The sequence below is a fragment of the Peribacillus sp. FSL R5-0717 genome, from assembly GCF_038002945.1.
GTDB lineage: Bacteria > Bacillota > Bacilli > Bacillales > DSM-1321 > Peribacillus > Peribacillus frigoritolerans.
Genome location: NZ_JBBOOF010000002.1, coordinates 1 through 115,343, shown reverse-complemented (window position 1 = coordinate 115,343; position 115,343 = coordinate 1). Strand labels below are relative to the sequence as shown.

Annotated in this window: 112 protein-coding genes, 12 pseudogenes and 2 riboswitches (1 of these 126 running past the window's edge); of the genes and pseudogenes, 55 read left to right on the top strand and 69 right to left on the bottom strand. The window is 36.3% G+C overall.

Going from position 1 to position 115,343, the window contains the following annotated elements; all coding sequences use genetic code 11:
* The 6 genes from rpiB to glpX form a co-directional block, all read right to left on the bottom strand.
* Positions 1–346: the 5' portion of a ribose 5-phosphate isomerase B gene (gene rpiB / locus NYE65_RS26390; RefSeq protein WP_328176426.1), read on the bottom strand. The gene continues 95 nt to the left of window position 1, outside the view; only the first 346 of its 441 coding nucleotides appear in the window; it begins with the start codon at positions 344–346; its stop codon lies off the left edge, out of view.
* A 136-nt stretch (positions 347–482) separates the two neighbouring features.
* Positions 483–1,457: a 6-phosphofructokinase gene (gene pfkA, locus NYE65_RS26385; RefSeq protein ID WP_328176427.1), complete on the bottom strand. Its 975-nt coding sequence runs from the start codon at positions 1,455–1,457 to the stop codon at positions 483–485.
* 196 nt (positions 1,458–1,653) lie between these two features.
* On the bottom strand, positions 1,654–1,881 hold the full coding sequence (locus tag NYE65_RS26380; protein WP_307273562.1) for an aspartyl-phosphate phosphatase Spo0E family protein: 228 nt from the start codon (positions 1,879–1,881) through the stop codon (positions 1,654–1,656).
* A gap of 403 nt (positions 1,882–2,284) precedes the next feature.
* On the bottom strand, positions 2,285–4,288 hold the full coding sequence (gene tkt / locus NYE65_RS26375) for a transketolase (RefSeq protein ID WP_328176429.1): 2,004 nt from the start codon (positions 4,286–4,288) through the stop codon (positions 2,285–2,287).
* A gap of 22 nt (positions 4,289–4,310) precedes the next feature.
* The gene (gene fba, locus NYE65_RS26370) at positions 4,311–5,204 is read right to left on the bottom strand and encodes a class II fructose-1,6-bisphosphate aldolase (RefSeq protein WP_328176488.1); all 894 of its coding nucleotides are present in this window, start codon (positions 5,202–5,204) and stop codon (positions 4,311–4,313) included.
* 105 nt (positions 5,205–5,309) lie between these two features.
* Positions 5,310–6,290 carry a class II fructose-bisphosphatase gene (gene glpX, locus NYE65_RS26365; protein ID WP_328176430.1) on the bottom strand — a complete coding sequence of 327 codons (981 nt, stop codon included), beginning with the start codon at positions 6,288–6,290 and terminating at the stop codon, positions 5,310–5,312.
* 394 nt (positions 6,291–6,684) lie between these two features.
* Between glpX and NYE65_RS26360 the strand changes: the two genes are divergently transcribed.
* The 9 genes from NYE65_RS26360 to NYE65_RS26320 all read left to right on the top strand — a co-directional run bounded on the left by NYE65_RS26360 (position 6,685) and on the right by NYE65_RS26320 (position 13,067).
* The gene (locus tag NYE65_RS26360) at positions 6,685–7,029 is read left to right on the top strand and encodes a winged helix-turn-helix transcriptional regulator (protein ID WP_328176431.1); all 345 of its coding nucleotides are present in this window, start codon (positions 6,685–6,687) and stop codon (positions 7,027–7,029) included.
* Positions 7,030–7,479: 450 nt separating this feature from the next.
* On the top strand, positions 7,480–8,364 hold the full coding sequence (locus NYE65_RS26355; protein ID WP_328176433.1) for a carbon-nitrogen hydrolase family protein: 885 nt from the start codon (positions 7,480–7,482) through the stop codon (positions 8,362–8,364).
* Positions 8,365–8,376: 12 nt separating this feature from the next.
* Positions 8,377–9,066 (top strand): GNAT family N-acetyltransferase, encoded by a 690-nt coding sequence (locus NYE65_RS26350; protein WP_340862241.1) that lies wholly within the window; start codon positions 8,377–8,379, stop codon positions 9,064–9,066.
* Between the two features lie 7 nt (positions 9,067–9,073).
* Entirely contained in the window at positions 9,074–9,745 is a 672-nt protein-coding gene (locus tag NYE65_RS26345; RefSeq protein ID WP_340862240.1) for a GNAT family N-acetyltransferase, read from the top strand.
* 235 nt (positions 9,746–9,980) lie between these two features.
* Positions 9,981–10,268, top strand: a complete 288-nt coding sequence (locus tag NYE65_RS26340) for an SAV0927 family protein (protein WP_340862239.1) — start codon at positions 9,981–9,983, stop codon at positions 10,266–10,268.
* Between the two features lie 49 nt (positions 10,269–10,317).
* Positions 10,318–10,569 (top strand): hypothetical protein, encoded by a 252-nt coding sequence (locus NYE65_RS26335; RefSeq protein WP_207117766.1) that lies wholly within the window; start codon positions 10,318–10,320, stop codon positions 10,567–10,569.
* Between the two features lie 220 nt (positions 10,570–10,789).
* Entirely contained in the window at positions 10,790–11,833 is a 1,044-nt protein-coding gene (gene gap / locus NYE65_RS26330; protein ID WP_340862238.1) for a type I glyceraldehyde-3-phosphate dehydrogenase, read from the top strand.
* On the top strand, positions 11,803–11,964 hold the full coding sequence (locus NYE65_RS26325; RefSeq protein ID WP_328176438.1) for a GapA-binding peptide SR1P: 162 nt from the start codon (positions 11,803–11,805) through the stop codon (positions 11,962–11,964). The genes gap and NYE65_RS26325 overlap by 31 nt, the downstream gene beginning before the upstream one ends.
* Positions 11,965–12,239: 275 nt before the next feature.
* The gene (locus NYE65_RS26320) at positions 12,240–13,067 is read left to right on the top strand and encodes an HAD family hydrolase (protein WP_328176439.1); all 828 of its coding nucleotides are present in this window, start codon (positions 12,240–12,242) and stop codon (positions 13,065–13,067) included.
* Between the two features lie 295 nt (positions 13,068–13,362).
* On the opposite strand, the gene NYE65_RS26315 is transcribed toward NYE65_RS26320, so the two are convergent.
* The 10 genes and pseudogenes from NYE65_RS26315 to gnd all read right to left on the bottom strand — a co-directional run.
* Positions 13,363–13,668 carry a HesB/IscA family protein gene (locus NYE65_RS26315; RefSeq protein WP_328176440.1) on the bottom strand — a complete coding sequence of 102 codons (306 nt, stop codon included), beginning with the start codon at positions 13,666–13,668 and terminating at the stop codon, positions 13,363–13,365.
* Positions 13,669–13,852: 184 nt separating this feature from the next.
* Positions 13,853–15,340: an aminomethyl-transferring glycine dehydrogenase subunit GcvPB gene (gcvPB, locus tag NYE65_RS26310; RefSeq protein WP_328176441.1), complete on the bottom strand. Its 1,488-nt coding sequence runs from the start codon at positions 15,338–15,340 to the stop codon at positions 13,853–13,855.
* On the bottom strand, positions 15,333–16,685 hold the full coding sequence (gene gcvPA / locus NYE65_RS26305) for an aminomethyl-transferring glycine dehydrogenase subunit GcvPA (RefSeq protein WP_340862237.1): 1,353 nt from the start codon (positions 16,683–16,685) through the stop codon (positions 15,333–15,335). Before gcvPA ends, gcvPB begins: the two co-directional genes overlap by 8 nt.
* Position 16,686: 1 nt before the next feature.
* Complete coding sequence (gene gcvH / locus NYE65_RS26300; protein ID WP_328176443.1) at positions 16,687–17,082, bottom strand: glycine cleavage system protein GcvH; 396 nt, start codon at positions 17,080–17,082, stop codon at positions 16,687–16,689.
* Positions 17,083–17,155: 73 nt separating this feature from the next.
* Positions 17,156–18,268 (bottom strand): glycine cleavage system aminomethyltransferase GcvT, encoded by a 1,113-nt coding sequence (gene gcvT / locus NYE65_RS26295; protein ID WP_340862236.1) that lies wholly within the window; start codon positions 18,266–18,268, stop codon positions 17,156–17,158.
* A gap of 14 nt (positions 18,269–18,282) precedes the next feature.
* Entirely contained in the window at positions 18,283–19,164 is an 882-nt protein-coding gene (gene sdaAA / locus NYE65_RS26290) for an L-serine ammonia-lyase, iron-sulfur-dependent, subunit alpha (protein WP_340862235.1), read from the bottom strand.
* Complete coding sequence (locus NYE65_RS26285) at positions 19,164–19,682, bottom strand: serine dehydratase beta chain (protein WP_340862234.1); 519 nt, start codon at positions 19,680–19,682, stop codon at positions 19,164–19,166. The genes sdaAA and NYE65_RS26285 overlap by 1 nt, the downstream gene beginning before the upstream one ends.
* A 15-nt stretch (positions 19,683–19,697) precedes the next feature.
* Entirely contained in the window at positions 19,698–20,948 is a 1,251-nt protein-coding gene (gene glyA / locus NYE65_RS26280; RefSeq protein WP_340862233.1) for a serine hydroxymethyltransferase, read from the bottom strand.
* A gap of 86 nt (positions 20,949–21,034) precedes the next feature.
* Positions 21,035–21,155: riboswitch (glycine riboswitch) on the bottom strand.
* A 2-nt stretch (positions 21,156–21,157) separates the two neighbouring features.
* Positions 21,158–21,263: riboswitch (glycine riboswitch) on the bottom strand.
* 273 nt (positions 21,264–21,536) lie between these two features.
* Positions 21,537–21,728 carry a hypothetical protein gene (locus tag NYE65_RS26275; RefSeq protein ID WP_340862232.1) on the bottom strand — a complete coding sequence of 64 codons (192 nt, stop codon included), beginning with the start codon at positions 21,726–21,728 and terminating at the stop codon, positions 21,537–21,539.
* 582 nt (positions 21,729–22,310) lie between these two features.
* Positions 22,311–23,131, bottom strand: a pseudogene (gene gnd / locus NYE65_RS26270) (phosphogluconate dehydrogenase (NAD(+)-dependent, decarboxylating)); the annotation flags it as partial.
* Positions 23,132–23,544: 413 nt separating this feature from the next.
* On the opposite strand from gnd, the gene NYE65_RS26265 reads away from it, so the two are divergent.
* The 4 genes and pseudogenes from NYE65_RS26265 to NYE65_RS26250 all read left to right on the top strand — a co-directional run.
* Entirely contained in the window at positions 23,545–23,910 is a 366-nt protein-coding gene (locus NYE65_RS26265; RefSeq protein WP_048883465.1) for a winged helix-turn-helix transcriptional regulator, read from the top strand.
* A gap of 518 nt (positions 23,911–24,428) precedes the next feature.
* A complete protein-coding gene (gene hxlA, locus NYE65_RS26260; protein ID WP_328176450.1) occupies positions 24,429–25,070 on the top strand; it encodes a 3-hexulose-6-phosphate synthase in 642 nt (213 codons plus the stop codon).
* A gap of 16 nt (positions 25,071–25,086) precedes the next feature.
* Positions 25,087–25,644 carry a 6-phospho-3-hexuloisomerase gene (gene hxlB / locus NYE65_RS26255; protein WP_328176451.1) on the top strand — a complete coding sequence of 186 codons (558 nt, stop codon included), beginning with the start codon at positions 25,087–25,089 and terminating at the stop codon, positions 25,642–25,644.
* A 535-nt stretch (positions 25,645–26,179) separates the two neighbouring features.
* Positions 26,180–26,555, top strand: a pseudogene (locus NYE65_RS26250) (IS110 family transposase); the annotation flags it as partial.
* A 428-nt stretch (positions 26,556–26,983) separates the two neighbouring features.
* Here the strand turns inward: NYE65_RS26250 and NYE65_RS26245 are convergent.
* Positions 26,984–28,300: a haloacid dehalogenase-like hydrolase gene (locus tag NYE65_RS26245; protein WP_340862231.1), complete on the bottom strand. Its 1,317-nt coding sequence runs from the start codon at positions 28,298–28,300 to the stop codon at positions 26,984–26,986.
* 281 nt (positions 28,301–28,581) lie between these two features.
* On the opposite strand from NYE65_RS26245, the pseudogene NYE65_RS26240 reads away from it, so the two are divergent.
* Positions 28,582–28,710: pseudogene (locus NYE65_RS26240) on the top strand (DeoR family transcriptional regulator); the annotation flags it as partial.
* A 46-nt stretch (positions 28,711–28,756) separates the two neighbouring features.
* On the opposite strand, the gene gndA reads toward NYE65_RS26240, so the two are convergent.
* Together gndA and zwf are read right to left on the bottom strand one after the other, a co-directional pair.
* On the bottom strand, positions 28,757–30,181 hold the full coding sequence (gndA, locus tag NYE65_RS26235; protein WP_340862266.1) for an NADP-dependent phosphogluconate dehydrogenase: 1,425 nt from the start codon (positions 30,179–30,181) through the stop codon (positions 28,757–28,759).
* 280 nt (positions 30,182–30,461) lie between these two features.
* Positions 30,462–31,916, bottom strand: coding sequence for a glucose-6-phosphate dehydrogenase (zwf, locus tag NYE65_RS26230; protein ID WP_340862265.1), 1,455 nt, complete (start codon positions 31,914–31,916; stop codon positions 30,462–30,464).
* A 206-nt stretch (positions 31,917–32,122) separates the two neighbouring features.
* Between zwf and NYE65_RS26225 the strand changes: the two genes are divergently transcribed.
* The gene (locus NYE65_RS26225; protein WP_328176454.1) at positions 32,123–32,491 is read left to right on the top strand and encodes a winged helix-turn-helix transcriptional regulator; all 369 of its coding nucleotides are present in this window, start codon (positions 32,123–32,125) and stop codon (positions 32,489–32,491) included.
* Positions 32,492–32,953: 462 nt separating this feature from the next.
* Here the strand turns inward: NYE65_RS26225 and NYE65_RS26220 are convergent, their stop codons facing one another.
* On the bottom strand, positions 32,954–33,856 hold the full coding sequence (locus NYE65_RS26220; protein WP_340862230.1) for a DMT family transporter: 903 nt from the start codon (positions 33,854–33,856) through the stop codon (positions 32,954–32,956).
* Positions 33,857–33,946: 90 nt separating this feature from the next.
* On the opposite strand from NYE65_RS26220, the gene NYE65_RS26215 reads away from it, so the two are divergent.
* Together NYE65_RS26215 and NYE65_RS26210 are read left to right on the top strand one after the other, a co-directional pair.
* Positions 33,947–34,834 (top strand): LysR family transcriptional regulator, encoded by an 888-nt coding sequence (locus NYE65_RS26215; protein ID WP_340862229.1) that lies wholly within the window; start codon positions 33,947–33,949, stop codon positions 34,832–34,834.
* A gap of 1,448 nt (positions 34,835–36,282) precedes the next feature.
* Positions 36,283–36,885 carry a hypothetical protein gene (locus NYE65_RS26210; protein ID WP_340862228.1) on the top strand — a complete coding sequence of 201 codons (603 nt, stop codon included), beginning with the start codon at positions 36,283–36,285 and terminating at the stop codon, positions 36,883–36,885.
* Positions 36,886–37,695: 810 nt separating this feature from the next.
* On the opposite strand, the gene NYE65_RS26205 is transcribed toward NYE65_RS26210, so the two are convergent.
* The 12 genes from NYE65_RS26205 to NYE65_RS26150 all read right to left on the bottom strand — a co-directional run bounded on the left by NYE65_RS26205 (position 37,696) and on the right by NYE65_RS26150 (position 51,884).
* The gene (locus tag NYE65_RS26205; RefSeq protein WP_252270616.1) at positions 37,696–37,857 is read right to left on the bottom strand and encodes a hypothetical protein; all 162 of its coding nucleotides are present in this window, start codon (positions 37,855–37,857) and stop codon (positions 37,696–37,698) included.
* 230 nt (positions 37,858–38,087) lie between these two features.
* Positions 38,088–38,618: a hypothetical protein gene (locus NYE65_RS26200; RefSeq protein WP_340862227.1), complete on the bottom strand. Its 531-nt coding sequence runs from the start codon at positions 38,616–38,618 to the stop codon at positions 38,088–38,090.
* 18 nt (positions 38,619–38,636) lie between these two features.
* A complete protein-coding gene (locus NYE65_RS26195; RefSeq protein ID WP_340862226.1) occupies positions 38,637–39,671 on the bottom strand; it encodes a bifunctional lytic transglycosylase/C40 family peptidase in 1,035 nt (344 codons plus the stop codon).
* A 95-nt stretch (positions 39,672–39,766) separates the two neighbouring features.
* A complete protein-coding gene (locus tag NYE65_RS26190) occupies positions 39,767–41,815 on the bottom strand; it encodes a CD3337/EF1877 family mobilome membrane protein (protein WP_340862225.1) in 2,049 nt (682 codons plus the stop codon).
* Between the two features lie 11 nt (positions 41,816–41,826).
* Positions 41,827–42,261, bottom strand: coding sequence for a hypothetical protein (locus NYE65_RS26185; RefSeq protein ID WP_340862224.1), 435 nt, complete (start codon positions 42,259–42,261; stop codon positions 41,827–41,829).
* A complete protein-coding gene (locus tag NYE65_RS26180; protein ID WP_340862223.1) occupies positions 42,258–44,708 on the bottom strand; it encodes an ATP-binding protein in 2,451 nt (816 codons plus the stop codon). Before NYE65_RS26180 ends, NYE65_RS26185 begins: the two co-directional genes overlap by 4 nt.
* Positions 44,709–44,720: 12 nt before the next feature.
* Positions 44,721–45,110 (bottom strand): TcpE family conjugal transfer membrane protein, encoded by a 390-nt coding sequence (locus NYE65_RS26175; protein ID WP_340862222.1) that lies wholly within the window; start codon positions 45,108–45,110, stop codon positions 44,721–44,723.
* Positions 45,107–45,337 (bottom strand): TcpD family membrane protein, encoded by a 231-nt coding sequence (locus NYE65_RS26170; RefSeq protein ID WP_016236199.1) that lies wholly within the window; start codon positions 45,335–45,337, stop codon positions 45,107–45,109. The genes NYE65_RS26175 and NYE65_RS26170 overlap by 4 nt, the downstream gene beginning before the upstream one ends.
* A 6-nt stretch (positions 45,338–45,343) precedes the next feature.
* Entirely contained in the window at positions 45,344–46,423 is a 1,080-nt protein-coding gene (locus tag NYE65_RS26165) for a conjugal transfer protein (protein ID WP_340862221.1), read from the bottom strand.
* Positions 46,347–48,389 carry a type IV secretion system DNA-binding domain-containing protein gene (locus NYE65_RS26160; protein WP_328176490.1) on the bottom strand — a complete coding sequence of 681 codons (2,043 nt, stop codon included), beginning with the start codon at positions 48,387–48,389 and terminating at the stop codon, positions 46,347–46,349. The genes NYE65_RS26165 and NYE65_RS26160 overlap by 77 nt, the downstream gene beginning before the upstream one ends.
* A complete protein-coding gene (locus NYE65_RS26155; protein WP_340862220.1) occupies positions 48,358–49,152 on the bottom strand; it encodes a hypothetical protein in 795 nt (264 codons plus the stop codon). Before NYE65_RS26155 ends, NYE65_RS26160 begins: the two co-directional genes overlap by 32 nt.
* A gap of 1,181 nt (positions 49,153–50,333) precedes the next feature.
* Positions 50,334–51,884: a primase C-terminal domain-containing protein gene (locus tag NYE65_RS26150; protein ID WP_328176467.1), complete on the bottom strand. Its 1,551-nt coding sequence runs from the start codon at positions 51,882–51,884 to the stop codon at positions 50,334–50,336.
* Positions 51,885–52,927: 1,043 nt separating this feature from the next.
* Between NYE65_RS26150 and NYE65_RS26145 the strand changes: the two genes are divergently transcribed.
* From NYE65_RS26145 to NYE65_RS26090, 12 genes and pseudogenes are all read left to right on the top strand, one after another.
* On the top strand, positions 52,928–54,787 hold the full coding sequence (locus NYE65_RS26145) for a helix-turn-helix domain-containing protein (RefSeq protein WP_328176468.1): 1,860 nt from the start codon (positions 52,928–52,930) through the stop codon (positions 54,785–54,787).
* 180 nt (positions 54,788–54,967) lie between these two features.
* Entirely contained in the window at positions 54,968–56,110 is a 1,143-nt protein-coding gene (locus tag NYE65_RS26140) for a ParM/StbA family protein (RefSeq protein WP_340862219.1), read from the top strand.
* 9 nt (positions 56,111–56,119) lie between these two features.
* Complete coding sequence (locus NYE65_RS26135) at positions 56,120–56,539, top strand: hypothetical protein (RefSeq protein ID WP_328176470.1); 420 nt, start codon at positions 56,120–56,122, stop codon at positions 56,537–56,539.
* A gap of 1,240 nt (positions 56,540–57,779) precedes the next feature.
* Positions 57,780–58,463: a MerR family transcriptional regulator gene (locus NYE65_RS26130; RefSeq protein WP_328176471.1), complete on the top strand. Its 684-nt coding sequence runs from the start codon at positions 57,780–57,782 to the stop codon at positions 58,461–58,463.
* A 456-nt stretch (positions 58,464–58,919) separates the two neighbouring features.
* Entirely contained in the window at positions 58,920–59,531 is a 612-nt protein-coding gene (locus tag NYE65_RS26125; RefSeq protein WP_328176472.1) for a Type 1 glutamine amidotransferase-like domain-containing protein, read from the top strand.
* Between the two features lie 163 nt (positions 59,532–59,694).
* Complete coding sequence (locus NYE65_RS26120; protein ID WP_328176404.1) at positions 59,695–60,246, top strand: GNAT family N-acetyltransferase; 552 nt, start codon at positions 59,695–59,697, stop codon at positions 60,244–60,246.
* A 317-nt stretch (positions 60,247–60,563) separates the two neighbouring features.
* Positions 60,564–60,926 (top strand): class I SAM-dependent methyltransferase, encoded by a 363-nt coding sequence (locus tag NYE65_RS26115; RefSeq protein WP_328176504.1) that lies wholly within the window; start codon positions 60,564–60,566, stop codon positions 60,924–60,926.
* A 130-nt stretch (positions 60,927–61,056) separates the two neighbouring features.
* Complete coding sequence (locus NYE65_RS26110; RefSeq protein ID WP_328176505.1) at positions 61,057–61,308, top strand: hypothetical protein; 252 nt, start codon at positions 61,057–61,059, stop codon at positions 61,306–61,308.
* Between the two features lie 609 nt (positions 61,309–61,917).
* Positions 61,918–63,141 carry a cation:proton antiporter domain-containing protein gene (locus tag NYE65_RS26105; RefSeq protein ID WP_328176506.1) on the top strand — a complete coding sequence of 408 codons (1,224 nt, stop codon included), beginning with the start codon at positions 61,918–61,920 and terminating at the stop codon, positions 63,139–63,141.
* Between the two features lie 111 nt (positions 63,142–63,252).
* Positions 63,253–63,375: pseudogene (locus tag NYE65_RS26100) on the top strand (IS1595 family transposase); the annotation flags it as partial.
* Between the two features lie 93 nt (positions 63,376–63,468).
* Positions 63,469–64,083, top strand: a pseudogene (locus tag NYE65_RS26095) (IS6 family transposase); the annotation flags it as partial.
* 34 nt (positions 64,084–64,117) lie between these two features.
* A pseudogene (locus NYE65_RS26090) lies at positions 64,118–64,955 on the top strand (IS1595 family transposase); the annotation flags it as partial.
* Between the two features lie 138 nt (positions 64,956–65,093).
* Here the strand turns inward: NYE65_RS26090 and NYE65_RS26085 are convergent.
* Positions 65,094–66,409, bottom strand: a pseudogene (locus NYE65_RS26085) (IS3 family transposase).
* 161 nt (positions 66,410–66,570) lie between these two features.
* Between NYE65_RS26085 and NYE65_RS26080 the strand changes: the two are divergent.
* Positions 66,571–66,846: pseudogene (locus NYE65_RS26080) on the top strand (IS110 family transposase); the annotation flags it as partial.
* Positions 66,847–66,912: 66 nt separating this feature from the next.
* Here the strand turns inward: NYE65_RS26080 and NYE65_RS26075 are convergent.
* From NYE65_RS26075 to NYE65_RS26060, 4 genes are all read right to left on the bottom strand, one after another.
* Positions 66,913–68,034 carry an ABC transporter permease gene (locus NYE65_RS26075; RefSeq protein ID WP_328176507.1) on the bottom strand — a complete coding sequence of 374 codons (1,122 nt, stop codon included), beginning with the start codon at positions 68,032–68,034 and terminating at the stop codon, positions 66,913–66,915.
* Positions 68,035–68,047: 13 nt separating this feature from the next.
* Positions 68,048–69,178 carry an ABC transporter permease gene (locus NYE65_RS26070; protein WP_328176508.1) on the bottom strand — a complete coding sequence of 377 codons (1,131 nt, stop codon included), beginning with the start codon at positions 69,176–69,178 and terminating at the stop codon, positions 68,048–68,050.
* Positions 69,178–70,122: an ABC transporter ATP-binding protein gene (locus tag NYE65_RS26065; RefSeq protein WP_328176510.1), complete on the bottom strand. Its 945-nt coding sequence runs from the start codon at positions 70,120–70,122 to the stop codon at positions 69,178–69,180. The genes NYE65_RS26070 and NYE65_RS26065 overlap by 1 nt, the downstream gene beginning before the upstream one ends.
* 62 nt (positions 70,123–70,184) lie before the next feature.
* A complete protein-coding gene (locus NYE65_RS26060) occupies positions 70,185–70,760 on the bottom strand; it encodes a TetR/AcrR family transcriptional regulator (RefSeq protein ID WP_252210167.1) in 576 nt (191 codons plus the stop codon).
* A 342-nt stretch (positions 70,761–71,102) separates the two neighbouring features.
* Here NYE65_RS26060 and NYE65_RS26055 point away from each other — a divergent pair, with 342 nt between their 5' ends.
* The 14 genes from NYE65_RS26055 (at position 71,103) to NYE65_RS25990 (ending at position 80,936) form a co-directional block, all read left to right on the top strand.
* Entirely contained in the window at positions 71,103–71,288 is a 186-nt protein-coding gene (locus NYE65_RS26055) for a helix-turn-helix domain-containing protein (protein WP_252210168.1), read from the top strand.
* Between the two features lie 18 nt (positions 71,289–71,306).
* Entirely contained in the window at positions 71,307–71,729 is a 423-nt protein-coding gene (locus tag NYE65_RS26050) for a sigma factor-like helix-turn-helix DNA-binding protein (protein WP_328176513.1), read from the top strand.
* A gap of 33 nt (positions 71,730–71,762) precedes the next feature.
* Positions 71,763–72,167: a cupin domain-containing protein gene (locus tag NYE65_RS26045; RefSeq protein ID WP_252210170.1), complete on the top strand. Its 405-nt coding sequence runs from the start codon at positions 71,763–71,765 to the stop codon at positions 72,165–72,167.
* Positions 72,168–72,178: 11 nt separating this feature from the next.
* Positions 72,179–73,222, top strand: coding sequence for a methyltransferase (locus NYE65_RS26040; protein WP_328176514.1), 1,044 nt, complete (start codon positions 72,179–72,181; stop codon positions 73,220–73,222).
* On the top strand, positions 73,216–73,341 hold the full coding sequence (locus NYE65_RS26035; protein WP_328176515.1) for a hypothetical protein: 126 nt from the start codon (positions 73,216–73,218) through the stop codon (positions 73,339–73,341). Before NYE65_RS26040 ends, NYE65_RS26035 begins: the two co-directional genes overlap by 7 nt.
* Entirely contained in the window at positions 73,334–75,016 is a 1,683-nt protein-coding gene (locus NYE65_RS26030) for an NAD(P)/FAD-dependent oxidoreductase (RefSeq protein ID WP_328176517.1), read from the top strand. Before NYE65_RS26035 ends, NYE65_RS26030 begins: the two co-directional genes overlap by 8 nt.
* A 207-nt stretch (positions 75,017–75,223) precedes the next feature.
* Positions 75,224–75,832: a cyclase family protein gene (locus NYE65_RS26025; RefSeq protein ID WP_412762699.1), complete on the top strand. Its 609-nt coding sequence runs from the start codon at positions 75,224–75,226 to the stop codon at positions 75,830–75,832.
* A 13-nt stretch (positions 75,833–75,845) separates the two neighbouring features.
* Positions 75,846–76,823: a class I SAM-dependent methyltransferase gene (locus NYE65_RS26020; protein WP_328176519.1), complete on the top strand. Its 978-nt coding sequence runs from the start codon at positions 75,846–75,848 to the stop codon at positions 76,821–76,823.
* On the top strand, positions 76,820–78,100 hold the full coding sequence (locus NYE65_RS26015) for a beta-ketoacyl-[acyl-carrier-protein] synthase family protein (protein WP_328176520.1): 1,281 nt from the start codon (positions 76,820–76,822) through the stop codon (positions 78,098–78,100). Before NYE65_RS26020 ends, NYE65_RS26015 begins: the two co-directional genes overlap by 4 nt.
* 16 nt (positions 78,101–78,116) lie before the next feature.
* Entirely contained in the window at positions 78,117–79,358 is a 1,242-nt protein-coding gene (locus tag NYE65_RS26010) for a beta-ketoacyl-[acyl-carrier-protein] synthase family protein (RefSeq protein WP_328176521.1), read from the top strand.
* Complete coding sequence (acpS, locus tag NYE65_RS26005; protein WP_252210177.1) at positions 79,355–79,729, top strand: holo-ACP synthase; 375 nt, start codon at positions 79,355–79,357, stop codon at positions 79,727–79,729. The genes NYE65_RS26010 and acpS overlap by 4 nt, the downstream gene beginning before the upstream one ends.
* Positions 79,726–79,983: an acyl carrier protein gene (locus NYE65_RS26000; RefSeq protein WP_252210178.1), complete on the top strand. Its 258-nt coding sequence runs from the start codon at positions 79,726–79,728 to the stop codon at positions 79,981–79,983. Before acpS ends, NYE65_RS26000 begins: the two co-directional genes overlap by 4 nt.
* The gene (locus NYE65_RS25995; RefSeq protein ID WP_340862218.1) at positions 79,964–80,419 is read left to right on the top strand and encodes an SRPBCC family protein; all 456 of its coding nucleotides are present in this window, start codon (positions 79,964–79,966) and stop codon (positions 80,417–80,419) included. The genes NYE65_RS26000 and NYE65_RS25995 overlap by 20 nt, the downstream gene beginning before the upstream one ends.
* Before the next feature lie 19 nt (positions 80,420–80,438).
* On the top strand, positions 80,439–80,936 hold the full coding sequence (locus NYE65_RS25990; protein WP_328176524.1) for a methyltransferase family protein: 498 nt from the start codon (positions 80,439–80,441) through the stop codon (positions 80,934–80,936).
* A gap of 253 nt (positions 80,937–81,189) precedes the next feature.
* Here NYE65_RS25990 and NYE65_RS25985 read toward each other — a convergent pair.
* A pseudogene (locus tag NYE65_RS25985) lies at positions 81,190–81,428 on the bottom strand (IS3 family transposase); the annotation flags it as partial.
* A 12-nt stretch (positions 81,429–81,440) separates the two neighbouring features.
* Positions 81,441–81,541, bottom strand: a pseudogene (locus NYE65_RS27390) (IS3 family transposase); the annotation flags it as partial.
* Here NYE65_RS27390 and NYE65_RS25980 point away from each other — a divergent pair.
* The 3 genes from NYE65_RS25980 to NYE65_RS25970 all read left to right on the top strand — a co-directional run bounded on the left by NYE65_RS25980 (position 81,521) and on the right by NYE65_RS25970 (position 83,891).
* A complete protein-coding gene (locus tag NYE65_RS25980) occupies positions 81,521–81,913 on the top strand; it encodes a DUF6262 family protein (RefSeq protein ID WP_328176525.1) in 393 nt (130 codons plus the stop codon). The pseudogene NYE65_RS27390 and the gene NYE65_RS25980 sit on opposite strands and share 21 nt — an antisense overlap.
* Positions 81,914–82,027: 114 nt before the next feature.
* A complete protein-coding gene (locus tag NYE65_RS25975; RefSeq protein ID WP_340862217.1) occupies positions 82,028–82,615 on the top strand; it encodes a TetR/AcrR family transcriptional regulator in 588 nt (195 codons plus the stop codon).
* 58 nt (positions 82,616–82,673) lie between these two features.
* Complete coding sequence (locus NYE65_RS25970) at positions 82,674–83,891, top strand: FAD-dependent oxidoreductase (protein WP_328176527.1); 1,218 nt, start codon at positions 82,674–82,676, stop codon at positions 83,889–83,891.
* Positions 83,892–85,833: 1,942 nt separating this feature from the next.
* Here the strand turns inward: NYE65_RS25970 and NYE65_RS25965 are convergent.
* Positions 85,834–86,979: a tyrosine-type recombinase/integrase gene (locus NYE65_RS25965; RefSeq protein ID WP_328176528.1), complete on the bottom strand. Its 1,146-nt coding sequence runs from the start codon at positions 86,977–86,979 to the stop codon at positions 85,834–85,836.
* 356 nt (positions 86,980–87,335) lie between these two features.
* Here NYE65_RS25965 and NYE65_RS25960 point away from each other — a divergent pair, with 356 nt between their 5' ends.
* The 4 genes from NYE65_RS25960 to NYE65_RS27385 all read left to right on the top strand — a co-directional run bounded on the left by NYE65_RS25960 (position 87,336) and on the right by NYE65_RS27385 (position 92,643).
* Positions 87,336–88,586, top strand: a complete 1,251-nt coding sequence (locus NYE65_RS25960; protein WP_340862216.1) for a helix-turn-helix domain-containing protein — start codon at positions 87,336–87,338, stop codon at positions 88,584–88,586.
* A 732-nt stretch (positions 88,587–89,318) separates the two neighbouring features.
* The gene (locus tag NYE65_RS25955) at positions 89,319–91,046 is read left to right on the top strand and encodes an ATP-dependent nuclease (RefSeq protein ID WP_340862215.1); all 1,728 of its coding nucleotides are present in this window, start codon (positions 89,319–89,321) and stop codon (positions 91,044–91,046) included.
* 66 nt (positions 91,047–91,112) lie between these two features.
* Positions 91,113–92,390, top strand: coding sequence for a DUF4365 domain-containing protein (locus tag NYE65_RS25950; RefSeq protein WP_340862214.1), 1,278 nt, complete (start codon positions 91,113–91,115; stop codon positions 92,388–92,390).
* Positions 92,391–92,523: 133 nt separating this feature from the next.
* Positions 92,524–92,643: an immunoglobulin-like domain-containing protein gene (locus tag NYE65_RS27385; RefSeq protein WP_445670463.1), complete on the top strand. Its 120-nt coding sequence runs from the start codon at positions 92,524–92,526 to the stop codon at positions 92,641–92,643.
* Between the two features lie 110 nt (positions 92,644–92,753).
* On the opposite strand, the gene xerS is transcribed toward NYE65_RS27385, so the two are convergent.
* The 4 genes from xerS to mntA all read right to left on the bottom strand — a co-directional run bounded on the left by xerS (position 92,754) and on the right by mntA (position 94,994).
* On the bottom strand, positions 92,754–93,881 hold the full coding sequence (gene xerS / locus NYE65_RS25945) for a tyrosine recombinase XerS (protein WP_340862213.1): 1,128 nt from the start codon (positions 93,879–93,881) through the stop codon (positions 92,754–92,756).
* A 133-nt stretch (positions 93,882–94,014) separates the two neighbouring features.
* On the bottom strand, positions 94,015–94,176 hold the full coding sequence (locus tag NYE65_RS25940) for a hypothetical protein (RefSeq protein ID WP_340862212.1): 162 nt from the start codon (positions 94,174–94,176) through the stop codon (positions 94,015–94,017).
* Positions 94,177–94,192: 16 nt separating this feature from the next.
* The gene (gene hepT / locus NYE65_RS25935) at positions 94,193–94,597 is read right to left on the bottom strand and encodes a type VII toxin-antitoxin system HepT family RNase toxin (protein ID WP_061466379.1); all 405 of its coding nucleotides are present in this window, start codon (positions 94,595–94,597) and stop codon (positions 94,193–94,195) included.
* Positions 94,587–94,994 (bottom strand): type VII toxin-antitoxin system MntA family adenylyltransferase antitoxin, encoded by a 408-nt coding sequence (gene mntA, locus NYE65_RS25930; protein WP_340862210.1) that lies wholly within the window; start codon positions 94,992–94,994, stop codon positions 94,587–94,589. Before mntA ends, hepT begins: the two co-directional genes overlap by 11 nt.
* A 309-nt stretch (positions 94,995–95,303) precedes the next feature.
* Here mntA and NYE65_RS25925 point away from each other — a divergent pair, with 309 nt between their 5' ends.
* Positions 95,304–95,492, top strand: coding sequence for a hypothetical protein (locus tag NYE65_RS25925; RefSeq protein ID WP_340862209.1), 189 nt, complete (start codon positions 95,304–95,306; stop codon positions 95,490–95,492).
* Between the two features lie 241 nt (positions 95,493–95,733).
* Here the strand turns inward: NYE65_RS25925 and NYE65_RS25920 are convergent, their stop codons facing one another.
* From NYE65_RS25920 to NYE65_RS25910, 3 genes are all read right to left on the bottom strand, one after another.
* The gene (locus tag NYE65_RS25920) at positions 95,734–96,396 is read right to left on the bottom strand and encodes a hypothetical protein (RefSeq protein WP_340862208.1); all 663 of its coding nucleotides are present in this window, start codon (positions 96,394–96,396) and stop codon (positions 95,734–95,736) included.
* Positions 96,397–96,593: 197 nt separating this feature from the next.
* On the bottom strand, positions 96,594–96,752 hold the full coding sequence (locus NYE65_RS25915) for a DUF1540 domain-containing protein (RefSeq protein WP_101645284.1): 159 nt from the start codon (positions 96,750–96,752) through the stop codon (positions 96,594–96,596).
* Between the two features lie 239 nt (positions 96,753–96,991).
* A complete protein-coding gene (locus NYE65_RS25910) occupies positions 96,992–97,222 on the bottom strand; it encodes a DUF3953 domain-containing protein (RefSeq protein ID WP_340862207.1) in 231 nt (76 codons plus the stop codon).
* Positions 97,223–97,480: 258 nt separating this feature from the next.
* Between NYE65_RS25910 and NYE65_RS25905 the strand changes: the two genes are divergently transcribed.
* Complete coding sequence (locus tag NYE65_RS25905) at positions 97,481–97,930, top strand: DUF1569 domain-containing protein (protein WP_340862206.1); 450 nt, start codon at positions 97,481–97,483, stop codon at positions 97,928–97,930.
* Between the two features lie 441 nt (positions 97,931–98,371).
* On the opposite strand, the gene NYE65_RS25900 is transcribed toward NYE65_RS25905, so the two are convergent.
* From NYE65_RS25900 to NYE65_RS25795, 22 genes and pseudogenes are all read right to left on the bottom strand, one after another.
* Complete coding sequence (locus tag NYE65_RS25900) at positions 98,372–98,743, bottom strand: DUF1304 domain-containing protein (protein ID WP_340862205.1); 372 nt, start codon at positions 98,741–98,743, stop codon at positions 98,372–98,374.
* A 31-nt stretch (positions 98,744–98,774) separates the two neighbouring features.
* Positions 98,775–99,413: a nitroreductase family protein gene (locus NYE65_RS25895; protein WP_328176402.1), complete on the bottom strand. Its 639-nt coding sequence runs from the start codon at positions 99,411–99,413 to the stop codon at positions 98,775–98,777.
* Between the two features lie 14 nt (positions 99,414–99,427).
* Positions 99,428–99,916: a MarR family winged helix-turn-helix transcriptional regulator gene (locus tag NYE65_RS25890; protein ID WP_412762697.1), complete on the bottom strand. Its 489-nt coding sequence runs from the start codon at positions 99,914–99,916 to the stop codon at positions 99,428–99,430.
* A 265-nt stretch (positions 99,917–100,181) separates the two neighbouring features.
* The gene (locus NYE65_RS25885) at positions 100,182–100,478 is read right to left on the bottom strand and encodes a putative quinol monooxygenase (RefSeq protein WP_328176403.1); all 297 of its coding nucleotides are present in this window, start codon (positions 100,476–100,478) and stop codon (positions 100,182–100,184) included.
* 117 nt (positions 100,479–100,595) lie between these two features.
* Positions 100,596–100,865 (bottom strand): annotated as a pseudogene (locus NYE65_RS25880) (MarR family transcriptional regulator); the annotation flags it as partial.
* Between the two features lie 303 nt (positions 100,866–101,168).
* A complete protein-coding gene (locus tag NYE65_RS25875; RefSeq protein WP_340862204.1) occupies positions 101,169–101,675 on the bottom strand; it encodes a DUF4367 domain-containing protein in 507 nt (168 codons plus the stop codon).
* Between the two features lie 128 nt (positions 101,676–101,803).
* A complete protein-coding gene (locus tag NYE65_RS25870) occupies positions 101,804–102,253 on the bottom strand; it encodes a hypothetical protein (protein ID WP_340862203.1) in 450 nt (149 codons plus the stop codon).
* 115 nt (positions 102,254–102,368) lie between these two features.
* The gene (locus NYE65_RS25865) at positions 102,369–102,566 is read right to left on the bottom strand and encodes a hypothetical protein (RefSeq protein WP_340862202.1); all 198 of its coding nucleotides are present in this window, start codon (positions 102,564–102,566) and stop codon (positions 102,369–102,371) included.
* A 1,358-nt stretch (positions 102,567–103,924) separates the two neighbouring features.
* The gene (locus NYE65_RS25860) at positions 103,925–104,206 is read right to left on the bottom strand and encodes a hypothetical protein (RefSeq protein ID WP_328175849.1); all 282 of its coding nucleotides are present in this window, start codon (positions 104,204–104,206) and stop codon (positions 103,925–103,927) included.
* A 57-nt stretch (positions 104,207–104,263) separates the two neighbouring features.
* On the bottom strand, positions 104,264–104,464 hold the full coding sequence (locus NYE65_RS25855) for an IDEAL domain-containing protein (protein ID WP_328175848.1): 201 nt from the start codon (positions 104,462–104,464) through the stop codon (positions 104,264–104,266).
* A gap of 309 nt (positions 104,465–104,773) precedes the next feature.
* The gene (locus NYE65_RS25850) at positions 104,774–105,400 is read right to left on the bottom strand and encodes a hypothetical protein (RefSeq protein ID WP_328175847.1); all 627 of its coding nucleotides are present in this window, start codon (positions 105,398–105,400) and stop codon (positions 104,774–104,776) included.
* A complete protein-coding gene (locus NYE65_RS25845) occupies positions 105,384–105,872 on the bottom strand; it encodes a hypothetical protein (protein ID WP_340862201.1) in 489 nt (162 codons plus the stop codon). The genes NYE65_RS25850 and NYE65_RS25845 overlap by 17 nt, the downstream gene beginning before the upstream one ends.
* A gap of 600 nt (positions 105,873–106,472) precedes the next feature.
* Positions 106,473–106,628 (bottom strand): annotated as a pseudogene (locus tag NYE65_RS25840) (JAB domain-containing protein); the annotation flags it as partial.
* Between the two features lie 233 nt (positions 106,629–106,861).
* A complete protein-coding gene (locus NYE65_RS25835; protein ID WP_328178667.1) occupies positions 106,862–107,089 on the bottom strand; it encodes a DUF3953 domain-containing protein in 228 nt (75 codons plus the stop codon).
* A gap of 245 nt (positions 107,090–107,334) precedes the next feature.
* The gene (locus NYE65_RS25830; protein WP_328176406.1) at positions 107,335–107,523 is read right to left on the bottom strand and encodes a hypothetical protein; all 189 of its coding nucleotides are present in this window, start codon (positions 107,521–107,523) and stop codon (positions 107,335–107,337) included.
* A 1,066-nt stretch (positions 107,524–108,589) separates the two neighbouring features.
* Positions 108,590–109,252, bottom strand: coding sequence for a hypothetical protein (locus NYE65_RS25825; protein WP_340862200.1), 663 nt, complete (start codon positions 109,250–109,252; stop codon positions 108,590–108,592).
* Positions 109,253–109,403: 151 nt separating this feature from the next.
* Positions 109,404–109,856 carry a hypothetical protein gene (locus NYE65_RS25820; protein WP_340862199.1) on the bottom strand — a complete coding sequence of 151 codons (453 nt, stop codon included), beginning with the start codon at positions 109,854–109,856 and terminating at the stop codon, positions 109,404–109,406.
* A gap of 149 nt (positions 109,857–110,005) precedes the next feature.
* Positions 110,006–110,398 (bottom strand): GNAT family N-acetyltransferase, encoded by a 393-nt coding sequence (locus tag NYE65_RS25815; protein WP_340862198.1) that lies wholly within the window; start codon positions 110,396–110,398, stop codon positions 110,006–110,008.
* Between the two features lie 154 nt (positions 110,399–110,552).
* Positions 110,553–111,050, bottom strand: coding sequence for a hypothetical protein (locus tag NYE65_RS25810; RefSeq protein WP_340862197.1), 498 nt, complete (start codon positions 111,048–111,050; stop codon positions 110,553–110,555).
* Between the two features lie 99 nt (positions 111,051–111,149).
* Positions 111,150–111,659 carry a cupin domain-containing protein gene (locus NYE65_RS25805; protein WP_340862196.1) on the bottom strand — a complete coding sequence of 170 codons (510 nt, stop codon included), beginning with the start codon at positions 111,657–111,659 and terminating at the stop codon, positions 111,150–111,152.
* Between the two features lie 821 nt (positions 111,660–112,480).
* On the bottom strand, positions 112,481–113,314 hold the full coding sequence (locus NYE65_RS25800) for a permease prefix domain 1-containing protein (protein ID WP_340862195.1): 834 nt from the start codon (positions 113,312–113,314) through the stop codon (positions 112,481–112,483).
* Complete coding sequence (locus NYE65_RS25795; RefSeq protein ID WP_057219385.1) at positions 113,311–113,652, bottom strand: PadR family transcriptional regulator; 342 nt, start codon at positions 113,650–113,652, stop codon at positions 113,311–113,313. The genes NYE65_RS25800 and NYE65_RS25795 overlap by 4 nt, the downstream gene beginning before the upstream one ends.
* Before the next feature lie 361 nt (positions 113,653–114,013).
* On the opposite strand from NYE65_RS25795, the gene NYE65_RS25790 reads away from it, so the two are divergent.
* Positions 114,014–114,934, top strand: coding sequence for an IS110 family transposase (locus NYE65_RS25790; protein WP_340862194.1), 921 nt, complete (start codon positions 114,014–114,016; stop codon positions 114,932–114,934).
* Positions 114,912–115,244 (top strand): hypothetical protein, encoded by a 333-nt coding sequence (locus NYE65_RS25785; RefSeq protein ID WP_340862193.1) that lies wholly within the window; start codon positions 114,912–114,914, stop codon positions 115,242–115,244. The genes NYE65_RS25790 and NYE65_RS25785 overlap by 23 nt, the downstream gene beginning before the upstream one ends.
* The last annotated feature ends 99 nt before the right edge of the window (positions 115,245–115,343 follow it).

Genomic DNA, 115,343 nt, shown 5'->3' with positions numbered 1-115,343 from the left:
CTAAATCCGGACGAATGACACGCTCTCCCATTGCTAATATATTAGAATCATTATGCTCTCTTGTTACCCTAGCACTATACAAATCGTGCACAAGGGCACAGCGTATACCATTTACTTTGTTTGCCGCAATACTCATTCCAATACCTGTACCACAAATTAGAATACCACGTTCAACCTCACCGGTTGCTACCTTATTCGCTACTGGAATCGCGTAATCTGGATAGTCAACAGAGGATCTAGAGTCACACCCTAAGTCTATATACTCAATATTCAGCTCTTCCATCAGGGAGATTATTTCTTTCCGAATATTCACACCGCCATGATCAGATGCAATTGCTACTTTCATTTTTTCTTCCTCCTATCTTATTGGGATTCCTTCTTGTAAGAAAATTGTAGCTTACACATATTCTTCGAGAGCATGTCATAAGCAACTCTTACTTTTTCCTGATTTCAAATTATTCACTATAAACTAATCACGGCTTTTATATAGATAGACTTCTTGCTAAATGATAAATAGACAAATCAATGGTATGCTTCTCTTTCGCTGCCTCTCCAAAAGATGAATGAATCAGTTTACCATTTTTCAAACCTACCATCACACCTTTTTCACCTTCAACCAGTAAATCGACGGCTTTTGCTCCCATCTGACTGCTCATCATACGATCGTAAGCGCTAGGAGATCCCCCACGTTGAAGATGCCCAAGAATCGTCACCTTTGTGTCAAATCCTGTTTTTTCACTAATCTCTCTACCGATTTCTATCCCTTTTCCCACACTACCATTAAATGCCCCTTCAGCGACCACAATAATGCTGTGTGTTTTTCCACGCTGATATCCTTGCTTTATTCGGTCAATTACGTCTTCCACATCATGGTCAGCTTCAGGGATAATAATCGATTCTGCCCCTGCACACATTCCTGCCCATAGAGCAATGTCACCCGCATCACGACCCATTACCTCAACCACATAGGTACGATCATGTGAAGCTGCCGTATCACGAATTTTATCAATTGCTTTCACAGCTGTGTTCACAGCAGTATCAAATCCAATCGTATATTCAGTACCTGCAATGTCATTGTCAATTGTTCCCGGGATACCAATGGTTGGAAATCCTAGGGCGGTTAATTTTCTCGCACCTTCAAAAGTGCCATTTCCGCCGATCACGATTAAACCTTCAATGCCCTGTTTTTCTAGTTGTTTTAAAGCATGTTGCTGTCCTTCAGCCTCCTTAAACTCTCGGCAGCGTGTGGTTTGTAAGATGGTTCCTCCCCGGTGAATAATATCACGAACACTTCCCAGGTTCATTGAAACAAAATCCCCATCTATTAAACCTTTGTAGCCATTTTGCACACCAAAAACATTCAGTCCCTTAAAGATCCCTCTTCGAACGATCGCACGAATAGCGGTATTCATTCCTGGTGCATCCCCGCCACTAGTTAATACTGCAATATTATTCATTCATGTTTTCCTCCATATTTTTCACGTCTTATATAAAAGTCACTATGTGGTTCTGCAATCCTAATCCTTATACCACATAATAAAATTCATCATTATATTCCCTTTTGATCACCGATTCTAAAAACAAAAAAAGAGGAATTCTTCAAAGTCTTGAATGACGAAACAATTGTTTGTTGGGTTTTTTATTTGTATAAATTTATGAAACTTTTTTAATAACTTTCATTAATTCAAGAAAGGAAATATTTGTATTCCTTTTCTCTTCAAACAAAATTTGCTGATATTTATATAAAAGCTGATCCAACTCTTGGCTACACATTATGGTTTTTTTATCCTTATAATCTCCGGAAATAGCAATTCCGATCATTTCTTCACGCTTAGCGTCTATATTCACAAGTAATTCTGATTTTAAAATGTCAATCGTCATCTTTGTTCCCTCCACAGATAATAGCTACTTCGTAGGAAATAAACATAGTTATGAAAGACTTGCTTATTCAAAACAATACTTTCAATTTTTGTTCGATTTCTTACTGAGATTTACAAGATATGAAGACTAGATCTATTTGAATAAATACTTCTATTTAAAGAGAAGTGATTCATTTCAATTGTTCAAAAAAGGGCAGGCCCACCAACTGGTGTAGTCTGCCGTCATTAAAGGTGTTTATTCATATATCGTTGGGAGTTGTTTCTAACCCCTGCATTTCAAATAAGTGAAGGAATCCATGTTTCTAGTAAATGTTTAAGGTTAACATTTTCTTCGAAAATATATCAGGGAACACAAGGTTTCTAATGAATTGCTCGGTCATTTCTAAATTAAACAGGGCAAAAATTTAGAGTAGCTTTTTAAAATGAGAAATGACATTTTCAACTGTAAAACCGTATTCCTCAATTATTTTCTCTCCTGGGGCTGAGGCTCCAAATTGATCAATGGTGAGGACGTGACCGTTATCACCAACATATTTACTCCAACCTAAGGAAGCCCCCATCTCAATACCCAGACGTGTTTTCACTTTTTTAGGCAGTACACTTTCTTTGTATTCATCCGTTTGTTTTTCAAAACGATCCCAGCTAGGCATACTAACAACCGAAACAAAAATACCTTCTTTTTCAAGTGCCTTTTGTGCCTCAACAGCAAGGGGAACTTCAGAACCAGAAGCTAATAACAAACCATCAAGATCATTATTTGCTTCAGAGATCACATATGCACCTTTTTTAACACCCTCATACCCTTTTTCGGGATTTACAAGTGTTGGTAAATCCTGACGTGTGAGGACTAGAACTGTTGGTTCGTCTTTACTCTCTAACGCCAACTTCCAAGCTGCTGCTGTCTCATTGCCATCAGCCGGACGAATTGTAGAAAGACCAGGCATTGCACGTAATGAGGACAATTGTTCAATTGGTTCATGTGTTGGTCCATCCTCACCCACAGCAACACTATCATGTGTAAAGACATAAATTACAGGTAGTTTCATTAATGCTGAGAGACGAATTGCCGGACGTAAATAATCAGAGAATACAAAGAATGTTGCTCCAAATACTTTCACACCACCGTGTAAGGCCATTCCGTTTACAGCAGCACCCATTCCAAATTCACGAACCCCAAACCAAATGTTACGTCCGCCATAATTTGAACGGCTAAAGTCTCCTTCACCTTTTAACATCGTCTTATTTGAAGAGGATAAATCAGCTGAACCCCCAAATAACTGTGGAACGTTTTTCGCAAGTGCATTTAATACTTCACCGCTGGAAGAGCGGGTCGCAAGTTTATCTTCACCCATACGATATTGAGGAACATCATCATCCCATCCTTCTGGAAGCTCGCCATTGATTGATTGCATTAATTCCTTTGCAAGTACTGGATATGTTTTCTCATATTGGGCGAACAACTTATTCCAAGACTGTTCCTTCTGCTCTGATGCTTCTTTTAGTTCTGTAAAATGTGCTTTTACTTCTTCTGGAATATAAAAATCTTCTTCATAGTTCCACTCGTAATGTTCTTTGACAAGTTTTATTTCGTCTTTTCCAAGTGGCGCACCGTGCGAAGCGGATTTTCCCCCTTTATTCGGTGAACCATATCCAATTGTGGTTTTGACTTCAATTAATGTAGGTTGATCTTCGTTTGTCTTTGCTTTAGCTAAAGCTTCCGCGACTGCATGAAGATCATTGCCGTCCTCAACACGAAGTACCTGCCAGCCGTATGCTTTAAATCGATCAGCAGCACTTTCACTAAATGACATATGAAGGTCACCATCAAGAGAAATATCGTTTGAATCATACAGTACAATCAAACGGCCCAGTTTAAGGTGGCCTGCAAGTGAAGCTGCCTCTGCAGATACACCTTCCATTAGATCACCATCGCCACAAATGCTGTATGTGTAATGATCAATTACATTTAAATCATCGCGATTGTACGTAGAAGCTAAGTGCCTTTCAGCCATTGCCATCCCAACTGCCATGGCAATCCCTTGACCTAATGGACCAGTAGTGGCATCAACTCCAGGTGTATGGCCGAATTCGGGATGCCCAGGTGTTTTGCTTCCCCATTGACGGAAGTTTTTTAAGTCATCCAATGATAGGTCATAACCGGTTAAATGCAATAAGCTGTATAATAGCATGGATCCATGACCTGCAGATAACGTAAAACGGTCACGGTTAAACCAATTCGGATTGCTTGGATTATAGTTCATAAACTTAGACCAGAGTATGTATGCCATTGGAGCAGCGCCCATTGGCATTCCTGGATGACCTGAATTCACCTTCTCAATCGCATCGATTGATAGGGTTCTAATCGTATTAATGGCTAGCTGATCAACCTTTACTTTTTCTTCAATCATGGCTTTTCCCCTTTCTCATAAATTAAGTTAAACTCTTTTCTTTTTGCTCTACCTGAGCTCTACCTGAAGAACCAAATTCGCGCATTTTACCTTTGACTGTATTTTTAATTGCTTCACGGGCTGGTGCAAGGAATTTACGAGGATCGTATTCATTTGGCTTCGCTGCTAATACTTCGCGAACGGCTTTAGTAGCTGAAATTTGGCTCTCAGTATTGACGTTAATTTTCGCCGAACCAAACATAATGGCTTTTTGAATATCCTTTGTTGGAATACCTGTACCACCGTGAAGAACGAGAGGGACACCTGTTAATTCCATAACTTCCTTCATCCGATCAAATCCAAGGTTTGGTTCACCTTTATATGGACCGTGGACAGAACCTAACGCAGGGGCAAAGCAGTCTACTCCTGTTTCACGAACTAATTGATCACATTCAGAAGGAATCGCATAATATGCTGATTCGATATCAGCGATAATGTCATCTTCTTGCCCGCCAATACGACCAAGCTCCGCTTCAACAGATACACCAACAGCATGTGCCACTTCAACTACTCGTTTTGTTATTTCAATATTTTCTTTTAATGGATGATGGGAACCATCTATCATAACGGATGTAAATCCAGCATGTATGGCTTGTACACATTTCTCAAGGCTTGAACCATGGTCAAGATGAATGGCAACTGGTACTGTCACTTTATATTCATCCATTAATTCTTTAACCATCGTGACAATCAACTTAAATCCACCCATGTAACGGGCAGCACCTTCTGATACCCCGAGAATAACAGGAGAATTCTCTTCTTGCGCTGCTTGTAAAATGGCCTGAGTAAACTCGAGATTATTGATGTTAAACTGTCCTACAGCATACTTATTTTCTTTTGCTTGAATTAACATTTCTTTCATTGAAACTAATGGCATATTTTCCATCTCTCCTTTTCCTTTTTATATAAATGCCCTTATAGAGGGCTTCTATTGACTATCTATTTAGACAATCCATTGACAATAAACATCATTTTGTTAGTTTTAATATCGATGATACGCTTCTATGAATTGAATTTTTTCATCCAATCCTCCAACTGTAAGGAAAGAATGAGTTAGTATTGCCCCATCTTCAGTTTTTCGAATACCCTTCATAAGCGTTCCATCCGTAATTCCGGTTGCTACAAAGAAGCAATCATCAGATTTTACAATGTCATCTATTGTTAATACTATTTCAGGATTTGATAATCCCATCTTAATACAGCGATCAAATTCTTCTTGATTTTGAGGGGCAAGTTTCCCTTGGAAATCTCCTCCCAAACACTTCAATGCAGTCGCAGCAATTACTCCTTCTGGGGCACCGCCAGTTCCTACTAATATATCAACGTCTATTTCTTCGAGTGCAGTACCGATTGCTCCTGTAACGTCACCATCAGAAAACAGCTTGACTTTTGCCCCCACATCGAATACTTGTTTGACCAAATGATCATGACGTGGTCGATCCTGTATCATTACCGTTAATTCTCTTATGTCTTTTCCTAAAGCTTTTGCAACGGAAATCATATTATCTGTTAAAGATGCGTCTATATTGATATAGCCTTTTGCTTTTGGACCTACAGCTATCTTTTTCATATACATATCCGGTGCATGCAGTAAACTACCTCTGGAGGAAACAGCAATTACTGTTATTGAATCCCCCTGTCCTTTTGACATTAGAGTAGTTCCTTCAACAGGATCAACCGCAATATCTACTTGAGGCCCATTTCCAGTTCCTAGCTCCTCATCAATATAAAGCATGGGAGCTTCGTCCAGTTCCCCTTCCCCAATAACAATCACGCCAGTCATATCAATGAGGTTCATTCGATCGCGCATAGCTTTCGTTCCAGCCCCATCCGCTTCATTTTTTCTTCCTTTTCCTATCCAAGGATAGGACGCAATGGCTGCTTGCTGTGCTACAGCGAGAAAATCCATAGCTAACGACAGAACAGGCTCTTTACTAACGACTTTGGTTTTTAATTCACTCATTAGATCACCTCCTGTGTTCTTTACACCTATACAAGCCAAACTTTCTCTTGTCCACGTTTTTTTCACCTGTATAGAAATGATTATAATTCGCATAATATATATTTGTAAGTATGCACTTTTTTAATACATAGTATTAAAAAGTATACTATTTGTTTTATACGTACAATTTTACTTTGTACACATTTTCACCTGTACATAAATAATTAAATTGTATAATATAAAATAACAAGTACATATCTTTTCAGCATATAGTATTAAAAGTATACTGTAATTCTGACAAGCCCTATTATCTTTTATATTTGTTCTAGTATAATGTGTAACTTAATTGGTACGTAAGTAAGCACTTTATAAACATATAGTATTAAAAAGTATACTTTTACATGGAGGCGAAGCAATGAGGGTCATTCGTGATAAGGAGTTTAGCTGTGAAAAGGAATTGTCACTTGCTGTTATTGGTGGGAAGTGGAAAATGCTTATTTTATGGCATCTGGGCAAAGAGGGCACCCAACGGTTTAACGAACTGAAGTCTCTCATGCCGGGGATTAACCAAAGAATGCTAGTTAATCAACTACGGGAGCTGGAAGATGACCTAATTGTTCACCGTGAAGTCTATCCTGTTGTACCACCAAAAGTTGAATACTCACTGACCGAACATGGGGAAACTCTAATTCCTATTCTAGAATCTATGTATGAGTGGGGGAAGAACTACATGGACGTGGTCTTGAAAAATAATAAATAAAGAGACTAATGAACCAATAGTATACTAGCTACCTCATTTAAGGTTTGGCGTTTGATCTAAATCGAATTGCGAGGATATTGTAGCTACCTTTAATGGCTTAAAAATGGTTGCTGCTGCCTCAAAGATTGTCGAAGTTAATCATAAGATCATTGATAACAATAAATTCCTCAAAAACTAGCTCGGTAGCATACTCAATCAGATGAAAGAGCTAGTTTTGTTTTCACCCAGGTGGAAATTTGACCACCATTTCCCTTTAACGGAACCTCAATAAATTCCTTTCTTTGTGATTTTTCTTTTAGTTTATATCTTTACGGTATACTTTTTTTCACTAAATAACATAAAAGTGTGTACTTGTTAAAATTTATTATGTGTCTAATAATAACAATAGCTAATCAATAAAACATGATAAGGTGAAATCTTTATAGAGTATTGATAAGAAAGGGTGAGACTATGAAACTAAGGGTTTCAGCAGTGCAATACCATCTCCATACTATTAGTTCTTTTGAGGAATTTTCCAAACAAGTGGAACATTATATTAAAACAGCTGAAGAATTTGGTTCAGACTTTGTCTTGTTCCCCGAATTCTTCACCACACAATTAATGTCCATTGGCAATAAACAGGGACAACCTTTGTCCATTCAAGATCTACCGGATTTTACAGAACGATATCGATCTTTATTTATAAATTTGGCGATGCAAACAAAGATGCATATTATTGGGGGAACCCATGTCATTCGTAAAGGTGATCGATTGTACAACGTCGCTCACTTATTCTATCCAGATGGTAGGGTCGCAGAACAGTCAAAACTTCATATCACTCCAACGGAAGTGAATGACTGGAAGCTGACTCCTGGAGAAAATCTGGAAGTGTTCAAGACTGAAAAAGGCACAATTGCCATGTTGACTTGCTATGACATCGAGTTTCCAGAAATTGTTCGAATGGCGAAGGCTAAGGGTGCGGATATAATTTTCTGTCCTTCTTGTACCGATGACCGTCATGGATTTCATCGTGTGCGTTACACGAGCCATGCGAGGACAGTAGAAAATCAGGTCTATGTCGTAACCACCGGAACAGTCGGTTCCCTTCCTACGATTGACTTTATGCGAGCGAATTTTGGGCAAGCTGCCGTGATCACACCAAACGATATTCCATTTCCTCCAAATGGGATTCAAGTAGAGGGAGAAGTTAACCAAGATATGATCGTAACAGCTGATTTGAATTTAGAGTTGTTATACCAGGTTCGTAAAAGTGGTTCCGTCACGACATGGCGGGATCGTCGTACAGACCTTTATCCAGATTGGGAAACAACTAAAGAACTCACTTCACAAATATAAGGGGGGGTCATTTTGTATCGAAAAGAGCTTTTTGTCTTCGACCATGATCAATCTGTCCCTGCCGTGATTCGAAATTATGAAGAAAAAGACTTTCCCGGCTTAATTCACGTTCAACAGGAAAGCTTTCCACCACCATTCCCGTCTAACTTGTGGTGGAATACGGAGCAATTGCATAATCATGTTACCATGTTCCCCGAAGGAGCCTTATGTATCGAAATCGATGGTGAAATCGCGGGTTCAATGACTGGATTGTTGGTTGACTTTGATTCCAAGCATCCGGAACATACATGGGAGGAAATCACGGACAATGGGTACATTCGAAACCATAATCCAAATGGTAATACGCTCTATGTCGTGGATATTGGCGTAAGTCCCTCCTATCGAAAATTAGGATTAGGAAAATGGCTGATGTTCTCGATGTATGAAGTTGTAGTTCATAAAGGATTGGAACGATTACTGGGAGGAGGAAGAATGCCTGGATATCATAAAAAAGAGAGTGAGCTGATGCCGGAACAATACCTTGAAGCTGTCGTAAAAGGCGAACTGAAAGATCCAGTCATCACCTTCCTGCTCCGCTGTGGTCGTACCCCCGTTCAAGTAGTGGCAAACTATTTAGAAGATGAAGAATCACATAATTACGGAACACTGATGGAGTGGAAAAACCCTTTTTACCCATCAAAGTCAAAACAAAAAGGAGTCTAAAATAAAAATGGAATATATCAGAATTACAAGTATAGAAGATCCTTTATTTAAGCAATTGCATCAATTAATGCAAGACGTATTCCCCCCAGAAGAAGTATTAGAATTCGATCTTTGGAAAGAACCTTTGGAAGACCCAGGAATCCGTGTTTTTGTTGCCGTTCATAATAAGAAAGTAAAAGGTGCTACGGAGTACCGTTATTATGAGGATTTTAATGTTGCGATGACAGATTTTACAATCATTGGGGAGGCTGGACTCGGCATCGGTCCATTTTTAGCCAATAAGAGATTAGAAGATCTAATTTACTTGGCCTCGATTAATGGCAATCGTTTATATGGGATGTTTGCTGAAATTTACGATCCATATCGAGTAGAACACTATGAGTTTGGCGGGGTTAAGCCTATGAATCCATATGTCCGCCGTGAAGTACTGTCTCATCTTGGTTACAAGCGTCTTGATTTCCCTTATCTCCACCCTTCCTGGAACAATGATGGAGAGGCTGTAACAGGACTCGATCTTTGTTTTCTTCCAATGGAAGCTAGAGTCAATGAAGTACAAACAGAACTGATTGTAAAATTTTTAAGACGTTATTACTCTGTCTTATCTAACAAACCGGAATCCTGGCATGCAATGATTGAGAACTTAGAAGCAAACGATAAGGCAACACTATTACCCATTTAGTAAAGGATAAATCTAAGTGATAATTATATAACCAAAGAAACTGAAAACCCACCATTAGATTCCCTCGTCTAACACCTAAAGTGAAATATAACCTTTTAAGGTCTTTGAAACATCCAACAGCTTCGGCGTAAATATGAAAACGCGTTCATATATTGGAACAATTCGAAGGTTGACCCAAGTTCCACGAGTTTGTGGTTGGATCAAATAAAACCTTGAGAAGGAGCATAGAAAAAACATGGTAGATATTTTATTTGAGGAAAGCGGAAGCCAATCCGTCCATTATTATTGTATAGCAACGGAACATCATCGATATGACTTTTCTATCATATTTACAAATAATTTTTTTGGGAAAGCAATGGTCGTTTCTATTCAAAGTGGCACAATGGTCTTAATGTGCAATGAAGATATCGAAAACGATTGCTATTGGGCAGAAAAATTAGGAATCCATCCAATTGATGTTGATGAATGCCGAATCTTTCTTCAGATGATTTTAAATCAGAAACTTTTCGTAAATCAATATTAAACTCTACTTTGAGCAGTACCCCTTATATCAAACCGGAAGGAGATTACTTATGATTCAACATGAAATGGTTATGAGCTCTTGTTATGGAACCATCCAAGAAGTCTCCATTGAAAATCATTCACGAATATATGAATGGGAACCTTTGTTTACCATAGAAACTGGTAAAGGAAATCTTGAAACCATAAGTATTGGGATAAGTGGTGAAGTGTATTCTTTAGAAGTGCAAAAAGGGGATAAAGTAATTCCGGGAATGGTGCTTGCATTAATAAAAGAGGATTTGATTGCCAGTGGAAGCGACTAAATAATAATAGTTTGTCGATAGGTCCCTTTATTATTAATCGAGCAAGGGGTTATGGGAAAGTTCAGCGCCTTGGTTTCTTCCTAATACATTGTTTTTATAATCTAAAAAGCTTAAATTATTCTATCTGTCAACATAGACGGACCACGACTTAAGTGAAGTGGTCATTTAAATCAATACCTTCATAATAAAGGCGGTAAAAAAGATGAAAGGAGGCAACACAATGATAAGAAAAATAGGCATTAGTGGCACAGGGAGAATTGGTCGGCTATTGATTAGAAATATGTTATCCAATAAACATAATCAACTTAAGTTAGTGGCGATTAATTCCATTTATCCTGTAGAAACAGTAGCTCATCTATTAAAATACGATACCATACACAGATCTTGGAATGCAGATATTTCAATACAAGATGGACATCTCTTAATTAATGGTGATATTATTCAGATCATTTCTGAACGTGAACCTGAGAGGATTCCATGGGGAACAATGGGTATAGACATTGCGATTGATGCTACAGGAAAATTCAATGACCGCCAAGGGGCACAAAAGCATTTATCAGCTGGAGCATCCACTGTCATTGTTACTGCACCTGGTAAGAATATGGATTTCACAGTGGTTATGGGAGTGAATGATCATCTGTTAGATCATTCGAAGCACACTATTTTATCCGCAGCCTCCTGCACGACTAACTGTGTTGCCCCTCTTTTAAGTATCATGGACCAATCTTTCCAAGTAAAAAGAGGATGGATGACCACTATTCACTCTTATACTTCTGACCAAAATCATTTAGATAACCCGCATAAAGATTTACGAAGAGCCCGCTCTTGTACTCAATCCATTGTCCCGACGACAACGGGAGTGGGTAAAGCCCTTGTTGATGTTCTTCCGCATCTAGCTTCATATATTGAAGGAATATCAATTCGTGTTCCTACACAGGATGTTTCATTAGTTGATCTCACTGTTCAAGTAGCCCGTGAGGTATCACTTGACGAAGTGAAATCTGTATTTCATGCAGCAGCAAATGGAAAACTGTCTCATTATGTCGGCTATATTGAAGAGCCGTTAGTATCCTCCGATTTTATAGGGAATGAAAAGTCAGCGATTGTAGATGGACTTTCAATCATGACAGTGGAAAATCAAATTAAAATATTGGCCTGGTATGATAATGAATGGGCGTATGCTTGCAGGGTCATTGAGTTGGCTCAAGCAGTAAACGAAAGGATGGATAAAAAATGGAAATCCCCAGTCGCCCTCAAGCATTAGGTACAGTTATTTGTAAATACTGTGGAGAGCTCATAGACACTGTTGATACGGAAAAAGTCATGACTTATTACTCTAACTGCAAGCAAGAACAATGCCTCAATCAAGATTCAGAATATCATGAGAGGAATTAAAGGTAGAATAGAGGTGTGTTGCAAAAGCATAGCGCAGAACAAATTTTAATATCACCTTAAAAGAAGGTACCTTTTATTCGAATATAAACTTTATGCCGAACTTTTCATGATAAAAACTAAGAAGTTCGGTATTTTTGTTTTTTATTTGATAAAATAACTAGAGATTTGAACCAAATCTCTTTATCTATCAAAAAAACAAATAAAAATAGCCAAATCCAAAATCTTTTTAGGAGTATAATTGTAAAAATTTTCAATTTAGGGAAAGGACTGAAACGATGAAATGTATTTCGATTGATTTAGATGGTACCTTATTGAATTCTCGACATGAAATATCCAAAGAGGATTTGAAAGCCTTAGAAGAACTGCAAGAAAAAGGACATACGGTCATTTTGAACACAGGTCGATCTTATTCAGATGTGGTAAAAATTAAACCTATACAAAACATGGAGGTTCCAATCTTTTGTTTAAATGGTTCCCTTTTATACTCGAAAACTAGAGAACTGTTGTACGAAGTTACTTTACCAATGTCTACATATAAAGAGATATTCTCCGTTTTGCAAAAATTAGGAGTTAGAATTCTCGTATATACAAATTATGGAGGTTTCCCTTCCACTTTGCCTCCATTACATCATAAAAGTAATGAAGAGCTAGACACTCTTTTTCAAACATACAATTACGATGAAATTCTAAATCAAGACAATCTTAAAATCTATAAACTTATTGCATTGGTACAGTATGATCAACTAGAAAAAATTGAGGTCGTAAAAAAGACATTAGCTAATAAATTTGATGTTTCGATGGCTTCTTCTTTTCCTAATAACGTAGAAATCACTTCAAACGAAACACATAAAGGGAAGGCTATATTGCATTACCAACAGATGATGAATCTAACTTTTGATGAGATTGTTGCTTTCGGTGATGGGGGCAACGACCTCGCCCAATTCGAGGTAGCAACCACTTCCGTTGCGATGGGTAATGCCCCTCTGAATATTCAACAAAAGGCTGATTTAATAACAAAAACAAATGATGAAGATGGATTCTCCCATGCAGTACATCATCTTTTAGATTTACTAAATACACAAGGAGTCAAATCCGTGATTTGATTTTTAATGTATTTCTGGTCGTTTTTTTTGATAACATAACCAATCCCCCATAAAAAGTAATGTTATCTTTATTATACAAAAAAAAGCTTGTAGACAAAGCCCCTTCAAAGGGACTTTGTCTACAAACTGAAGCAGCCAAATGGCTGCTTTTTTATTATCTTTTCTTTTCCTTCCGAATCGTAAAACAGCGAAGTCCGACTTACCTTCCAGCCCCTTAATTTAGTAATCTATAATCTCTTCTTTTAATAAGTACGATTAGAAAACTATCATATACAATTAGGGAGAACCACGACCATTAATCAACCTCTATTGAACATGCACTGGAAGCAAAGCTTTCTCCCACAAGAAAGCCATGCTCTTCTGTATAATCTATTTGTGTCTCTTCATCTAAATAGCGTTTTGTAAAACGATCGATTCGAATCTGGATATCACCATATTCAATAAACGTATCGTTTCGTCGTGGTTCTTCAAAAACAAGCGTAAACTTGATAGACATCCCACATCCACCTGCTACATTGGCATCAATCCGAGGAGATTGATCTTCTTTCAACTTCATTGTTTCCAGCTTGTTCACTGCTGATTTCGTTAGTGTTATGACCATCAAATCCCCTCCTTCTCTCCAATATCATGTTTTTAATCCTCAAACATTTTATTTTATACAAACATAAGCCTGGTAGGAGAACGATTGAGTGGATGTTGAAACCACCAAGAAGAAAAACCCCAAGAAAAAACAAGTTCTCTCCTATTCAATACCGACGGACCATTACAACCTGAAATTAAATTTATTATGTCACCACTTCATTTTCTCTCACAGCTTCCTCTTCTTTTGTGTAACGCAATATAGGTTGTCTTGCTGCTTGCACTTCATCTAGTCGTCCTATGATCGTTGTATGCGGTGCTTCTAGTACAACACCTGGATTTTCCTCCACTTCTTTAGCAATTTGAATCATTGTATCTGCAAAGGTATCGAGGGTTTCTTTTGACTCTGTTTCTGTTGGCTCAATCATCAAACATTCCTCTACATTTAACGGGAAGTAGATGGTCGGTGGATGGTAACCGAAATCAAGCAGCCGTTTGGCCATATCAAGGGTTCTTACACCCAGTTTTTTCTGTCTTGAACCGGATAACACAAATTCATGCTTACAAATTTGCGAATAAGGTGCTTCGAAATATGGTTCTAGCCTTTTGCGAAGATAGTTTGCATGGAGGACTGCACTTTCCGATACTTGACGTAGACCTTCAGGTCCCATTGTACGAATATAGGTATAAGCACGAACAAGAATCCCGAAGTTTCCATAATAACCTTTTACACGGCCAATGGATAATGGTTGATTATAGTTCAGTACATAGTGATCCTTATCTTTTTCAATGTGTGGCACCGGCAAATATGGAATCAGCTTGCTTTTTACACCAACAGGACCAGCACCAGGGCCACCTCCACCATGAGGAGTTGTAAACGTTTTATGAAGATTTAGGTGCACAATGTCAAAACCCATTTTTCCCGGTGTTGTTTTCCCTAAAATCGCATTGGCATTGGCCCCGTCATAATACAGTAAGCCACCTGATTCATGCACCACTTTAGAAATTTCCACAATTTCTTTTTCAAAAAGTCCAAGTGTGTTTGGATTGGTAAGCATTAGGGCTGCTGTATCATTATCCATATGTTTCTTTAATTCTTCCAAATCGACTAATCCATGTTCATTAGATGGAATCGTAACCGTTTTATATCCGGCCACTGATGCACTGGCAGGGTTGGTACCATGAGCTGTGTCTGGAACAAGTACTTTTGTTCTTGTTTCCCCTTTTTGTTCATGATAGTTTTTAACCATCATTAAACCGGTCCATTCTCCTTGAGCTCCTGCTGAAGGTTGTAAAGTCACAGCATCCATACCTGTAATTACAGCTAAATCTTCCTGTAATTCATATAAAAGCTTTAGTGCACCCTGCACCGTTTCGGCTGGCTGATACGGATGAATACGGCTAAAACCGTCGAAACGAGCCACATCTTCATTGATCTTCGGGTTGTATTTCATCGTACAAGAACCAAGTGGATAAAACCCATTATCAATCCCATAGTTTTTATTGGAAAGTGCTGTGTAGTGGCGAACAAGCTGAAGTTCAGACACCTCTGGGAGTTCTGCTGGTATGTCACGAATCAAATGCATGGGAAGCTTATCTTTTAAATCGATTTTGTTGACATCACTTTCTGGAAGGCTTGAACCAATTCGACCAGGTCGACTGATTTCAAAGATTATATCGTTGTATTCAACCATGTACAATCGCCTCCAATACATTAACAAATTGGTCAATCTCTTCTTTTGTCCTTTGCTCGGTTACCGCAATGAGCATTTGATTTCCCAAGCCGTAATCACGGTCTAAATCAAATCCTCCGATGATTCCTGCTTTTAGAAGCTTGTCATTGACTTCCTTAGCCGGAAGTGGGAGCTCGACAATAAATTCATTAAAAAATGGTGCTTGATTCATAATCTTACATCCTATTTCTTTAAGACGTTTTGCCATGTAATCAGCTTTATCGAAGTTTAGCTGTGCCATATGGCGAATTCCCTGCTTTCCAAGTGCTGTCATGCAAATGGAGGAAGCTAGCGCATTTAACGCCTGGTTAGAACAAATATTGGAAGCTGCTTTATCACGGCGAATATGCTGCTCACGTGCTTGCAATGTTAGCACAAACCCTCTTTTCCCTTGTTCATCTGTTGTTTGACCCACGATACGTCCAGGTATTTTGCGCATAAACTTTTTATGAACCGAAAAGTAACCACAGTGCGGACCACCAAAGCTCATTGGTATCCCTAAAGGCTGCATATCACCTATTACAATGTCTGCTCCCAGATTACCTGGTGGTTGCAAAAGCGCTAATGCCAGTGGATTAGCACTAACGATTAACATTGCGCCTGTTGTCTCGGCAATTTTCTTAATTTCTTTCAAATCTTCAATAGAACCAAAAAAATTTGGGTATTGGACGATAACAGCTGCTGTGTATGGATCGATTTGTTCTTGCAGTTTCTCTAAGTCTGTACAGTCCGTCGCAAGATTCACCTCTTCCACTGCATACCTTTGACCATCTGCTACTGTTTTTAAGATGGCACGGGATTCTGGATGAACCGCCTTTGATACAAGTACTTTCGAACGTCTTGTTGATACAACTGCAAGTGATGCTGCTTCTGCAAGGGAAGTAAAGCCATCGTACATGGAAGAATTGGCAACATCCATTCCTGTCAGCTCACATACCATTGTTTGAAATTCAAAAATGGCTTGTAATTCACCCTGGCTAATTTCTGGTTGGTAAGGGGTATAAGCTGTATAAAATTCAGAACGGGAAATCATATGATTCACAACACTTGGAATGTAATGATCATAAGTACCCGCACCAATAAAAATTGGATATTGATTGGCATGTTTGTTTTGCGAAGCAAGCTGATGCATCTTTTTCAACAGAAGTGGTTCAGGAATTGCATGAGGGATGTTTAACTCCTCTTCCAGACGAATATCATTCGGGAGATCTTCAAACAGCTCCTCTGTCGAAGAGATTCCAAGAAAGGATAGCATTTCCTCTTGATCTTGTTTTGTATCAGGAAGATAACGATAGGTCGCTGTCATTTTATTCCTCCCCTTCATTCACAAAAGTTTCGTATTGATCTTCATTTAGAAGTACTTGTAACTCTTCTGGATTAAATAGTTCCACTTCTACCAACCACCCTGCTTCATATGGCTGGTCATTGATCATTTCAGGCGCATCATCTAACTCCTCGTTTACACGAACTACCTTACCTGACACAGGGGTATAGATTTCAGAAGCTGTTTTAACAGACTCGATCGATCCTATTGATTCATTTGCCGTTACTTCATCACCCACTCCTGGATTTTCAACAAAAACGATATCACCTAATTGTTTTTGGGCAAAATCAGAAATTCCAATACGCACTCGGTTTTCGTCTAATTGTAGTACCCACTCATGTTCCTTGCTGTATAGTAGGTTAGCTATCACTTTTGTCATTGTTTGTTCTTCCTTTCGCTCATAAAATTTATTAATATTCACTGTAGGGTGCTTACTATTTCATGCAACGGGATTATCTTTTTTTATAGAACGGTGCTCTTACCACAATAGCATCAACCATCTTCTTACGAATTTCCACTTTAAGTTGTGTTCCTAGGTCAGCATTTTCTGCTGATACAAGCGCGAGACCTATGCTTTTCTTTAAAGACGGTGAATGGGTTCCGGATGTAATAAAACCAATTTCCTCTGCCCCACCTGAAAACACTTTATAACCGTGACGAGGAATGCCTCTTCCTGTCATTTCAATTCCAACTAATATTCGTTTTACCCCTTCTTCTTTTTGTTTTGTAAGTATGGCTTTGCCGATAAAATTACTTTCTTTGTTTGTTTTTACGACAAAACCGATTCCAGCTTCAAGAGGGCTGATTTCCTTTGTGAGCTCTTGTCCGTATAGAGAAAGACGTGCTTCAAGGCGAAGAGTGTCACGTGCACCGAGTCCGCACGGCTTTAAGCCGTTTTCTTTTCCAGTTTCCAGAAGCTTTTCCCAAAGTGCTGGCGCCTTGTCCGCTCCTAAATAAAGCTCAAATCCTTCTTCCCCTGTGTAACCCGTACGGGATACAAGCACGTCCGTAATGCCATCCAGATTAACATGTTGAGTAAAGTGGAAAACACTAATTTCCGATAAATTGATTTCCGTTAACTTTTGTAAAATGCCTTCCGCCTTTGGACCTTGAATGGCGATCAGCGCGATGTCATTTGAAATATTACGAAGTGTCATTTCTCCTTTAATATGCTGCTTCATCCAGTCGTAATCTTTCTCAATGTTTGCTGCATTAATCACGAGAAGAAATTTATCATTTTTCAGTTTGTAGACCAATAAATCATCCACTGTCCCGCCAGATGGATAACACATCGCAGTATACTGTGCTTGATTAATGCTAAGCTTTGTTACATCGTTTGTGACAAGGTAATTAATATAGCTTTCTGCATCTTTCCCTTCAACAAGCACTTCCCCCATATGAGAGACATCAAAAAGTCCTGCTTCCTTTCGGACAGCATCATGTTCTTCTATAATGTTTGAAAACTGGACTGGCAGTTCCCATCCACCAAAATCAATGACTTTTGCTCCGTAATTTTTATATGTTTCAAAAAGCGGTGTTCTCTTCAATCCGGTTGCTGTGCTCATTGCTATACCTCCAATTAAGATCTCTTGCTAAATAACTGTTCTTTTACCCTTTTACCTGTTTCGGTCATTGCAAGACCACCAAGTGCTGTTTCTCTAAGTGTTCGAGGCATTTCCTTTCCAATCTTGTACATGGCTTCAATGACTTCATCACATGGAATACGACTTTCAACACCTGCAAGAGATAAATCAGCAGCTGAAAAGGCAATGGATGTGCCAATCACATTTCGCTTAATGCAAGGCACTTCAACAAGCCCTGCAACTGGATCACAAACGAGGCCCAACAATGATTTTAAAGCAATTGCTGTTGCATTTACCGCTTGTTTGGGTGTGCCACCTTTTAATTCAACAATGGTCCCTGCCGCCATCGCCGTTGCAGAACCCACCTCTGCTTGGCATCCTCCTGCCGCTCCGGAAATAAAGGACCGGTTGGCAATGACATACCCAAGGGCACTTGCGGTGAACAATCCCATGACTAAGTCTCTATAGGAAGTTCCGTCATTTTTGTGAAGCGAAAATAATACTCCGGGTAATATACCGGCCGCTCCGGCTGTTGGAGTTGCGACAATGACTCCCATTCTCGCATTGCTTTCAGATGTCGCCAGTGAGAAAGTCATGGCATCGCTAATATAACTTCCTGAAAGAGGGTTACCTTGATTCACGTAATCGTACATTTTAACGGCATCACCACCTGAAATGCCACTTGGTGCAGTAGAGGCGTCTTTTTTTCCGCTCTCAACAGCTTCCTTCATTTTAAATAACCGTTCTTCCATCATACTGATGATGGTATTTTGATCTCTCCCCGATTTTTCTATTTCCATCATTAACATGACTTCACCAATCGTTTTCTGTTTATGTGTACAAATTTCAATTAGCTCGTTCATTGACCGAATTTCCATCATGCACCCTCTAATGACGTTTTTTTCAACACATATGGATGATAATGTGTAGCGAGTACCGAAAAGTCATCGCTAGTGCTTAAACGAATATCAACCATTTCATCGCCAATCATAAAGATTTTAGATAAACCGCCTCCAAGGGATGCTCCACCTACCTTTACCAGCCATTCCCCACGTTTTGCCGTAACGACTGTTGTATTCGGATGTTCAAAATAAGGGCAGCTGTCTTCAAACTGAAATTCGTAATCTAGTCCATGTTCTTTGGTCAGCTCCATGGCATTTTTAATCCTGGAATCATCTGTATCCATGCCCAGTAATCCGCCAAGTAGGGCTTTATCTGTCCCGTGACCTTGGTGCGTTTCAGCAAATGAATCGTAGAAAATAATGTTCGCCTCTTCCGGACAACCACCTAATAGTTCATGAATGAACCTCCCCATCGATACAGCACCAGCAGTATGAGAACTAGATGGCCCTACCATGATAGGGCCGATAATGTCAAAACAACTTTGGAATTCCATGTTGTTTCTCCCTTCTTAGACCGTTATAGACTGTTGAAACAATGGATATCCGTCACAAATCGCTTTTGTTGTTTCTTTTACTTTTTCTAGAACAGCTGTATCTCCATTGCTCTTTAAAACAGCCGCAATCACTTCTCCGATTTTAACCATTTCTTCCTGCTTCATACCACGTGTCGTTAAAGCCGCTGTTCCCATTCGAATGCCACTTGTGACAAATGGGCTTTCGGTATCATAGGGAATCGTGTTTTTGTTAACTGTTATACCCGCCTCTTCTAGTAATCGTTCTGCTTCTTTTCCGGTTAAATTCCATTGGCGAACGTCTAAAAGGACGATATGGTTGTCCGTTCCACCTGAAACAAGAATTGCGCCTGCTTTCTTTAATGTTTCGCCAAGTGTTGCTGCGTTTTCAATGATTTGTTTGGCATAGATCTTAAAGCTCGGTTGCAATGCTTCTTTAAAGGAAACCGCCTTTGCCGCAATAATGTGCATGAGTGGCCCACCTTGAATCCCTGGGAATATAGCTTTATTCATTTTCTTTATCATGTCTTCATCATTTGTTAAAATGATGCCGCCACGTGGACCGCGTAAAGTTTTGTGCGTTGTGCTTGTCACCACATCCGCATATGGGATGGGAGATGGATGAAAACCTGCTGCCACAAGCCCCGCAATATGGGCCATATCCACCATCAGTTTTGCTCCAACTTGATCGGCGATTTCTTTAAAACGTGCAAAATCAATTGTTCTTGGGAAAGCACTTGTCCCCGCAATAATCAATTTTGGTTTTTCTTTTTTCGCGATTGCTTCAAGCTCATCATAGTCTATCAAGTGAGTATCTTCTCTCACCCCATAAGACACAATATCAAACCATTTCCCCGAGATGCTGACGGGACTACCATGAGTTAAGTGTCCTCCATGCGAAAGGTTCATCCCCATCACTTTATCGCCCGGCTGAAGCAGCGCATAAAAAACAGCTAGATTTGCTTGTGCACCTGAGTGTGGTTGTACATTTGCATACTTAGCACCAAACAGCTTGGTTAGGCGTTCAATCGCTGTTTGTTCCACCACATCTACATATTCACAGCCTCCATAGTAACGCTTCCCTGGATATCCTTCTGCATACTTATTAGTGAGGACAGACCCCATGGCTTCCATCACTTCTTTACTTACGAAGTTTTCTGATGCGATTAATTCTAACGTATTATGTTGTCTTTCCCTTTCATTTTCCATGGCATTATAAATCTCTGAATCATAGTTTTGTAGACTCATATTCAAATATCCTCCTCGATTTTCTTCCAAGCTCCCTTTCCTCACAAAAAAGGACAGAGGAAAGGCAGGATAAATATCCCACCTTTCCTCTGTCCTTTTTACCTGAGAGATTACCTTCGGTATGAAACATATACAAAACAATCTGTCTTGTAATATTCTTTCATCAAAAGGATTCCCCTTTGGTGGCTTTTCAGCTCTCTCCAGAGGTGCGTCCAATTGTAGTCTTTTTACCTGAGAGTTTCTATCCCAAGGTTTTTTTGGGAATTGCTCCTTCGGTGCCGAATCGATTTCTTCGGTCTCTCCCACAATTATCATCCGCTTATATAAACTTCCATTATAATTGCATGTTAACGGGTTTAAATGAAAATTTCAATAATTATCTGAAAAAACTTTATTTTCAGAAATTCAAACATGGACGGTATAGATCTTTCTGACAGTTCATAAAATAAGAAGTTATTCGTTATGCAAAAATCAAAATTGTTAACTGCTTTTCTGAATCCCAACAAGTTTCTGTATCTAGGAACCGCTCCACTTTTGAACGGTTGCTAAGAAAAGCGCAAGATGGGAAAGGACATATTGTCTAAATTTTTAAACAATGGATGTTTGAAAAAAAAAATTAAGGTATTGCGAGATTTGCGAGAATCCTTGAAGCAATAAAGATTGCTTAGCAACTTCCTCTTTGTCCCAACCACTTGATATATTAGCTATAACGATAATTGCTAGAACCCATACCCACCACTTCTTTGGCTTCTTTAGATTGATTTTCTTTTCCATACTCATTTTGAATTCTTCTCCTTTACCTTACAGTTTTACTTTCTACGACTAAGTCACCACCTCCACTTCCCTGTATTAATAGTAAGGTAATTACTTTTCATCTCCTTGATTTAAATGCCTTTTTTTCAATACCCCTGTTTAAATCTTGATTTTAAATAGGGAGGGTATGAATCAGCACCGGACAGGGAATGGGATTTTCCATTCCCTGTCCGACAGATGCATATTGAATGAGATAAGTAATCGTTTGGGTAGGTAAAGTAAAAACCCATCTTTTATTTATTTAATATGACTCTCAGTTCACCAATTTAAGTATTCATGCAATGGACTTAAGTCTACTATCAATCAAGTAATCATTTCTTTATAGCTATTTGGATTCACTTTATTTACAGTAAAATCAGCTATAGCAACTTGGTAGTAATTTGATAATTTATTTAACATTAGATCTAATTCTTTATTGCTATATAACCCTACTATCACTTCATTTAAAATAACTGTATTGTTTCTTTCCATTTTATTTTCCTCCTTTTGTTTGAAAAATTTTCCATCCTTCATTTGCATGTTAGATCTGATGGAAATGAACATTAAATGATTTCCTAATGAACGATGGCTCATCAAGAAAATGGCGATGACGGGAGTGGCTGTTTGTAAATCAAAAGCAGTTTCGGCCATCCATTTTGCTTCTCAAGAAGAATTCCATATCTACTCTTTTTATTTTTTTCTAATTTTTCATCTTAGAAAATGCTCTTTCCGTTAAATCCATAGGCCCTGGACGAATAACCAAACCGCTTTTTCCATACTCTTGCTACATTCTCAGAGTTATAGTCAAGTTCCCTTTTTTCTAATAATTCAAATCCTTCCCCAATGTCATCCATTTCGTTATCAATCCCATTGTTGGTCATTTTCAAGAAGTGACCACTCCCTCCTTTTCCTGCATATAAATATCCATTTTCTACAGATATATCTCTGAAAATGGGCTCTACTATGCGCCAAGCTTCAAGGTCTCCTCCAATCTTGAAACAAACACCTTTTCGAGCACCTTCCTTTCCTTCAGAGGACACGACATCCATAAAGTTCACACCATATCTCTTTAGCCTATTGTACCGGCGAATGGTATCCTTATAGTAGGAATTTCCAGATTGAATTAAAATATCGCCAATATTTAGAAACGGTGTCACTTCACTAATTACTACATCAACTGAATCTGGGGGAACCATAAGCCAAATAATTCGGGGTTGCTCTAATGATTTAATGAGTTCTACTATATTAGTTGTTCCCTTAGCTCCGTATCTTTCCATTTCTTCTACAGCACCGGAATCTAAATCATAGGCCACAACGTCGTGGCTTTCTTCAATTAGGTTTTGACCTAAGTTTAATCCCATTTTTCCTAAACCGATTAATCCAACTTTCATCGTGATGGCCTCCTTTTTAGAATAGAGTTCTTCTAATTTGTGCATCTTTCCTTTTACATATTGGTAACTTCGTTAGATTTAATTAGTATAAAAATTCACCTTATTTATCTAAAGCCCCTGTTGCTTTAAATAAGGGTCACAGTATGCATTTCCGTCATTTTAGGATACTTAAACGCATTCCTGTCTAAAAATTTATTACGTAGAAAAGTCATTTAATCCCCCCGTATTCTTCCGTGATTTCAAAATTATGGTATAGTAAGATTCTAATGGATGTACCAAGAATAGTTCTTGCGGTGATGATCCTCTATGTATATAAAAGTATAATATCTATATTTTTTAATTGTAAGTACGCACTTTTTTATTATATAGTATTATAAAGTACACTATTATTTTATGACCTGGGGGGAAAATAAATGGGACATCTGCGTGACAAGACGTTTTACTGTGAAAAAGAATTGACACTTTCTATTATTGGCGGTAAATGGAAAATGCTTATTATGTGGCATCTAGGGAAAGAAGGAACCAAGCGATTTGGGGAACTAAAATCTATGATTCCTGAAATTACGCAGAGAATGCTCGCTAGCCAATTGCGAGAGCTCGAAGATGACCTAATTGTTCACCGTGAAGTCTATCCTGTTGTTCCACCAAAAGTTGAATATTCTCTAACCAAAAGAGGAGAAAGTTTGATGCCAATTCTTGAATCCATGTATGACTGGGGCAGTGAGTATATGGAGACTGTCTTGAATAACCAAGCAGATAGAAAAGAAGAGTCCCTCTAGTAGAAAAAAGCTTCCCTCATGAAGGATTAGAAAATAATCCTTTTTGCCTCCTTTTTGAAAGCGCTATCTTTGTTGTGGACATATTAAGGAATATAACGTTAATTAGATAATTTGGACACAAAAACCACATGGAGAAACCTTTATAAAGGTTTCCCATGTGGTTTTTTAGCCTATTAACCCATATCACCGGACAGTATGATTCGAACTGAATTAGATCAGTTGCTTTAAGCTCACTTTACGGTCAATTTAATTGCCGGTAAGAATAAGTATCACGCTTATCTTTTTGAATCGCATTTTCCCTTTAACAACTTCTACATAATAGTGCTTGAAACACAATCCTTCAACGAATTTTTCAATAAGCAACTCTAGGTATATTCCCTTTTGCTTCCTTTCTTCACTTTACATATAGTATACTTTTAAACACTATATGATATAAAAGTGGGTACTTCTCATTTAAATAATTACAGAATACAATAAATGTAGTATCAAACAAAAATTATTTAAGGAGTGAAGTATTTATGAAACTTCAATTAGCATTAGACCTTGTAAACATCCCACAGGCAATAGAAGTAGTGAGAGAAGTAGAGCAATTTATCGATGTAGTAGAAATTGGAACTCCTGTTGTAATTAATGAAGGTCTTAGAGCAGTAAAAGAAGTTAGTGCAGCATTTCCTAATTTAACAGTATTGGCTGACTTGAAAATTATGGATGCTGGAGGATATGAAGTTATGAAGGCATCTGAAGCTGGTGCTTCAATCATCACAGTTCTGGGTGCGACGGATGATGCAACAATCAAGGGTGCAGTGGAAGAAGCTAAAAAACAAGGAACACAAATTCTTGTTGATATGATCAATGTAAAAGATATCGAAAAACGTGCGTACGAAATTGATGCACTGGGCGTTGATTATATTTGTGTGCATACAGGGTACGATCTCCAGGCTAAAGGAGAAAACTCATTTGAACAGCTTCAAACAATCAAACGCGTTGTTAAGAATGCCAAAACTGCTATAGCAGGCGGAATTAAATTAGATACATTGCCGGAAGTCATTGAAGCACAGCCTGATCTTGTCATTGTAGGCGGGGGCATTACTGGACAAGATAATAAAAAAGCAGTAGCTGCGAAAATGCAAGAATTAATTAAACAAGCGACTTATGCTTAAGAAAGGTATGTGAATTATGAAGACTACTCAATATTTAGCTGAAATTGAAAACGAATTAAATCGGACAATCGAATTAATATCTGAAGATGAAGCTGAAAAATTGGTGGATCACATACTTAAATCCAAGAAAATCTTTGTGGCTGGTGCAGGTCGTTCTGGGTTTATGGCCAAATCTTTTGTTATGCGCATGATGCACATGGGGTTAGATGCCTTTGTAGTAGGAGAAACGGTAACCCCTGGTTTAGAAAAAGATGATATTTTAATTATCGCTTCTGGTTCAGGAGAGACAAAAAGTTTAGTGTCAATGGCGGAGAAGGCTAAAGGTTTAGGAGCATCTGTTGCAGTTGTCACGATTTCCCCTGATTCGACCATTGGAAAAATAAGCGACTTAGCTATTAAAATACCTGCCAAGCCTAAGGCTGGTGCAGACAGTGACTACAAAACTATACAGCCTATGGGGTCCTTATTCGAGCAAAGTCTCTTGTTATTATTCGACTCTATCATATTAAGCGTGATGGAGCAAAAGGAATTAGCCGGCCAAACTATGTTTGGAAGACATGCAAATCTAGAGTAGGTTAGGCTTAGTTAGACTTATACTCCTAAATACATGACTAGTAAATTATAAAAAATTGAACATACTAAATCAGGTTTTGGTAAAAAAAATCTTTAGACAGAAACATATAATCTAAAAAGAGCTGTCAAATTAGAGATTCTAATGCCTTCCCAAATTTATGTATGAATCAATATCATTCTGGGCAGATTTCACCATTAGGTGAAGCTGCCTTTTTGTAACTTTAGGTGATAATTTTTAAGTGCAATTTTGCACGTGTATTATTATTGTTATTTTTCATTTGTTTTGTCGTTTTTTTGTCTTCGAAAAACGTATAGAAGGGGTACCGCCAACATTTCGGAATTTTGCACGAAGCAAAACCCGGCAAAAAAGCCATTTTCTGTAGCTCAGATTCAAAGTTTGAATAAATTAATACAAGAAACCTTGAAAATGAATAACATAGAAAGGACATGTTTTGAAAAAAGATTAATCAAAACATGCCCTTATAATATTTAATTGGATTCTTCTTTTATAAAAAAGAATTGATCATTTTTGTGTTAAGCAAATACTTGCCATTAAAGGAATCAGCGAGATTTCACTGGCGGGCATCTTAGGAGAAGCTGGAGATCTGAGTGGGTTCGCTCACGGGAATGCGGCTCCTTCGTCATGCAGGATTGCATCTCGCTGAGGCAAACTCTGGAAAGTGGAAAGGCCAAATTGTGCTTTCCAAACGTGGAAGATCACACCTGCGGCGTTACCTCTTCCTTGCGACCATGAGTCTGGTGATGAATAACCCCGAGTTTAAAGCCCTACACTCGAATAATGTTAAAGTGAAGAAGATGAAGAAAATGAAATCCATCATGAAACTTTATGGAAAACTCGCCCGTGTTCTAGTAGAGATTGCTCGTAATGGCTCTGCTTATAAAAAGGAATGAAAGGGCATATGATTATGACCCGTTGAGACATGGGAGGGAAAGCCTCCAGGGGCAGCTTGGAAAATACGTGCAGCATATGTAATAATATAGGATTTTAAATAGATCCCCTATTTCAATCTGCCCTCATCTTATCAAAACGGTCCTATCTCTTTCGCTCATCTAAAGCAACCTATACCATGTGGTTTGAAATCCTGCGGATAAGCGAGTATACATGAGCATTATCTATTAAACTGAGGGAGTTCATTAAGAAAAGCGATTCTTATTAAAGAATAGCGCCCTTTAACGGGCAACTCTATTACCACTCAACCATTCCCTTGATCCAATTTTAAATTTCAGATGTACTTTTTCTTTTGGACATAAAAACACCCCTTTAGAGGATATTATCCAAAGGGGTAAAACGGTGCAACTTTATTATAAACATCGTGACTTTATTTCAAAGCCACATCAGTCAATAAAACCTTTTCATTTGTTCCTAATTTAATGGTGTACTCTGTCGGTATCCATAATCCCGTATTTTCGTCCCTGCCTTGAAGCACATAGTTTGCATTCTTTTCTCCGATTTGAGAAGCGGCAATGGCTGATAGCTTTCCTATATTTCCACCACTGACACGGTTTACAATCAACACAAGCTCCGTATCCGAGAACTCTGTCATCATTTCATAATCCCCATTGCTGTCGCCTGCCACCAATATTGGACCACGTCCCCCTTTTTTACTTGCGATCTCCTTTTGGATCACTTCCGTTTTACCATGCATTCCAGTAAACGGCCAATCCTCTTTATAGTAAGGTTCATAATTGCCGTCTTTCATTTCTAATCGCATGCCAAGGATATTATTCTTTGGCACATTGTAGCCGTATTTTGGATTATTGGCGAACACTTCGACGAGGTCTCCTAATGACGCGGTAACAACAAACACATCAATACCGTTCGCTTGCAATGTATGCATTAAGTTTGACATTTCAGGTGTCAGCCGGATTCCAGTATAATAAGAACTGCTAACAATACCAGCTTCTCCTTTTAAAGATTCTGGACTTTTCAATGTCACTTTAGATAATTCTCTTCCAAGATTGGCATCATTGGACGCTTCCCCCAAGCTTTGAAGCTCCTCACGCGTCATATTTGTAAAAAAGTAGAGAATCCATTTCCAACCAATATTTGCTCCATGTGTATCATTAATGGCTTCATACATGTACAACAGCTTTGTTTTAAAATCCTTAAAATCGTCTGTTGCTGTCACTTCTTCTAATGATTTTCCCCTCTGCAGCTCTTGATACAGGAATTGATAATCCCTATCTACATCTGCAGCGATCTCCTCTATCGTAACAGGATTGCCTTCCAAGTTTTTATATTCCCCTGAAAATTCGCCTGGCGGAACGTCCTTTCGAATAATTTTTGAAAACTCTTCTGGGGTTAACTTATATGCCAAGTGATCAATTAGATAAACAAAAAGAGCTTCTTCTGTGTCATTCATAATGTTTGTGTTATCCCAATCAAAGACAGCATAAGGTTTCTTTTTCGGGTTATATTTTGGATTGTTTTTACCGTACTTATCTATTAAACTCTGAACAGCTTTGTACGTATGTGGCGCCCATTTTCCTTCATCCAGCACTTGAACATATTTGTGTCTATTATTTTCTGCTTTTTTAACAGGCATTGCTTGTCCAGCAGATGCTGTACTAATTGTTGAAAAGAGAAGCAAACTTAAAATCATGGTCATGACTGAACCCTTTACTCTGTTCTTCATTGCTTAACACTCCCCCTAAAAAAGTAAAATGCTAATCCTCCCGTTTCTGGTTATGGTCAATTCGAAATTTTTGCCATGAACGTTCCTCCTTTTTTTCAATTTCACGGATAATGAAGCCATCTTTTTATGTAGGGTTGTTGTGTGTGATCCTATATCCGCCACTATTTAGAAGCGCTTCAGTATACTCTCACTCTGTTGAATATGCTCGAAAATGTGGGGAGTAACAGAATATAGAAATCTTTAAACCACTTCTTTTCAAAAGAAACATTTAATATCCTACAACTTTCAATGTAAAGGAAGACAAAACTGTAGCAGTATAACCAGTTCATTTTATTGGTGTACTAAGTGGAAATCGAACAAATGTAGTATCAAAAAGATCACTTTATATTGCAAATCCTAGTAATGCTTCTGAAACCCCTGTCCTATTATTTAAGACAGGGGTTTTGGTCTATAATATTAATTATATTGCTTTTGAAACCATTCTGTATGGAAAATGCCTTCCTTATCTACACGCTGGTATGTGTGCGCACCAAAGTAATCGCGTTGTGCTTGTATCAGATTTGCTGGCAACGTATCTGTACGATAACTGTCATAGTAAGATAATGCGCTGGAGAATGATGGCACCGCTATGCCTCGCTCAATTGCCATAGCGAGTACTTGACGTAATGCAGATTGATAGCTTTCTACAATTTCTTTAAAGTAAGAATCCAATAATAAGTTTGGTAAGTTAGGATCACGATCATAAGCATCTTTAATTTTTTGTAAGAATTGGGCACGAATGATACAACCGCCACGAAAAATCATTGCAATATCACCATAGCGAAGGTTCCAGTCATACTCTTCTGACGCAGAACGCATTTGTGCAAATCCTTGTGCATATGAACAAATTTTACTCATATATAAAGCTTTACGTACTGCCTCTATTAATTCTTCTCCATTTCCTTCATATGTCTTCTCCTCAGGGCCTTTTAATAGCTTACTTGCCTTAACTCGCTCTTCTTTCAAGGCAGATATAAAGCGAGCAAACACAGATTCTGTGACGATTGGAAGTGAAACTCCTAAATCTAAAGCACTTTGACTTGTCCATTTACCTGTACCTTTTTGGCCTGCAGTATCTAAAATTAGATCAACAAGAGGTTTACCTGTTTCTTTATCCACTTTTGTAAAGATGTCAGCTGTAATCTCAATTAGATAACTATCTAATTCCCCTTTGTTCCATTCTGCAAATACTTCATGAAGTTCTTGTGCACTTAAACCAAGCACCTGTTTCATAATGAAATATGCTTCTGAAATTAACTGCATATCTCCGTACTCGATACCATTATGGACCATTTTTACGTAATGGCCGGCACCATTAGGACCGATATATGTACAACAAGAATCTCCTTCTACTTTTGCTGAAATCTCTTTCAAAATTGGCTCTACAAGTTCATACGCTTCTTTTTGGCCACCAGGCATAATAGATGGACCTTTCAATGCCCCTTCTTCCCCACCTGAAACACCTGTACCAATAAAGTGGATACCTGTGACTTCTAATTCTTTATTACGTCTAATCGTGTCTTGGAAAAATGTATTTCCGCCATCGATGAGGATGTCACCCTTTTCAAGATATGGTTTTAACGATTCAATCGTTGCATCTGTTGGTCCACCCGCTTTAACCATTAATAAAATTTTGCGTGGTTTTTCTAATGAATGAATAAATTCTTCGGTGCTTTTCGCACCAAAAAAATTTTTCCCATTTGCTTCGTTCTTTAAAAATTCTTCTGTTTTTTCAGACGAACGGTTGTAAACAGAAACAGAATAACCTCGACTTTCAATATTTAACGCGAGATTTTTACCCATTACGGCTAAACCGATCACACCGATTTTTTGTTTTACCATGGTCAATTCGTCCCTTCTTTATTTTAAGAATCAATCTTAGCTACTTTGAGGTCAAACTTTAAATCTATATCAAGTTATACAATTAATCTAAATCCTTGGATAAACGCTGATCCCAGCTTTTTCTTCTCTTTTCCAAAGCTTTAACGCTTATAATTTACTTATTTTTACATTATGATTATGAATCCATTTTTCTTTTAATTTTCCTATTTTTGTGACTATAGGAATGCATGAATTTATGTTTTCAATAGAGGGAGTCAATTTCCATACAAGCATCAAAAACCTATAACCACTTAAATCCGTCCTCTTCCAATAATTGATCAGAAGCGTCTGGTCCCATCGAACCTGAACGATAAGGAAACAGGGGAAGGGCATTTTCCTCAAATACCTCCAAAATAGGTTGAACCCACTTCCAAGATAATTCAACCTCATTCCAATGAGCAAAGAAAGTTGGATCGCCACGCAAAGCATCGAACAGTAAAAGCTCATAGGCTTCCGGTACTTCTTTTGCATTAGCTGAAAAAGTCACCGTAACGGGCTCTATTTTACCGTTTAACGGGTTTTTTCTATTTAATTGTAAAGAAACACCTTCGTTAGGACTGATCTCGATGATTAATAGATTGGGGGCTGTTTGCTCTTTTTGGGACATGTATAAATCCTTTAACGGATTTTTGAACTCAATCACAATACGTGTGGACTTTTCCCTCATTCTTTTTCCAGTGCGGATATAGAATGGTACCCCACTCCAATTAGAATCATCAATCCACAAACGGGCAGAAACAAAGGTATCATTTGTTGAAGAAGCATCAATTCCGGATTCCTCTTTATATCCAACAACTGGTTCACCTTGAATTTCCCCTGGACCATATTGACCACGAACCACGTGTAAAGCTACATCTTCTTTCTTCAATGGTCGTAGAAATTCCATGACTTTCCTCTTCTCTTGACGAATATCTTTTGCGCTTATTCGTTTTGGAAGATGCATAGCTGTCATCATCAGTATTTGCAGCATATGATTTTGGACCATATCACGAATTGCCCCTGCTTGGTCATAATAACTTGCTCTTTCTTCTACCCCAACCGTTTCACTTGCCGTGATTTGTATATTGGCAATATATTGGTTATTCCAAAGCGCTTGAAACATAGGATTCGCAAATTCTAATGCTTCAAGGTTTTGGACCATCGGCTTTCCAAGGTAATGATCTATACGATAAATTTCGTCCTCTTCAAAAGTTCCACTTAATAATTCGTTCAAATTTTGGGCGGATTTCAAATCGTTTCCAAATGGCTTTTCGACAATGAGTCGTCTCCATCCTTTTGTAGAGCCTAATCCACTTTTTTGGATGTTCGATGTAATCACATCCACAAACTCTGGCGCAACAGATAGATAAAACAGGCGATTTTCTGGAATACTCAATTCTTCTTCACGAGTTTGAATCAATTCAAGTAAGTCCTTATACCCTTCTTTATTCGTTACATCCAAAAGGCTATAGCGAAATGCATTGAGAAACTCTTCCGTTTTGGATGACTCATTTATCAAACGTCTAGAAAATGTTTGTAACGATTCTTTCACGTGTTTTTGAAAAGATTCATCAGACCATTTTCTTCTACCTAAACCAATAACCGAAAACGAGTTAGGAATTTTTTTATCTAAAAATAAATTATATAAAGCAGGAAAAATTTTTCTCTTAGCTAAATCCCCTGTCGCTCCAAATAGGACAAAAGTCACAGAATCCATTTCCAACATTTTTAAGACATCGAGATCATTCTCGTCTAATTCAATGTCACGTGGAATAGTTAAGTCATTCACTTGATCCCCTCCTATGAACGTATCACCTATACAGAAATTAGTATAACGTGTATAATATTTATGCGTAAGTACGCACTTCATAGTCATATAGTGACAAATTGTATACCATTATGCTGGAATTGGAGGTGAAATTAATGGGACATCTTCGTGATAAGCCGTTTGACTGCGAAAAGGAATTGACACTTTCTGTCATTGGTGGTAAATGGAAAATGCTTATTTTGTGGCATCTAGGTAAAGAGGGAACAAAGCGATTTAATGAATTGAAGTCTCTCATGCCTGGTATCACCCAAAGAATGCTAGTTAACCAATTGCGAGAATTGGAAGACGACCTCATTGTTCATCGTGAAGTCTATCCCGTTGTTCCACCCAAAGTGGAGTATTCACTGACAGAACAGGGAAAAAGTCTTATGCCCATACTAGAGTCTATGTATGAGTGGGGAAAAAACTATATGAACAATACAGCTGTGAAAAACGATGGAGAAATCAACGAATCTATTGATTAGAAAAATCCTGATATTGGTTAGGGCCGAGTAATGTCGAAAGAAGAGATTGTCCAGACAGCACTCTAGTAGAAAAACATATTTATTTGAAATAATTTGTAATCTCTTTGCAAATAAAAAGCCACACCATAACGGCAAGACTACTTCATCTTTTATTCTTAGTCTTGCCATTTATCGGCAGCTACTAACATCGCTTTGAAGCTCCTAAACAATATCTCGTTATGATTCTTTAGACAGCTCCGATCTTCAGCTAAAGCACCCGTTAGTTCTATAAGGAAAGCGACACTTCTTCAATAATCGCGCCCCATAATGGAACAACATATTCTTATAATATCTTGCTGGTTTATAGAAGATCATTATTATTAGCAAAACTTCAAAGTAGATTTGGGTTGATTGTATGCTATAGAATAGTCCAAAGAGAACACTCTAAACTGAATGTTAGTTCTTCTGTAAACTACTAACATTTCATGATATATCGCCCAGTCTCTTTATTGTTGTAGTGCTTTTAAAATTGTACGTATTCATAAAGATACCTGCACAAATAAAAAATGACCCGATAATAATACTAAATGTTATCTTCTCCCCAAGTTGTAGCCATCCAAATATAATACCTAGTATAGGAACAAACATTAAAGCCATAGATGCCTTTGAAGCATCTATTTTATTTAATACCCAAAACCAAACTACAAATGTAAAGGCTGTTGAAAACAAACCATTAAACAATAATGATAACATTGACTCATTAGACCACTCGATTGAGCGATTTGGTTCTAATATTAAAGAGAAAATGAATAAAAATATTGTTCCCATAATAAGTTGCCAAGCATTCATATGAATGATATCTATATTTTTGAACTTTAGTTTACTAAAAACATTTGCTGATCCCCAACTTAGGGCCGAAATTAATATTAATAACTCTCCAAATACTACTTTTGTATCGAACCTAATAATTTCTAATCCTAAAATAAATAAAAGACCGATTAGACCAAATATCAATCCAACCATTTTATAAATACTTATTTTCTCATTTAATTTAAAATGACTAATAATGGTGACAAATATAGGCATTGTATACACCAAAACAGAAGTTTTTCCTGAATCCACAAATTGCATACCATAAGTCAATATTCCCATATAGCCTAAAGCCATTAATAAGCTCATTATGAGATAGTTTTTCAAATTCTCTTTGCCTACAGAAAGCCTTTTTCTTTGCAATATGAGAATGATAAATAAAGGAATCGCCCCTATCAATAAACGTAAAGATGAAAATGAAAACGGGGGGATGTCACTAATTGCTATTTTCATTGTAACCCATGTATACCCCCAAACAAGGGTAACGGAAATAATCCCTAAGAAAACTTTAAACATTTTAAAATCCCCTTTCTCTTTATGTAATTTAATAATATGTTATAGTTTTGTATAACTGAAATACATTTTTCGAATAAAGGGGATAACCAAATGGTTATGAACAGGAACAACCTAAAAATATTTTTGAAAGTCGCAGAAAAATTGAATATTACAGAAGCTTCTAGAGAGTTATTTATATCACAACCAGCAGTAAGTAAGGCGGTTAAAAATTTAGAAGGTTCTCTAAATATTAAATTGTTCATTAGGGATAAACAAAATGGATTAATACTTACTGAAGTGGGGAAAGAAATTCTGATTTTGGCGAGACAAATGAAAGTTATTGAGAACAAAATATATCAAGTTGCTGATCGAGAAAATAAACTTCTAAACGGTAAGATTAAAGTGGGTTCTTTTCCTGCTGTGTCCACAAATATTTTGCCTAAGGTCTTCGCCTTATTCAGGTCAAAATATCCACTAGTTAATATAGAATTAGTAGAAGGAACCTCAAATCAAATAAAAGAATGGGTAGAGGATCGAACTGTGGATATCGGTATCGTTGCATCACCCTTTGATCCGTATGAATTTGAAATTTTAAACAATGATTATATGGTTGCAATAATTCCTGAAAATCATAGATTAAATCAAGAAAAAAAGATTCATCTAGAAAAATACCAGAATGAAATTATTTTTTGTAAAGGTGGACACGAAATCGCTATATCAAAAATATTCCAAAAAAATAATATTGAATTTCAAGAGAACCTAACAGTTCAAAATGCTGAAACTTTAATTAATATGGTCAAAAATAACTTAGGTATAGGTATTATTTCAAATTTCACACTATCTTCTATTTCTCATAATCTAATCATAAAAGATATTAATCCAAGTATAACTCGTGATATCGGTATAATTACACACTCATTTGATGAAGTAACACCTGCAACAAATGAGTTCATTAATGTCATCATTCAATTTTGCAATTCTGATCTTTTTGCACCGTAAGGGATTAAATAAACAAAGATAGGATTTTGAGACAGACCCTCTTAAACATCATCTGATTTAAATAATAGAGTGCACCATTTCTCACTTACTCAACAAAATGGCGCAATTGTTGAATAAAGATCAACAGCATTCTTCAACTATCCTGCCCCGATTCAGTGAATACCTTTTAACTGAAAAAACGTAAATAAACCTTTAACAAAGTGTTTTTCTACCTCTTTTTCTAGATAAAAAGATTAGTAGTAAACAATAAAACGAATCATTTCATAACTTCTATAGCAATTAAACATATAGAAAATACATCGATCATGAGTGATCTCCTTCCGGTCATGCAGTAAGAAGGCTTCTATGTATTTATGTTATGTTTCAACAACACATTTGTATGGACACATACTTATTACCTTAAAGGAGTTTTCCACTCTTTTACATCTCTCATCGTTAGAAAAAGAAGTGTAAACAGAAAGTTTCAATCAAAAAAGCCCTGGATTCTATGAAATCCAAGGCTTTTTTGATTGCCTATAAGGTGCTTTATGTAAACTCACTTGAAGGTCATACGTATTTCACATTAAATAATACATATATGAGTTTGAGTAAAATGAGGGTGAACAATCTATGAGTGTAGATCAAAAAGCATCCATACGAAGCATTTTAGAAGTATTGGCCCAAGAAGGAATAAAGACAGGTGATGTGGCTAAAAATACCTGGTATAGGTGAAAAGCCATTTAGAAACTCTTGTCAAAAGGGGCGGTTTTTTATTGGAGAATGAGAAGTACCCCTTGATAAAAGTATTTTTGATTATGCGAAAAACAGTTTACCTAAAGTTCATACACCTTTGTTATTGATCGTGTCATTGGTAAACGTTTAGATGGGTTTTGTGAAGATGAGAGGATTAATAAGTCTAATGTGTTGCATTTAGCATTAGCCGACTTTCTAAAAAAGTATGAAAGTGACCAAAGAAACAAAAAAGGTTGGGTATCTTTTAGATACCAACCTTTTTGCCGATAATTGCGATTATATTAACTAAAAGTAAATACCGTTAGTGTAATATTTAAGAACTATGTAGGCCCCATACATGCAAGGGCCACTTGCATGTATGGGGTTAATATACTATATTCATTTTTCGATAAAGTGATACAAAAAAATTGTCCATTTTTTATTTTAGAAAGATTAAAAGTTAAACCATAGGTAAAATTTCCCTTTTTATAGTTTTACGTTATAGCGTAAAAGACTCATAAACTATCAAATTTACTTATGTTTTTAAAGGAATCGAGATCACATTAAAGAAACTAATTTTAGATCTGAACATTTGAAAGTCATTAGCTAAAACTGAACAGGGAGGATTTATGGTGTGAGGGTATTTAGTAATTCCGTTCGAAATATCGGAGGGAATTCACACCAGAATGTAGAATAGGTGAATTAAGAGTGAAATCAGTATGAAGGGAATGTGAATCATGAAAATCAAGGAAATATTGGACGACCTATTGATAACCGGAAATACCATAGCCAAGATCTCAAAAGAGAAAGTTCGTATTGGTGAGAAGAAGTTAAAAGAAGCTTTACACAATGCTGGATACGAGTATCGAAACTCTGGTCAAAAGGGCTGGTACTATGTAGGTGAAGGGGAAGAACCCCTTTATACATCGGTGTTTGAGTTCATCAAATCGAATAATAGTCACCCTAAGGTGAATCAGACTACACCTATACATGCATTCAATGTGAATCAAAGTTCACACAACACGAAAAAGGATTCACATCCTATTCCCCTCGATGTGAATAGCGTAAGAACTCAAGATCACACGGAATTCACACCAGAAGAAAGAACGATTCTTAGAGATTTAATAAGAGGATATGTTCTTAACGACCAGCAAGATAGTCCTGGCGATGATTTGTATCAAAGGGTAGTGACTTTAGAAAAAGGCAAAAAGGTACGGAAGACAATTGTAATAAATGAGAAAGTTGGGGCTTTGCTGGATAGCTTCGCAGACCAACAGAAATTCAATAAATCGGATCTTATTGAAATTGCTATCCTCGATTTGGTTAAAAAGTACAAATAAGCGTCCTTCTCCAATTCATGCTGCTACTTTCTTAGAACACATGGAGCATGTCAGTATCTCCACCTTATCTTCCATAACAGAAAAAACGAGAAATACTCCAAACAATGTTGGACATTTTCACATAAATAAGTATAGACACCTTCTACAATCTATAAGGCGCCAATCTTGATATATAAGGTTCTTAAAACCCTTTAAAAGGCCCATTTTGCCTTTTTTTATTTTTTTATTAGGATTTACGAAAAAAATTTAAGCACCTGTAAAGGCCGTTTAATTTGTTCTAACTTTATAAAATCGTACAACAGGCAGTAAATCACGCAAAAAAATATGTACCGGTGGCTTATTATTGAGATTTATTAATTACTGGTTGAAAAAACGACTAAAGGAAGCTCCGAATATGCCCGATCCATGAGTCTCTTAAAAGTACCTGCGAAATAACGAACCAAAAGGTCTTATTAAGAATGTAAAGTTACCTCACAAGTTTCACACCTCCGTAAGTCCACAAACTTAATCTGCTATTGGTATCTTCACCGATGGTTTTCTTTTTCTTTATTCTTCCTGTTTTCAATAGAATTAGAAAAAGACAGCCTGGAATGGGTGCCTTTTCGGGTGAGGGGGGAAAGTAATGATAGAGTTCTAAATAAGAAAGGGAAAGGATCATATAGCCGGAGAAAAATAAAAGAAGGACTATTGAAAATTAAGTTTCTTTTTTATGTTTTTCGTATATTATATGTTATAATGTGGGATATATAAAAAAGACGAGATGCGCTAACATCCCGCCTTAGTAACCAATCCAAAGTGGGTCGGTTGCTCCTAAATTTTGCGCTTATTAGAAGGCCGCCCGTGCTTTTTGGACAGAGAACGGGTGGTTTTCTTTTGGACTTTTTTAGCAGGAAGCAAGCTAAATAGATAAACAACTGTCGAATTGGCAACAGTTTTAGCCACTTCCACTAGTACGTCTTTTAGAAGATCCATTGCGGTCACCTCCCTTCACTCTTAGATATAAGAGATAGGGTTAGGGCAACCTCCCACCCGGCCAGTTACATACGGTAATTATACCATATTTATGTAGAAACGAGGCGGATGTTTGCTAAAACTTACATAATAATGGTTCATATACACACACATACTAATTCAATTTACCCAGTCTCTAATAATCTGAATTGTAGGTGTAAATGTAATAAGAAAACTAAAACAAACTTCCTTTAATGTCCAGTTAATTGACCAATGAACTCAACATCATCAACCTTCCAGCCTTGCTCTTTCACAAAAATGAGCGAAGTTTTAACGATAACCGTGTCGGTTGCAGCCACATTGTTAAATTCTGTAGTGAGTTTAAATTCATTAAAAAATTCGGCTTCCGTTTTAGAGGTCTGATATTCAAATGGCTTCAGGCCCACCATGGACGACTTCACCGATTCTTCCGAATCCGGAAGTACTGTTCCAGAAGGATGGGTCGCTTTGAATCCTTGATCGGTCATGAATGGCTTAATTTTTTTATACCGTTCGCCAGTGGTTTGATAAGTGAAAAAACTTTCAAGAAACTCGCGATTCACCTTTAAAGCATCCGTGTTTTGGATAGAGGATAGGGATTGAATCTGCTCTTCATAGTTCCCCTGGTTGGCTCTGACTTCATTCAGCTGTGACCTCAGAGAGAAAATATATATGATGACCAAAGAAACCAAGACGAATACTATCATTAAAAACAAGAAATTTTTTTGGGGGATTGGCTCCATTTCCTTGTACCTCCATTTCTAAATCCGTCTAAAACCTAGGAAGGGATATAAGTTTTTCCATTCTGCAACGGATGAATAAGAAGTACCACCACTGCTATTGGCATTGATAAATTGACCGTTCCCCACATACATGCCAACGTGCGAAGCACCGGGCTTATAGGTGGAGAAAAAAACGAGATCACCCGGTTTTATATGTTCTTCAGGAACCGGCTTTGTTTTGTTGTACTGTGATTGAGCTGTCCCGTACATATCCATGCCGACCTGTGCAAAGGCATATTCCAGCAGCCCACTGCAGTCAAACCCTCCTGCTGCTGGTGTCCTCCCTCCCCATACATAGGGGCGGCCGAGATACTGTTTCATGATTTTATGAACTTTCTCTACATCAAAAGATTGAGAACCGTCCCCCATGACAACCACGCTGCCAACTCCACCGTTGTAATATTGCATGACATGGTCCACATAATTCACATCACCGTAACGGCTCCACCCTTCCCTGGCGGCCATCATTTGACTAAACTGGGTGGCTATTTCTTTGGAATAGCCACCACGCTCCAAAGCGTATCGAATAAATCCATCTCCAAAGTTGTAGCTTTGCAAAGCTAGGTTAATATCACCTTTGGCTTGCTTCATCACTTCTGCAAAATGTTTCACGCCTACCTGAATGGAATACTCCGGATCAGTAATGGCACCGGGTGGGAGCCCGATTGATTCGGAAGATTGCATCACATCCAATTCACGTCCACCTGATTCCTGTTGGATCATGGCTAGGATAAGTCCGACATATTCCCCAACCCCATTTTGTTCCGCATATTTGCGGATTAACGGCTCGTATCGCATGACTTCAGATGACACCTGCGCTGTTCCCCCTGCTCCTTCACCGGAAATGCCTGATTCAAGCTGGTTCTCACCGCCCAAGCTGATTGAAATAAACAAGGCAAATCCGAAGAGTGATGTAAGGAAAAAAAGAATACCTGCAATGATCCAAGAGAAAGGGTTTTTGAGAATGGCAATGGTTCCTGCGGCCTTTGCACCTTTCTTTAAAACGCCTTGCATAGGAACTCCTTTCTAAAAAGAGATTCTGACAAATCAATGAGTGTGTATGTTCACAAACATACCTGTCATGATAACTACTCACTTCTCTTGAATTATCATTTTCGATCCTTTTCGGTCTCCTTGGCTTTAGGTTTCCTGCCCTCCGAACGTTTGACGGATACGGAAGGTGATACTTTTGCTTTTCTCGCATCGATCTTCTTTTGAATTTCCCATTGCGTTAGGTGTTTGACTTGTTCCCTTGAAGCTGCTACTTCTTGTTTGCTTTCCATTTTTGTAGCTGGATTACGATGCGGGGAAGCTTGATTTCCAGAGTCATGTCCCCCCTCTGTCCGTTGCCTAGTAGACTTAGGTTGTTCTGGTTTTCCATTCTCTTGTCTTGTTGAATTCGAAGGGTTCGCACCCGGCTTCCGAGCTTCCGAAACGGTACGTTCAGAACTTCGTGAAGGTTGTCCACTGACTGGTCCGTTGCCTGTTGCCCCTTCCCCCTTTTCACTTTTATAATCCTTTAAATCCACAATCGCAGCTCCCGCATTTCGTGAAGCTGATCGGTTGGCCATTCCTGTATTCAAACCCGTTGCATTATTTTCCGAGTCCTTTCCAGTTGCTTGTTGGCCACGTAACCCTACACCTAGTTTTTGAGGTGTATTCTCGCCAACCACTTTTCGGTGTTCTGACCTTCCACTATTTTCTACGGATGGATGGGTAAAGTTCTTTCGGCCCGAGCCTTCTTTTCTCGACTGATATTCTTCTTGACGCTTTTTATTTTGATGGCTTCTATAAGCTTTGGCTACCATTCTTTTGGCTCCCTTGAATCCTGTTTCACCAGCATCACCCATCTTATCAAGTGTATGGGTTGTCGCTCTCTCGACCACTTGCTGACCTTGAACCATGCCTGCAGAAGCAACCTCAAAGATTTCGGAACGGTATTTGAACAATCCCCAAATGGTCATGCAGATAAGAAAGACAACAAAGACATACCCTTCTACACCATTCGTCACTTTTACGGATTCGTAAAGCAAGGTGACAAGTCCAGTAATGACGGCAATCAAAAGGACTAATCCCGCTTTCATAAGTAATACGCCCACAAGCTTCTTCCCATGATTCAAGGCCGTTTCACTATAAGAAGGGATGACGGAAAGAACTAATGGAATGGCTGTGAAAATGACTAATGCCAAGAACCATACTTGAAGCAAAAACTTAAAGATGCCTAATAACAAGATCGGAATGGAAAGCGCAATGGTTGATAGGATTGTAACAATCAAGTATCCGAACCGTTCACCACTAAAACTGGCAGACAGTTGTTTGTTTTCATATGTTTTAACTTCGTCTTCAATTACTACTTTACGTTGCTCTTTCCCTTCCTCTGTATTTGGTTTTATTTCTAAAAGGCTATCAACTCTGTTTGGATCCTCGCTTACTACATCAGATTCTTTGGTAGAACCATAATTCATGAGTAAATATGGACGCTTCACCATTAAGTTAAATAGTTGATTTTCCAACACCGCAATTCCTTCTTTGGAATCATAGGCAGCGTTGCTGTCAAACTCATCAGAACTGACCAAAACGTTTGCAGAGCTGGCAATCCCTTCGAGCTCCGCCCCCCGATCATTCAGCCATTTGATGTTTCCGGTTGTATCAGAATAAAACCAAAACGTCAGAACCATTATGGCCAAAGCACCTATGACCGCCTTTACCGCATGTCCGACCTGTTGATTTACAAGGTAACGCCAGGCAGCTGTTCCTCCCACTAAAATGACAAACAAGGATAAAAACGTTCCGGACATAAGCTCATAGATTCGTTCACTCATAATTCCAGCTTCATCCACAATGTTGCTGATCAAATCGAAAGACATCAGCTGGTTAACGGAATATAAAGTAAAGCTAGCAATCGTTTTATTAAATCCCCACATCCCTTGATTAATGGCATGTAACGCATTATCGCCAGCTTCCTTGATACCGTCGCCAATATCCGATTCCATCTGATAATGATAGAGAGGATATTCCTTACTTTCCAAAGTCACACGGCCCACTGTTTCCTCTTTTTTCTGAACAGTAGGGGCCGCATCTTCTGCAACGGAAGACGTTGGCAAGAGAAGAACCAACAGCACTAAACAAAAGCCTAGGCCTTGTTTAAGGGTTTGCATCCGATCCCTCCTTATTTGCAGTTAATGCAGGCTTCCCGGTCAAACTTCTCTGATATATCTTCACGGACTATATCCAAACTATTACTTTTATCAATTTTCCATTCATCATCTTTTTTTCTAATCAACAATTCGTCTTTAACTGCATTTGATCCAGTAGGACTTTTAAAATCGGTAAAAACATAATACTGCTCTAAACTTTCGTCATAATAAATTTCATACCGGATATTTCCATACTTTAATCCGGAATCCTTTTTATCTCTAGATTTATGAACTTCGAAAGAACCTTCCTCGTAAAGGAGTTCCTGTTCTCTTTCATAGTCAGTATCAAAATAAGCCTTTTCCCATTCGTAAGCTAGTTTCGAAATATCTTCAGAAGTTGATGCGCCTTGATTACAACCGGTTAAAAGTGCCATCAAAGCAATAAAAGGGATAAATATTCTTTTCACATGAACGCCTCCTCAGTCTCTGCTCTTCCACGATCACTTTCTTTTGTATTGAAGGCGCTGATCCACTCATCAAACAAGACATCCGTCTGAATCTTGGCCGTTCGCCCGTACATATCCTCAATAATGCATTGACCTTCCGAAAGGTTTTTCAGCATATCCCGGTTGGCCTTGTTATCCTCCATCCCGAGGAATTCAATGATGTTTCCAGCTTCTTCGGTTGTTTTCGCTTTAAAAGCAAACTTCGTGCCTATATTCTCTTTGATTTGCGGCTTATTGTATTCATACGTGGACTGTGTGACGATATAGACGGCGGAACGCAAAGAACGTCCGGTACGAAGCAATTCATTGATCAGGCGATCGCCCGCACCCGTATTCATGAGCATCCATGCTTCCTCAAACACCGTCATCTTGACGACCGAATCATCCCGCGCGAATTTTGTTGCGAACTTGGCCAGTGGTTGCATGAGGGCAACGGCAATGTGTTCATCCCTCGTGGCCGCCCGTTCGCCCTCGTCCGGAAGATTTAAGTTTTGAATCTGCAAGATATTCACTTGTTCATCAAGACTGATTCCGACAACATCACCTTCTGAAAACATCAGTTTTGCAACCCCGTTTGTTCCAATCTCATAAAGTAAATCTCCCACATTTTTAATGTCCTGATCCTCTGCTGCCTGCAAGTAACGTACGACTTTCAGAAGGCCTGGCTTCTCTTCCTGTTGAAGGACATGACGAACCCCTTTATAAATGGCCGTTTTCACATTCCGTTCATTCGATTGAAGCTCCGATAAGTATTCAAGCACGCTAACGGCAGCATCCTGCGCCTCTTCCCCTTCAAGGAAGGTAAGTGGATCTAGCTTTCCGGCATCCTTCTTCTCGCTTGATAGAGTGATATAGTTGAAACTCTCAATTAATTCTTGAAAGAAGGGGGCGGTACGCTTCATTTCAGGCGTAAGGGCTTGCTTGAATTTCTTTTCCACCTCGTCCTTCGGGTCCGTCATCAGGACTTTCGCTCCGAAAAAGACGGCATTCAATAAAATATATTTCAGAAGATAGGATTTCCCCATCCCTGTCGGTCCCGAGATGGTCACATGGGGTGAGGAATACTTGGATCCCTTTAAGCCCAAGTGGGCTAGGAACGGATGGTAAAAGACGAGAGAGGGAGAGCTCTCCATGCTTTCCCCATCATGCGATAAATTCTTACCAAGATAGAATCCCACGGTATTTCCGATTTTTCGTGTAAGGGAGAAAAGGGATTCGGCAAAGGATTCAGGCGTAAGGATTTGCTCCCAATCACTTGCTATTATTTTGGCTGCTGGTAACGATTGATGGAATAAAAGGAGTTGGTCGGCAAGTGGCTGCACAAGTTCAATTTGCTGGTCCTTAAAATCTGATTTGAGCCTTCTGGCTCGTTTTCGGACTTCTTCTTTAGTTGGACCATATACGACAAAATGGATGTGCGTTCTAAGAAGTGGTTTTCCTTGGTTTTTAATTTCATTTTCCAGTTCATGCAGGAGCTCACGTCCTGTATTGATTAAACTGTCGTCATCCTCATTCGCTTCGATCAATTGAGCGTCCTGATCGCGAAATCGCTTCTTTATGGTATTGGTTTGGTTCTCATCCTCTTTTTTTCTTTTGTAAATGGTCCGCATATTGACTTCTACCGGAAAATGGTAGGACTGAAAAAAGTAAGCCCACTCCTTATGGCTTAGATCCACAGGAAATTCTGAAACAGGAAGGAAAGCACACCATGATTCATCATCCAGTTGACTAATATGGAGATACCCGGCTTTCCCTGGATCGAGAATGCCTTCTGTCAGGCTGTAGACACTTCCGTCACCGTCAGGCTGTTTCTGACCCCTTACGAACTGGTGACGGATGATATAGCGTAATTCCTTTTCTTTCACCCTGAAAGCCCCTAAATAATGATTCAGGGTCGTAAAGGCATCTTCCTCAGATTCCTCGAACATACTGGCTGTAAGATCGTCCACCTCATGCCCTCCAAAACCGGCAAGCTTTTGCAAATAACGGTTCATGCTTTTAAAGGAAGAAGTAAAGGTTCTGAGGATCGTTTCATCCAGTTCCCTTTTCTTTAACTTCACGCCTACAAAAAATTTATACTCTACGATATGTTTAGCTTCTTCACGTAAGATTTCCTTTGCTCGTTCCGCATAATATTTTCCTGTTTCGGCATATTTGCCTTCATATTGTTGTTGCAGGTTGTCCATACGCTTATCAATATCAACGGGTATCGGCACGATTTTATAGTCAATTTCCTCAAAGGACGACAATTGCCAAGCTAGCCTTTGAAGACGGTTCACCAGATGATTCTCAGCTTCCTGCTCATTCACACCTACCGTATTTTCATGGAGACGATAGTAAGACCAAGCCTCCATCTCATGCGTATAGACCACATTTTCTTTATAAGATTGAATCGGAAATTGGATCACGGGATCACCCCCTTATTGGAATCGCTCGTATGACTGTGCTTTCTTCATCTGTGGTTGGTAAACGGGTTTATGGCTGCTGTAACTAAATCGTTTAGTATACAAATACCGGAAGTACCCGATAAAAAAACGGTCTAGTCGTTTACCGTCCAATTTGCTTCGACAGATCGCCCCAGCGATCATCCAAGGAAGGACGGCATAAAAAGCCAGCTGCAACGTCGTTGGCAAGACTTGGTTGATGCTCCCCCTGAAAAGAAAGAAGACACCGAAAAGCACGAGGGCAACCATGATTTGCCTGATTTCAATCCCTTTGGAAAAGACGAGGGATTTTTCATTTTTTCCAATTTTCCAAATTTTCAAGGGGTATTTGAAGAATTTCCGGTAGCTATAGGCAGCTGACCTCATGAAAGCCCTCCACTTTTCACTTGATTCCAAATGGCATTGGCCATGCTTTCGAATTCTCCTGGATTAGAGACGATCACATAGCAAACGACCGCAAAGATAAAGCTAGAGAAGAACATGCCCCAACGTTGGGATATGAAAGCTCGAACAATCATGACAACCATAACGATGAACAAGACCGCCGCGACCTGGGACGACACGTAATCTGTAAGACCTGTAATATCTGGCATGAAAAATCATCCTCCTTTAGTGTGTTTTAATTCATGAACATAAAATTTATTGTTCTGCTTGCTTATAACAAGGGTAAACGGGTGTTTCGATTGTAGCCCCGTATTCGCCTCTTGTAAGAGGACCAGCGTCTTCACGATGTATTGCCCTTTTTTCTCCCCATCATAGACTACAAAGCCTTCCAGGCCCTTATACTCATAAAGGTCTTTAAGAGATTCGGGGGTTTCCATGAGATACGACATTTCCTCCGTAGAATTCGTCGTATAAGAAGTGAAAAATTGTGTCGCGAACTGCTGAAGTTTACTCTCTACCTTAGTATTCTTGTCTGCCTGGTCGGCTTTATCAGTAATGGCTGTCAATCGGGACTCATTCGGAACAGCTTGATAGTACGGTTGTTCCATTACGTTAAAGGAATTCCCGTCTGTCCCAAGCCGAACGACAATCATTTGCTGTTTATTTCCTAGCGATTCATCTTTCCTAGTGACCTTTTCTTCTTTCACGACCTCTACTTTGCCCTTTTTGTTTCTCTTCTTTACTTCCACCTGTTCTTTTTTCTCTACGATCTTGAAAAGTTCATATTCTATACGATACACGTAACTGGCGGCTGCTTCCGAAACATCTTTCACATCATATAAACTAGCACTCTTCAAAACTCGTTTCCCTCTAAACTCTGAAAGGTTTTCCAACTGTCCAACTTCTAACCCTTCTGCAAGAAAGCTTTGGAGTGCCTTGGATCGTTCTTCTCGCTGCTTTTCGTCATCGGGTACGTTGATATAAGTATCAATAAACTGTCTGGAATAATCTTCACCAGCTGGTGAATTGGCGAAACCCACTTCATTCAGGCTCGCGATCTGCGCCGCAGCCTTATCTTGGTATCCATTAACCTTCTCGTTCAGGAAACCTGTCCGGGACCATGATAGAAAGGTCAAAAAGATCACTCCTAAAAGTACAACCCAAAATACAAAGCTAAAGGCCATTCGTCCATTAAATCGCGACGACTTGAGTCGCCTTTCATCTTTCATCATCTTCTTGCGCCCTCGGTCTGCATGGTTCTTCAATCCCTGCTTCAACGCATCGAGAAGCTTCATTTGGTGGAATCCCCCCTAATTCTAGTGCGTTTCGAACATATACTCGTCGGAAATAGGTATCACCCATATTTTCTTCTACCATTTTGCGGTTGATGAAAATTTCACCGATTTGCAAATTCTTGATCTCGCTCGGATTCGCCTTGAACCGTTCTACATCCCGAACCGTTCCCATCGTTGCTTCATAACGGATTTGGGGATATTTTTTTTCAATCTGCTGCGTGATTTCCTGGTCGGAATACGTACCAAAAACTTGCGCGATCCGTTCGGCATCTTTGGAGGAATTGACACGGCCTGTTGCGATAATATTGCAGTTGGAAATGATTTGCTCCGTCATGATCGGGTCAATGGCATCAATATCAGACAACGTTTGGGTGGAGATAATGCATTCAAAGCCAGCAGAACGTGATTTATTGACGATATCAACGATCCTGCGATCACCATAGGCAGAAAACTCATCATACACACCAAAAATCGATTTACGCCCTTGGGCTTGTCTATAAGCGACCAAACTATTAACATCCAAAATGATCATTTTTCCAATCTTTTTAATGTATTCGGCATATCGGCTTCCGGAAATGCTGAAAATGACGACGTCGTTATGATCGGTAATTTTTTGAAGATCAATGCCGTTCTCCCTTTCCACAAATAAATGACCAAGATCGGATTCTAGGAGCTCACCCAGCTGCATTTTCATTCGTGTCAGGCACCCCTCCACAATTTCTTCCGGAAATTCATTATCTAACACCTTTTTTATCCGCTGCATGCCCTCTTCAAGCTTTGTAATGTATCGCTTCCGCTTTTCTACCACCATTTTTTTGACTGTTTCCTTCTTTGGTTCAGCATTGGCTATAAAACCGCTTAAATCGTCGTCCGTTGGAGATGACGTCTGCCTTTCGACGATGACTTCTTCCTCTACTTCAAACTCTTCCTCGATTTCTACTTGGCTGCTATGTTCCCTGAAAAATTCGCTCATGTTTTTATAATTGGTTAATTCCACAATCGTCTTGATGTCTCTTGGAACCCCTGCCTCATCAATCAATTTGACCACCAATTGCAAATAACGAGAAGCAATATCGGTATAGTAAGCCCCATCCCCTTCATTCGAAAAGCTAAAAAGTGACATGAGCTTATCCCGTGTTTCGGTTGGGGTACCATTCTTGATTGGATTGTACGTGAGATCGTCCATTTCAGAAAATAGATACACATTCCTGCCATAGGCTTCGCATAAGGCCTTAAATTCAAGCATGGACTTTCTTTCGCCCTTCCCATCCATGAAAATAATCGGTTTTTCCTGTTGCAAAGCCGCTTCCATTAGGGAGGCAATCAATGTAGTCTTTCCAGTACCGGTTCCTCCTGTTGCCAGCATGTGATAATTGAGCTCTTTTGAATGAAGCGTTACACGCTCTTTAAAATCGGAGTACCCGACAAACACTTCTTTCGACGGTTTATGTCGATACTGTTTCTGCTTCTTAATCAAGAACTTCACTCGTTTTTTGCGGAAAGCCTTATATTTGTGCTCTTCTTTTTGCTTCTTCACCTCACCAGATTTGGTGGTCACCCGCTTTTTCCAAAAGTATTTGGCGAAGATAAAAAATCCAAATGAGAATAGAAAGGCTAACCCGAATAAAACAAGATAGGAAGTACTGGTCACGGCAATGGCATCCCCCTGATTGAGGAGTCTTTCCAAAACATCTGACATGTAAGGAATATTCATGTCTGAAATCAATCCAAAATAACTGAGGAGCCGACCTGTTTGAAATGGCCAAAACAAAAGGATGAACCCGGCTGCAAGGATAACGTAGGAGATCCAATCCCGCTTAAAGAGGGTAAGAATCGCAAAAATCAGCATTCCAAGCATGGCCGGAAGAAAAAACAAGACTCCAATTATGCCGATTAATCCGTAAATCACTAGATCGCCAACGATCTGATCGGTTTCAGTCTGCTTCGTCTCTCCCTGGCTTTCCATCGGTTCCAACCGGCAACACCTCTTCCCAACGTTCTTCCAAAATGATAGAAGGTACATTACGCACAGTAATCTTGCTGGCATTAATCAACCGCTGTTTAGCCTGATTGATCACATTATGAATTTTTACGTCATTCGCAAAATAGATCACCTGATCGTAGGGGTAAAGCTGATGGTCCTGTGGTCCACCGGAAAGCATGTCATCAAACATCTTAAACTTGTAATCATAGCGCTTACGATCTTTCTTGTTCAATTCCAGCTCAACCCAAGTGGTCGTCACATTCCCATCCGTTCCTTTAAAGAAGAAAACGGCATCTGGTATGCGGTCCCGATTATCGTTATAGGCCTTCAATTTACTTCGATTATCTCCTTCTCCTATCATAGAAAAACGAATTTCTCTCTCTGTCCGATATTTAAAGTCAACGGCCTGCTTTTCCGATTGTAGTTCGTAAAAAAGGATCAAGTCGGTAATAAGGAGATCATGCTGCATGGTGTAGATCGTTGCCTTATTTGGAACGGTTACATTGACATTCGTTAATTTCCTGGCCTCAATCGTTCCAAGATAAACCCCTACTTTATGTGCAATCCGTTCATGCTTGACGAATTTTTGGCCTTCTAATTTTCGTAGCCTGCGATAAACACGGTGAATGTTCGGCTCCCTGAATTTCAACATGATTTGTTTGGCCGTCACCATACCATTCCTCAAAATAAACGATAAATACTCCAAATCTTTCTCTTTCAATGAAGTGTACTTTAGCATTACCAAAAATATCATCCTCTTCTAGAAAATATAGGAACCACTCTCCCTCTTGAAGTTTACCAAAATAGGAACTATTTTCATAAATAAAACCGCTAGTAAAACATCAATAATAATATAAATGTTTGAAATATTTTCAGGCCCCGCCACAAAGCTAAATCATAAGATATACCTAAACCCAAGTAAGCTCTTATTCTTTTAAAAGACACCATAAGAACGGATCAAAAATGTATGTTTATACAATCTTTTAAAATATATTGCACTTGTTACACCCTGTACTTTTATCTCCTCTTCCTACCATTTGCTTACTTTCTTATTCCCTTGACCCTGAACTCGATCTTGAACTTTTTTATTCTTGAACTTGATGTTTGACCTTGAACTTAATCCCTTTAATTTATTTCTTATCTCTTGAATTACCTAACTATCACTCCTCCCCATAATCTAAAATCTAGCCTGACCACCCCAATCACACATTGAATACCTCCGCCTTTAATTGAGTAGCAGAAGACCTCGGCTATGTTTACGTAGTATAGGCGAGGTCTTCTGCGGGAAACGAGAATAAACAGGGGGTGTTCAGCCCTTGTGTGATTGGGGTGGTCGTCATTTTTAAACCACAAATAATAAAGACAATCATTACCCTTCCATTTACGTATATGAATCTATATTATTTGCTATATTTTTACTTATTTTCAGTCTACTAAACGTACATTTGTTTGGCAATGTCTGTAAAGATAATTGATTAAAAATTACCATATTTTTGGATGTTATTTTGTGTATTATCGCCTACATGATCATAAAATGTAATACTAAAATCACTGCTCATAAAACAGAAATAAGGACTTAAGATACCTAGTTTCAATTGCTTGATTAAAACAACTAAATATTACTGGAGGTTTAAGATTATCAGTGAAATTTCAAAAAAATTCCCACTAACTTAAATCACCTATATGTATAAAAAAACGCATGAAAATGCTAACTAACAGTTAACCAGACTTTTACTCCCCAAAAATTCATTGTTTACCCATTCAAACACCATTACATTACCAAAATAAAATCTAGTAAATAAGAGTGATCATCAACTTTAACAACCCAGTCCCCTAAAAACACTAAGTATTCAAGGAAGCTATGAATCTTAAAGACCCCACAAGAAGGATACTATAGATATGTATTGGCAGACTGGCTTATTATTTTCAAGAAGTCATCTTATCCGGCGGAGAAGCTCCGGAACTATATATTATGTCCACTTCATGGGTAAACAATTCGGCTTCCAATGTGGGTATTGGAAGGGCCGCAGTAAATTGTTTCCGATGGGGCAGCAATTCCGCAAACGTCAGCTGGGATTGGCGAATGTGATTCCTACGTAATAGCAACAAGTTTTGGAATAGCATGGAACGGCTGGCCAGTTTGGTGACCGCCCCGCGTCCTCGGCCAATCGTAAACTTTTTGAGTTTACTAGAGTGCTTGCAGACCTCTTTAAGCGTGGATAGGGGAATCCCAAAGGTTTCAGCAAGGTTTTTCAAAGAAGCCTCCAAAAACGGCTTTTCAGGGCTTGTATGGGTATCCAGATAGGCAATGATATCCTCTTCCCACTCCTTATAATGGGATCGCACTCGTTCTTCCCGAGGCTTTTTGAACTTATACCACCCTTCCCTTCCCTTGAATTTAGCATGTCCATCTGTCCAAAGCTCGAGTAAGCCTTCCACATATGTACGTTTTACGCCTTTATATTTTCCTGAATAGGCACTCTTCAGGATTCGTTCAAATTCTCTTTTCTTAAGGGGGTGTTCCAGGTTGCTGTTGAATTGATCAAGTTCATCATAAGCTTCCTCGATTGGCCGTTCACTCGCATAATTGGCAAGTGCAAGTGTCATGAGCGCATTATTGCGGCTGGATCCGTAATGCCCCTCCTCGATGTGTGTAGATCGAATAAGCGCACGATACCAGTCGGAAGAGGTCTGATCGATTGTTGTTGCATTCTTGTTGTAGACCACACGCAGGAAGTTCCTATTCTCCTGCTCTTCATACTGTTTGGACCAGGTAAGCAATAGGTCCGTATTGGCAGGCTGGTCATAGAAATCCAGTACATTGTCTTCTCTTGGGATGCGGTAGAAGCCGAAAGGGATACATCCGGTATCAACCGGTACATATTTCTTAAGCGCTTTTCGAATATTTTCTGACAGCCGCTCGGCCACTCTTAAAGCCTTGTAATCGTGTTTTTTGTTTATGTGGAAGGGAGTTTCCAGGACAAAGAAGACCTGGAATCCCCTTGGCGTTTCCAGCAGGAGATTTGGCCTTGGCAATCCCAATTCCTCACATCCAAGATAAAGGGCGTACAGATCCACTTCCTTCGAATCTATATCAAGTCCTATGACATGGATTTGTTTAAGGTTTTCACGCTGATGCCCCTTGATGATGCGGTTTTTGAAATCATAGTATGTACCACCTCGGTAGATATTGGGTGTCCAGTGTGAGAGGTTTTGATACTTTTCCTGAAGCGTTTCGTAAGAGGTCACGACGAAGCCTTTTCCCTCCACGAGTTCTGCCTTGGACGGCGATACAAAGACCACGCCTTTACGATTCTTGGTTTCGCTCATGGTCTTCTCGTATGCAACCACCCTGCTTATAGGTTGGCGAGTACCCTTTTTTTTGTATAGAAGCAAGCCATCATGGGTCATAAATTGCATGATTTCAACGATTGAATGAAGGCCTCTTTTACGATTTTCTGCCAATGGAGTTCCCATGATTTGCACCTTCCTCCTAATACTTGTTACAAACAGCTAAAGTTAAAATAAATTGGACCGATTTCCACTTCTTACATGGAACTTTTTGTTGAATAAAGTATATCGAACTCGACTTTTGAAAAATGGTGCTCTCTAAGAGAAATGCACCAAAAACAAAAAGGCCCCTGAGGCTTAGAGCCCCAAGGGATAGAAAAAAACATTAAATTTTTTTATTATGCAAGTTACGCTCACTTTTTGCACCAAAAAGGCCAATAATGGACCAATTGTGCACATATATCAAATTGAATAGGTTACTGAAAAAACTAGTCATATTAAGCATCGTGAACGTAAAACCAAAAATTTTGCCAAACAGGTTACGCTCACCTTTATGGTCATGTGGTGCACTTTTGGTATACAGGTTCCGCTCAACCTCTAAATATTCCTTCAAAAGGTGAGTGCAATTTTAAGGTGAAGAAAAGTAAATCATTGTTGAATGGTTGTTTCACCAACGTTTCCCCCTCCTACACAGGTTCCGCTCACTTCGTCTCCGAAAATATAAGTTTGGTGCATTTCTTTCATAGGATAGTACACAGGTTCCGCTCGAATTCATTGAATTGGTGCATATTATACTCAATATCCCCAAAAAGATTTCAAAGTGGCATTTTCTAAGATTTCATGATCACTAAAAAATGTGCCACATATAGGGCATATGTGGTGCATTTCATCTATGAAATGGTACACAGGTTCCGCTCACATCTAGAATGATGGTGCATTTTGAAAGCTCAATTTCAAAGAAATCGTGCTAATAGTGAAGTGACTGACTATTCCTCCTTGTTTTTAAGCGTTTAGCTAGTGCAGAATTCCTTATTATTAGAGGTATGGAAGGAATTAGACTGGAACTGGTGCATTTGCACCATTAATTCGAAACCTGTGTAGTAAATGGTGCATTTACTCTTCGAAATGTGGTCCACTCTTGTTATAATGATAAAAAAGTGGTGCATTTTAGATGAAAAAGTTCTAATCTTTCCACCCAAGGATTCCCTGCAATTGAGAGGATGGGGTTGTTGTTGAGGTATCAGGACATACATGATCGTATGATTTTGAACTATGAGTTTCTTAAAATTTCTATTTTCGAAGAAACCAAGATTTTATTTGAAGATCGTCCTTATATTTTGGACAAATGGAGACAGGAAGCCTATCGTATGACGGAGGAAGAGGTAAAAAATCAGGTTCCAGGCTTTACCATGGGACCAAGTTTCCGGGCCTTATTTTCCTTGTTCACTCAAACGTTATACTTCGAAAAACTTATAACAAAAGAAATGATTAAAAAGGCCGTGGACAGTTATCAGGATACAATCAAGGTCATATTGGCCGGACATTTCATACACGAATTCCCGCTGGACGAGATAAAACGCAGTGCGAACGAAGAGAAAATAAGTGAGGCCTTGAGCCGTCACTATATCTATTCAAGCATGGATATTGATTATCATTTAATGAGAGACATCGTGACAAAGAAAAAGGACTTTAAAAAAGGAGAGGCTGGTCTCTTGGCAACCGAGATTATAGACAACCGTGGACACGTTAGAGGATTAGCTGAAATAAGGCCCCCAGAATCACAGAAAGCTGAGCTAGCCTCCGATCAACAGGAAATGTGGCTAGAACTGATAGAATCCACTATAAACTCATTGGATGAAATGACCGCCGACCTCTTTGACTTAATTACATATTTATGGATGGTCTCGCCCAAGTCCATTGACGGGTATATTGAGTTTCATAGCAATGATGCCTTACAGCTTAGGAACCTGAAGAAACGGACTGCCCAAGGACGGGAACTGGACTTTCGTGAGGAAGATCGCTTCAATATCATGAAACGGGTTGCTGCACTTTCAAGCATTTGGATTTCTCTGGGCAATCAACAGGTAAAAGTGATCAACACTCAAGATATCCAGGACAATGAACTTTATGAATTCAAGGATTTCCAGAGAATGTTCGAAATCGGAAAAATCCGTGTTGCTTATGATAAAAAGACCGGGGAAGCGAAAGGGATATATGCCGTACAGGTAAAGCCATCCCCTATTCTTACCCCTTATTTAGATGGACCAAATCGCACACTTGGCTTGTTGGATTTAAAAGTGTTTCAGTATAGCCACTACACACAGCGCGAACACAAGCGATTGACCCGCTACCTAAATCTACAGTGGAAAATCAGGACCATCAGAAGGTCCTTGCATCAACCGTTTAAGGTCTCTACCCTGTTGAAAATAATGGACATATCCAGTCGATATAACGGGGTGCAAAAAAGGGATAAGTTTGAAAACGTTTTGGATGAATTGCAAAAGGACAGCGTGATCAGCAGCTGGAACTACACCGAAGAGATCGATGAAGAACAAGTTGGAAAAAAAGGATGGTTCCAAGGCTATTGGACCAAGTTGAATGTGCTTATTCTACCAACAGACATTGTCGTTAAAGAGAACCAGAAAAAAATGATGATAGATTCAAGCCGCTTGGTGAATGAGGAAATCATTGAACGGATGAATCAGATAAGTCACGAAAATTCGATTTCTGAAGACCTTTTTTTCTCCCAGGACTTTTCACTAGATGAGTTGGCCCCTACACTTGAAACGGAAGACTCATTTGAGGTTCCATCCAAAGTGGCACCCGTGATCACCAGTAGCCTACCCAAAACAGAGCAGCAGGCGTTTCATTTTGGGCCGGAAAAGGAATTGGCGCTTTCTCCTGAGACGATGAGAGAAATGATGGACTCTCAAAATATGAGTATCCGACAGACGGCTGAGGAAATCGGCATTTCCCACTCTACCCTTTCGCGATACCTCAGAAAGGAAAATAAGCGTCAAAACAATAAGAACGATGAAAAAATGCTCAATTGGATAAAAGAAAAATCCAAACGACAAAACTCTAATTGATTAATCGTTAGAGTTTTGTCGTTTTGTTTGCTCCCTACATCTTGTTTACTCCCTACATCGGAACGGAGAATTTTCACTTGCATGCATTTTGCATTCAAATTTGACAGTTGCATACAAAAAGCATACAATGAGATTGGATTTCAATGAAAATAAATGAAACCGAGGAGGAATCTATTAAAAATGGCTAGATTTGTATCAGTTGATGTTGGTAATGATGCGGTGAAAGGATTCTTGGGAAGTATTGAAAATCGTGTATACATACCGAACGTCATTGCAGAAGTGCAAGATCGGGAAATTGTGGAGATGGAAAAAAACATATTGAATGGATTACATGTGGAGATTACTTCATCCGCCTTAAAAAATAAAAACGGAAGTTTTGCTGTCGGAAAGTTAGCATCCAAGTATCCAAATAATGACGAATTAACGCCAGATCAAGATAAATCCGAGAGTGACCAACCTGTCATCATGCTATTGACAACCCTTGCTTATGATGCCGTGGAACAATTCCCTGAAGAAGATGGTGTAATTGAAGCCACTTATTATTTATCAACAGGATTGCCCCTGGATGAAACTAAACAAGGAAAAGCCAAAGACTTCCGAAAAAAGCTGAAAAACTCCCAACATGAAGTGAAATTCTTAAAAACCCCTTCCCTGGAAGGTAAAATTGTTCGGATTAAATTCGAACAAATCCTTGTGAATACGGAAGGTTTCGCAGCGTTTGTGGATTTAACTACAAATGATGACGGTTCTACCAAAAACGAGGAACTCATAGGAAAAACAATCCTCATCAACGATATTGGGGGCTTATCAACGGACTCAGCCATCATCACCGATGAAGCTGAAGTGGATAATGAATACAGCAATGGAATAAAAAGAGGTGTATCCACCTATTTGGATAATATTATCAAGAAAGTCTATTCCAAATACAAATACACCATTAAAAGTAGACGCACACTCGTAGAAATCATCACAAATGAACAGCCTGATGAGCAATATCATATCTGGGTTAATGGGAATAGGGTCTCCATAAAGGATATCATAGATGAAGAATTATCCGTTTTGGCCAAAGAAGAATATAAATTGATTAAAGATATGTGGCGGAATGTTCCCGATATAAGACTAGCATACCAAATTGGGGGCGGATCCTTGGTGTTAAAACCTTATTTGAATGCACTGAATCAAGCTGACAAAAACTACCCTCTCCGTTTCGTTTCGGAAGATGACAGCGTATGGATGATTACACGAGCCTATTTTAAAATTTTGCTTATGTATTTACAAAGTAAAGGGATATCTACACAAAACGTGGCAGCTACAAAAGAGTGATATAAATCCATGGAACAATTTGAGCCTGGAAAAACCATCTCTTTTCGCTTACCCTCTGATACCCCTTTACATGTCAGTGAGTATTTAATAAGCAGGAAAAAGGAATTAGGCAGGAAATTCAGTAGTGAAATAGCTCCAATCTTTGTTAAGGCTGTTTCGCAAAAAGCCTTGGGGAATACAGATAGCGATCAAATCACCATTAGTCTGCCCGAAGGTTTGACAGCTGAACAAAAGGAATGGATGAACCACCCTAATACAAAAGCATTGATTGGTCAACTTCTATATCAGGTAGTGACCAAGCCTACTAAAGCCTTTGAATTTAATCAGCCTCTAGAAAATAAGCAAGAAGAAAGAACCGCATTTAAAGCAAATGCAGCCATTCAAAAATTTGCACAAAAAACATTCTTAGATTTTGACGACGACGACTAACCCCATCCTTTGATGGGGTTTTTCCTGTTATAGACAAAATCAGTCAAAATCAGAGAAAGGACATTGCTTATTGAAAGTCAAATACATATAGAGCACAAACAACTTGTATTCTACAATTATTTGGTTACTCAAATGGCTAGAATGTTAACCCTCCCCCAAAGTTGCAGCAAACGAATCTCTTTATAAAGACCATTTGTATTCTGTAAGCTATATATAGTCTATAAATTTTACAGGATTTAAGCTACAGATGGTCAATTTAAAGGAATAATCTCCCTCTGCTCCAAAACTGGCTATAACTTCCTCCTTAAATAAAAAATAATAAATCAAAAATGGCCATCTTATAATTCTTTTTTATTTTGTTATTCGTTACTAGTCTTGTATAATATTATTAGTAATGTGGTCCATTTGTATTTTATGTTCCACATATAGGCTATAATTTAGAGGCTACATCTACTCCATATATTAGCTGAATCTAGATAGGTAGTTTTCAAGTTCCAAAACAATGTATCTTATCTAACTTAAGAAAAGAAACTTAGAGGGCACATATACTCTATAATCCATAAATGGTCTATAAACTATTGCTATATATAGCCTACATAAACCCGTATCCATAACTAGACCGTTTTTTTAAACCATATTCATTCTACTATTTAACTGTTACTTCAAATACAACAGTTATCACTGTAGACCATTTGTGTTTTGTATTCTACATATAGACCATAATACGAGGCAATATCTACACTATCTATTCCTTGTTGCTAACTTAAGAAAAGAAACTTAGAGGGCACATATACTCTATAATCCATAAATGGTCTATAAATCATCACCATATATAACCTACATGAATCCGGAACTACAGCTAGATAATTTTATTAACCTTTTTCTTTCTATTATTTAACTACTACTGCAAATATAACAGTTATTTATGTAGACCATTTGTGTCTTGTATTCTACATATAGACTATAATATAGAGGCTATATTTCATTAAAAAAATTCTAGGCAAGAGTTTTCAATAAACGGTCTTAATTAGAAAAAAGATATTGAGCACATATACTCTATAATCCATAAATAATCTACATAAAATGAGTATATAACTAGAGGCATCTTATTATTCTTTCTGTTACTACTGGTATAACCGAATATATGTAGCCCATTTGTGTTTGGTGTTCAACATATAGTCCATTATTTAGTGGATTTTAATAGCAAAGTAAGACAAATAAAACAATTGGGGGTTCAAAAATGTCTAAAGAAACCTTTTGGAAAATTAGTGATTTTGTAGAAACGTTAAAAACTCATCTGAACAATCAAAATATACATATCAATACTGTGGACGGTTGGTTTAAACGGTTAGAAAAAGAACGCCTCCATTATATAAATCGTACTCTAGAAACCAATGAAAAGGTGTACGATGAATTAGATTTAAAAATTGCAATGTTTATAAAGAAGAGAAGGGAAGAGAAGTGGGCCTTATCAGCGATTTCAAATGATCTCTCAAACTTTTTTGAGTTAAGACCATTCCCTGTAAAAAAAGAGAAACCTGCTCCATATGTAGACAATATGGAGACTTTGAAAAAACAGATAACAGATGAAGTAAAGATAACTTTTGAAGAAATGGCTACCGCAAAAGTCGAAGAGTTGAAAAGCCAATATGAACAGTTACTAAACGGCTTGCCCAAACCACCATCTATAGCAGAAAGAAAGAACCAAAGCTTTCAAGCGATGGTGATCCAGAGAAAGATTGAAAGTTCTCTGGAAGAGGAGGCGAACCAGGCATGGTCCAACTTGCCTGAGGATCAACGCCTTAAGAGGGTGGGTTTTTTTAGAAAAGACATCGATTTGGAGAAAAAGGACCAGTTTGTCCGTACTTATATCAATGACCGTTTTGTGGAACGGTTGAAAAAAGAAATGGAACTTGATAAGTAAATCATGAAAGCACATTTAATATTTTAGCACCTAATAACCCTGGATTAGCTTTTGGCCGAACCAGGGTTTTGTTAATTTCGTAGTGTAGTGTCCAATATTCTCGAGCGTGAATATAAGACAACAAAGCCAAATGAAAAATGCGTTACAGACGTGACGCAGTTTTACCTATACGGTTAGAAGGTGTATTTATCACCCATTTTTGAATTATGCCTCTATAAGGCAATACACAGATAAAATTACAAGTAAATTGTAGAATCTATAAATACATAGATAAATGACTTAATCTTAGTGAACTAACGGGTGCGTTAGCTGAAGATCGAAGCTGTCTTTAAGGCAGCTTTTTCTTTATGGAACTATCGGGGCAGGATAGTTGCAGAAGAAACAGCTAGAAAGGAAGGGTTTTACTGTTTTTACTGGAACATATAAAAGTATATTAAATAAAAGAGGTTGATTTGAATGACTAAGATTTTATTAACTTCTAATGGATTTTTTACAGATTTAATTAAGCAACAATTTTTGCAACTAATTGATGGAGATTTGAGTAATCTAAAAGCAACAATAATTACTACAGCTTCTCATAAAAAACAAAATAATAGATTCGCAATGAAAGCAAAAGAAGACCTTTTAGGATATGGATTTAAGAAGGTTGATTTTATTGATATAGAATTCGACAAACCAGAACTACTTAAGAAATATAATGTAATCTATATCAATGGAGGGAATCCGTTTAATTTGCTGTATCATATGAAAAAAAGTGGAGCTGACTTAATAATAAAGGACATAGCAAAACAAAACACTGTCATTGTAGGTGTAAGTGCTGGAGCAATTATTCTTGGACCAAACATTGAAGTGGTAAATTTTTTTACACCTCAGATAAATACAGTAGATATGCAGGATTTAACAGCACTAGGATTAACTAATAAAGCTATCTTTCCTCATTATGATAGGGAAGATTTGTTTCCAAATAACTCTGGCAGGTCAATAGAAGATAGGTTGAAAGTGTTCGAAAATATAAATAAATGTTCTGTTGTTAGACTCAAGGATGACGAATATGTACTTATACAATAAAAATGTCTTATTAAACCTACCAGGTGCTTTACTACAATGCCAGGAGCTGATCAGCAGCTCTTTTTCTTATGGAACTAACGGGGCAGTTTAGTTGAATAAGAACTTTTGGATAACTATAGTAAATATATTAAGAATAAGTATCCAAAATTAGGGAGGATTTCTTATGATATATGATAATCTAAATAAAACAATAACCACTAAAAGGCTAGTACTAAGACTGTTTCAAAAATCTGATGCAGTAGCTGTTACTAAACTTTGTAATAATTATAATATTTATAAAAATACATTGTACCTACCTTATCCATACTCTATAGAGGATGCTTTATCATGGATTGAGCATCATCTTGATAATTTTAATGCTAATAAATCATATGAATTTGCTATAACAGATAAGGAAAGTGGAGAATTATATGGAGCTATAGCGCTATCTAACAACCAAAAGTTTAATAATGGTGAAATAGCCTATTGGATTGGTGAAAAATTTTGGGGAAATGGATATGCTACAGAGGCAGCGCAAGCTATATTACATTTTGCATTTGAAGAAAAGCAATACCATAAAGTATTTGCTCGTTACTTTAATTCAAATCCAGCTTCAGGAAGAGTGATGCAAAAATTAGGATTGAAAAAAGAAGGGATATTAATTGACCATGTGAGGAAAGAAAATCGATTTGAAGATCTGGTGTATTATGGAATTATTAATTCAGTAGGATTATAGATTATACTGCTTATTGTAATAGGTTTCGTTTTTGGGTGGAGATATGCTGAATTATTCGCCAAATAGTGGACTGACAGTGAGTTAGTGGGTTCAACAAAAATATCTGGCTGAACTTATTTTACTAAAAGGTGCGTTAGCGAAGGTTCATAACTGTCTTTAAGGCAGCTCTTTCTTTATGGAACTAAAGGGGCAGCATTCCTGTATTAACTAAAAAGTTTGTGAAGAAATCTACTTAAACTAACGGGTGCGTTAGCTTAAGATCGGAGCTGCCTTTAATGTGGCTTTTTTTATGCAGGGTTAAATGCAGGGTGACAAAAATGAAACAAAATATATGGGAGAAAGAATATAAAAATGTTGATAGTCTATGGGGATTCAATCCTAATAGTATCTTATCTCAATATGTTGAAATGCTTCCTGAAAACGGAGAGGTTTTAGATATAGGTATTGGAGAAGGCAGAAATGCCCTTTTTTTTGCTAAACAGGGATTTGCTGTTGAGGGTATTGATATTTCGGAAACAGCAGTAGAACGATGTTTGGAACTTTCAAAAGAGCACACCAAGATTTCATTTTTACCAGATGTTATCATAATGGACCTCCATGATGCGATGTGTTGGCTGCCTGTGATACTCCCCCTTAGCTTTCCTAGCTCTGGATGCACTTTTTTACAATTTATCAAATGAGAACAAGGCAGTTGATAGGCCTTTATTAGAGCTGGAACAGTTACTTGAAGAGATTGATTCAAATCGTAACAGATTATATGTAGAATATGATCCTACACAAACTATTAGTGCTCTATATCACAATGGGGAATTGTATTTAACCACTGCCTACGTTAAAGAGAGTTTAGGGGTAAATGCAAAACAAATTCGATCTGCCTGGTTGAAGAGAAATGTTACAGTCACTTTTAAAAACAAGGACTTGGATGTCGAATACACAACTATTAATAAAAGAGGTAGGGCTCATAAAGGAATTTTAATCAATAAGATATTATCAAAAAATTGGGATTTGATTTCAGCACAGAAAAGTTTTGAAATAAAAGAAGGGTTACATGAGGATACATAATTTGTATTCTTTTGTAACTCTTTAAACGTTGATAGATTTGTATTTATAAGGATATAAATACTAGAATACAGAAGTTACAAGTGATATTCCTTACATGTATAGATTTTTTTAGTATTGGTGCTTCTAACTATATTATAGTACCATGTCTTTTTTTTTCTTGTATTTTTGTAATTTTAGTTAAAACATAACAAATATAGAGTTTACATCAATGTTTTAAATGGAATCAAAGTAGTGAATTGCAGTCTGTTATTATGTAACTGCAAGTAATTTGCATTCCCATAATAAGGAGTTTTTCACATGACGATCAATCCGAATATAGTTGTTTTAGAAAATGCACGGAAAATGATTACAAGAAAAAATAAGAATTTGGTAGAAGATTATAAGTACACAAGAACATGGGCTTATAATTTAACAATACAACGATGGTAAACGCAATATCCATACTTATTGAAAAACCAAAAAAAGCTAGGAAATTGATAAGAAGTATCTTCACCACATATTATAAACCGATAAATTTTCTTATATTAACAATTAATTGAATAAATGGTAATATAGAGTCATTATTCTACTAATTAAATAATTAATTAATTTTAAAGGAGATAAATTAAAATGATTTACATCTTTTCTTTATTTATAATCTATATTACTAGTGGTTGTTTAAGTAAGTTATCTAAAATTCTTAGACAGCCTGCAGTTATAGGGAGTATGCTTGGTGGCTTACTTCTTGGATCACCGTTATGTAGTCTTATTCCTTATTTTCATCCCATTTTGTTTAGTTCAGGTTTCAAAGATTTTATTGAAATTATTAGTAACGTAGGGCTAAGTATATATATGTTTCTTATTGGGTATGAATTTAATTTAAAGGAAGTAAATAAACCAATGTTTTATAAATCAGGTATTATTGCGATTAATGGAATGCTAATTCCGTTAGCAAGTGGTTTTCTTATTGCATATCTAGTTTATAATTACATACCTGTAAAAACAGATGTTCACCTTTTTGCTTTGTATTTGGGAATAGCTATTTCACTAACTGCTTTTCCTTTATTGGCAATGTTTATTAAAGAACATCAACTAACTGATACACTTATTGGAAGAATTGCACTTTTGTCTGCAAGTATTGATGATGCTCTAGCGTGGTGTCTACTTACAATTCTTATTCAATTCATTAGTATGAAAGATATGGGAATTTCTTCGGGGATGATTTCAATTTTAGTAAATATCTCATTTGTATTCAGTTGTTTAATTGTATTACGTCTTACATTAAAATTAATATTCACAAAATTTCAATATAAGTCAGCTTATTTCTTATCTATTGTCTTAGTTCTGATATTTTTTTTAATTGGGCAGTCTTTAAATATACATCTTCTCTTTCTTGGTTTTGTTCTTGGGTTGTCTGTTCCCAGGGTCCTCATTAGTGAAGGTGTACTTTCAAAAACATTTTACTATCTCAATATGATTGTCTTACCTTTATTCTTTGCTAACATAGGTTTAAAAACAAATTTATCTATAATATTTCAAGGAAAATACTTATTACCATTATTAATCATTTTTCTTGTTGCTACGATATCTAAATACGGTGGATGCATGATAACTATGAGGTGTTTAGGTTTTAATTGGAGACAAGCATCTGCTATAGGAGCTTTATTAAATGCACGCGGAACAATGGGCCTAATTGTTGCAGATATGGGGTTAAAATACAGCATTGTTACGATGGAAATCTATTCAATAATAGTCATTATTTCTATAATTACATCTATTATGGCTATCCCTTTGTTTAACCTATCTTTTTCCCACTCACTGAAGAAAATAGGATTATCACGGGGGATGTTGTGAAAAATAAGTAAAGTTATAGACTTTAAATATTTGGCTCTGTTAAATAATTCTGTTGATATTCGAACGAAACGAACGTTTGCTCTGATGTAGGAAAAGGGTTGGTGTTACCGAATAGCATTAAAGGAGTTTATTAAAGAGAGTGAAAAACTTAGTCCCGCAGACCAATATTGTTTAAAAGAGTTTTTCGTGAAATCTCTTACTTCTTATTCCGCAAGTGAACCTGTATTCAATAAGGGGTTCTAGTGCAAAAAGTTTAACACACTTGCAAGTAATCTCTTAAACTTGGACATACTATTACTATCAATCTAAAAAGGGACGTGATTAGTATGGAAAAGCAGAATTTATTTAAGTGGAAATGATGGGGAACGAGGCTTATCTATTGCTCACACAACGATTATGTGTTGGGTTATCAATATGGACCAGAATTAGATAAGCGAGTGCGTCGCTATCTTAAGTAAACCAATGATTCTTAGCGAGTCGATGAGACATATGTAAAAGTAAAAGACCAATGGATATATCTTTATCGTGCCATTGATTCAAAAGGACATACAATTGATTTTTATTTAAGTAAAACAAGAGATCATCGGGCTGCAAGGCGTTTCTTCAAGAAAGCTTTGCGGTCTATTCATGTTTCAATACCCCATGTCATAACGGTTCATAAAAATCCATACCCTATAGCCATTAAAGAGTTAAAGGATGAGAAAAAGATGCCCGCAGGCATCCAAATAAGGCAGGTTAAATATCTTAATAACATCGTGGAACAATATCGCCATTTTTATTAAGAAACGTGTTCGTACCATGCTAGGATTCAAGTCCTTTCGAATGGCTAAAATTATCGTCTCCGAGATCGAAGTGGTGCACATGATTAAAAAGAAGCAGACTTACCAAAGGGTGAAGTCTGTCCAAAATAAAAAGAATTCATCCATTAATTCTTTGGGTTAGCATTAAAATCTAGTAATTTAAAGGAGGCTGCGACTGCCATTCGGATATTGCTGTTCGCCTCGGGAAGTATTCCGTCAAGATTGGAATGAAAACAATGGAGCGTCAGCGTTATCGCTGTAAAGATTGCCGTAAGACTTTCAGCGATGTCAGCAACACACCAATATATCTGACTCACCTTACTCATAAATGGTTGGATTTTGTTTAGTGTATGATTGAGGGCTATTCTTTACGCAAGGCATCAGAGATGATTAAAGTCCACTTCGTAACCTGTTTTATTGAAGACAAAAATTATTATAAGTCTTAAAACAAATAGATTTCGAACAGCTTACAGATATTGTTGTAAGGGACGAGACCTATTTCCTATACTCGGAAAAGGGCAAACGTAAAATAAATGGCCGTAAACCTCGCCAACGTGGTGGTGCTTCCAAAGATTGAGAAATTAGTAAGGGACAGGTTTGTGTCTCTATTGAAAGAGACCGCCAAAAGTCACTTATTCAAAGATTATTGGTCAAGAGCGTATTATTAAATCCCGTTAGGTAAAGCAATTGGTTCTAAATTATCGGTTTCTAATGTGCTTTGCATCGATGCGTGGAGAGCATTTAAGACCTATGCCATTTCAAATCAGATGTTAAAGAACGAGTAAGAGGTCTTTATCATATTTAGAATGTAAATAACCATCACAGTCGTCTCAAAGGCTGGATAGACGATTTTAATGGCGTGGCAACGAAATACCTAGACTGTTATTTGAGTTGGTTTCAATTCTTAGATGTGATTAAACACCGCAATGATAATACTACGTAAGCAAAATATTTGTTGAGAGTTGTTTATTCTCAAAAAATGACACTTACGATAAGCCTATACTATCCAATTAATAGGTGTTATAAGAATTATTTACTTGTTGGAATAATGGGGGGCAGGGTAGCATTCCTTTAGAGCGTTAAATATTAACCTTGATAAAAAAAAGAACCCCTCAGTTGAAGTGAACCCAAAAAGTTAGACACTTTATTTACTTAGGCAGCCTTGAGGGCATGAACCCGGTAATCTACCGGGCTCATGCCTTTTAATTTTACCTTGATTCGTTGATGATTGTAGTAATGGATATATTCTTCTAGTTCTTGATTGAAATGCTCCATGGTTTCAAATTCTTGAAGATAGAGTAATTCGGTTTTTAATAAGCCAAAGAAGTTTTCAATGACCGCATTATCGAGACAATTTCCTTTGCGGGACATGCTTTGTGTAATGTTATGTTTTTTCAAAGTATTGTTTCATTTGATAATGCCAGCCTTGATCTGAATGGAGAATGGGTGAATCTTTCGATTCCAAGCGATTAAAGGCTTTATCTAGCATTTTGGAAACGAGCGGATAAACAGGCCGAGATACGATATTATAGGCGATGATTTCTTCATTAAACAGGTCAAGAATGGCCGATAAGTATAGTTTCTCCCCAACTAGATGGAATTCCGTGACGTTTGTCACCCATTTTTCATTGGACTTTGCCGCCTTGAAATCACGTGCTAGAATGTTGGGCACAATCTTACCGATGTTCCCTTTGTACGAACGGTATTTCTTCATGCGAACCAATGACTTCAATCCTAGTTCATTCATCAATCGGAGAACTGTTTTATGATTGATGCGAGCACCTCGGTTACGTAATTCTAGGGTGATACGCCGATACCCATAACGCCCTTTATGCGTATGGAAAATCTCTTTGATAAGGGATTTAATTTCTGTGTATTTATCCTCACGCCCGAAGGCGTTTACCCAATAATAGTACGTACTCCGTGCCATTTTAGAAATGGATAGAAGCAGATTAAAATCAAATTGTTTCCTTAGTTCATGAACTACTTTCGCTTTTTCTTTCTTTGTAAGGCTTCCTTTTCTTGAACTAAGGCATTCAACTTTTTTAGATAGGCATTCTCTGCACGTAAGTATTCTAATTTGGCAAGAAGTGCTTCTTGAGAGCCATTAGCTAGCGATTTTTTCTTAGTTTCTTTTTTCATGGATAGACGCCTCTTTTTCTTTGGTTTAAGAGCGTCTATACCTCCTTCCTTAAACTGATTTGCCCAATTCAAAAGTGTAGAGCGGTCTCGTTGATCGACGCCCCATATTCGTTCATATATTTAAGTACCTCTAGTTTAAAGGGCAGAGTGTAATTTGTATAAGATGAAACAAGTCCTTCCATCCCATGTTTTAGATAGCGAGCGACCCATCTTTTCAGAGGGGATAAACCTACATTTCTTTCTTGAGCAATGGATTTATAGGATTTTTCCCCTTTTAAGTACTCTAAAACTGCATTTGATTTTTCGTCTATCGTATAATTAGTCAAAAAAAACTGCACCTCCAATTGTTAGAGGGTGTCTAACAATTGGGGTGCAGTTCAAGTATGACAAGAGTACACACAAACACAACACTAATCTTAAGGAGGAAGCTCTTCTATGAAGAATAAAATGCAACAAAAACAAAATCACCTCATTAAACGAATTTGATTTAGCTAAACGTTTTATCGGATCTCACCAAGCACATGATGCTTACAAGCTACATTTAGAACAACTACTAGAAGAGTATGACCTAGCTACAAAGCAACTCGAAAGAGTGGAACAAGAAGTCACTAACGTGCTTTAACAAATTCCTTTCGCAAAAAAACTGCTGGCTATTAAAGGGATCAGTGAAATCTCTTTAGCTGGAATTTTAGGGGAATCTGGAGATTTAAGTGGATTCGCCCACGTTAATTCTCTACTTCGTCATGCAGGGTTACATCTTTCCTAAGCGAGCTTAAATTTTACGCTTGTAACATATTTACATTTACAAAGATGTAAATTAGAAATATTTTTAAATTTTGCTTCTTGTAAAAGAAATATATGAAGCTGGTAAAGTTAATAACAAAATTAATCCCCAGATAATCAGTGTATTCATGTAATTTTCTCCAACTACATGAAATAAGATAATATCTTGAGTTGCTTCATATACGTAGTAAGGGGGTATAAGAATATTTAAGTTTCTAGCTAGTTCTGGCAATGTGGCAACACTGCTAAACCCACCTGAAACAAAGAAAAATGCAAATGACAGTATAATTGAAATTGGCAAAGTAATTCTGTTTGTCTTCACTAGCAACCCTAGGAAAATGCCAACAACTGAGCTTGAAATAATCACCATAATTATGAGGGAGATAAGCTCAACTGTATGGTTCTGTATACGTAAATCAAACATAAAGATATTAATTAAGAGTAAGATAAAGAATATTACCAGAGAAAGTAAACTAGCTGAGATTGATTTAGATATAATAAAATTCCATTTTGAAGTAGGGGATAAAAGGATTTCTTTTATTGTTTTTTCTTCCCACTCTTGAACTACAATAGATGATCCAAATACTACTCCCCCGAACATGAGAGAAAATATTAGTACACCTATTGCTATATATGTTTTACGGGGTACATCATGCTGAAATGTTGTATAGAATTTTGGAGAAACTAAATTATTTTTAATTTCTGTGTTCGTATATTTTTCCTGAAAGTTTCTTAAAACATGTTCAAGTCTTAGTCTTGTATTTTTTGACATATCTGTATTTATATTGTACTGATATGTGTTTATGGTAGGTGAATTACCTTGGGCAAACTTCTGATCAAAATCTCTAGGTATAGTAATTACCATGGTAAGTCTTCCTTTATGAGCTAGCTCATTAGCCTTATTCTTATTCATTGTAATAATAGAAAAGTAAGGTGAGATATTAGATTTAGAAGTCTTTATTTCATCTACCAATTCTTGTGAGTATTGTCCTTTTGACTCAACAACTAAGCCTATGGGCCACTTATCCCCATCTCCACTAAATAATATTACAGAAATAAATAATAAGATTAAGGGGGCCATACAAGCTGCAGTAAAGGTTACAGGGTCACGCCTAGTAAGCTTGAGATCTTTTCTTATTAGCCCTAATATTACATTTAATTTAATCATTTTTATCACTCCTTTAATAAACTTTTGGTCTTGGTGCTTGTTTAAGACCTTTACTTAGATACAAAGAAGCTAAAGATATTATTATTAAACTTGAACCAAGTACAATTATCAGATAGAGAAAAAAATTATCTAAAAATTCAGTGTTCATGATAAGGTGCCCAGCTTTGAACGCATAATAGGGTGGTAAGATTTTAGAAAAGTAATATACATATTGAGAAACTCCCCCCCAAGCCAAACCATCTAAGGGACTAAATCCACCTCCTATAATTAAAGAAACAACTGCGATAATTATATTAATCTGAATAGTTGGCAATATCCTTTTAGTGAGAGAGCCAATTAGGACACCTATACCCACACCTAAAAAGGCAGTAATCAACACTAATAATAGTATTAATAATAAGTTGCCTGTCGGTTTGAATCCTTGAACTAAGTAAATTATTAGATAAATAATTCCTCCACTAATAAAAGTGGGGACTAGTCCAGAAAGCATTTTACCAATTACGAGGTGAATTTTAGATACAGGAGATAAGAGTAATTCTTTAACAGTATCTTCTTCCCACTCTCTAGCAATAAGAACTCCTGTATTTACCATACCTCCATAGAGAAAGGCGAACACTAACAGGCTAGATGCCATATAAGTTAACATAGGTATATCCTTTGGTACCCATGATTTTTCCTTAACAGATATTTGGTTATTAAAATCAAGTTTGTTGTGGTTATAATAATTAATAATTTCATCTAATCTTAATTGGAAATTTTTAGTATAATCACTGTTTATATTATGAGTTTTCATAATAACTTTTGAATTCTTATCAAAATTCTCTGGTATTATTACCATCGACATTACTTCTCGGTTACTAAACAAACTCATAGACTCTTTGGTATTTGTAGAGACTATCTCCCAATAAGAGGCTTCTAAATCTCTTTTGTTATCAATTTTCTCACTAAATAATGCAATAAATTCTCTTGAATTAGCGTTTTGTGCATCGTCCACAATCGCTATAGGAACTGTTGCGCTTCCAGAAGTGATGATAGTAAAGAAAATATAAAACATTATTGGTAAAATAATAGATATACCTATATAAAAAGGTTCACGCAGCATTAGTCTAGTATCTTTTTTAATTATTGACCATATTACTCTCATCAGTCTCTCAACTTCCTTCCAGTGAAATGTAAAAAGACGTCATTTAAGCTAGGTTCTCTCATAGATATCTTTAAAATCTTGAGATTATTTTCGTTTATAACTGAAAAGATATTAGGAATAATATCCTCTTTTTTTTCATTAAAAAGAGTCAAAATATATTGCGGATTTTTATTTTCAACTTTCTTAACGGATTTAAATTGTTTGAAATACTCAGTCAAAGGATGTTGATGAGAAGATACTTCTAGTTCAATTATTCCTTCACCAACTTTATTTTTTAGTTGAGATGGAGTGTCCATCTCAACTAATTTACCGTGATCTATTATAGCAAGACGATCACACAGATATTCAGCTTCTTCCATAACATTAGTTGTTAAAAGTATTGTTTTTCCTTGCATCTTTAACTCTAATATTTGATTCCAAATAGCGTTTCTAGCTTGCACATCTACACCTAATGTCGGCTCATCCATGATGATGATTTTTGGATCCGTAAGCATTGCTCTAGCAAGTAAAAGCCTTCTTTTCATGCCTCCAGAATAATTTCCAGCTCTATCGTGTCGACGATCATAAAGTTGAACAATATCTAGAACTTCTTTTATTCTTTGTTCTTTAGCTTTATTTGAGACATTATAATAATCAGCATGAAATGCTAGGTTTTCATACCCTGTTAACTTCATATAAATAGCTGTTTCCTGAGGAACCATTCCAATAAGTTCCCTTGCTTTATTTGTATTTATGACACTATCAATACCATAGATATATGTGTTACCTTCAGTAGGTTGAGATAGTCCTGTTATACTATTAATTAATGTTGTTTTCCCTGATCCATTAGGACCTAACAAACCAAATATTTCACCTGCATTTATATCTAAGTTGATAGTATCAAGTGCTTTAAAATCACCAAATTTTTTTGTGATTCCTGCACATTCAATAGCTTTTCTTAACATAAATATGCTCCTTTCAATCCGAAGAGTTAATTAATTGTTCAATTAATTTTATTTCAAAAAAATTAATTTAGAACCTTACTAAGTTGTTGAATTGTATTTTGAATATATCTTTCCTCATCAATAATCACTTTATCAGCTTCTAGATAAAGTAAATGATGCATAAATGCTGCTGTAAGTGTATTTCTAACTGCTACTTCGACGTAATGAAAATCAATTTTGTATTTATTTGAGATGAAATAGCTTAGTCCTTCAGTTGCTTCTTTTATAAGGTTAATCAAACGTTTTCTAATTTGGGGATTCCTTTGAGCTTCACCTAAAAACATAGAAATAAAATAAGGCTTTTCTTTTAAAAAGGCAAAAACAGTTGTTAAGATATTTTGTAAAAATTCATCAATCGTAAGATCTTCAGTGGAAAATTTTATAATGTTATAAAGCTTGTGGTTTAATGTATGCTCTTCTATAATTCCCCAAAGCAAATCCTCCTTATTATCGAAGTAGTGATAAATCAAACCACTAGTAACACCAGCCTCTTGGGCTATATCTTTAATAGTACTACCAGAAAAACCCTTTCTTGAAAAGACTCGTAGCCCAGCCTCTATAAGCAAATCTTTTTTCTCTGTATGCTTAATTTTGTTCATTATGGTCCCTCCTAATTATTAATTGATTATTCAATTAATAATATAAAAAAAATCCCTTAAAGTCAATTTTTTCTAGTTTTTACAAAAACGCTTACATTAGAACTAAATGTCCAAAATATTTTTAGTAATATATCCCTACAACCATCTTTGTACATTCTACCAATAAACATAAAATGGTAAATAGGTAATATATATACATATTTTTCAAAAAAATGTTGAAATGTGTACTTTTTTGTTTATTATTGGTTACGTAGGAAAAATTAATCAATTAATTAATTTAATTTGCTTTTAAATCAGAAAACAAAGATGTGTGTCAAATTAATTAATGAAAGGTGAGCAATCATGGAACATTTAATATTAAATGCGATAAGTGGCCACGAAGATAGCAAACAAAAATTAATAGAAAGATTTAATCCATTAATCATTAATTATGCAAAAACTATGAATCATATGGAGTTAGAAGATGCCATCCAAGAGCTAAATATAGTTTTTTTACAAGCATTAGATAAGTTTGAAATTAGACGCTAGGGAAGGAGAGAGCTATTTATGTTAGATACTTGTACTGAGAGACAATTTGTAAAATATGTCATTATGAATTTAACAGGAAAAAAATCCCGTCTACAAAAATATTATTCCTATAAAGACTACTATGAACAAAAAACTTTGAATGACTGTAGGCATCAAGAAAGCAATGAAGAAAATATTCACAGTATTGCTGAAATAAATAACCTAAACTTTGAAGATTATATTGTTCTCAAAATCACTATGGAACAAATTATGAAAGATCTTAAACCTTTAGAATATCAAATCATCAAAAAAATATACTGGGAAGGTAAAAAGATTAAAGAGGTTTCTCAGGAAATGGATATAGCCAGAAGTAGTATTTTTCGTATAAAAAAACAAGCTTATAAAAAAATCAAAATTTTTTTTAAAGATTATGAGACCTTTAAATTAAGAAATGTCTTTTAATTATATGTACATAAAACCTTAGGAGGATGAAAAATGATTAAAAGAAGCATTCGAAATATTCAATCCGATATAGTGCGTGAGCCAGGAGCTAAACAAACAACTTTAAAGCGTTTAATTGACACTCCAGACGGAGCAGATCGCTTTGTAATGACATTATTCCATATTGAAGCTCAAGGATCCACCCCTCCGCATTACCATGATTGGGAACATGAAATTGTTGTATTAGAAGGTTCTTGTCAATTGGAATTACCAAAGGAGGAAAAAATTGTAACAATCGAGAAGGGTGATGTTGTATTTATTCCGAGAAATGAACCCCATGGATTTACCACAAATGAAGGACAAGAGTGCAAATTCATTGTAGCAGCTCCAACTGAGCGTCCACCTATTCATAACTATTTTTTAAGTGAACAACCTTATGAATACACATCTAATAAATAGGAGGAAGAATATTGAATAATACATTAGAAAAAGAGAAACTTAATCCTACTGAAATTCACAAGCTTATTACTGGATTTATATCATCCAAAGCTATATTTATGGGAATAGATTTTGGGTTATTCACATTATTGGATAATAATGCTCGAAGTATCGAGGCGATTGCTCATGATTTAAAATTACAACTTCGGCCAACTAGGATTCTTGTCCAATCATGTAAAGGTATTGGTTTACTACAAGAGAACGATGGATTAATTCAAAATACCCCTCTTGCCTCAGCATTTTTAGTTGAGGGAAAGCAAGGATACATGGGAAATTTAGCAAAACATCAAGAATCACACTACAACAATTTTGTTAAGTTAAATGATGCTTTAAAAAATAACTCTTCTATTACAGGAAGAGTTAAAAAAGATGGATATGCAAATGAGGGGGCAGGGGCTAATGAAGAACGTCAAGGAACACGTACTTTTATTAAAGCTATGCATGCCAGCTCAGTGGTTCAGGCTAAATCATTAGTAAATAATAGTAGTATAAAAGGGAGTCATCTTCTTGATATAGGGTGTGGATCAGCAGCATATTCCATTGAATATGCTAAGCAAAATCCTCATATAAAAATTACTGCAATTGATTATGAAGCTACTTGCGAAGTAGCTAAGGAATTTGTTAGAGAACAAGGACTTCAAAGTCAAATTGACTTCATTGAGGGTAATATTTTTAATATTAACTTACCAGAAGAGGTAGATACTGTTTTACTTTCTCATGTTCTAGATGGATATGGGCAAGATAAAGCATTCGAGATATTGAAAAAAATTCACGGATTATTGCCTAAGGGTGGAAAGTTAATTATGCATGCTCACCTTCCCGAAAGAGCAGAAACTACTTTTCCATATCTATTTAATTTAATTCTGTTAGCTAACACAGAAGAAGGAGAAGTTCATGGTGAACAAACGATCTTAAACTGGATAGAGCAACTTGGATTTGAAGATATCAAATTAAAAAAAGTATCACCTATCTCCTCAGTAATTGAAATGTATAAAAAGGGGGAAGAATTATGTTAGAAGAAAAACTAGAATTTAATTTAGTTATACTGAATGATTTTGGTCTTCCTCATATTGTTATACAGGCAGATGAGGAGACTAGAAGTCAAGAGATGGAGGTAGGATCAGCAAATGTCTGAAATTTATGATGTAATTGTTATTGGAGGAGGACCTGCCGGTTCTAGTATTTCAACACTGTTGTCTAATTGGGGGAGAAAAGTACTGTTACTTGAAAAAGAAAAGTTTCCTCGTGAACATATAGGAGAATCTCTTCTACCTGCCAATTGGAAAGTTTTTGATAAATTAGGAGTAAGTGAAAGAATAAGAAGTACATCTTTTGTTCCAAAGCCGGGAGGTACTTTTATTTGGGGAAAAGATAGAAATCCTTGGACAGTATACTTTGGTGAGGTAAATGGTTTACCCGCTGCACGACAGGTAAAAAGAGATATCTTTGATAAAATTTTATTAGATAATGCAAAGGAAAAAGGTGTAAAGGTTAAGGAACAATCAATAGTTAAGGAAGTTATTTTCGAGGACAATCGGGCCACCGGTGTTGTCTATGAAAATGGTAAACAAACTTGCGAAGCCAAAGCTAAATATGTGGTAGATGCAAGTGGTCAAGATAAACTCTTAGGAAAAAAACTTAAAAGCGTGGAATATAACCCAGATTTTAAAAATATTGCGGTATGGTCATATTGGGAAAACGGTAAACAACTAGAAGGACATGATAAAGGAAATGTAATTTATATTACCTTTGAACATGGATGGTTCTGGTATATACCTTTGGATTTCGATAATAATCTAATTAGTGTTGGGGCTATTGTAAGACCTGAAGGACGTAAGGAATTAAAAGAAAAAGGCTTTGAGAAATTTTATTTAGATGCTATAAAGTCATCTGACCAATTACCTCAACTACTAAAAGATGCCAAACAAGTAGCAGATGTTAAAGTTATTAAAGACTATTCTTATCGTAATAAACAATTGTTTGGTGAAGGTTGGCTTATGGTAGGAGATGCTGCATGTTTCGTAGATCCTATTCTTTCATCAGGTGTAATGTTAGCTACTTCTAATGGGATGATGGGAGCTTATGCTTTAAATATGATATTGGATGACCCTAATATAGAAAAAGACATCCTTAAACGATATGAAGATATGTATATACGTAACTATAATACATTTACTGAATTATGTAACAATATGTATGACACCCAAAAGAAGTCAAAGGAAGATTATTTTTCAGGTGCGCGAAACTTAGTACAGCCCAAACTTGCTCATGAAAAAGTGGATGAAACAGGAGATCGACAAGCTTTTATTAGTCTGATTTCTGGTCTTAATCAAAAAGATACTGAAAAAGTAATTAATAACTTTTTGGAAAAACGCAAAAAGATAGGCGATAATCGTACTACATTCAATGAAGAGACAATGTTTATGGTCTTTGATCATATAAACCAAAACTTAAGAAATCAAAAAAGTAAAAATGAGATAATTAATTCTGAAACACTAATTGAGCTGAATAGCAAGGTTGAAATTAAAAATGAATATTTTGTTCCTGTAGTGCCAAATGCAAATAAAATGAATCAACAACGAGTACTAAAAAATCAATTTGGAGACATCATTCAAATTTCTCCTTTGTTAGAACTTTTAGTAGATTCACTAAGAGTTGATAAACTAAATGTAAGCGAATTAAAGATGATACTATCAGAAAAACTTCAGAATGAAATAAAAGAAAAAGAATTAATTAAGTGGTTAAAACTTTGTCATAATTATGGATTAATCGAACTAAATAATCAAGTACTAGGTGTAACAAATGTCTGATATTATTGATTTAAGTTTACCTATTGATGATAAAGTTCCAGATCCAACTTTCATAAAAAAAAAGAGGTTAAACATAGTGAAGGCGGAGATCTAGTTTGGAAAAAAGTTTTTTTTCCAAAAAGATTGCCTCTTATAAACAAAATCCGTCGAATACCTGAATATCTTAAGCATAAAAAGCTACTAAAAAGAAGTAGCTTCCCAGACAACATGTTTCTAAGTAATGAATTTCTTTCTTTATCTGTACATTGTGGTACACATATTGATGCCCCTTTTCACTTCGGCCCTTATTGCGAAGGGGAAAGGGCACAATTTATACATGAATTACCGTTAGAGTGGTTTATATCTGACGGTGTAGTACTTGATTTAACTCATAAACTCCCAAATACACTGATAACAGAACAGGATATAAAAGATGCACTATTCCTTATTAATTATACATTAAAACCATTTGATATAGTGCTCATTAGAACGGATTTCGATCTGTATTGGCCTAAAAAAGATTATTTTGCTAAACATCCAGGAATGTCTAGGCAAGCGACTGAATGGCTAATTAGTCAAGGGATTAAAATTATAGGAATAGATACTAATGGTTTTGATCTTCCCTTTATGCAAATGACCAATAGTTACTTAACAAATAAGGACCCAGGTAACTTATGGCCTAGTCATATGTTAGGGAGGGAGAAACATTATTTGCATATTGAACGATTAGCAAATCTAAGAAATATTCCAGTACCCTACGGCTTTAAAGTTTCTTGTCTTCCAATTCTTATCAAAGACGTAGGAGCAAGTTGGATTAGAGCTGTGGCCATCATTTGAAGGGAAGTTGAATATGGTAATGGTCAACCCAATAGTAGAAGGTATCAACTTAAAAGGTCTCCTTGATTTGAATTATGGATTCGTAAGAAGTACGATATTAGACTTTGCGCTTAAGTTTAATATATTTGAAATTTTACAATCGACCCATAAAAATCAATTAGATATTATTTCACAAAAGACATGTGCTTCGAAGGAAAATATTGAAAAGTTATTAGAAGCCTTGGTTTATATAGGGGTCATATTTAAAGAAAATGATGTGTATTTAAATACTTTAAACACCTCAAAATATCTTTGTTTGTCAAGTGAACATTATATAGGAGAACACCTTAATTTAGTCTTTAAGCAATGGAGTAGCTGGGGTAATTTTGAGGCTGTTATGTTGAAGGACGAACGAGTTGACAATAGTTCTCTTTTATTAAATATGAAAAAAAAGAGATATTCCTTGTCTTTTCCGATTGTAGAAAAACTTTTAGCAGCAATTCCTTATGATTTTAACGAAGCAAAAATCCTTGATTACCATTCTGGTGAGGGTGAGTGGACATTTGCTCTTGTTAAAAATTACAATAAAGCTATTATTGATGCTTATGATTATGCTAATTACAAAAAAAAATTTGAAGCACGAATGAAAAAAAACTATGCAGGTTATAAGAGAAATGTTAAGTTCATTTCTACAATTGAGGATAGTTATAATTATATTATTCTAGCAGATTTCTTGCGTTTTTATAGTAAAGATTATCTAAAAATACTACTAGCTTCACTAAAAGGACTTCTAAAGAATGAAGGAAGAATAATAATTTACGATGTATTTCATAGTGATTCACCTTCAATTTCAAGTTTAATAGATTTAAGTATGTTAGTAAATACATGTGGGGGTAATGTACTCAGAAAAAATGACGCAATTTCTATTCTACAGGAGACAGGTTTTTATATTGAAGACATTTTTAATACAAAACCCTATCCAATAATTATTGCAAGGAGTGAAGAGTGTTGAAAAAAGTAGCCGTGACAGGAATGGGAGCAGTCAGTCCACTGGGAATAGGCGTAGAAAACTATTGGAATAACCTCAAGTTAGGTTACACGAAAGCCAAAAATTTAAACAATATCTCATCATCTGAATTATTCAAAAAAATCAATAAATTCAATGCAGATGTATCGATAGAGATTGAGGATTTTTCTCTAAATGATATAGAACGCATTCCTAGTGATATTAAGTCATTAGATCGGTATATTCAATTTGCTATTTTAGCCGCCGAATTAGCTAAAAAAGATAGTAGTTTAACAAATAGAAGTACAGATTTTAATTCAGAGCGTATCGGTGTATCATTGTCCACAGCAATTTGTGGTACAAAACATATGGAAGAGGTTTTTGTGAATGTTACGAATTATGGTACGGAAAGTATAGAACCTTCAAAAGGATCTCCTAATTTATACTTATCATCGATGTCTAATACTCCCTCCAAGATTATAGCTTCTATCATTGGGGCTGAAGGTCCATGTGTTACACTATCGACCGGTTGTATTGGAGGTATTGATGCAATTGGCTATGCATATGAACAAATCTTAAATGGTGATATGGACATTATGATAGCTGGCGCATCTGAAGCTCCTATTACGCCTATTTCATATGGGGCTTTTGATATTATAAACTGTCTCTCTACAAAGCATAATCACGATCCTTCTAAAGCTTCTAGACCCTATGATGAGAATCGAGATGGTTTCGTACTGTCTGAAGGAGCCGGAATTATTATTTTAGAGGATGAAGAACACGCTAAAAAACGTGGAGCAAAAATTTATGGATACATAACTGGATTCAGCAATACTAGTAATGCTCTTCATATGACAGACTTAGTCAGTGATGGGGTAGATTTAGCAAGGGCTATTGAAAATGCTTTAAATTATGCAAAATTAAAACCTTCTGATATTGATTATATAAATGGGCATGGAAGTTCTACTCCTCAAAATGATAGATGTGAGACAAGTGCAATAAAAAAAGTTTTTGGAGAACTAGCTTATACAATACCTGTTAGTTCCACGAAATCGATGACTGGACACCCTTTGTCTGCTGCTAGTGCATTAGAAATCATAGCTTCTTTAAAAAGTTTAGAAGAAAACATTTTGCATCCTACTATTAATTATACTTCAAGAGATAAGGAATGTGACTTAGACTATATCCCTAATAAATTCAGAAAAAAGGAACTAAAGAATGTTTTAAGTATTGCTAGTGGATTTTCAGGTTTACACTCAGCTATTATTTTGGAGAGTTTTTAGGGAGGTGGTTTGAAGTATGGACAAGATAGTTGTTACAGGTATAGGCACACTTAATCCAGCAGGAATTGGAGCAGAGAATACCTTTAAAAATGTATTAAAGAATACATCTTACGTAGATTTTATTACACGTTTTGATGCTTCAAAATACAAATCAAATGTAGCCGGTGAAATTAGAGATTTTATACCTACAGACTACATCTCTAAGAGACTGGTAAAAAAAACTGATCGTTTTACACAATTAGCTTTAGCAGCTGTACAAATGGCATTGGATGATGCTCAGATAAATACGGAAAATTTTGATGCTAATAGAATCTCTCTTATGGTTGGTAATGTTCTAGGAGGTTGGGAATTTGCTGAAAGGGAATTGAGAAATCTCTGGTCCAAAGGTGAAGAGTATGTCAGTCCTTATCAAGCTACAGCCTGGTTTCCAACTTCTGCTCAAGGATACATAGCTATAGCTCAAGGCATTAAAGGAAAAGCTAGAACATTTGTTGCAGATAGAGCTAGTAGTGCATATGCTGTAATGGATGCAGTACACACACTGAATAGGGACGAGGCAGATATTATATTAGTAGGAGGGACAGAAGCACCTCTATCTCCCTATGGATGGTTATGTTGTGAATCGAGTGGTTATTTATCATCCGATAGAAGTGATCCATCAAGAATTTATAAGCCTTTTTCCCATGAACACAATGGAATGGTTTTAGGGGAAGGGAGCACTTTCCTTGTTCTTGAAAAAATGAGTCATGCTCAAGGTAGACGTGCTAAAATTTATGGCGAAATAAGAGGATGGGGGGTTACAAATGATGCTTATTACCCGTACTATACTCAACGCCCTGATGGCCAAAAACTTGCAAAAGCAATGAAACAATCAATGAACCGAGCCGTTGTAACTCCTGAAGATATAGATTTACTATTTCTACATGGAACAGGAATTCCTTCGGAGGATGCAACTGAAATTTATGCATATAGAGAGGTATTTAAGGAGGATAATAAACCTGTTTTAAGTTGCCCTAAAGCTTCTTTTGGACACCTATTAGGAGCTGCTGCTGTAACTGATATTATGCTCACTTTATTATCCCTTCAAAAGAATTTAATCCCTCCGACCATTAACCTTGAAAAACCTGCTTATGGATTTGATGATTTAGATTTCGTCACAGAACAACCAAGTAGGCAAAATATTGACAATGCAATTGTTATCTCAAGGGGGATGGGTGGAAATAATGTAAGTTTTGTTGTAGGAGGGGATAGTTCTTGAATGAGATTGGGATAGATTTGGTAGACGTTGTAAGAATAAGGGATTTGTATGAACGATGGGGTATACGCCCCCTACAAATGATTTTCACAGATGAAGAACTGGATTTGACAAAATCTAGGACCCAAGATTTTAATTGGAATTCCCTCGCTGGTCGTTATGCATTAAAAGAAGCTGTAATTAAGGCATTACCAAGTAATGAAATTCTTAACTTAAAAGATATTGAAATTCTAAAAGGAAAAAGAAAAGAACCCATTATAAACCTTAAAGGAAAGGCAGCCCATTCTTTTCCAGATGTAAAATGGAAATGTAGCATTTCACATGATGGTAATTTAGCAATTGCAGTTGCTATGAATATAGGAGGATTTCTATGAAAGAAAAGATAAATGAGATTATGTTACAAATCGGTTTTGAAACTCTTGACTTAAATGAGCAATTTTCTCTAATCGATGACTTAGGAATTGATTCAACAGAATTAGTAGAATTAGCTTTTCATATTAAGAAAAAGTTTGATATTACTTTAACTTTAGAAGAATTGAAAACATTAAATACATTAAAAGATCTATATCAGGTAGTAGAAAGAGAAGCACTTCACAAGGAGGATTTTTATGCCAAGAATAAAAAATAGTATTTTAATACAAGAAAATATCGAGAAAGTTTTTAATATCACAAATGATATTAAAAATTGGAATCTGTTATTTAACGATTATCATGAAAGCAGGATTTTAAGCAGTGAAAAGGAAGGCAGATTCACAAAAATTGTATTCGAACTAAGCAATAGTGATAGTACCTGGAAGTCATACAGGTTATTGGATCATAAAGAATATACAGCTATAGCGCAACGTATTGAACCAATGTTTCCTTTTCTTTATATGCACTTAACTTGGAAGTATGAACGCCATCCAGAAGGTACTTTAATGACTTGGATACAAGATTTTGAACTCGATTCCAATTTTAAAGAACCTTTAGATAAAGTAGTACAACGAATGGATAGACATACCAAGGAAAATCAAGAGAAGATTAAGAATATTATTGAAGAAAATATAGGCTTACTTGTTAAATGATATGCATAAGAGCAAGATAATGAACTTTTTTATCCCTAGTTTCTTAGGTCTATGTGTACCCTATTTGTTTTATATTTTAATGCCCATAACTTTACAAATTGATAGCATATTACTTTCTTTTTTTCTAAAATTATCAAGTTTGGTGTGTGTTGTTTACGGAATATTTACTGTAATATCAAGCGCTAAAATAATTTATGGTCATTTAAATACACCATTATGGGACAGACCACCCGAAAAATTGGCCTTTTATGGACCATATAGATATTGTAGAAATCCAATGACCTTAGGATTTTCATTTATACTTTTAGGTGAAAGCCTGTTTTTTAAATCTGTTGGAATTTTTATTTGGGCCATAATATTTCTTTTGGTATCAATATATTTAATTGTAAAAATTGAAGAACCTAGCTTAAGAAACAAGTTTGGTAAGGATTATGACGAATATCTTTATAAAACCCCGAGGTGGTTCAAATTTAACTATATTATTTCCAGGGGAGAAACCTATGAAAAAGATGTTTAGTATTACACTTACATTTGTACTGAACTTTTTCTCTAAGTAATAAAGCCTAAAAAATATTATCGTATTCATGATTAATTTTTTACAGTACTGACGTATGTATATAATGTGCACTTTTTATACATCTTTTCCTTGTTGAGTGTGCGCTAAAACATTGGTCTTTCAAGGATGTATAAAAAGTTGCATATCCGATAAAAGGTACCCTCTTGGGAACCCTTACCCATGAACTGTACCCAAAAAGTTAGACACTTTATAATTAAACAACACAGTTGGCATGTGTACGGTATTTGACCGGGCTCATGCCTTTTGATTTTTCCTTGATTCGTGTGTGATCGTAATAGTATATGTATGTTTTAAGTTGTTTAAAATGTTCAATGTCCTAAAATTTTTGAAAATATAAGAGCTCTAACTTTAATAAGCCAAAGAAGTTTTCAATCACCGCATTATCTAAGCAGTTCCCTTGCGGGGCATGCTTTGGGTAATGGTATTTTTTTTAGCATTTTCTTAATACTTCTTCATTCGAACTAAACATTTTAATCCTAATTCTTTCATCAGACGGTGTACAGTCTTATGGTTTAACACAGACCTTGGCGTCGAAGTTCAAGTGTTCCCCATACCAAAAGGTAGATGAGGCAATTAAAAGCCTAATACGAGCTAACGAGAGTATTAATTTTAATAGCGTATCAAATGAATCAGGTATATCGAAAGCAACGCTTTACAATAATTTCGATATTCGTGAAAGGATTGAGGCATTAGGCATCAACAATCACAAGCACCTACACCAAAAAAAACAAGTGAAGCGAGAAATGAATGATAGCAACAAGGATGCCCTTATTGAATCACTTAAACGGAAGATTAAGAAATTAGAAGGTGATAACAAACAACTTAGGAACCGATTAAAAGTGGCTTATGCAGAGGTATATAAAAATTTTAAATTAATGTCGAGAACACGATACTCTACTTCCCTGCTTGTTCAATAAAAAGGCCATATTGAAGATAAATTTTAAATTTTAGACAACAAAATGAATTGCAAAGAAGCTATAGTATGATATACTCTTTTACTAAGTAAACACTTAATGAAAATGAGGTAAAGAATGAAACAAACAAATCGACAATTACAAGCAATGAAAACCAAAAATAACTTAATTGATGCAGCTTTAGTTGTATTTTCGAAAAAGGGGTTTACCGCGAGTACTACAAAAGATATTGCTAAAGAAGCTGGCGTTACAGATGGATTAATTTACCACTATTTTAAAACAAAAGAGGATTTACTATGGGCTGTGATCGATAGGCATACTCTGAATCATGAATTGAATAATTTGATAACTGAGGTGGGAACAAATGAGCCACTTGAAGAGATATTAATTCGTATACTCCATAAATTGTTTAGTTTATTGCATTCTAAGGGAAAGTTGATTGTCATGTTCTTTGGTGAATCTCAGCGAAATAGCGCTGTTGGTGATCGTTTATCAGAACTCATTCAACAAGGAGTAAATCTTTTTTACCAACTTCTATCTGAACGAATCGACACAGACGAACTTTACCTGAAAATAGCAATCAGAAACCTTTTAATTTCCCTGGTCATATACTTTTTGACTAATGATCGACATATTGATGATATTGATCAAAGGAAAAAGTATATTGAAACTTCCGTTTACCAGTTTCTTAAAATCTTTAGCTGAATTTTTTTACTCATTTCATTAAGTAAACACTCAATAGAATGTGTTGGGAGTGGTGTATATGATAACTGAAGTTGTAATTGTTGGTGCTGGGCCAGGTGGATGCATTTTGGGATACCTTTTGGCTCGAAGTGGTGTGAAGACAGTATTGTTGGAACGACATAATCGGCTGGATCGAGAATTCAGGGGTTATTTTTTTCAACCGTTAGTACTTAAGTTTTTGGACCAAATGGGATTATTAAACGATATTCTTCAGATTGAACATGAAAAAATTGATGCCTTCCATTTCGTCGATCATGAAAAAACTCTTTTTTCTATAAGATTTGATGATTTGTCGCATCCCTACAATTATGGTCTGATCATGTCTCAGCCATTATTGCTCAGATTTTTAATTGAGCAGGCTTCACAATATGATAACTTTACATACTTAAGTGGAGCGAAGGCAACCAAGTTGGTTAAAGAAGGAAATACCACTGTAGGAGTTAAAGTTATACAAAATAAAGAAGTGGAGACCATTCAAAGTCGATTGGTAGTCGGTGCTGATGGTCGCTATTCCACGATACGAAAGTTATCAGGCATTCAGTTGGAGAAGGAACAACATAAATTTGATTTTATCTGGTTTGACATGCCAGTGTTAAAGGGTAAGAAATACCCTCTTCAAATCCAGATTGAGGACGAAGGTATGTTGATCTATATTCCAAAAGGACCAGATGTAGTTCAGGTGGGTTGGGTAATTAGGAAAGGAACGTATTCTCAAATTAGGAACAAAGGAATTGAAGAATTTCAAAAACAGCTCATAACAGTAGATCCAGAGTTAAAAGAGGAATTACCCCAACATTTACTTGACTTTAAACAATGTTCTGTTCTTGATATTCAAGTAGCGACAGCAAACCAATGGGTACAGGACGGTTTGATGCTAATTGGAGATGCAGCACATATTGCATCTCCATTTTCCGGCCAGGGTAATAGTTTAGCTATTCAGGATGCCGTTGTAGCCCATGATGTAATTGCTAAGGCATTAACTCAAGTTCAAACTCCATTATCTATGAACTTATTAAAACAATACGAAGAGATAATGCGACCAGCTGTGTCACAGATACAAAAAATCCAAAGAATGCAATCAGAATTAATTGGAATAAAAAACCCATTACTTCTTCACTTAAAAAGAGCCATGGTACCACTGATGTCGAGAAATCCTATGTTTAATAAAATACGAAATAAACTTGCTCTAGGAACAAAACCACTTGATGTAGCTACTTTTCATTTTAAAAAGAAGTAGAAGCGTTTTGAAAGTCAAATATTTTATCTTTCGAAGTTCACTTTATGTTAAAACTAAATCTTAAAGGAACATGGCGTTTTTAGGATATTTTATTCATATGTAGCTGAGATAAATTATTTGCATTATTTAAGAAAAGGGCACGTTTGTTGAACATGAAGTAAAAGGGTGGACCATAATATAGATGACTAATATGTACCACCCTTTATTTTTTATGGATTTTTACATTTTAGGTCTTGATAACTTGAATTCAGTTATAAAATCTTCGTCTTCGAAGGGTTGCTCTGTTTGTGCAATAGCATAGGAGAAATAAACAAAGATGCCACCTCTTGATAATTGTAGCATTAATTGTTGAATAATCTTGGAGGTAGATAATGTTATTTATAACTCTTTATACTACTAAAGGTTTGTATGCATCTCTTTGAAGCTTGACTGAGGGCTGACTTTTTTATTGATATATTTTATTGGGTCCTTTTTATTCAATATTTTTTATATTGTATCTATCCAATCATTCACTTTTTCGTGCATGGTTTTGGTCGTGTCCACTACTACATGGATGAAAGGATCAGCTCCTTAGCCTACTCAATGGAATGCAGCATCAGCTTGGCAAAAACAGGTCTGGCATTCGTAATACAGAGATCTTCAAGGAACTTGTCCTCTGCTCGATCCAGAAAGACTTAAAAGGCTGCGGAAAAGAGAGACCGTTAAAGTCTTTAATAATGAAAATACGTTAGCTAGAATAAAACTCTACAAAATAAAAAGAAAGTTATTATTAGAGAAATGAAATATATACAAAACCACATGTATATACAGGTGAAAATCTTAAGATTAGTACATCTGCCTAAGTTCAGTATGCGATTGAGGTTGTAGCTGGAATCAACTTTAAGGATATTCCTTCCAAGGTTAATCATAATTTCTTTAGGAAGTATCGTTAATAGGTTTGTTTGATACTTTTCGGCTATCTCCATAGAAAGTTATCGATGCTGTTTATCCTGGAGTATTTAAACCCTGGCAATTTGATCATGTATCCATGAATTGTTGGAAAGATCCTATATATATTGAAGAAATGATGGAATGGTTTCTGTTTCAACAACTTGGGTTTTCCTCCTAAGTTGAAGCATTTATAAAAGTAAAAGTAAATGACTTCTTTGGGAAAATGATATACGGACGTTCGTGGTTTTACATCCACTTTTACGAACGTTTTTTATAGAATAAGACGAAATAATAAGAAGGAGTAAAAAAATGGATGTTCGAATGATTGCAGGCTAAAAATAACAAATTTAAGATAAAGGACAGCACTCGCTTCCCTTAGTATGTTTCTGAAGGTCAATCATTATCAATGGATAATGGGAATAAAAGAAGAACAAGATTTTGTTGTAGATATGTCAATAATAAGTATGATTTTAAAGCTATCGCAAGAATCATCCAAGAGAACATACAGGCTTTATAAAAGGTGCGAGATTCATGGAGCATTTAAGCTAATTTGGTCTTTGCCTACGATTGGTTTATAACATTGGAAAAATATAAAGATGATTATAAGCACAATTTCATGCTGGGCTTTGGAATACAATAAGTGATTATTCTGAAAAACGGGGGAAACAAGTCATCTGGATGACTTGTTCCCCCTTTTGATCTTCTATTTCTTTATAAAAAGAAGTAGCTAAGTAATACCCTAAATTTGATTTAACAATCTTTTGGTCATAAAAGCTGTATAAGACTTTATTCACTTTACCTAATAATTTTTAATTATTAAACCTAACTGGAAGTCTGTATAGACGTCTGCATAAACTAATTGCAAGGCATGGAAGATTCTTTATTAAATCTCGACCTTTTTTCATATCTTAAATCATTAAACCATTTTCGAAACGGATTTTTTAAGAGGACGACACTCAATTGGTGTCCAAAATTCATCAAAAATTTCTCTGAATGTGACGACTTTCTTCTATTATATATACTCTCCAAACACATCTGATTTCCACAAATGAATCGCATGGCGTTCTTTTTCAAATACCTTCTCCAAATAAATTTCTGTAGTGGATAGCTGCTCGTGGCCCAGACTCTTCATAATCTGATAGACATCCACTCCATTTAAGTGAGAAATGATGGCAAAAGAATGCCTGAAGGTATGAGGACCAATGGAAGAGGAACGAAACTTCAAAAAAGGCAATCCACTCTCTTTAATGGCTTTTGTGATGTATTGAGACAAATAAGAGGGAGAGTAGGCACGGCCGGTATTGGTCGTAAAGAGCGGGTTGTCTCCTGCTGCTGCCTCTATATCGTCTAGTCCTCTAGCTGAACGGAACATCCGAATACTATTTATTCCTTTTTCTTTCAGTGGGATTTGCCTTCTTTTATTTCCTTTACCTAGGACCTCTAAAAAATACGTGCTGGTAATGGAATCATACTGAAGATCCTTGACTCGGAGTCGTGTAAACTCTTCATTACGCATGCCGGTCATCGTTAGGATATGAATGATCGAAAAGACGATGGGGTGGTTGATTTCCCTAAAGTAATCAAGTAGCTGAATGACTTCCTTGGGTCCCAAATCACGGTTCGGCCGATCATCTTTACGAATATTGATCTTAAAGAAACCTTCATGAATGGGTTCTGTAATATAGCCTGATTCGAACAGGAATTTCAAAAAACGCTTAATGATGGTTGTCTTTCTGGATAATGCGGCAACGGAATACGCTCCATTTTTTAAGACATAGGGGCTTTTTTCTGATAACCATTCCTGATACCTTCGAATGTGCCGGGTAGAGAGAGATTTAAAGAGGGAACCGTCCACAACTTTTTGCAAGTCTACATGGATTTCCGCCGAATAAGTGATTAATTGTTCAATAAATTGAAGAAGTTCTCGCTCATAGGCTTGGACGGTGCGGGTGGACTTTTCATGTTGCCGTTTTAAATGTTCTCGCCGATGAAGAAACCACTGGAGCATGTCTACATCGCTAAAATCGGAAAAAGGCTTATGTCCATTCTTTTCAGTCGTATCTAATCGTTCTTGTAACGTATGGATTGAAATGTCTGAAAGTCGCTTTTTCCATGTAGGGCTCTGAAGCTCTTTCGTTTTTCCGATCAGTTCATGCATACCTGTAACCCTCACTTTTATAATTCAACTATTAATAAGATAAAGTGTATATTAATTAAATACATTTTATTTAAAACTAATTATATTATAACAAATTCTAAGAGTTAATTAATTCAGGAAAACCTAAATAAATTCTCCATTTATTTAGGTCTTTCTTAATTAGTCTAAAATAAGATTCTAGAATTAGAATAATATTGTTTGAATCAAATATTACATCTATAATGTTTATATAATAAGATTTTGTAATTATACTTATTTAATTCAATATTATATATTATAATGGATATAGGAAATTAATAGTTAATCTCGAGGTAGAGACATATAACAATGAAAGATAAAAGGTGAAGAGACGAATAATGAATAAACTAAACCATAAAAAAAACACGCAGGCTGCATCTTATGAAATGGGGGAAACGGTTTATGTTCTCACAACATGTACGGAAGAAGAAGACCCAGAGAGTTTTTACTACTTTAAACAATTTGAAAAAAAAGAAGGCGTGATTTTGGAAGTGATCGAACACCCACGTCTCCAATATCGTGTGAAATTTGGCCAGGCGGAAGCAGTCTTGTATCATGAGGAATTGACGAATGAGAATCAACGGGATGTTCCAATAACAATAACGGATAAACAAGAAGGATGGGAGGGGGATAAAGTGGAATGGTATACACAAAAAGAAGTAGCTGACTTATTAGGCGTATCCAAGGCAACGGTCTACCATTATGGAAAGCAGAAGAAAATCATTAAAATTCTGGACCCACATCGATTACATAAAGAGGCACGTTATCAAAAAGCGGAAGTGGATCGATTAGTGGATGAAAAGCAATCTTTACCTACTGGCATGAGTCCTAATGAGGTTGCAAAGAGATTGGGATTATCTGTACAAAGTATTTATAAGTATATTCAAGATGGTTCCATAAAAGCTGAGGCTGTCCCTTATGGTGATGAGAGGACGATCTATGTCATATCAGAATCAGCATATGAGGAAGCCGCCGGAGTACTGAAACCCTCTGAATCCCAACGCCCAAAACGATTTGAGTATTATTATCCTAGTCGCGATATTGTCTTATTTCAGAAATTTCATTCAAGCAAGGTTCCTGAAGCACGTGTTATACGGAACAAGGACCATGAATGGGGTTTTTACTTAGCCAATATTCAAAAATGGTTGCCATTTGAAGAAGGGATAAGGGAGTATCAGTTAAAGCCGGTCTATCCCATTCATCAATCCACTTTTGAGTATAAAGGCTATGTAGAGCTAGAAATTCCGAAGGATACCGTGGTCCTCTATCCATTCCTGGACTACTTATATGAAACATGGGGAATGGAAAACATACGATTGAGGGAACAGGATTACACGATATTACTCTTCATTAGGGCAGGGGAAAGGCCATTAACGACAAAGAGTTTCATTGCAGAGGATATCCTGCCATTTTTAATAAAAGGAGACATCTACAATGAAGAGGGTCACCTTATTTTTCGAAGTTCCTATCGAAAAACTAGTTTAGAATTACCTATTGATCTATTAGAAAGTATGACAGAGTTAGCTGAAAAAGAAGGAATCAGTATGAGTAAGTGGGTCGAGCAAAAATTATCATCACTACTAAAGTGATTTTGATTGAGGAAAGGAGTTATTGGCTTCATTCAAATAACTATATATTATCGGAACTTGAGTTTTTTGAGTTAATTCCGCTGTAAAGCAAATCTCAGCATCAGGTAACGAGTAAGGCGCATTACGTCGACCCATTAACGAAGCAGCTACGCGTGGAAAATAAACCAGGGAATTGAAAGGCTGGCATTCGATAAAGTCGTCGGGGTAGCTGTTGTCGATTAGTGACATAAAAGCAGTATAGTGTTCTTATTAAGCTAATGGATGTTTTCGTTGAAAATCATACTAAAATTTAGCACCTTCTTCCAGGGGGGATATTGCCACATTGATACTGGAGAGGTTGAGGGCAAATGGCCTAAATCACTTATCAAGAGACTGCCAATCCCATTGATATAACTGAAAAAAATGGGGCTGAATGGGGTACTGGTGTCCTCTACAGGCTTCAAAACTGCTTGAGACCTGCGTGCCAGGTCCTGGTGGTGAAAGCTGTAATACATCTAAAGGAGACCGTTCGACTGAGACAAGCTCAATAAATGTTCCATCCTGGAATCTGTAAGGGGAGCAAAAGATAATAATTTTGAAAGACTTGTTTAATGACCTAGAATAAAAGAAGTAGCTTTTTTAAAGATATAAACTAATGAGCTGGTTCTATGCTGGCTTTTTTTTGATACGATAATACCATGAACTACAATTTATATGGTACAATTTAACTATTATAGATAGGGGGAATATCTGGTGAGATTAACAAATTTTAGTGTAACAAATTATAAGGTTTTTAAAAAAACCTTTACTATTGATTTCTCAAAAGACTCAATTGCTATTTTAACTGGAAGAAATAATACAGGTAAATCAACTATATTAGAAGCTATCAATTGTTTTTTTCAAAAAGAATCTAAAGGAAAAACTATCCCTAACGATTGTTTCTCTACACGTAATACGAAAATAGTTCTGAAAGCGGTATTTGAGTCTGAAGAAGATAAAATTACTATCGTGAAGAAATACAAAGAGGAGTCTGCTCCTAGTTTTTATGATGAAAATGATGTTGAAGTTAAAGGAAGTCACGAACTGAAAGATAAACTAGATGAGATTTTAAACAATAAACCTTTTTACATAACCCCATCTATGTTACCTGATGATATTAACGATTTAATTCAAAACATATATTCTGAGATAATCAAAAATGATTTACAAAAGCTTGAGGGTTTTAGCGGAGATCCTGAAGAAGAAAAAGAAATGCACCAATTAGCACAGGAGTATTCTCAAATCAGAAAGTCTTACCCTGAGTTTTTAAGGAAGCTTAAATTAAGTACGGATAAACTCCTTGAACAAGTAAGCAGTGATGTTTCTGATAATTTGCGCACTCTATTTTCTAACGAACATTTATCCTTAAACGTAGTAGGTGGAGAAAGTAATGGCTTTTCTTCAGCTGACATACTGAAGTCGACAAATTCAAGTGTTAATATTGACAGTCAAAAGCAACCTGGAATGCCACTAGCAAATCAAGGTACTGGCTTACAACGAATGAGTCTTATTTACCTCATTCAAAACATGATTCAAAATAAACTTATGGGTGAAAGTGATAATAAGTTATTGCTGATTGATGAGCCAGAAGCTTTCTTGCACCCAGAAGCAGTTCGAGCACTTAGTCGCTCCCTATATAAAATTGGCGAAAAAATGCCACTCATGATTTCAACTCACTCACCAATACTAATAGATTTATCTGAGAACCATACGTCTATTCAAGTTTTCCGTGTTGGTGAAAAAGAAGCAATCCAATTATATAAATCTGAAAAAGAAAAGTTTGATGTTGATGATATTAGAAATATGAAAATACTAAACTATGTAGACTCTTATGTGAATGAATTTTTCTTTGCAGATAGAATTGTAATTGTTGAAGGGGATACTGAGTATATTGCTTTTAAGCACCTCGCTAAATTAAGGAACGAGAACGTACACATAATTCGAGCTAGAGGTAAAGCTACAATTTGTACCTTGATGAAAATTCTTAATCAGTTTAACTCAAATTATGATGTTTTACATGATGTGGACAATCATACAAAGCACTCCTCCAAAACATTAAAAGCTCAACGAACGAATTGTATAAATATACTTAAACAAAAAGGAAACAATAGTGGCATAAGAGTTTATTGTTCAATATCAAACTTCGAGAATGCTATTCGTATTGGAGACGTATCAAACGATAAAAAGACACAAACAATTTATGAAATTCTACATGAAACTTCAAATTCTGTGTATGACGAAGCAAGAAGATTAATAGAGAACTTATTTGAACAAATAATAAAACGTGATAGCGAAAAACCTTTAGATGTAGGATTTCGTAGGATAAACATTGAAAAGGAATATGAGGATTTATTTGCTGGATTGATAGAGCAAAAAACTTCTGAAGAAATGGAAGAGAAGAAGAAAAAAGAAGAGGAAGAGAAAGTAGTTTCTAATCAATAAGTTTATATGATGGGCTGGCTTACCGCTGGCTCAATAGATACTACTAGGTAAAAGGAAGTGACACAGTTGGCTCGTTCCCAACTCGATATTAAACAAATATATGAATATGAGTCCGTTGTTTTTGTTGAAAGAGTAATCATAAAAAATGGCTGGAAATATAGAGACCAAGAAAAAGATAACGATATAGATGGTGAAATAGAAGTTTTCTCAAATGAAGGGGAAACAACAGCAAAGATTATTAAGATTCAACTAAAAGCAACTAAAGAATTAAAATACAGTGAGGAGTCAATCATTTTTGATTGTCCAATAAAATTTCTAAATTTTTGTGATGTTTGTGACATACCAGTTGTCTTAGTTGTATACGGTGTTGATGAGGAGAGAGCTTTCTGGATATGGACTCAAAAATATATCTTTAAAGCTTTGGATAGTGAGGGGGCCGAATGGAGAAATAACACATCTACCGTAAGAATAAAAATTCCGATTACAAATGAAGTGAAACAGAGTGAGGACTTTTATAATGCCCTTGAGAACATTTCTAATGAGGGGGTAAATGAAATGCAACAATGGAGGAAAAGAGAAACAAGTGAATATTACTTTACGATTTTAGAGGAAAAGGATAACTCCACTCTAAATAAAAGGAGAATTAGCGCAAAGGTTTATATTGAGCGTTCATTCGCTACCTCAAAGGACTCCATGGAGGAGCTCATTAAGAAAATAAATCAAAAAGTTAAAAATAATAATTATTCTAAACGTATTTTAACTGAAAGAAACGAGAGCGGTGAACCAGATTATGTGTGGCTATATTTATATGATGATTTAATCCAATATGAATCCGGGCTCTCATTTTGTAGAGTAGAGTGGATAAATAATAAAGAAACGAATGAGCCAATTCTATTAAGAAAATTTGACCAAATAATTGAAGATCATAATATTAGAATAAAGTGGGAAAGTAATTATAGACCATTACAAGATTATCTTCTACTCAACTCTATCTCGAAAAAAGAGTATTTAGAAAGTATAAGAGAAATTCTTTATTTTGCAAAGAATGAGCTAGGTAGTTTAGCAGAGCTTTTTAATAAAGAAAATAAAAGCGAATTTTATAAGCATATTAGCTTTAAAAGAAGTGAGTACACAAAAAATTTCTTGGCTATGAGTGACATACTTCCTCCATATGAATGTAGAGAGCTTAACAAAATTTTATATGAAGCATTAACTGATTTAGATAATTTAGCTATTTCGATAGAACAGAAACAAGGAAATGAAAATTATTTAAATTCCCTATACGTTAAGAAATTCCCAAAACAACTAGCCATTTTAGAATACGAAATAGAAAAGGTAATTTAAAAAAATTATTTGCTGACTCAAAAGTATGTTGCTCAGACGCTCTCAGAGGAACTGCAACGGTTAAATATAAATCCTCATTTGATTCGAAAAAAGGTGTTCGTGCAACGGATAATGCAGATGGCGATTTAATGAAATAATCAAAATAACTGGTACAGTTAATACAAAGAAAAAAGGCACATATTACGTAACGTACTCAGTAGCAGATAAATCAAATAATCGAACAACTGTTAAACGAAAAGTTATTGTGAAGTAACAAACGGAAGTGTATAGATCAACTGTTTTAAGCCTCTTCTTCTATACACCCTTCACACATTGTTATGCGCTCTCAAACTAAAAAGGTGAAGACTAGAAATCTTCTCCTTTTTAATCCTTTTCACGATAATTGGTTCTTCTCTCACCCAGCTTTTTAGCAGCCTTTTTAGCCTTCTCCTGTTCAGGGTTTGTATAGAGGGCAGCCGTTGTGGTTGACGTATGACCCAGTTGAGTCATCAGCAAATGAATATCTCCTGATTGCTCCATTAAGTTCGTCCCATATGTATGCCTCAGTTTGTGTGGCGACATCGATTTATTGGACTTAAATGCCTTCGTATATTTCTTTACTAGAGCCTCGATGGCGCGGTTGGAAAGAGGAGTGGCTCCATCATTCACCCTGGTCAAGAATACATAGGCAGTATCATCGTTTGATCCCCTATAACGTTCCGTTCGCACAGCTAGGTAATCTTTTATGTCCTGCATGGACGGAGGAGAAACTGCGACTACATCCTTTTTTCCACCCTTACGTAAAACATGTATTTGTTTTTCCTCGAAATCCAAGTCTCGTAGCCTTAAATTGGATAACTCATTCACCCGGATGCCACTTCCTAAGAAGAGGGATAAGATCGCAAAATCACGTTCCTTGTCCCTTTTAAAATATATGAGTTTTCTGGACTTTTCAGGTAGCTCCTTTTCATAGTCATGCTTCACGAATTCGAGAAATCTAGCATCCTCATCATTGTGGAAAATCTTTGTTGATATTCTGGAAGCACGCGCCCCCAATGTTTCTTTCACTTTATTCACTTCAATTTTCAACATAACATTTCGATAGAAGTAAGGTTCGCCATCATCATTTTCTGTCTGTGTCGTTAAATATTTGAAAAGGGAACGTAATGCTGAAATTTTCCGATTGACGGATACCTTTTCGGCTTTTTTTGTTTCCTTCTTATTGATCGGGATATTTCTCCGTTCCAAAAATTTGATAAAGGATTGGGCTTCAATCAACTTCAACTTTTCCAGCACTGACAGGGGGATATCCTTAATATTCTCCTGCTCAGCAATGCCTTCGGCTATCAGCCACTCCAAAAATAATTTATAATCAAGAACGTAATTCAAGAGGGTGGAAGGAGACCGAATATCCAATTTATTGTCAACGTATTCAACGATATAGAAAGGCATGGACTTAACCAGTTGTTCCAATTTCTGCTCATGGACTTGATGTTGTCTGGTATTGGCCATTGTTTTACTCCTTTTTTAACTTTAATTTATGCGTAAAATTCAATTTTTACGAATAGTTGTTTACATAATTATATTATGTTCAAGTTACTAACTTACGTAAAAGCCCATGCACGGAAGGGTAGGACTGAAATAATTAACTTTTCACAGGAACTTTTACATACTCATACTTTTCTGGATTTTGAAGTTTATGATTTTCGATAGCAGATTCAGCAGCATCTTTCGTTTCAAAGATTTTATCTACCTTGATTGTTTCTTTGTTTGTATGGAGATCATAAACACGGATTTTGTAATTCATCATAAAACCCCCTTTATTAAAATTTAAGGATTTGTTTTGTATAGTCAGTGAAATCCTCAAGATGGTTCGTAACAATTTGCTGCAAAATATCTAGATTAACTGTCTGGTAATCATGAACGGCTATGTTTCTGAAACCCACCATGGCCTTTAATCGTTTGACAGTATTTTCGTCAATAATTAAAGCCCCATGAAGCATATCAAAAGCATCTCTGCTGGTTTGAGGCAATCCTAATTTCTGTTCAGCTACAATATGCATAGCCAAGTCAATTGACGCTTCGCAGGCCCTTTGTATATTGAGTATGATGGAGTCTTGTTTTGTATAGTCCTTTAGGTTTTCTGGATTGTTTTCGTATACAACCTTAACCCGGTTCATGCAACGTTCTATAACACTGATTTTGTTCAATATCACATCATTCTTCATAGATGGTCCCACTTTCTCCTATTTTTTTTAAGATATTTTCGCGTTCCTCGTTCAATTTAGCGTACATGCTTAGTGCAGTCATTTGGAGGTTTTTAAGAAGAGTGTCGTTCGCTGAATATATAATTGTACCGGTAGTATATATCTGGGTTTTAAATACCGTGGATGCTGTACGGATATTGACCAAATCCACCTCAATTTTTAAAATATCTGCCAATTCCTGTGCCAGCTGAAAAACTTCATATGTAGTAAGCGATTGATTCTCACTGTAGAAAGCAATATCGATATCACTGTCTTTATGTGTAGAGTTTTTGGCATAAGAACCAAAGATAATAATGAAAACAGGATCTATTTTTTTTATGAGAGTATCTTGAATGGTTTGAAACATCTCTGTATACATAAGACACGCTCCCTAAATTATTATATGAAGATTATACCAAACATTCATTCTCATGTCCATTTTTTCGTAAAACAGAGATTTTACGCAAAGATAAAATATTTACCTCCCACTCCATTAAAATTATCTAGGTGTACTCACCCTTACAAACCTCCTAGGGCCGATACGTTGTTTCAAAATCAAAAAAGGAAACCGACAGTCCCCTTTGCAAGTTAATTATTTTGTTCGCTAATCCAATCATTTAACATCATCTGCAATAATTCCTGGTTAGTGAATCCATATTCAGCTTGTGAATTATAAGAGTAGTCACCATTGGCTAAAAAACTACTTATTGATAAGAAGTCCTTTAACGTTTTTGCAACAGATGATTTAAAAGTAATGAGTTCAGAGCAAGCGTTTAGCATTTTTCAAATAGCCAAAGCCGGATTCAGCGCTGTATCCTACTTTGGCTATTTCTACTATTTTTCGAAAATTGCATTTGATAGAAGACGGAACAAGTAATCCGGGTGGTCGCGGAATCCTGCTTCTAAACCAATAAGAGTTACATCTTTATTCTGTTCTTTTACGATTATGGCTTGCCCTTGGCGGTTATATTATTTTTCCAGTGACCAGCTACGAAGAAATTAACTGAATCTGCAAGGGTCGCGACGACTTTATCATTATTCGTACCCGTGAACAATAATCTTCTATCTGGAGGAAATCCAATTAATCACTCGTCTAAATTTGGACCCACTGGATTCATTCACTTGAACTCTTGATAGCTTCTTGTGTGCTCTAGTATAAAAACTTCAACCTCCTGTAAATTTTTAAACGTTTCTATTGGTTTACAATATGAATTATCGTCCAATTCATCTACAAAGTATGCTGCAGCGGATTCAGAATCTATCCCATAATCTTCTAAAATGATTCCCATTTCTTTGGCTCTTCTAAACAATTTTGTTCTTTTAGGATCAGGGGTATAGACTGTTACATCAGCATAAACAAGTGGAATACCAGCAACCTTTGCAAATAGCACACGATGGTTCCCATCTTCAATTCGAAATTGGTCTTTATATTCCTTGAGGGTAATTGTATTGCCTCCTAGCCCCCGTCCATTCATCCCTTTACGTTGCTCTGCAGTACTTTTCATATATTTAAAAAAGTAATCAGGATTCTCTAGAAACTTCTTACAACGCTGAGATTGATTAGACCTTTCAAAAGCTTCTATAACTGAGCACTCTGAGTATTTAGAGTGATATGTGCTAAAGATTTGTTGAGGGTTAACCAATTTTTGTACCTCAATTTTTGTACAACAGAATGATTCAAGTTTTGTCCAATCATTCATTTTTTTCAGTAGATTATCAGGTGGATTCCTCCTGTCAATTCCTAACTTTTCATAAAACATGGCCACGTCGTTTGTTTCCATAGGACTAAACAACTCCTTAGATAAAATAAAGACCCGTTTCCTAATTCAATATATTTATACTGAGCTTGCTGCTTCTATAAATGTTTAACTAACAATTACAGTTTCCGTATTACTTACACCATTAAACTCTGTACTGAGATTAAATTCATTATTAAAAAACCGGGCAGCATTAGCCGTCCGGCCCATTCTGTATTCCATTATTGTTTGCGAGGTTCAAAGGTTTTACAAGCCGTTTCCTCAACATTGTCAGCATCATTGTTATCAAGGCCCACGACATAAATGGAGTCGGCAACACATTGATTCCCCTCGGCCCAGTACGTACAATTCTCTACGTTACACAAAACTTCGAGTTTCATAAAATGTCTCCTCCTCTTTATTGTTTAGTAACATATCCCCGTTTTTGGATATGGATAAACTCACATAAGCTTCTTCCTTCTTATATGGATCTACCCAAATGTCTGTAAAACCAGATCCCACTCGCCTTCTTTGCTGACCATAAGAGCATATAGAATGGAATTCGCCATGCCTTCCGCTGCTTCTGGAGGCAATTATAAGGCTGACGAAGCAGCCATACCTACTTAAACTAACGCACCCGTTAGTTCATTAAGAAACCCTGTATTGAAACAAAGAAAAGAAATAATGAGACAACTACGCACCCCACAAATCCTCCTTTTCTATCTTTTTGAAGTTCAGCTAATCCTCTCACCAACATAATTGCCCCCGAGATCAACATTAAATACGGCATAAACTCAAAGTTTTCAGTAATTAGCAGATAAGCTGATAAAGCAAGAACAATTATTGCTAAGCTAATTCTAACTATTTTCAAGAATGTATTTCCCCCTAAAAAATTAAGTTCTGTACGATTTTTTATTTAATCATACCATTTAACACCTTTTCATTTGTGTGGAAAATGGAAAGTCCTATTTCACTAACCTGCCTCTTCATATTAGCTCAACCAACAGGACTTCAATCCCACCTGGAACAGTCCCCCTTTAGCTTAGAAGGATAAAATAATGTTGACGTTGAATATACATTAAATAATCAATTACTGTTTTAAATCAACAAAATTAGAGGAGTTATTCTAATGAATAATATTTTTGAGGTCTTGTTTACAGAAGAAATTTTAAAACGTATCGACAACTTAAGCGCAAATTCAAAACCATTATGGGGAAAAATGGATGTCGCACAAATGTTAGCTCATTGCTCATCCTTCCAATACATTGCTATGGGCTATTCTATGCCTCCAAGAGGTTGGTTAGGGCTATTAGTAGGTCGGTTTGCAAAAACCATGTTTTATAATGACAAGCCTCTACCACATAATATGTCTACTATTCCAACCATTTTAATAACCGATAAAAAAGATTTTGAAATAGAAAGAGAAAGATTGAAAGAAAAAATTACAACCTTCCAAAAGAATGGACCGGAGGCTTGTACAAGTCACCCACATCCTTTTTTCGGAAAACTTTCTTCCGAGCAATGGGGACATGGAATTTATAAGCATCTTGACCATCATTTAAAACAGTTTGGGGTTTAGTTACGGGAATTTAATTTGGACATAAATCCTTAGATTAACGATCCGGTAAAATTGGATTGGATAATAAGGTTTCAGCTTCAACCATTAATAAATTGACTGGTTTTCTTATTGAACTAATCTGTCCCGATAGTTGCATAAAGAAAGAGCTGCCATAAAGACAGCTCCGATCTTCAGCTAACGCACCCGGTAGTTCTATATGGGGTAGCGTCAGGAAAATACAGATTTACAACGTTAAGGAAATTTCGATATTAAAAAGCCCAATTTCTCAGCATTAAAATTGAGAAATTGGGCTTTTTAGTTATTCAATTAAAGCGTCCTTTTATTGAATAACTAATATGTTTGAGAGGTCATTTAATCACCTTCAAACACACATATATTAATAAAATATTCAGCTACATCACTATCTTTAATTTAGCAAGCTGTTATTAAAAAGCTCAGGTTCTACATTACAGACAAAAGGGTAACCAGTGCTAAAATAGCTGGAAGTCCTTGTTTCACAATAATTGATTTATTGGATGTAAAGCCTCCGAAAATGGCTGCCACCACAACACAAATTACGAAAAACAACTGAATCATATAGCCAATTGAATTGAGTCCAAGTATGAGTCCCCAAATGAGACCAGCTGCTAAAAATCCATTATATAGACCTTGATTTGCAAACATGACGGCTACGTTCCGATCTCCTTCTAAATGCTTCGGTAAATTGAAGGATCGTTTTGCCAATTTTGAATCAATAAAAAACATTTCAAGTATCATAATAAATAAATGTTCTAATGCTACGATCCCAACTAAAACCGCCGCAAGTTTTTCCACACACCAATCTCCCCTTTAATATCAATTTGTATTATTTCCATTGTACAATTCTATCGACAGGGAGACGGTATGAATCATATCCTTCATCTGCTGCTTTTCCAATGGACAGAAGCATGACCGGTACATAGCGCTCTTTTTCCAATCCGAAGGCTTCAGCGATATTTTCTTTATCATAGCCCCCAATTGGATTTGTGTCATAGCCGTGTGCGCGTGCTGTCAGCATAAGCTGCATGGAGACGAGGCCAGCATCAACCAGAATGGTTTCCCGATTTACTTGCGCCGGAAGCTGTTCAAAATGTGCCGTCAAAGCCACAATTTGCCTGTCTTTTACCTCCTGTGGCATGTACCCTAGGTCAACGGCTTTTGAATAAATTTCTTCTAAATAGTCTGCGTTGTTCATATCTGCAAATACTGCGATTACGGCAGATGAAGTGGTGACTTGTGACTGATTAAATTTAGCAAGCTCCGCAAGTTTTTCTTTGTGTTCTGGGCTTTCAATGACAAGAAAGCGCCATGGCTGTGCGTTGACTGAAGATGGTGCTGTAGTTGATTCCTCTAATATTTCAGTCATCTCTTCTTTGCTGATTTTGACTGTTGGATCATAGTTGCGAATGGATCGGCGTCCTTTCATAATTTTCATAAAATCGTTTGTTTTTAATGCAGTTATCATGTGTAAACACTCCTCTATACTTTAATATTTTCTATATTATTCTGCATCTGCAACAGCACATTCTTAAGCACAAGGCGTTCTTCTGCGCTGACATTTACGAGCATTTCCTTTATGAAACGCTCCTTTTCTTTTTTGGAAGACTCGATTCGCTCTCGCCCTTGCTCGGTTAAGCGAACAAGTATAATACGGTTGTCCTCAGACTTCCTTCTTCTTGATATCATTCCTTTGGCTTCAAGCTGTTTGACGTGTCTTGTAACGGCTGCGCCATCGATATTCATCTTTTTTTGAAGGTCGCTTTGACTGATTTCATCAACGTGATAGAGCAAAGCAAGTAATTCCAAGCGAGATTGGCTGATACCGGTGCATGCTTCAAACTTCGTGCTAATCACTTTGTTTACGGATTGCAGTTGATATAAAATCTCGGCTTCTTGTGAACAGCATGTTGTCAAAATCCATCCCTTCTTTCTTGTCGAATGAATATTTGACATATCAATTATTGACATATCAAATATTGATATGTCAATAATATACAATCAAGTTTCTTTTTTTGCAAGTGTTTTTTCTTAATTAGTTTTTATTTTGTTCCATCTACTTTTTATTAATTCGCGATTTTCAAAGGTATTAGATATAACTAGTCGATGTCGATACGGGAGAACCCCCTATGAGTTGAAGTGGAACGAACTAAATCCTAAACAACTCAATGAAAAACAAAAAGTGACGCTGTATAAATTTTTAAAAATTAACTTAAGATTTTTGCATTAGAACTCTCTAACTTTGCAAAGGGTACCCGTCAAATGCTTTTATATCAAGTGGTGCAATTAAAAAGTTACTAGCTTTGGCCGCGAAAGATGTAAAATGGTTACTTGTATTATGACTAGCTACTGCCGCAGCATCTTGCCAAACTTCAACCATCGTAAATGTATGTTCCTTTTCTGTATCCTTATATAAATTATAAGAAATATTTCCACTTTCTTCTCTTGAAGCATTAATTAGTGTCCCTAGCTCATCTAAAAAACTTTGTTGCTTTGTTGGGTCTATATGAAATACAGCATGAATAATAATCATCGTTTTTTTCCTCTTCTTTCAATACTTTTTTGATAAATAAAATGTAAAACAACAATGAAAAACCGGAATACATCGATACTTGCATTGCAGTTTACATTTCCTTTTCAAATTACTGCACTGTGCAATGAACACAAGAGTGATTCTGTTGTCACTTGTTTTTTGTCTTAAATTCATCCGGTTTGCTTCGAGTTATTTTAAATGCCGCGTATTGTAGCATTGTCAATATTTCTCTCTTTTTGAAGTGCTTCATTCACTTGATAAAGAACGTAAACGTTTAAGGCGACTGACTAACACACCTGTATACCCTTCAAAATTAGAACTGGTTTCTTTATTGAGAAAATGTAATTTATATAAAATAATTGCTTCCTTAGAGCATAAGTTTGTCAATCATTCCCCCCTTTTTTAAAGTTTTAAATTACTTGACTCATCAATAATTGATACATCAAGTAATTTAACTCAATTGGATTTAAAATGCAAGCATTTTATATTTCTCCTTTTAGGGGTGGTGTTACACCACAATCAGCCTAACGAAATTAAATACTTAAAAATGGGGTAGCGTCAGGAAAATGCGGATATACAACGTTAAGGGGTACCACCGACAATTTTAAATCAAAAAATCGATTTCCTGTACAATAAGAAAAAGGCTGCCGAAGCAACCCCTGTTACTAACGCACCCGTTAGTTCATTAAATTATTTCATTGATCTTGCAACTTCCAACATTGTATTCCTTGATACCCGTGAGCTGTCCATTTCTACATAAGTTCCTTCTTGTATCCAACTAAGTAAACCACCAGTAATAAGTTCTCCCTCTTTATCTAACTCACCACTATTACCCCATTCTACAAAAAAGCCTTTATGACCGTTTATATCTACCTGCTCTGCATTATTGTTCATTTCTTTATTAGAAGATTCCTTACTTTGCTCAATACCAATTAGCAAATATTTATCGTCGCTATCCATATAGTGCAATCTAAAATTAGTTATTTTGTCTTTTTCATCCCAGGGGTATGTTTTTATTTCCAACGTCCAATCATTAGGAATATTTTGGGGAACAACTACTTTAAAATCAACTTTCCTCTTGATTTCAGAAAGAGTTATACTGTCGTGATTATATTTGATTTCTTTAGCTTGAACTATTAGTGGAATGTTTTGAATTAAAATAAATACAACTAATAAACGTATAAAAAGTAATTTCAATTTACTACCTCTTCCTTATTGGTTTTTACATAGGTAGTTTTACCAATTTGATGTTTCTTATTAAACTAATCTGCCCCGATAGTTGCATAAGAAAAGGAGCTGCTGATCAGCTCTTGGTAAAGCACCCATTAATTTAATAAAATAAACTTACGAACTAATTTGTAATAAACATAATAAATTGAATAAGCAAATAAATAACTAACACCAGTCCAAATGATATTCCATTCATTCCTGTATACTATTTTCTCTAGACATACTAGTATGTACTCTCCAAAAGTTGTTACTAAAGTAAAAACTAAAAATGTAATAAGAATAGGCATTTTTTTATAGTGAATAACACAAATAAATAAACAACCAAGTATAGGATAAAGACCTAAATCATACGGAATTCCAGTTAAAGATGATTCTTGAAACACTATATCCATCTTCCAAAAGTAGTTAAAACCAATTTCATTTACTAAAATACTTGTTGCTACACCAATTGGATAAAAAATTATAAATAGCTTTGTCTGATTTTCAACCAAATAAGCACCTAAAAGCCAATGGAAAATAAACCCAACGATAATGTGAAAAAGCATATTTAACCTTCCTTTCTTTAGAATCACATTACATATCTATTCTGCCCCGATAGTTCCATAACAAAAAGAGCTGCCAAAGCAACCCTCTTATTGAAGTAAGGCACCTGTTAGGATATTATTGCCTGTCATCGAGCTCTTCCATATCACTCATTATTTTTTTGTTCTTACTAAAATGAATAGCTATATATAAAAGTAAACCAAACCCCCCACCAATTAGTACCTTAAAACCTGAACCAACAGCTGCCCATTCCAAGGCGTAGAAAATTATCACACCGAGAAGAACATATGAAAAAACTGTGTTAATCAATGTCATTCAGCCTTCTTCCTTAATTGACGTACTATATAAATTCTATTTCAAATGCATTATTCCTTGTTGAACTAACCTGCCCCTTTAGTTCCATAAGAAAAAGCGATCCTTCTTAATGAAGAATCGTACGCAGTATTTAGGAACTCTTTTTCTTTAAACTCCAGTAAATGACAAGAACTAATAGAATAATAAGTGGAATAACAATAAAAAATGAGAATGTCCAACCTCGAATAAACCATGACAAAAAAAAAGTAACTATTCCGGACAAAATAGTTACACAATGAAAATGGACAATTATTAAGTTTTTTGAACGAAACGCCCCTAAAATATATGTTAACAATACAAATGAGGTTCATTTATTGTTACTGTAGTCCAAACAACCAGGTATAAACAATTACGCAAATCACCTAAGGGTACGTTGAGAACTTAAGTGATTGTAAATTAACCTTTTTATGAGATAGGTGGAAACCAAATTATCACTAGAATCTTGAAAAGAGTGCGGTGAATCCCACAATTCTTTAAATGTACTAAATATTAAATTCTTAGAATTAGTTTCAGAGCCAGTGGTTTAAAAACAATATTCTTAAGCATGCCTTTATGATTTGAATAGATATTAGAAAAATAAACCCTATCTTTGTTTAATATGTGATTAACAATTTCCTGTTTATTCTCCATTTCTTTTTCCTCATTCCCTGTATAACACATACAGGTATAAGTACCTTATTTATTAAAAAACGAGACCTGTTTATGAAAATTTTGGGCGGGTAATACAAAAAGAATTTATGTAACACAGTACGGGTACAATATGCTTGTTGAACTAAAACCTGCCCCATAGTTGCATAAAGAAAAAGCTGCCTTTAAGACAGCTCTGGTCTACAGCTAACGTACCTTAGTACAATCAGTTTCCATAGGTTCTCTATAAAGTTTAACGATGAAACAATCTTTGCAACTATCTTTAATCCCAGTACAGGTCAATGATAATTCTTTAGTACCGTGAAATTCTCTAAAACTAATTTCTTGATTAACATTTCTGTCCTGCTTTGAACAATAGGTAACTACCCGTTTTAAATATCCCACTAGCCACCAAACCCTTTTCATTACCCCATTTTTTCCTCTGTAAACATTTACTACCCCATTATTCTTAAATTAAAACTTTATTTCAACTATCATTTCATCACGTAAATAAGCTGATAATTAACGTTCTACAGGAGTGCTAACCTGCCCCGATAGTTGCATAAAGAAAAAGCTCTTCCTTAAAGACAGCTCCAATCTTCAGCTAATGCACCCGTTAGTTTAAGAACACTCTTTCACAATCTTAACAATAGATAAAAAAAGCCGTCCTAAAAGACAGCTATTCAAATATATTAGTTTGAAATAGTTGGTACGAGTTTTGAAAATTTGCGATAACAGAAAATAGTTAATGTTAATGGCACTAAACTCCATAGATAAAAATATGTTCCATACTGGTTCCATCTTGCGGTTGTTGTAATCCCGTCAGCGATTTTTAACCCCATAAAATTCAACTGCAAATTCCCCTGTATTTGACTGTTTGATAATCCGTAACCTTGCCCTACCATCGCAATAAATAATAAGCCGAAGCACCCTGCAAGCCCTAAAAACAACCATCCTACTTTGTTTTTGTTCAAGTTACCCCTCCTAACTTTTAGTGAATTTCTTTTTATCAAGTTAAATGAAACAATAAGCTAGGAGTTATCTTTTATTAATTTCTGTTTGCATTTTAATTCATTTGTTAATCGGAAAAACTCTTTCTTATTACGGTTTTTCAATGAGTCATCGATTTGTTTTTCAATTTGGGCTTTCCTGTAATCTTCAAGGGCTCTTTTTAGTACCATTTCAGCGATCACTTCAGGTTCCAGTAGCGTTTCAGGCAATTGCTTTTCCATATGAGACCAACTCCCTAACCTTTTTTTTATTATACTGAGTACCTTGAAGATTATTAATATTTATTAAGTGCTTGTCTTGTTCCTTTTTCTTAATTATCCCACCGGTGGCGTTTAACTTTAAGGGAATCTTATCTAACTTTTAAAAGGAATAAACGCAAGATCTGCTGGGCGTTGCTGACGATCAGGAAACCTACATTGAATATGGGTTTGTTTGGAGGTGTAGGACTTTCCTAAATTTTCACACCTATAATGACCGAAGATTCGTGAAGGAAACTCTGATAAGGCACTTCTGGAATTCCATCCCGCTTATCAAAAGTAATCCTCAAAATTCAATAAAATAGCCTTCATGGCTTGGCTGGAGTTCCCCTTTTCTTTAATTCTTTTTAAAAAGTCCATGAACAAAATCACCAGTAAATCCTCGACCCTCAACTCTTCATCCATCAAGTATGGGGAAATGTCATGCAGGAACACCTCACCCCGATAAATCTCTGACTCTTTTATTCGAAGGGTGATCTCTGCTCGTTTTTCTTCTGAGGTCACCTCGATTTCTTCTTCCCTTTGCTCGAAAGAGAAAAGGTTGGTCGTCACCTGCTTTAATACCCTCTTTTCAATCATCGGTCGCTCCAGGAATTTTTTCTTGGAAGAAATTAAAAAAGGACAAAGCTGTTCATATTTGGCCCCCTTTTTCACTTGTTCCAGAAAATCGAAATATAAGAGGGCAATAAGGTGATACAAACTTAGGTTTTGCGGAGCCTCTTCAAACAAATCCTTCATGTCTTCGACGAATACCTCCCCCCTTAAAAATTCATAATAGGGTACCTCGATTTGCAGATATCGATATTTTGGCAAGAAGTAATCAAAAAAACTCTTTTTTTCCTTTGTCCCATAAAACAGCTTGTTCGATAAAAGGTTAAATTGACTATAGGATTTCTTCAATGGAACCCCCTCTTTCTAACCAGGCAACGGTATGATGGATCATGCAAAAGGCAACCCTCCGATCGGATAGGTCCTTCAAGATGGCTACTTCATGCAATCCTCCCCTTTCGCCGTATTCCGTTTCCAGCAAGTAGGTATGCATATATTCCTTCGTGTCCGTATAGTCCATTGAATAATTCACATCCTTCCATCTAGTCAAACCGAACCTTAGCAATAAGGTATTGCAGGCCGTTTGCGTCAAGGGTTTTCCCGTTTTTTGCTTATATATCGGATTTAACGTTTTGCAAAGCGTCCGGAGCTTGACCTTCATGACATAATCGACAGGGAACTTAATGTCATGCTGCTTGTCTTTCCTGACTTTCCTCACCGACGTTATTTGGTACGAAGAACCTTCGGAAGATGTTTTTTGAATAGCTTTTGGTTTTGGATCCTTTTTCTTCATTTCCTCGAAAAAAGGGTTCAATGATGTCATCCCTTCCCTCCTCTCTCCTCTCATTCTGTAAAAATGGGATCATACCTTAGGGTCACTTTGCCAGTTTTCCACTTTACTAACAATATAGTGGGGAATAGGTCACTTTAGAACCGGGGAATGTATGAGCTTCCTTTACCATGGGGATACTATTTAGCAAGAATATTAAATTGCGAGGGATATATATGATGAAAAAGAACAAAAAGGCTACGGAGATAAAGAAGCAGTTTGCGAAACTAATGGAACAAGCGGGTAAAAAGGCTGGAGGAAAAATTGTAAAGGTAAAGATAAAGTAAGAAGAAAGCGAAGGAATAACATTCTGACTTTTATTACGAGCGTAGAATATTTGCTCAGCAAATTGTTCCTTCTACCCGAATGCGCTACTGTAAGTTTTAGAGGTTGCATCAAGCAACCGTCAAGCAGGCTCGATGCCTGCTCTAAGTCAAGAAAAAACGGATGTTTTTTTTTCTCCATGCGTGAACGCACCAGCTGACGATCTAGCCGGTGTGCCTCCTTTTAATGGTTTTTTCCTTCAGTGCTTTTTCTCAAGGTACTCAGTCACTAAAGGGGGACATGCCCCCCTCTGCTTGTCCAATTCCTTTTTCAAAAATACCCCTTTTCTTTTAAGCTAACATATTTACCCGTATGGGAAACAATCAAATGGTCTAAAATCTCAATCCCTATAATTTTCCCTGCTTCCGCCAATCTCTTTGTGACTTCAATATCCTCCATACTCGGAGTTGGGTCACCCGATGGGTGGAAAAGGACATGTTTCTCCTTGGTAAGTTCGGTTATACCTAACTTATCCATTTTTTGATTGTATTTAAAATAAAGTTTGATCAAATTGATATTTAAAAATCTTGGTAAACGAAAAGAAAGAGCGTGTTTTGAGATTGATCAAAACACGCTCTGAATATATTCAGTTGAATGATTCTTTTATAAAATTGTTTGATCATTTTCTTTCCATACTTCTTAATGAACTAACGCACCCGTTAGTTCATTAAGAAAGCCTGTATGGAAGCAAAGAAAACAAATAAAGAGATAGCAATATTAATATACCCCCAAAATCCTTTTCTGTCTTTTTGAATTTCGGCTAATCCTGTCACCAATATTAGTGCCCCAAGGAAAAACATATAATAAGGCATTAACTCCAAGGTTTGAGTTATTAGACTATAACCTGATAGAACAATAACCACTATTGTTAAGATAATTCTAACCATTTTCAAGAATATATTTCCCCCTAAAAATTAAGTTCTGTACAATTTCTTTTTCAATCATACCATTTGACACCTTTTCATTTGTGTGAAAGATGGAAATTCCTTCTTTCACTAACCTGCCCCGATAGTTGCATAAAAAAAAAGCTGCCTTAAAGGCAGCTCCGATCTTCAGCTAACGCACCCTTTAGTTTAAGTACAAACCTTCACAATCTTGCAACCTGCCACGTTAGCTTAACAAGGAAAACAAACTACAATACAAATACCATAGAAGCCATAACTAAAAATGGAAATAAAACAATTAGCAATATTGATACTCCTGTCTTCCAATTATTTTTTATTTGAAGTAATTCCTTCTTAGCCTTTTCCTTATTTTTAAGCGACCATATAATAATTCCGACCCAATAAATTGCTAAAAATATATAACTTGAAGTATCCATAAAATCACCTCTTATAACAATTTTCCGTAATCACTGTTTAACAATCATTCTTTCACAAATCTGTCCCGTTTGTTCAATAAGAAAAAGCTGCCTTAAAGACAGCTCCAACCTTCAGCTAACACACCCATTAAGATTAAGTTATTTAATTATGTATTTTATGGCCCTACAATTTATTTGTAATTTTATCTGTTAATTGCCTTATTGATGCTGCAATAAATATTCCGAGATTGGAAAATCAAATTACCTTGGCTTTTTATCTAGAATAAATGCAATAGTTGCCACTAAAATCACTAGAAAGATACCTATACAGGCAGTAACTATGCCTTCTATTTTGTCTTTTGCATAAAAACAAATATATGTATTAAAAGAGACAAAAATTAAAAAAATTAATAACTTTGTAACTAAGTTAATTGTATTTATTGCTCTCACAGTAAATCACATTCCTTAATGGTGAATTAACGATATCAAATTAAAATAATTTGAACCTTTAAGAAAATAATAACAATAAAGAGTAATTATTGATAAGTGTAAAATAATCCATTTCCTTGATGAACTAACCTGCCCTTTAGTGCCATAAGAAAAAGCTGCCTTAAAGACAGCTCCAATCTCCAGCTAACGCACCCGTTAATTTAAGTGTATCTCTTCACAATTCCAATCGTCGTTATTTATTTATGTTTCCATTTTTATATTAAAAGCGCCATAATCCTCTTTTTCAATTATGTCCTTTTTTTTTCACTATAAAAAACACAAGAAAAGACAGTCAGTATAAAAAGAATATAACAAGTAATCATCTTTGCCAATTTTGGTATGAAGTCTAGAATATCCGTAAGAGAGAATACTATTAAACATACCAATGGTATGAAGGTAATTAACCATATATACATTTTATTTCTAATAGTCTTAACCATTAGGATTATTAAAACTGCACAAATCACTATATTAGACAATAAAATCACCTATTCACTTTCTTTTTTTACTTTTTTGTATGAAAACACAATAGTAAAAAAGCTGCCTTAAAGACAGCTCCGATCTTCAGCTAACGCACCATTTAGCTGAACAAGAATTATCATTGATACTCATTTAATTTTTGAACAGAAACGTAATTAGTTTTAGAGCTGTTGAACAAAACAACTTCATTATTTGATAACCACTTTAGTTCCCCTAAGTGTCGTCTGAAAAGTAATTCATCTGGCTTCTCAGATGCCACCAGTTTTTTTGCTATTTCTTGTCCGTTTTTATCCTTGACTATCAAATATATTTCACATAGAAATAGACTGTGCTTTATAATAACTCCAGCTTTATAGTTTCGATTTGGGCTACTCTTTGGTTTCTTCCAAACATAATTAGTTTTGTAACCAGCTTCTTTCACACAATTATAAGCATCATCGAATGGAGTGCTTTCCCAGTTATTCAATTTAACCACTTTATCAATACCTTGCTTTAATTTATCTAATATTACTTCTTTTTTCTCTTGGTCATCTAGTTTGAAAAATTCAACTACATCATAAAGAATTTCCACATCGCAAAAACCATCTATAATAGTTAAATTCGGCTTTGGATTCTCCTTTACACAGAAGATATTGATTTGTTTAATTTTAGTTGTATGAAACTTTGAGAAACATCTTTCGTAAAGAGATGTTATACATCTAGATTGAAAAGACAAGTTTTTATCTACTTCTGCAATTCCTTCATCATCAACCGAATATAAGAGAAAATGTTTTAACATCATTATATTTCATCACCTATTGATAGTTTCTAGACAAAGTATTGTTATTCCTTCTTCCACTAACCTGCCCCGTTAGTTCCATAAAAAGGCTGACTTAAAGACAATGCCTATTTTCAGCTAACGCACCTGTCAGTTAAAAGTGACTCTCTTTTACTTAACATTCATCAGGCTTTTCATCAAGTACCCAAGAGATATCAGCACCGAATTCCAACTGAACGACAGGATTAGGGAAGCCTTCTGGCACAAACTCTAGATCGTAAGAAAAACCTATTGTGAAGTTCTTTATACGAACTGTATTAGTATCATTCCAGGTAGACATTGTACACAATTCCCCTTCTAACACTCTTCCAACTAAATGATAAATACCTATGTATGCTCGTATTCCGCATTCATTTGCAGGATAATCAGAGAGATGTCCTGGTTGAGCAGGATTAATTTCTAGTCTACTGAAAACATTTGCTACGTAAGGATCTAAATACTTACAAGCTTCCACAAAGTTGTTGCAGTAAATACAACTACATATCTCTATACCTTTGTTATAAAACTCTCGGGTCTTATCAATATCAACTTCTAATAACCAATTCTCTATTTTAATCTGTTGCAGCATTTCGACACCCACTTCAATGAAATATTCTGATACCCCTTTATTCGGTTAACATTTTAAAATTCCTTGTAGAACTATCCTGCCCCGTTAGTACCATAAGAAAAAGGCTGTCGCAGCAACCTCCCTAATGAAGTAAAGCACCTGTTAGTTCATTACTGTTTTTTCCATAACCCACCTGAACAGGGAGTAAAGCCGCACGTTTCATAAAAGTTTTTATGTTTGGGATCATGCGTTAAGGTAACAATTTCTAAACCATACCGTTCAGACTCTCTTAATAATTCTCTTACTAATTCCACACCAATTCCTTTTTTTTGATAATCAGGATGAACAATTATGTCTTCCATATAACCATGTTCTAATCCCATACCAGCAACATAACCAAATGCAATAAGTTTATTATTTTCGTTTCTTACTCCAGCCCAAAAGTTACATCGTTTGAATAAGGTTGGAAAATCTCTGTCGCGTCTTCCCCAACCAATCAGTTCCCTTAATTCCGGTACTTCATGATTAGATATTGGTATGTTTATTATGATCTTATAGTACATTTAATTCCCCTTTCACCATCTACAATAGAATTCAATATTATGCAGACTTATTCCTTGTAGAACTAATCTGCTCCGTTAGTTCCATAAGAAAAAGCTGCCTTAAAGACAGCTCCGATCTTCAGCTAACGCACCCGTTAGTTCATTAAGGAATTATTCAATATTCAACTATATTTAGCCATTGACCATCAGGACCAATGGTTATGTGAGGGATTTTATTTGATTCAAATATGTTGTAAATATCAATGTTTTTCTTGTTTAGTATATTTAAATGTTGAGATACATCAGTCTCTGAAAACACTAACAAATCCATTGTTGTAGACCGTAAGTAAAATTTATATATATGTTGTTTCTTTCTATCCTGACAATATCCTAAAAACCCTATTGTTCTTGGAAAAATGCGTGTTAGAGGGAACGGAAATTTATTAATTATAATAAAATCATTTGAAAGTTCGTTAAATAATTCTTCTTCCCATTCAGGAATAACGGCATAGATATAACAGTCTTGCTTATAAATGCCATTGATTATACCAACAAACTCCTGTTCATCTATTTCTTCGTCAAGCAATATTTCCCTTACCTTCGGAACACTTTTCAACCAAATCACCCCTTTGTCTAGATTATACAATTTGATTTGGGTGTTTTCCTTCTTCAACTAAACTGCCCCGTTAGTTCATTTTGTTCCATGGACGTGACTTTTAGAAGGGGGACTGGGAAAGTACTCAATATTTGCGATACAAAGAAGGCTTTCGTTTTAACTGCTGACATTCCATTCCGATAGTAATGGTCCATGATCGCCGAAAACAGGATCAGTTTCGGGAAGGATTACTTTAGGGATATCCTCCAAGGATTGAAGCCTGTCTTCGGCATTCTCCGTTTTCAGATTGTATTCCTTTCCTTCGGGATAAGCACCAACTATCTTAAAATCATTGCTCGAAGCCAGTCTTTTATGTCCTGTTCCTGCCGGTAAGATGAGTACATCACCGGTTTTTATCTCTACAGATTTTCCCTTTTCCCCTCCAAGTTGAACGATTGCATTCCCTTGTAATACACCAAGCACTTCATGGGCATTGCTGTGATAATGGTGAAAATCAAAAACGCCATTTATCCAGCTATTTCGCCAATTATTTTTATTGAATATTTTCTCTGTCAATTCAGCCTGTTCTGTTAAGGCACCGGGATAAAGGAGAATGGGAAGAGTAGGGTTGTTTGGAATTATGCCATCATCCTCAAACCAATATGCTTGTACTTCATTACTATTCATAGATAACCTCCAAAGCTTTTTATAGATAAATTCCCTAAAGGCCTGACTGTAAAACAACTTATAACTCTCCCATTGACACCATTTCGATTCCCTAAGGGACCTGACGGGCATCACAGCGTTTCTGGTGTTAAATGGAGACAGTCAAATTTAATATGAAATCGAAGAAACTATGAATGAAGCGATAGTACTGCTGATTCGAGCGAAAACTTGATTATTTAAGTGAAAACTCTTATGATTGCTGCGAAAGCCGAGATTCCTGCACTATCTATTCAAGAGGATTGCATTACAAAGCCAATAAAAAAAGACAGCAGGCTGCGGGTAGCCTGTTTTTCTGCAACTATTTCATATTGCATTTTAAGTGTGCTAAGACTTAATTAAATGTTGGTGGGACCCCATATAGGCAGTACATGCTCATTTTTCTCTCCATGAAACCCGCCCGTCATTTATGCAATAAAAACGGAAAATACGTAACATGATTTTCCGACAAAAGGCGGTATATCAACGATGTATCAAATCCTGTATATAGGATAATTCGATGCCATTTTAAACCGATTGATATCACTGGGTTTGTGAAAAGATCAACTGCCGAGAAGGTGTGTTATAAGCCTCTAGCAAACCTTATAACAAGTGTTAGCGTTTTACTCAATGTAAACAGTTCACAAAACTATTAAACGCCCTGTATGGCCGAAATACTGTGTCCTTATAGAACTAACGCACCCGTTAGTTCATTAAGAAAATAAGAAACTGGTATTACCAAACTCCTTTTAATCTTAAATTTCTTACTATACGCATTTAGATTCAATTAACAGTAACAATTCAAATTAATTTATAGTCGTTCTTTTTCCGAATAAATAATATATCAAATATCCCAATAGATTAAATAAAGTAAATACCAGAATCCAACCAATATTTAATCGTTTATGATGATATGCGTTAATGATTGCCCAAATCGAGAATAACGTCCAATAAATTGCCACCCCTGCAAACAAAATAGCCATTATTGGCATATTTAAGTATCTCTCTTCCATATTAACAAGCCACTTATCATCACCGTTTCCGTAAGGAAAGAATCTAGGTTTTAACCAATCTGGTGCCCATACTGATCTATGGTATTGATAGTCTGGGTCAATATGTTCTACATATTCAAAAATACCTCTGTCATAATTTTTGTAATCACTCTCTTTTACTTCTCTTACGTTGTATATTTTTACAGATGATATAAAGTCGGTGCCTTTTACCAACCTTTCAATTTCTTCTCCCATTTGTGGTGTAACAGATGTCTTATTTCCCAATAGAGAACGGATATCTGTTGCAACATAAGAGATTTGGTTTGCATTTGATTCTACTTTTTGCCTTTCTATAACGAAAGTCGATACGGATATGATTAGAAACGCTACTGCAAGATAAAGGACCCATTTAATAAAAGTTTTTTGTGCTCTAAACAATTGAGCAACAATAGACCGCATTTCTTTTTCTCCACCGAAACGATCAATAGCAATTTCAATTGCTTCTTGCTCCGTTTTTCCTTCTAACTTCAACTCATAAACAGCTTCTAACAAATGACTTTTCATTTCTGCTTTTAATTCTTGAATTTCTTTCTTATTTCCACCCACATTTTGATAAACCGAATCGACAAATGCTTCAATTTGGGTCATTTTTTTCTCCCCCAATCTAAAAATGAATCAATCACATCTCTTACAAATTCCCATTCCAAACGCTTTTGTTCAAATCCTTTTTCACCCATTGATGTAAGTTTGTAATATTTTCTTCTTCCTCCAGGTCCTTGCTCATCCCCCCAGTAAGAAGAAATCCATTCATTCTTTTCTAATCTCTTTAAAGACAGATAAAGTGTACCTTCTTTTAATTCAAATTGATCATCACTCTTTTCTCGAACGATTTTGGCTAATTCATAGCCGTACATATCCCTCCTATGTAAAAGTGACAGGATGAGCGTGTCTATATGACCTTTTAAGACTTCTTTATTAATCTCCAATTTTTCCACCTCTTGGAATTAATATATTTTATATTACTTTATAATGCAAGGTATTATTTCGAAGAATATTATAAAACCTTATGCAACTAATCTGCCCCTTCCGCCGCCACCATCTATCACGAAACCCTGCTCATTACCCCAAAATAAAGTCTAACTCATTAAACCCTTGACAATAATGGATGATAACAATACAACCAGGCTGAACCTTTTTTGGTGGATCTTAAGGAAGATACCCTGTATAAGAAACTGGTTGTGACAGTATTGAAGAACCATTTAGTGTACTGCTAGTACGTATACAAAAATTTTTGTAACAAATCTCCTGTCATATGTATTGTTAATCTTTTATTGAGGTGATTCTCCTATGGAAGCAATGATTGAACGGTGTGCTGGCCTAGATGTACACCAAGAAACAGTAGTAGCCTGTGTATTATTTGGTCCATTAGATAAAAAGCCAAAAACCTCTATTGAAACTTTTTCAACTACAACAACGGGACTCTTGGCTTTAAGTGATTGGCTCGCTACCCTTCAGGTATCCGATGTTGTGATGGAAAGTACGGGAGTCTACTGGAAACCAATATGGAATATACTCGAAGGTTCTTTTCACCTTGTTCTTGCCAATGCCAGGCATGTCAAAAATGTTCCAGGGCGTAAAACTGATGTGAAAGATGCCGAATGGCTTGCCAAGCTTCTAAGATGCGGACTTATTGAAAGTAATTTTGTCCCACCAGAGGATATTCGTGATTTACAAGATCTTACTCGTTATCGAAAAAAATTGATTCATCATCGCACATCAGAGCAGAATCGCATTCACAAAATTCTTCAAGATGCTAATATCAAGCTAACATCCGTTCTATCAGACATTTTTGGTGTATCGGGACGCCGTATCCTTGAAGCGATTCTCAATGGTGAAAAAATAGAGACCGATGGTCTTCGAAAAATGGTGGATTGGCGAACAAAAGCAAGTATTACTGACATTGCCAGTGCAATTAATGGTCGTATTCGCCGTCATCATCGTGATATGTTGCGTTTCCATTGGGAGCATATGGGTTATTTAGAACAAACCATAGAAGAATTGGAAAAACAAATCGATCAGCTCCTGTCCCCCTACCGTAAGGAAGTAGAATTATTGGATGGTATACCTGGTGTGAACAAAGCTGCGGCAGCTACATTTATTGCGGAGATGGGTATTGATATGTCCGTATTTAAGTCAGCTAAACACCTTGCCTCTTGGGCTGGTGTGAGTCCTGGAAATTACGAAAGTGCTGGTAAAAAAAACGAGTAAAACCACACAAGGAAATAAAACTTTAAAAACAATGGCCGTAGAATGTGTATTAGCGACATCAAGGCAAAATAATAGAATTGCTTCACATCGAAAAAGGATTACCAAACGGCAAGGAAAAATGAAGGGACGAATCGCTTCTGCCCATTTACTATTAACGATTACTTACAACATCTTAAAAACAGGAGAACCTTATCATGAACTAGGCTCAAATTACCTTGAAGATAAACAAAATAACAAAGAATTAAAAATGATCGAATACCTAAAAAAGAAAGGCTATACCATCGCTCCAGCTGAACAACAAACTGCATAACCAGTTAAATAACGACATAATTCATTTACGCCCATCAAAAAAATGAGAATATGGAGGGTTTATTTTAGTATGGCTTTTTTACTATTGTGTTTTCATACA

Excerpts from the sequence above, each read along its gene's own strand:
- gcvT (WP_340862236.1), bottom strand. The coding sequence starts at position 18,268 with ATGAGCACAGCAACCGGATTGAAGAGAACACCGCTTTTTGAAACATAT.
- NYE65_RS26210 (WP_340862228.1), top strand. The coding sequence starts at position 36,283 with ATGAAAATCAAGGAAATATTGGACGACCTATTGATAACCGGAAATACC.
- NYE65_RS26130 (WP_328176471.1), top strand. The coding sequence starts at position 57,780 with ATGTCTAAAGAAACCTTTTGGAAAATTAGTGATTTTGTAGAAACGTTA.
- NYE65_RS26065 (WP_328176510.1), bottom strand. The coding sequence starts at position 70,122 with ATGTTAAGAAAAGCTATTGAATGTGCAGGAATCACAAAAAAATTTGGT.
- NYE65_RS25855 (WP_328175848.1), bottom strand. The coding sequence starts at position 104,464 with ATGGAAAAGCAATTGCCTGAAACGCTACTGGAACCTGAAGTGATCGCT.
- NYE65_RS25835 (WP_328178667.1), bottom strand. The coding sequence starts at position 107,089 with ATGGTTAGAATTATCTTAACAATAGTGGTTATTGTTCTATCAGGTTAT.
- NYE65_RS26030 (WP_328176517.1), top strand. The coding sequence starts at position 73,334 with ATGTCTGAAATTTATGATGTAATTGTTATTGGAGGAGGACCTGCCGGT.
- NYE65_RS25800 (WP_340862195.1), bottom strand. The coding sequence starts at position 113,314 with ATGACCCAAATTGAAGCATTTGTCGATTCGGTTTATCAAAATGTGGGT.
- hxlA (WP_328176450.1), top strand. The coding sequence starts at position 24,429 with ATGAAACTTCAATTAGCATTAGACCTTGTAAACATCCCACAGGCAATA.
- gap (WP_340862238.1), top strand. The coding sequence starts at position 10,790 with ATGATAAGAAAAATAGGCATTAGTGGCACAGGGAGAATTGGTCGGCTA.
- NYE65_RS26140 (WP_340862219.1), top strand. The coding sequence starts at position 54,968 with ATGGCTAGATTTGTATCAGTTGATGTTGGTAATGATGCGGTGAAAGGA.
- NYE65_RS26275 (WP_340862232.1), bottom strand. The coding sequence starts at position 21,728 with ATGAGTATGGAAAAGAAAATCAATCTAAAGAAGCCAAAGAAGTGGTGG.
- NYE65_RS25820 (WP_340862199.1), bottom strand. The coding sequence starts at position 109,856 with ATGCTGCAACAGATTAAAATAGAGAATTGGTTATTAGAAGTTGATATT.
- NYE65_RS25805 (WP_340862196.1), bottom strand. The coding sequence starts at position 111,659 with ATGAATAGTAATGAAGTACAAGCATATTGGTTTGAGGATGATGGCATA.
- NYE65_RS25995 (WP_340862218.1), top strand. The coding sequence starts at position 79,964 with ATGCCAAGAATAAAAAATAGTATTTTAATACAAGAAAATATCGAGAAA.
- NYE65_RS26160 (WP_328176490.1), bottom strand. The coding sequence starts at position 48,389 with ATGGAAAGCCAGGGAGAGACGAAGCAGACTGAAACCGATCAGATCGTT.
- NYE65_RS26045 (WP_252210170.1), top strand. The coding sequence starts at position 71,763 with ATGATTAAAAGAAGCATTCGAAATATTCAATCCGATATAGTGCGTGAG.
- NYE65_RS26315 (WP_328176440.1), bottom strand. The coding sequence starts at position 13,668 with ATGGTCATAACACTAACGAAATCAGCAGTGAACAAGCTGGAAACAATG.
- NYE65_RS26115 (WP_328176504.1), top strand. The coding sequence starts at position 60,564 with ATGAAACAAAATATATGGGAGAAAGAATATAAAAATGTTGATAGTCTA.
- NYE65_RS25885 (WP_328176403.1), bottom strand. The coding sequence starts at position 100,478 with ATGATTATTATTCATGCTGTATTTCATATAGACCCAACAAAGCAACAA.
- NYE65_RS25975 (WP_340862217.1), top strand. The coding sequence starts at position 82,028 with ATGAAACAAACAAATCGACAATTACAAGCAATGAAAACCAAAAATAAC.
- tkt (WP_328176429.1), bottom strand. The coding sequence starts at position 4,288 with ATGATTGAAGAAAAAGTAAAGGTTGATCAGCTAGCCATTAATACGATT.
- NYE65_RS25815 (WP_340862198.1), bottom strand. The coding sequence starts at position 110,398 with ATGTACTATAAGATCATAATAAACATACCAATATCTAATCATGAAGTA.
- NYE65_RS26220 (WP_340862230.1), bottom strand. The coding sequence starts at position 33,856 with ATGTTTAAAGTTTTCTTAGGGATTATTTCCGTTACCCTTGTTTGGGGG.
- NYE65_RS26125 (WP_328176472.1), top strand. The coding sequence starts at position 58,920 with ATGACTAAGATTTTATTAACTTCTAATGGATTTTTTACAGATTTAATT.
- hepT (WP_061466379.1), bottom strand. The coding sequence starts at position 94,597 with ATGAAGAATGATGTGATATTGAACAAAATCAGTGTTATAGAACGTTGC.
- NYE65_RS25845 (WP_340862201.1), bottom strand. The coding sequence starts at position 105,872 with ATGACATCATTGAACCCTTTTTTCGAGGAAATGAAGAAAAAGGATCCA.
- NYE65_RS26245 (WP_340862231.1), bottom strand. The coding sequence starts at position 28,300 with ATGAAGAACAGAGTAAAGGGTTCAGTCATGACCATGATTTTAAGTTTG.
- glyA (WP_340862233.1), bottom strand. The coding sequence starts at position 20,948 with ATGAGTCTACAAAACTATGATTCAGAGATTTATAATGCCATGGAAAAT.
- gcvPB (WP_328176441.1), bottom strand. The coding sequence starts at position 15,340 with ATGGTTGAATACAACGATATAATCTTTGAAATCAGTCGACCTGGTCGA.
- NYE65_RS25915 (WP_101645284.1), bottom strand. The coding sequence starts at position 96,752 with ATGAAACTCGAAGTTTTGTGTAACGTAGAGAATTGTACGTACTGGGCC.
- NYE65_RS26060 (WP_252210167.1), bottom strand. The coding sequence starts at position 70,760 with ATGAACAAAATTAAGCATACAGAGAAAAAAGATTTGCTTATAGAGGCT.
- NYE65_RS25790 (WP_340862194.1), top strand. The coding sequence starts at position 114,014 with ATGGAAGCAATGATTGAACGGTGTGCTGGCCTAGATGTACACCAAGAA.
- gcvH (WP_328176443.1), bottom strand. The coding sequence starts at position 17,082 with ATGACAAAAGTGATAGCTAACCTACTATACAGCAAGGAACATGAGTGG.
- NYE65_RS26075 (WP_328176507.1), bottom strand. The coding sequence starts at position 68,034 with ATGATTAAATTAAATGTAATATTAGGGCTAATAAGAAAAGATCTCAAG.
- NYE65_RS26135 (WP_328176470.1), top strand. The coding sequence starts at position 56,120 with ATGGAACAATTTGAGCCTGGAAAAACCATCTCTTTTCGCTTACCCTCT.
- NYE65_RS26070 (WP_328176508.1), bottom strand. The coding sequence starts at position 69,178 with ATGAGAGTAATATGGTCAATAATTAAAAAAGATACTAGACTAATGCTG.
- NYE65_RS26190 (WP_340862225.1), bottom strand. The coding sequence starts at position 41,815 with ATGCAAACCCTTAAACAAGGCCTAGGCTTTTGTTTAGTGCTGTTGGTT.
- gcvPA (WP_340862237.1), bottom strand. The coding sequence starts at position 16,685 with ATGACAGCGACCTATCGTTATCTTCCTGATACAAAACAAGATCAAGAG.
- NYE65_RS25825 (WP_340862200.1), bottom strand. The coding sequence starts at position 109,252 with ATGATGTTAAAACATTTTCTCTTATATTCGGTTGATGATGAAGGAATT.
- NYE65_RS26335 (WP_207117766.1), top strand. The coding sequence starts at position 10,318 with ATGATTCAACATGAAATGGTTATGAGCTCTTGTTATGGAACCATCCAA.
- NYE65_RS25965 (WP_328176528.1), bottom strand. The coding sequence starts at position 86,979 with ATGCATGAACTGATCGGAAAAACGAAAGAGCTTCAGAGCCCTACATGG.
- NYE65_RS25870 (WP_340862203.1), bottom strand. The coding sequence starts at position 102,253 with ATGCTTTTTCACATTATCGTTGGGTTTATTTTCCATTGGCTTTTAGGT.
- NYE65_RS25865 (WP_340862202.1), bottom strand. The coding sequence starts at position 102,566 with ATGACATTGATTAACACAGTTTTTTCATATGTTCTTCTCGGTGTGATA.
- mntA (WP_340862210.1), bottom strand. The coding sequence starts at position 94,994 with ATGTATACAGAGATGTTTCAAACCATTCAAGATACTCTCATAAAAAAA.
- NYE65_RS26340 (WP_340862239.1), top strand. The coding sequence starts at position 9,981 with ATGGTAGATATTTTATTTGAGGAAAGCGGAAGCCAATCCGTCCATTAT.
- NYE65_RS26345 (WP_340862240.1), top strand. The coding sequence starts at position 9,074 with ATGGAATATATCAGAATTACAAGTATAGAAGATCCTTTATTTAAGCAA.
- NYE65_RS26120 (WP_328176404.1), top strand. The coding sequence starts at position 59,695 with ATGATATATGATAATCTAAATAAAACAATAACCACTAAAAGGCTAGTA.
- NYE65_RS25890 (WP_412762697.1), bottom strand. The coding sequence starts at position 99,916 with ATGTCAATAATTGATATGTCAAATATTCATTCGACAAGAAAGAAGGGA.
- glpX (WP_328176430.1), bottom strand. The coding sequence starts at position 6,290 with ATGAGTGAATTAAAAACCAAAGTCGTTAGTAAAGAGCCTGTTCTGTCG.
- pfkA (WP_328176427.1), bottom strand. The coding sequence starts at position 1,457 with ATGAATAATATTGCAGTATTAACTAGTGGCGGGGATGCACCAGGAATG.
- NYE65_RS26105 (WP_328176506.1), top strand. The coding sequence starts at position 61,918 with ATGATTTACATCTTTTCTTTATTTATAATCTATATTACTAGTGGTTGT.
- NYE65_RS26010 (WP_328176521.1), top strand. The coding sequence starts at position 78,117 with ATGGACAAGATAGTTGTTACAGGTATAGGCACACTTAATCCAGCAGGA.
- hxlB (WP_328176451.1), top strand. The coding sequence starts at position 25,087 with ATGAAGACTACTCAATATTTAGCTGAAATTGAAAACGAATTAAATCGG.
- NYE65_RS26380 (WP_307273562.1), bottom strand. The coding sequence starts at position 1,881 with ATGACGATTGACATTTTAAAATCAGAATTACTTGTGAATATAGACGCT.
- zwf (WP_340862265.1), bottom strand. The coding sequence starts at position 31,916 with ATGGATTCTGTGACTTTTGTCCTATTTGGAGCGACAGGGGATTTAGCT.
- NYE65_RS26150 (WP_328176467.1), bottom strand. The coding sequence starts at position 51,884 with ATGGGAACTCCATTGGCAGAAAATCGTAAAAGAGGCCTTCATTCAATC.
- NYE65_RS26355 (WP_328176433.1), top strand. The coding sequence starts at position 7,480 with ATGAAACTAAGGGTTTCAGCAGTGCAATACCATCTCCATACTATTAGT.
- NYE65_RS25970 (WP_328176527.1), top strand. The coding sequence starts at position 82,674 with ATGATAACTGAAGTTGTAATTGTTGGTGCTGGGCCAGGTGGATGCATT.
- NYE65_RS26265 (WP_048883465.1), top strand. The coding sequence starts at position 23,545 with ATGGGACATCTGCGTGACAAGACGTTTTACTGTGAAAAAGAATTGACA.
- NYE65_RS26215 (WP_340862229.1), top strand. The coding sequence starts at position 33,947 with ATGGTTATGAACAGGAACAACCTAAAAATATTTTTGAAAGTCGCAGAA.
- NYE65_RS25940 (WP_340862212.1), bottom strand. The coding sequence starts at position 94,176 with ATGAATTACAAAATCCGTGTTTATGATCTCCATACAAACAAAGAAACA.
- NYE65_RS25905 (WP_340862206.1), top strand. The coding sequence starts at position 97,481 with ATGAATAATATTTTTGAGGTCTTGTTTACAGAAGAAATTTTAAAACGT.
- NYE65_RS26225 (WP_328176454.1), top strand. The coding sequence starts at position 32,123 with ATGGGACATCTTCGTGATAAGCCGTTTGACTGCGAAAAGGAATTGACA.
- xerS (WP_340862213.1), bottom strand. The coding sequence starts at position 93,881 with ATGGCCAATACCAGACAACATCAAGTCCATGAGCAGAAATTGGAACAA.
- NYE65_RS26200 (WP_340862227.1), bottom strand. The coding sequence starts at position 38,618 with ATGGAGCCAATCCCCCAAAAAAATTTCTTGTTTTTAATGATAGTATTC.
- NYE65_RS26025 (WP_412762699.1), top strand. The coding sequence starts at position 75,224 with ATGTTTCTAAGTAATGAATTTCTTTCTTTATCTGTACATTGTGGTACA.
- NYE65_RS26165 (WP_340862221.1), bottom strand. The coding sequence starts at position 46,423 with ATGAAGCTTCTCGATGCGTTGAAGCAGGGATTGAAGAACCATGCAGAC.
- NYE65_RS25990 (WP_328176524.1), top strand. The coding sequence starts at position 80,439 with ATGAACTTTTTTATCCCTAGTTTCTTAGGTCTATGTGTACCCTATTTG.
- NYE65_RS26325 (WP_328176438.1), top strand. The coding sequence starts at position 11,803 with ATGGAAATCCCCAGTCGCCCTCAAGCATTAGGTACAGTTATTTGTAAA.
- NYE65_RS26195 (WP_340862226.1), bottom strand. The coding sequence starts at position 39,671 with ATGCAAGGCGTTTTAAAGAAAGGTGCAAAGGCCGCAGGAACCATTGCC.
- NYE65_RS26035 (WP_328176515.1), top strand. The coding sequence starts at position 73,216 with ATGTTAGAAGAAAAACTAGAATTTAATTTAGTTATACTGAATGATTTT.
- NYE65_RS26320 (WP_328176439.1), top strand. The coding sequence starts at position 12,240 with ATGAAATGTATTTCGATTGATTTAGATGGTACCTTATTGAATTCTCGA.
- NYE65_RS26170 (WP_016236199.1), bottom strand. The coding sequence starts at position 45,337 with ATGCCAGATATTACAGGTCTTACAGATTACGTGTCGTCCCAGGTCGCG.
- gndA (WP_340862266.1), bottom strand. The coding sequence starts at position 30,181 with ATGGTAAAACAAAAAATCGGTGTGATCGGTTTAGCCGTAATGGGTAAA.
- fba (WP_328176488.1), bottom strand. The coding sequence starts at position 5,204 with ATGCCATTAGTTTCAATGAAAGAAATGTTAATTCAAGCAAAAGAAAAT.
- NYE65_RS26000 (WP_252210178.1), top strand. The coding sequence starts at position 79,726 with ATGAAAGAAAAGATAAATGAGATTATGTTACAAATCGGTTTTGAAACT.
- NYE65_RS26360 (WP_328176431.1), top strand. The coding sequence starts at position 6,685 with ATGAGGGTCATTCGTGATAAGGAGTTTAGCTGTGAAAAGGAATTGTCA.
- NYE65_RS25830 (WP_328176406.1), bottom strand. The coding sequence starts at position 107,523 with ATGGATACTTCAAGTTATATATTTTTAGCAATTTATTGGGTCGGAATT.
- NYE65_RS26020 (WP_328176519.1), top strand. The coding sequence starts at position 75,846 with ATGGTAATGGTCAACCCAATAGTAGAAGGTATCAACTTAAAAGGTCTC.
- NYE65_RS26050 (WP_328176513.1), top strand. The coding sequence starts at position 71,307 with ATGTTAGATACTTGTACTGAGAGACAATTTGTAAAATATGTCATTATG.
- NYE65_RS26055 (WP_252210168.1), top strand. The coding sequence starts at position 71,103 with ATGGAACATTTAATATTAAATGCGATAAGTGGCCACGAAGATAGCAAA.
- NYE65_RS26205 (WP_252270616.1), bottom strand. The coding sequence starts at position 37,857 with ATGGATCTTCTAAAAGACGTACTAGTGGAAGTGGCTAAAACTGTTGCC.
- NYE65_RS26175 (WP_340862222.1), bottom strand. The coding sequence starts at position 45,110 with ATGAGGTCAGCTGCCTATAGCTACCGGAAATTCTTCAAATACCCCTTG.
- sdaAA (WP_340862235.1), bottom strand. The coding sequence starts at position 19,164 with ATGGAAATTCGGTCAATGAACGAGCTAATTGAAATTTGTACACATAAA.
- NYE65_RS25960 (WP_340862216.1), top strand. The coding sequence starts at position 87,336 with ATGAATAAACTAAACCATAAAAAAAACACGCAGGCTGCATCTTATGAA.
- NYE65_RS25920 (WP_340862208.1), bottom strand. The coding sequence starts at position 96,396 with ATGGAAACAAACGACGTGGCCATGTTTTATGAAAAGTTAGGAATTGAC.
- NYE65_RS26285 (WP_340862234.1), bottom strand. The coding sequence starts at position 19,682 with ATGGAATTCCAAAGTTGTTTTGACATTATCGGCCCTATCATGGTAGGG.
- NYE65_RS25895 (WP_328176402.1), bottom strand. The coding sequence starts at position 99,413 with ATGATAACTGCATTAAAAACAAACGATTTTATGAAAATTATGAAAGGA.